The organism is Streptomyces sp. NPDC033270 (genome assembly GCF_055576575.1).
Window position 1 is genome coordinate 341,033 of the sequence record NZ_JBVIRA010000003.1, and the last position, 92,698, is coordinate 433,730.

The 92,698-nt window shown below is 69.3% G+C and carries 82 protein-coding genes, 2 tRNA genes and 1 pseudogene (1 of these 85 only partly in view); 49 read left to right on the forward strand and 36 right to left on the reverse strand.

Going from position 1 to position 92,698, the window contains the following annotated elements; genetic code table 11:
• Positions 1 to 29, forward strand: partial view of a 3-hydroxyacyl-CoA dehydrogenase NAD-binding domain-containing protein gene (locus ACZ5XZ_RS07700; RefSeq protein ID WP_468975188.1) — the end only. 2,176 nt of this gene lie to the left of the window's left edge; the window shows 29 of its 2,205 coding nt (coding positions 2,177-2,205); the start codon falls outside the window, past its left edge; its stop codon occupies positions 27 to 29.
• A gap of 34 nt (positions 30 to 63) precedes the next feature.
• Here the strand turns inward: ACZ5XZ_RS07700 and ACZ5XZ_RS07705 are convergent, their stop codons facing one another.
• On the reverse strand, positions 64 to 831 hold the full coding sequence (locus ACZ5XZ_RS07705) for a MerR family transcriptional regulator (RefSeq protein ID WP_468975189.1): 768 nt from the start codon (positions 829 to 831) through the stop codon (positions 64 to 66).
• Between the two features lie 124 nt (positions 832 to 955).
• On the opposite strand from ACZ5XZ_RS07705, the gene ACZ5XZ_RS07710 reads away from it, so the two are divergent.
• Positions 956 to 2,785, forward strand: a complete 1,830-nt coding sequence (locus ACZ5XZ_RS07710) for an AMP-dependent synthetase/ligase (RefSeq protein ID WP_468975190.1) — start codon at positions 956 to 958, stop codon at positions 2,783 to 2,785.
• A gap of 133 nt (positions 2,786 to 2,918) precedes the next feature.
• Positions 2,919 to 4,379 carry an amino acid permease gene (locus ACZ5XZ_RS07715; protein ID WP_468975192.1) on the forward strand — a complete coding sequence of 487 codons (1,461 nt, stop codon included), beginning with the start codon at positions 2,919 to 2,921 and terminating at the stop codon, positions 4,377 to 4,379.
• Between the two features lie 88 nt (positions 4,380 to 4,467).
• On the opposite strand, the gene sph is transcribed toward ACZ5XZ_RS07715, so the two are convergent.
• Positions 4,468 to 5,439 (reverse strand): sphingomyelin phosphodiesterase, encoded by a 972-nt coding sequence (gene sph / locus ACZ5XZ_RS07720; RefSeq protein WP_468975193.1) that lies wholly within the window; start codon positions 5,437 to 5,439, stop codon positions 4,468 to 4,470.
• Positions 5,440 to 5,765: 326 nt separating this feature from the next.
• On the opposite strand from sph, the gene ACZ5XZ_RS07725 reads away from it, so the two are divergent.
• Complete coding sequence (locus tag ACZ5XZ_RS07725; protein WP_468975195.1) at positions 5,766 to 6,617, forward strand: oxygenase MpaB family protein; 852 nt, start codon at positions 5,766 to 5,768, stop codon at positions 6,615 to 6,617.
• A gap of 69 nt (positions 6,618 to 6,686) precedes the next feature.
• Here the strand turns inward: ACZ5XZ_RS07725 and ACZ5XZ_RS07730 are convergent, their stop codons facing one another.
• A complete protein-coding gene (locus ACZ5XZ_RS07730) occupies positions 6,687 to 8,183 on the reverse strand; it encodes a M1 family metallopeptidase (RefSeq protein WP_468975197.1) in 1,497 nt (498 codons plus the stop codon).
• A gap of 244 nt (positions 8,184 to 8,427) precedes the next feature.
• On the opposite strand from ACZ5XZ_RS07730, the gene ACZ5XZ_RS07735 reads away from it, so the two are divergent.
• The 3 genes from ACZ5XZ_RS07735 (at position 8,428) to ACZ5XZ_RS07745 (ending at position 13,556) form a co-directional block, all read left to right on the forward strand.
• A complete protein-coding gene (locus tag ACZ5XZ_RS07735) occupies positions 8,428 to 10,365 on the forward strand; it encodes a Xaa-Pro dipeptidyl-peptidase (RefSeq protein ID WP_468975198.1) in 1,938 nt (645 codons plus the stop codon).
• An 85-nt stretch (positions 10,366 to 10,450) separates the two neighbouring features.
• Entirely contained in the window at positions 10,451 to 11,797 is a 1,347-nt protein-coding gene (locus ACZ5XZ_RS07740; RefSeq protein ID WP_468975200.1) for a M14 family metallopeptidase, read from the forward strand.
• A gap of 79 nt (positions 11,798 to 11,876) precedes the next feature.
• On the forward strand, positions 11,877 to 13,556 hold the full coding sequence (locus tag ACZ5XZ_RS07745; protein WP_468975333.1) for a BCCT family transporter: 1,680 nt from the start codon (positions 11,877 to 11,879) through the stop codon (positions 13,554 to 13,556).
• A gap of 192 nt (positions 13,557 to 13,748) precedes the next feature.
• Here the strand turns inward: ACZ5XZ_RS07745 and ACZ5XZ_RS07750 are convergent, their stop codons facing one another.
• The gene (locus tag ACZ5XZ_RS07750) at positions 13,749 to 14,732 is read right to left on the reverse strand and encodes an FAD-dependent oxidoreductase (protein ID WP_468975202.1); all 984 of its coding nucleotides are present in this window, start codon (positions 14,730 to 14,732) and stop codon (positions 13,749 to 13,751) included.
• A 214-nt stretch (positions 14,733 to 14,946) separates the two neighbouring features.
• Between ACZ5XZ_RS07750 and ACZ5XZ_RS07755 the strand changes: the two genes are divergently transcribed.
• Positions 14,947 to 17,016, forward strand: coding sequence for an FUSC family protein (locus tag ACZ5XZ_RS07755; RefSeq protein WP_468975204.1), 2,070 nt, complete (start codon positions 14,947 to 14,949; stop codon positions 17,014 to 17,016).
• On the opposite strand, the gene ACZ5XZ_RS07760 is transcribed toward ACZ5XZ_RS07755, so the two are convergent.
• The 3 genes from ACZ5XZ_RS07760 to ACZ5XZ_RS07770 form a co-directional block, all read right to left on the reverse strand.
• Positions 16,961 to 18,163: a Cmx/CmrA family chloramphenicol efflux MFS transporter gene (locus ACZ5XZ_RS07760; RefSeq protein ID WP_468975205.1), complete on the reverse strand. Its 1,203-nt coding sequence runs from the start codon at positions 18,161 to 18,163 to the stop codon at positions 16,961 to 16,963. The genes ACZ5XZ_RS07755 and ACZ5XZ_RS07760 overlap by 56 nt on opposite strands.
• Before the next feature lie 520 nt (positions 18,164 to 18,683).
• On the reverse strand, positions 18,684 to 21,122 hold the full coding sequence (locus tag ACZ5XZ_RS07765; protein ID WP_468975207.1) for a Tex family protein: 2,439 nt from the start codon (positions 21,120 to 21,122) through the stop codon (positions 18,684 to 18,686).
• Between the two features lie 140 nt (positions 21,123 to 21,262).
• Entirely contained in the window at positions 21,263 to 22,132 is an 870-nt protein-coding gene (locus ACZ5XZ_RS07770) for an SCO6745 family protein (RefSeq protein WP_468975209.1), read from the reverse strand.
• Between the two features lie 143 nt (positions 22,133 to 22,275).
• On the opposite strand from ACZ5XZ_RS07770, the gene ACZ5XZ_RS07775 reads away from it, so the two are divergent.
• Together ACZ5XZ_RS07775 and ACZ5XZ_RS07780 are read left to right on the forward strand one after the other, a co-directional pair.
• Positions 22,276 to 23,247: a GlxA family transcriptional regulator gene (locus ACZ5XZ_RS07775; RefSeq protein ID WP_468975210.1), complete on the forward strand. Its 972-nt coding sequence runs from the start codon at positions 22,276 to 22,278 to the stop codon at positions 23,245 to 23,247.
• Between the two features lie 59 nt (positions 23,248 to 23,306).
• Positions 23,307 to 23,960 carry a DJ-1/PfpI family protein gene (locus ACZ5XZ_RS07780; protein ID WP_468975212.1) on the forward strand — a complete coding sequence of 218 codons (654 nt, stop codon included), beginning with the start codon at positions 23,307 to 23,309 and terminating at the stop codon, positions 23,958 to 23,960.
• A gap of 12 nt (positions 23,961 to 23,972) precedes the next feature.
• On the opposite strand, the gene ACZ5XZ_RS07785 is transcribed toward ACZ5XZ_RS07780, so the two are convergent.
• Positions 23,973 to 24,743, reverse strand: a complete 771-nt coding sequence (locus ACZ5XZ_RS07785) for an enoyl-CoA hydratase/isomerase family protein (RefSeq protein ID WP_468975214.1) — start codon at positions 24,741 to 24,743, stop codon at positions 23,973 to 23,975.
• Between the two features lie 54 nt (positions 24,744 to 24,797).
• On the opposite strand from ACZ5XZ_RS07785, the gene ACZ5XZ_RS07790 reads away from it, so the two are divergent.
• The 3 genes from ACZ5XZ_RS07790 (at position 24,798) to ACZ5XZ_RS07800 (ending at position 27,362) form a co-directional block, all read left to right on the forward strand.
• A complete protein-coding gene (locus ACZ5XZ_RS07790; protein WP_468975215.1) occupies positions 24,798 to 26,456 on the forward strand; it encodes an ABC-F family ATP-binding cassette domain-containing protein in 1,659 nt (552 codons plus the stop codon).
• A gap of 83 nt (positions 26,457 to 26,539) precedes the next feature.
• Positions 26,540 to 26,613: transfer RNA gene (locus tag ACZ5XZ_RS07795), tRNA-Met, on the forward strand.
• 257 nt (positions 26,614 to 26,870) lie between these two features.
• On the forward strand, positions 26,871 to 27,362 hold the full coding sequence (locus ACZ5XZ_RS07800; protein WP_468975335.1) for an ATP-binding protein: 492 nt from the start codon (positions 26,871 to 26,873) through the stop codon (positions 27,360 to 27,362).
• Here the strand turns inward: ACZ5XZ_RS07800 and idi are convergent.
• Positions 27,337 to 27,948, reverse strand: coding sequence for an isopentenyl-diphosphate Delta-isomerase (idi, locus tag ACZ5XZ_RS07805; RefSeq protein WP_468975217.1), 612 nt, complete (start codon positions 27,946 to 27,948; stop codon positions 27,337 to 27,339). The two genes, ACZ5XZ_RS07800 and idi, sit on opposite strands and share 26 nt — an antisense overlap.
• A 559-nt stretch (positions 27,949 to 28,507) precedes the next feature.
• On the opposite strand from idi, the gene ACZ5XZ_RS07810 reads away from it, so the two are divergent.
• From ACZ5XZ_RS07810 to ACZ5XZ_RS07890, 17 genes are all read left to right on the forward strand, one after another.
• Complete coding sequence (locus ACZ5XZ_RS07810) at positions 28,508 to 30,313, forward strand: DUF5941 domain-containing protein (protein WP_468975336.1); 1,806 nt, start codon at positions 28,508 to 28,510, stop codon at positions 30,311 to 30,313.
• Positions 30,310 to 31,047 carry a phosphocholine cytidylyltransferase family protein gene (locus ACZ5XZ_RS07815; RefSeq protein WP_468975219.1) on the forward strand — a complete coding sequence of 246 codons (738 nt, stop codon included), beginning with the start codon at positions 30,310 to 30,312 and terminating at the stop codon, positions 31,045 to 31,047. The genes ACZ5XZ_RS07810 and ACZ5XZ_RS07815 overlap by 4 nt, the downstream gene beginning before the upstream one ends.
• A complete protein-coding gene (locus tag ACZ5XZ_RS07820; RefSeq protein WP_468975220.1) occupies positions 31,035 to 32,096 on the forward strand; it encodes an iron-containing alcohol dehydrogenase family protein in 1,062 nt (353 codons plus the stop codon). Before ACZ5XZ_RS07815 ends, ACZ5XZ_RS07820 begins: the two co-directional genes overlap by 13 nt.
• On the forward strand, positions 32,074 to 32,853 hold the full coding sequence (locus tag ACZ5XZ_RS07825) for a CDP-alcohol phosphatidyltransferase family protein (RefSeq protein WP_468975222.1): 780 nt from the start codon (positions 32,074 to 32,076) through the stop codon (positions 32,851 to 32,853). The genes ACZ5XZ_RS07820 and ACZ5XZ_RS07825 overlap by 23 nt, the downstream gene beginning before the upstream one ends.
• Before the next feature lie 14 nt (positions 32,854 to 32,867).
• Complete coding sequence (locus ACZ5XZ_RS07830; protein WP_468975338.1) at positions 32,868 to 33,740, forward strand: glycosyltransferase family 2 protein; 873 nt, start codon at positions 32,868 to 32,870, stop codon at positions 33,738 to 33,740.
• A gap of 77 nt (positions 33,741 to 33,817) precedes the next feature.
• A complete protein-coding gene (locus tag ACZ5XZ_RS07835) occupies positions 33,818 to 34,753 on the forward strand; it encodes an ABC transporter permease (protein WP_468975224.1) in 936 nt (311 codons plus the stop codon).
• Positions 34,746 to 35,549: an ABC transporter ATP-binding protein gene (locus tag ACZ5XZ_RS07840; RefSeq protein ID WP_468975225.1), complete on the forward strand. Its 804-nt coding sequence runs from the start codon at positions 34,746 to 34,748 to the stop codon at positions 35,547 to 35,549. The genes ACZ5XZ_RS07835 and ACZ5XZ_RS07840 overlap by 8 nt, the downstream gene beginning before the upstream one ends.
• Positions 35,550 to 35,999: 450 nt before the next feature.
• A complete protein-coding gene (hpnC, locus tag ACZ5XZ_RS07845) occupies positions 36,000 to 36,902 on the forward strand; it encodes a squalene synthase HpnC (RefSeq protein WP_468975339.1) in 903 nt (300 codons plus the stop codon).
• Positions 36,899 to 37,852, forward strand: a complete 954-nt coding sequence (gene hpnD, locus ACZ5XZ_RS07850; protein ID WP_468975227.1) for a presqualene diphosphate synthase HpnD — start codon at positions 36,899 to 36,901, stop codon at positions 37,850 to 37,852. The genes hpnC and hpnD overlap by 4 nt, the downstream gene beginning before the upstream one ends.
• A gap of 100 nt (positions 37,853 to 37,952) precedes the next feature.
• Positions 37,953 to 39,362 carry a hydroxysqualene dehydroxylase HpnE gene (hpnE, locus tag ACZ5XZ_RS07855; RefSeq protein ID WP_468975229.1) on the forward strand — a complete coding sequence of 470 codons (1,410 nt, stop codon included), beginning with the start codon at positions 37,953 to 37,955 and terminating at the stop codon, positions 39,360 to 39,362.
• Positions 39,363 to 39,415: 53 nt separating this feature from the next.
• Entirely contained in the window at positions 39,416 to 40,480 is a 1,065-nt protein-coding gene (locus tag ACZ5XZ_RS07860; RefSeq protein WP_468975231.1) for a polyprenyl synthetase family protein, read from the forward strand.
• Positions 40,481 to 40,621: 141 nt separating this feature from the next.
• The gene (gene shc, locus ACZ5XZ_RS07865) at positions 40,622 to 42,634 is read left to right on the forward strand and encodes a squalene--hopene cyclase (protein WP_468975233.1); all 2,013 of its coding nucleotides are present in this window, start codon (positions 40,622 to 40,624) and stop codon (positions 42,632 to 42,634) included.
• Positions 42,634 to 43,299, forward strand: a complete 666-nt coding sequence (locus ACZ5XZ_RS07870) for a phosphorylase family protein (protein ID WP_468975235.1) — start codon at positions 42,634 to 42,636, stop codon at positions 43,297 to 43,299. The genes shc and ACZ5XZ_RS07870 overlap by 1 nt, the downstream gene beginning before the upstream one ends.
• Positions 43,300 to 43,304: 5 nt before the next feature.
• Positions 43,305 to 44,330, forward strand: coding sequence for an adenosyl-hopene transferase HpnH (hpnH, locus tag ACZ5XZ_RS07875; protein ID WP_468975237.1), 1,026 nt, complete (start codon positions 43,305 to 43,307; stop codon positions 44,328 to 44,330).
• 78 nt (positions 44,331 to 44,408) lie between these two features.
• Positions 44,409 to 46,289 (forward strand): 1-deoxy-D-xylulose-5-phosphate synthase, encoded by a 1,881-nt coding sequence (dxs, locus tag ACZ5XZ_RS07880; protein WP_468975238.1) that lies wholly within the window; start codon positions 44,409 to 44,411, stop codon positions 46,287 to 46,289.
• Positions 46,286 to 47,668, forward strand: coding sequence for an aspartate aminotransferase family protein (locus ACZ5XZ_RS07885; protein ID WP_468975240.1), 1,383 nt, complete (start codon positions 46,286 to 46,288; stop codon positions 47,666 to 47,668). Before dxs ends, ACZ5XZ_RS07885 begins: the two co-directional genes overlap by 4 nt.
• A 55-nt stretch (positions 47,669 to 47,723) precedes the next feature.
• Positions 47,724 to 48,854, forward strand: coding sequence for a serpin family protein (locus ACZ5XZ_RS07890; RefSeq protein WP_468975341.1), 1,131 nt, complete (start codon positions 47,724 to 47,726; stop codon positions 48,852 to 48,854).
• 101 nt (positions 48,855 to 48,955) lie between these two features.
• Here the strand turns inward: ACZ5XZ_RS07890 and ACZ5XZ_RS07895 are convergent, their stop codons facing one another.
• Positions 48,956 to 49,762, reverse strand: coding sequence for a tyrosine-protein phosphatase (locus ACZ5XZ_RS07895; RefSeq protein ID WP_468975241.1), 807 nt, complete (start codon positions 49,760 to 49,762; stop codon positions 48,956 to 48,958).
• A 315-nt stretch (positions 49,763 to 50,077) separates the two neighbouring features.
• Here ACZ5XZ_RS07895 and ACZ5XZ_RS07900 point away from each other — a divergent pair, with 315 nt between their 5' ends.
• Entirely contained in the window at positions 50,078 to 50,854 is a 777-nt protein-coding gene (locus tag ACZ5XZ_RS07900; RefSeq protein WP_468975343.1) for an SGNH/GDSL hydrolase family protein, read from the forward strand.
• 70 nt (positions 50,855 to 50,924) lie between these two features.
• Here ACZ5XZ_RS07900 and ACZ5XZ_RS07905 read toward each other — a convergent pair whose 3' ends face one another.
• Entirely contained in the window at positions 50,925 to 51,419 is a 495-nt protein-coding gene (locus tag ACZ5XZ_RS07905; protein ID WP_468975243.1) for an ATP-binding protein, read from the reverse strand.
• Between the two features lie 110 nt (positions 51,420 to 51,529).
• Between ACZ5XZ_RS07905 and ACZ5XZ_RS07910 the strand changes: the two genes are divergently transcribed.
• From ACZ5XZ_RS07910 to ACZ5XZ_RS07920, 3 genes are read left to right on the forward strand one after another with little or no spacing between them, the layout of a single operon-like run.
• Positions 51,530 to 52,396: a helix-turn-helix domain-containing protein gene (locus tag ACZ5XZ_RS07910; protein WP_384429644.1), complete on the forward strand. Its 867-nt coding sequence runs from the start codon at positions 51,530 to 51,532 to the stop codon at positions 52,394 to 52,396.
• A gap of 7 nt (positions 52,397 to 52,403) precedes the next feature.
• Complete coding sequence (locus ACZ5XZ_RS07915; RefSeq protein ID WP_468975245.1) at positions 52,404 to 52,682, forward strand: DUF397 domain-containing protein; 279 nt, start codon at positions 52,404 to 52,406, stop codon at positions 52,680 to 52,682.
• Positions 52,679 to 53,584 (forward strand): SAM-dependent methyltransferase, encoded by a 906-nt coding sequence (locus tag ACZ5XZ_RS07920; RefSeq protein ID WP_468975247.1) that lies wholly within the window; start codon positions 52,679 to 52,681, stop codon positions 53,582 to 53,584. Before ACZ5XZ_RS07915 ends, ACZ5XZ_RS07920 begins: the two co-directional genes overlap by 4 nt.
• Positions 53,585 to 53,636: 52 nt before the next feature.
• Here ACZ5XZ_RS07920 and ACZ5XZ_RS07925 read toward each other — a convergent pair whose 3' ends face one another.
• Positions 53,637 to 54,656 carry a carbohydrate kinase family protein gene (locus ACZ5XZ_RS07925; RefSeq protein WP_468975249.1) on the reverse strand — a complete coding sequence of 340 codons (1,020 nt, stop codon included), beginning with the start codon at positions 54,654 to 54,656 and terminating at the stop codon, positions 53,637 to 53,639.
• A gap of 217 nt (positions 54,657 to 54,873) precedes the next feature.
• Here ACZ5XZ_RS07925 and ACZ5XZ_RS07930 point away from each other — a divergent pair, with 217 nt between their 5' ends.
• The 8 genes from ACZ5XZ_RS07930 to ACZ5XZ_RS07965 all read left to right on the forward strand — a co-directional run bounded on the left by ACZ5XZ_RS07930 (position 54,874) and on the right by ACZ5XZ_RS07965 (position 62,889).
• Positions 54,874 to 56,280 (forward strand): NAD(P)/FAD-dependent oxidoreductase, encoded by a 1,407-nt coding sequence (locus ACZ5XZ_RS07930; RefSeq protein ID WP_468975251.1) that lies wholly within the window; start codon positions 54,874 to 54,876, stop codon positions 56,278 to 56,280.
• 64 nt (positions 56,281 to 56,344) lie between these two features.
• Positions 56,345 to 57,193: a GNAT family N-acetyltransferase gene (locus ACZ5XZ_RS07935; RefSeq protein WP_468975252.1), complete on the forward strand. Its 849-nt coding sequence runs from the start codon at positions 56,345 to 56,347 to the stop codon at positions 57,191 to 57,193.
• 234 nt (positions 57,194 to 57,427) lie between these two features.
• Positions 57,428 to 58,666, forward strand: coding sequence for an MBL fold metallo-hydrolase (locus tag ACZ5XZ_RS07940; RefSeq protein WP_468975253.1), 1,239 nt, complete (start codon positions 57,428 to 57,430; stop codon positions 58,664 to 58,666).
• A gap of 155 nt (positions 58,667 to 58,821) precedes the next feature.
• Entirely contained in the window at positions 58,822 to 60,855 is a 2,034-nt protein-coding gene (locus ACZ5XZ_RS07945) for a sensor histidine kinase (protein ID WP_468975254.1), read from the forward strand.
• Positions 60,845 to 61,294, forward strand: a complete 450-nt coding sequence (locus tag ACZ5XZ_RS07950; RefSeq protein ID WP_468975256.1) for a roadblock/LC7 domain-containing protein — start codon at positions 60,845 to 60,847, stop codon at positions 61,292 to 61,294. The genes ACZ5XZ_RS07945 and ACZ5XZ_RS07950 overlap by 11 nt, the downstream gene beginning before the upstream one ends.
• A gap of 2 nt (positions 61,295 to 61,296) precedes the next feature.
• A complete protein-coding gene (locus tag ACZ5XZ_RS07955) occupies positions 61,297 to 61,692 on the forward strand; it encodes a DUF742 domain-containing protein (RefSeq protein WP_468975257.1) in 396 nt (131 codons plus the stop codon).
• On the forward strand, positions 61,670 to 62,287 hold the full coding sequence (locus ACZ5XZ_RS07960) for a GTP-binding protein (protein WP_468975259.1): 618 nt from the start codon (positions 61,670 to 61,672) through the stop codon (positions 62,285 to 62,287). Before ACZ5XZ_RS07955 ends, ACZ5XZ_RS07960 begins: the two co-directional genes overlap by 23 nt.
• Complete coding sequence (locus ACZ5XZ_RS07965; protein WP_468975261.1) at positions 62,284 to 62,889, forward strand: GAF domain-containing protein; 606 nt, start codon at positions 62,284 to 62,286, stop codon at positions 62,887 to 62,889. Before ACZ5XZ_RS07960 ends, ACZ5XZ_RS07965 begins: the two co-directional genes overlap by 4 nt.
• 78 nt (positions 62,890 to 62,967) lie before the next feature.
• Here ACZ5XZ_RS07965 and ACZ5XZ_RS07970 read toward each other — a convergent pair whose 3' ends face one another.
• Positions 62,968 to 64,287, reverse strand: coding sequence for an acyl-CoA dehydrogenase family protein (locus ACZ5XZ_RS07970; protein WP_468975263.1), 1,320 nt, complete (start codon positions 64,285 to 64,287; stop codon positions 62,968 to 62,970).
• A gap of 284 nt (positions 64,288 to 64,571) precedes the next feature.
• Positions 64,572 to 67,805, reverse strand: coding sequence for an amidohydrolase family protein (locus tag ACZ5XZ_RS07975; protein ID WP_468975265.1), 3,234 nt, complete (start codon positions 67,803 to 67,805; stop codon positions 64,572 to 64,574).
• 182 nt (positions 67,806 to 67,987) lie between these two features.
• Here ACZ5XZ_RS07975 and ACZ5XZ_RS07980 point away from each other — a divergent pair, with 182 nt between their 5' ends.
• Positions 67,988 to 68,911 carry an alpha/beta fold hydrolase gene (locus ACZ5XZ_RS07980; RefSeq protein WP_468975266.1) on the forward strand — a complete coding sequence of 308 codons (924 nt, stop codon included), beginning with the start codon at positions 67,988 to 67,990 and terminating at the stop codon, positions 68,909 to 68,911.
• 49 nt (positions 68,912 to 68,960) lie between these two features.
• Here the strand turns inward: ACZ5XZ_RS07980 and ACZ5XZ_RS07985 are convergent, their stop codons facing one another.
• The 3 genes from ACZ5XZ_RS07985 to ACZ5XZ_RS07995 all read right to left on the reverse strand — a co-directional run bounded on the left by ACZ5XZ_RS07985 (position 68,961) and on the right by ACZ5XZ_RS07995 (position 71,036).
• Positions 68,961 to 69,869, reverse strand: a complete 909-nt coding sequence (locus tag ACZ5XZ_RS07985; protein WP_468975268.1) for a transketolase family protein — start codon at positions 69,867 to 69,869, stop codon at positions 68,961 to 68,963.
• A 66-nt stretch (positions 69,870 to 69,935) separates the two neighbouring features.
• Positions 69,936 to 70,658 carry a transketolase gene (locus tag ACZ5XZ_RS07990; RefSeq protein WP_468975270.1) on the reverse strand — a complete coding sequence of 241 codons (723 nt, stop codon included), beginning with the start codon at positions 70,656 to 70,658 and terminating at the stop codon, positions 69,936 to 69,938.
• A gap of 84 nt (positions 70,659 to 70,742) precedes the next feature.
• Positions 70,743 to 71,036, reverse strand: a complete 294-nt coding sequence (locus tag ACZ5XZ_RS07995; RefSeq protein WP_393500240.1) for a YiaA/YiaB family inner membrane protein — start codon at positions 71,034 to 71,036, stop codon at positions 70,743 to 70,745.
• Positions 71,037 to 71,201: 165 nt separating this feature from the next.
• Between ACZ5XZ_RS07995 and ACZ5XZ_RS08000 the strand changes: the two genes are divergently transcribed.
• Positions 71,202 to 71,275: transfer RNA gene (locus ACZ5XZ_RS08000), tRNA-Pro, on the forward strand.
• A 119-nt stretch (positions 71,276 to 71,394) separates the two neighbouring features.
• Here the strand turns inward: ACZ5XZ_RS08000 and ACZ5XZ_RS08005 are convergent.
• From ACZ5XZ_RS08005 to ACZ5XZ_RS08015, 3 genes are all read right to left on the reverse strand, one after another.
• Positions 71,395 to 72,597 (reverse strand): site-specific integrase, encoded by a 1,203-nt coding sequence (locus ACZ5XZ_RS08005; protein ID WP_468975272.1) that lies wholly within the window; start codon positions 72,595 to 72,597, stop codon positions 71,395 to 71,397.
• A 193-nt stretch (positions 72,598 to 72,790) separates the two neighbouring features.
• Positions 72,791 to 72,988, reverse strand: coding sequence for a helix-turn-helix domain-containing protein (locus ACZ5XZ_RS08010; RefSeq protein WP_468975274.1), 198 nt, complete (start codon positions 72,986 to 72,988; stop codon positions 72,791 to 72,793).
• A gap of 222 nt (positions 72,989 to 73,210) precedes the next feature.
• A complete protein-coding gene (locus ACZ5XZ_RS08015) occupies positions 73,211 to 73,426 on the reverse strand; it encodes a hypothetical protein (RefSeq protein ID WP_468975276.1) in 216 nt (71 codons plus the stop codon).
• Positions 73,427 to 74,264: 838 nt separating this feature from the next.
• Between ACZ5XZ_RS08015 and ACZ5XZ_RS08020 the strand changes: the two are divergent.
• Positions 74,265 to 74,598: pseudogene (locus ACZ5XZ_RS08020) on the forward strand (histone-like nucleoid-structuring protein Lsr2).
• Positions 74,599 to 74,681: 83 nt separating this feature from the next.
• On the opposite strand, the gene ACZ5XZ_RS08025 reads toward ACZ5XZ_RS08020, so the two are convergent.
• The 5 genes from ACZ5XZ_RS08025 to ACZ5XZ_RS08045 all read right to left on the reverse strand — a co-directional run bounded on the left by ACZ5XZ_RS08025 (position 74,682) and on the right by ACZ5XZ_RS08045 (position 78,508).
• Positions 74,682 to 74,936: a hypothetical protein gene (locus ACZ5XZ_RS08025; RefSeq protein WP_468975278.1), complete on the reverse strand. Its 255-nt coding sequence runs from the start codon at positions 74,934 to 74,936 to the stop codon at positions 74,682 to 74,684.
• 608 nt (positions 74,937 to 75,544) lie between these two features.
• Complete coding sequence (locus ACZ5XZ_RS08030; protein WP_468975280.1) at positions 75,545 to 75,784, reverse strand: hypothetical protein; 240 nt, start codon at positions 75,782 to 75,784, stop codon at positions 75,545 to 75,547.
• Between the two features lie 129 nt (positions 75,785 to 75,913).
• Complete coding sequence (locus ACZ5XZ_RS08035) at positions 75,914 to 76,741, reverse strand: ExeA family protein (protein ID WP_468975282.1); 828 nt, start codon at positions 76,739 to 76,741, stop codon at positions 75,914 to 75,916.
• Positions 76,742 to 77,102: 361 nt separating this feature from the next.
• Positions 77,103 to 77,537, reverse strand: coding sequence for a glycine-rich domain-containing protein (locus tag ACZ5XZ_RS08040; protein ID WP_468975284.1), 435 nt, complete (start codon positions 77,535 to 77,537; stop codon positions 77,103 to 77,105).
• A 773-nt stretch (positions 77,538 to 78,310) separates the two neighbouring features.
• Positions 78,311 to 78,508, reverse strand: coding sequence for a hypothetical protein (locus tag ACZ5XZ_RS08045; RefSeq protein WP_468975285.1), 198 nt, complete (start codon positions 78,506 to 78,508; stop codon positions 78,311 to 78,313).
• 122 nt (positions 78,509 to 78,630) lie between these two features.
• Here ACZ5XZ_RS08045 and ACZ5XZ_RS08050 point away from each other — a divergent pair, with 122 nt between their 5' ends.
• Both ACZ5XZ_RS08050 and ACZ5XZ_RS08055 read left to right on the forward strand, forming a co-directional pair.
• Positions 78,631 to 79,452: a helix-turn-helix domain-containing protein gene (locus tag ACZ5XZ_RS08050; protein ID WP_468975286.1), complete on the forward strand. Its 822-nt coding sequence runs from the start codon at positions 78,631 to 78,633 to the stop codon at positions 79,450 to 79,452.
• Positions 79,449 to 79,643: a DUF397 domain-containing protein gene (locus tag ACZ5XZ_RS08055; protein WP_468975288.1), complete on the forward strand. Its 195-nt coding sequence runs from the start codon at positions 79,449 to 79,451 to the stop codon at positions 79,641 to 79,643. The genes ACZ5XZ_RS08050 and ACZ5XZ_RS08055 overlap by 4 nt, the downstream gene beginning before the upstream one ends.
• Positions 79,644 to 79,874: 231 nt before the next feature.
• On the opposite strand, the gene ACZ5XZ_RS08060 is transcribed toward ACZ5XZ_RS08055, so the two are convergent.
• A complete protein-coding gene (locus tag ACZ5XZ_RS08060; RefSeq protein ID WP_468975289.1) occupies positions 79,875 to 80,264 on the reverse strand; it encodes a hypothetical protein in 390 nt (129 codons plus the stop codon).
• A gap of 205 nt (positions 80,265 to 80,469) precedes the next feature.
• On the opposite strand from ACZ5XZ_RS08060, the gene ACZ5XZ_RS08065 reads away from it, so the two are divergent.
• Together ACZ5XZ_RS08065 and ACZ5XZ_RS08070 are read left to right on the forward strand one after the other, a co-directional pair.
• Positions 80,470 to 80,868, forward strand: coding sequence for a hypothetical protein (locus ACZ5XZ_RS08065; protein ID WP_468975291.1), 399 nt, complete (start codon positions 80,470 to 80,472; stop codon positions 80,866 to 80,868).
• Between the two features lie 401 nt (positions 80,869 to 81,269).
• Positions 81,270 to 81,530, forward strand: coding sequence for a hypothetical protein (locus ACZ5XZ_RS08070; protein WP_468975293.1), 261 nt, complete (start codon positions 81,270 to 81,272; stop codon positions 81,528 to 81,530).
• Between the two features lie 163 nt (positions 81,531 to 81,693).
• On the opposite strand, the gene ACZ5XZ_RS08075 is transcribed toward ACZ5XZ_RS08070, so the two are convergent.
• From ACZ5XZ_RS08075 to ACZ5XZ_RS08120, 10 genes are all read right to left on the reverse strand, one after another.
• Positions 81,694 to 81,936: a hypothetical protein gene (locus ACZ5XZ_RS08075; RefSeq protein ID WP_468975294.1), complete on the reverse strand. Its 243-nt coding sequence runs from the start codon at positions 81,934 to 81,936 to the stop codon at positions 81,694 to 81,696.
• Positions 81,933 to 82,340, reverse strand: a complete 408-nt coding sequence (locus ACZ5XZ_RS08080; protein ID WP_468975296.1) for a DUF5615 family PIN-like protein — start codon at positions 82,338 to 82,340, stop codon at positions 81,933 to 81,935. The genes ACZ5XZ_RS08075 and ACZ5XZ_RS08080 overlap by 4 nt, the downstream gene beginning before the upstream one ends.
• The gene (locus tag ACZ5XZ_RS08085) at positions 82,288 to 82,509 is read right to left on the reverse strand and encodes a DUF433 domain-containing protein (protein WP_468975298.1); all 222 of its coding nucleotides are present in this window, start codon (positions 82,507 to 82,509) and stop codon (positions 82,288 to 82,290) included. Before ACZ5XZ_RS08085 ends, ACZ5XZ_RS08080 begins: the two co-directional genes overlap by 53 nt.
• A gap of 34 nt (positions 82,510 to 82,543) precedes the next feature.
• Positions 82,544 to 84,064 (reverse strand): type IV secretory system conjugative DNA transfer family protein, encoded by a 1,521-nt coding sequence (locus tag ACZ5XZ_RS08090; protein ID WP_468975299.1) that lies wholly within the window; start codon positions 84,062 to 84,064, stop codon positions 82,544 to 82,546.
• 6 nt (positions 84,065 to 84,070) lie between these two features.
• Positions 84,071 to 85,024: a replication-relaxation family protein gene (locus tag ACZ5XZ_RS08095; protein WP_468975301.1), complete on the reverse strand. Its 954-nt coding sequence runs from the start codon at positions 85,022 to 85,024 to the stop codon at positions 84,071 to 84,073.
• A gap of 158 nt (positions 85,025 to 85,182) precedes the next feature.
• Entirely contained in the window at positions 85,183 to 87,417 is a 2,235-nt protein-coding gene (locus ACZ5XZ_RS08100; RefSeq protein WP_468975302.1) for a type IV secretory system conjugative DNA transfer family protein, read from the reverse strand.
• A 70-nt stretch (positions 87,418 to 87,487) separates the two neighbouring features.
• Positions 87,488 to 88,168, reverse strand: a complete 681-nt coding sequence (locus tag ACZ5XZ_RS08105) for a hypothetical protein (protein ID WP_468975304.1) — start codon at positions 88,166 to 88,168, stop codon at positions 87,488 to 87,490.
• A 934-nt stretch (positions 88,169 to 89,102) separates the two neighbouring features.
• Positions 89,103 to 89,474, reverse strand: a complete 372-nt coding sequence (locus ACZ5XZ_RS08110; protein WP_468975306.1) for a hypothetical protein — start codon at positions 89,472 to 89,474, stop codon at positions 89,103 to 89,105.
• 30 nt (positions 89,475 to 89,504) lie between these two features.
• The gene (locus ACZ5XZ_RS08115) at positions 89,505 to 90,626 is read right to left on the reverse strand and encodes a single-stranded DNA-binding protein (protein WP_468975307.1); all 1,122 of its coding nucleotides are present in this window, start codon (positions 90,624 to 90,626) and stop codon (positions 89,505 to 89,507) included.
• Between the two features lie 48 nt (positions 90,627 to 90,674).
• A complete protein-coding gene (locus tag ACZ5XZ_RS08120; RefSeq protein ID WP_468975308.1) occupies positions 90,675 to 92,000 on the reverse strand; it encodes a hypothetical protein in 1,326 nt (441 codons plus the stop codon).
• Positions 92,001 to 92,698: the final 698 nt, after the last annotated feature.

Below are 92,698 nucleotides of genomic sequence, written 5' to 3' on the forward strand. Positions count from 1 at the left end.
CCGAGAAGGGCGAGAAGTTCAGCGACTGACGGCGCACGGGGCGGGCCACGCCGGCCCGCCCCGTCACTCCGGCGGTGCCTGCGGACCGCCCTCCCGCCGGCTCGCCTCGCCCTCCTTGCCGAACCACTCCCGCAGCTCCTGTTTCATCGACCGCTGGAAGGCGGTGACCAGTGCCTGCACCACCATCGGCTGCATATGGGCGGAGAGCGACTTCATCCGCGCCATCTCCTCCTCGTCCGGCCCGCCGTCCCGGTACGGCTCCCATACCTCGTCCTTGAACAGCCGGCTCAGCTCGCGGGCCGCCGAGCGGGTGTGCTCGATGACGACGGTGCGCGCCGCGAGGATGGTCTCCAGCGCGATCGGCACGTCCAGCAGCCGGGTGCCCAGGTGCAGCAGACCGGGATCGACCCGGAAGACCTTCGGGTCCTCGGTCCGTACGAGCACGCTCATCGCCGCCAGCCGGTCCAGGTCCTCCTCGGTCAGCTGCCGGCCGACCCGGCGCTCCAGCTGCTCCCGGGTGGCGTCCTCGGCCTTGTCCGGGACCCAACTCGCCACCAGCGCACGGTGGATGGCCAGGTCCTGGGCGCTCAGGTCGGGCGGCAGCTGCGCCAGATAGCGTTCGATCGCGGAGAGCGTCAGGCCCTGGTGCTGGAGTTCCTCGATGAGCGCGAGCCGTGAGAGGTGGTCGGGGCCGTAGCGGCCGACCCGGCGCGGACCGAGCTCCGGCGGCGGCAGCAGACCGCGGGTGCTGTAGAAGCGGATCGTGCGGACCGTCACTCCGGCACGGGCGGCCAGTTCGTCGACGGTCAGACCGGTGGCGGACTCCATCATGTTCAACAGTATTGCTGTCTCACCACTCTTGTGAAACCTTCTGGAACCTTCCCGACCGCGTCGCGTCCGCAGTCGGCGCCGCGGTTCGGCCCGCAGAACAGGCCCACATCCTCAGGAGGCCGCGTTGACCACGATCCTGCGCATGCCCGGTGCACCCGACGAACTCACCCTCCCCGCACTGCTGTTGCGCAACGCCGAGGACCACGGCGAGCTGCCGGCGCTCTCCTGGCGCCGTGCCGAAGGCGCCGGCTGGCACACGCTGAGCTGGGCCGAGACGCGCCGGCGGGTCGCGGAGCTGGCCGCCGGATACCGCTCGCTCGGCGTACGCGGCGGGGAGATCGTGCTGCTCATGATGGGCAACCGCCCCGAGCACTGGCTCAGCGACCTCGCCCTGGTGCACCTCGGAGCGATCCCGGTGACGGTGTACGGCACCGCCGCGCCCGAACAAATCGCCCATATCGCCCGGCACAGCAGGGCCCGCTTCGCCGTCCTGGAAGGCCCCCGCGAGCTCGGGCGCTGGGAGCCGCTGCTCGACGATGCCGCCACCCGACTGGAGCGGCTGGTGATCGTCGAGCCGGGACAGGCCGCCGGTGACGGCCGGCATGAGAGCTTCGCGGCGCTGGCCGGGCGGGGCGCCGAGCGGTACGACCCCGAGGCGTTCGAGGAGGGCCGGCGGCAGGTGCGGGCGGGCGACCCCCTGACCGTCGTCTACACCTCCGGCACCACCGGCGACCCCAAGGGCGTGCTGGTCAGCCACCGCAATGTGCTGCTCAACGCGGTGGCCCTGGACGCGGTGGTGGAGCTGCCCGATCACGCCGAGCACCTGTGCTATCTCCCCTTCGCGCATATCGCCGAGCGGATGCTGGGCATCTATCTGCCGGTCTTCCGGGCCGCGCACGTCTATCTGTGCGCGGATCCGGCGGCGGTCGCCCGGACCGCGCGCGAGCTGCGTCCGGCGGAGTTCTTCGGGGTGCCGCGGGTGTGGGAGAAGCTGGCGGCGTCGGTGCGGGCCGTCCTCGCGCTGCTCCCCGAGGAGCGGCGGGCGGCGGTGGCGGCGGCCGGCGAGTGCGCCCGGGCGTATGTCGACTGCCGGGAGCGGGGCGAGCGCCCTGGCGAGGAGCTGGCGAAGGCGTACGGCAGGGCGAAGGCCGAGGTGCTCGATCCGCTGCTGGCGCAGGCCGGCTTCGATCGCCTGGTGTGGACGGCGAGCGCCTCCGCGCCGATGCCCCCGGACGTGGTGCGGTTCTGGGCCGGCCTGGGCGTGGTGATCATGGACGCCTGGGGGCTGACCGAGACGGCGGGGGTGTGCACGGCGAACGGCCCCGGTGCGTTCCGGCTGGGTTCGGTCGGCCGTCCGATCGACGGCGTCCAGGTGCGTACGGCCGAGGACGGGGAGATCGAGGTCCGGGGCCGCACGGTGTGCGAGGGGTATCTGCGGGCCGACGGATCGGTGGAGCCGGCGGCCGACGCCGATGGCTGGTTCGCGACGGGTGACATCGGCCGGGTCGACGAGGACGGCTTCCTCTGGCTGACCGACCGCAAGAAGGAAATGATCGTGACCTCGACGGGCAAGAACGTCTCGCCCGCGCTGGTGGAGAACCGCCTCAAGGAGCATCCGCTCATCGGGCAGGCGCTGGTGCACGGCGACGGCCGGTCCTATCTGGTCGCGCTGCTGGTCCTGGACGGCGAGCTGGCCCCGGCCTGGGCGGCGCGGCGCGGCATCGGGGGGACGCTGCGGGAGCTGGCCGGGCATCCGGAGGTACGGGCGGAGGTCGAGCGGGCCGTCGCGGCGGCGAATTCGCGCCTGAACCGAACGGAACAGGTCAAGAAGTTTTCGCTGCTGAGTGAGGAATGGGGTCCGGAATCGGGTGAACTGACGCCCTCCTTGAAATTGCGTCGCCGGATAATTGCCGCCAAATATGGACAAATCTTGGATGGCCTATACACGCTGTGATCTTGCCCACAGACGGGGGGCCGCTCTTCAGGGAAGGTGTGCCGTCGGCCGCCGCGCGATCCGCGGGATCCGGCCATCGCTCGAGCGCCTGCCCCACTAGGCGACGCCTGCCCGAAAGCGAGATTCACCAGCAGTGAGCACAGAAACCGTCACCGAGACAGCCCACAGGTCACCTGACGGGGGGAGCGCCGCGCAGCAGGATGCGGGCGACGCGGGCTACAGCAAGGGCCTCAAGGGCCGGCACATCAACATGATCGCCATCGGTGGGGCGATCGGAACCGGCCTTTTCCTGGGTGCCGGCGGTCGGCTGCACTCCGCGGGCCCCGCACTGGCCGTCGCCTACGCCGTCTGTGGCCTCTTCGCCTTCTTCGTCGTACGGGCTCTGGGCGAGCTGGTGGTGCACCGCCCCTCGTCCGGTTCGTTCGTCTCCTACGCCCGTGAGTTCCTGGGGGAGAAGGGCGCCTACGTCGCCGGCTGGATGTACGTCGTCAACTGGTCGACGACCGGTATCGCCGACATCACCGCGATCGCCCTCTACACCCACTACTGGAGCATGTTCACCGACATCCCCCAGTGGGTGATGGCGCTCATCGCCCTGGCGGTGGTCCTGTCGGTGAACCTGATCTCGGTGAAGATCTTCGGTGAGCTGGAGTTCTGGTTCGCGATCATCAAGGTCGCCGCGCTGGTCGTCTTCATGTTCATCGGCATCTTCCTGCTGGCCACCCAGCACCCGGTCGACGGCCACACACCAGGGCTGAGTCTGATCACCGACAACGGAGGCCTCTTCCCGACCGGCCTGCTCCCCGTGGTGATCGTGCTGCAAGGTGTCGTCTTCGCCTACTCCGCGGTCGAGCTGGTCGGTGTCACCGCGGGTGAGACCGCGGACCCGCAGAAGGTCGTGCCGAAGGCCGTCAACTCGATCATGTGGCGGGTGGGCATCTTCTACGTCGGCTCCGTGGTGCTGCTCGCGATGCTGCTGCCGTGGAACAAGTACACCGGCAGCGAGAGCCCCTTTGTCACGGTGCTGTCCAACGTCGGTGTTCCGGCGGCGGGCGATGTGATGAACCTGGTCGTGCTGACCGCGGCGATGTCCAGCCTGAACTCCGGGCTCTACTCGACCGGCCGCATTCTGCGCTCGATGTCGATGGCGGGCTCCGCGCCGAAGTTCGCCGGCCTGATGAACCGCAACCAGGTGCCGTACGGCGGCATCATGCTCACCTCCGCGGTGTGTGTGCTCGGTGTCGGGCTCAACTACTGGCTGCCGGGCCAGGCGTTCGAGATCGTGATCAACATCGCGGCGCTGGGCATCGTCAGCACCTGGTGCACGATCATGATCTGCCACATGGTGTTCGTGCGCCGCGCCAAGGCCGGTCTGGTCGAGCGCCCGCGCTTCCGGCTGCCGGGCACGCCGGTCACCGACATCGCGACCATCGTGTTCCTGGTCGGCGTCATCGTGCTGATGTGGTTCGACGGCGGTGTCGGCCGGCAGACCGTGCTGCTGATCCCGGTCATCGGCGCCGCGCTGGTCGGCGGCTGGTTCGCGGTCCGCGGCCGGGTGGCCCGGATCGCCGAGGAGCGCGAGCTGGCGAAGTAGCCGCGCGGTAGCGGACACCCGAGGAATCGAGGGCGGTCGCAGAGGTCGAGAGGCCTCTGCGACCGCCCTCGCGCTGTTCGGCCGCCGGTCAGCCGCCGATCACCGGGTAGTGGTCGGAGAGGTTGGTGTACGTGTAGTCCTTGCCCCAGCTGGAGACCGTCCAGGGTGCCGACTCCTCCTTGACCACCTCGTTCTGCCATCCGGCGGGCCGGGCGTGGCCGTTGCGGTGCAGGACGTAGTCCAGGTCCTCGCGGGGGTCGTCCGGGTAGCGGTACTTCGCGATGGAGTTGTCCTGGGTGTCGAAGGAGTACGGGTGGCCGGTGCGGCTGTCGGCGGGGGCCAGGTCGCCGTTGCCGAGCAGCGCCTGGTACTCGTCGCTGTGCGAGTCGACGTTCAGATCGCCGGCGACCATGACCTCCTCGTCCGCCGGGATGTGCTTGGCGTCCAGGAAGGCGTCCACCTCCTTGAGCTGCTTGGCGCGGTCCGCGGCCGCCTCCCCCGCGCCGCAGCCCGAGTCGGTGGACTGGGTGTGGGTGCCGACGACATGCACCCTGGCGCCGTCGACGTCCAGTACGGCGTAGACGAAGCCCTTGTTGGAGAGGGAGTCCGAGCCGCAGGCGTCCTTGTAGATGTACTGCTCCTTGCGCAGGACCGGCCACTTGCTCAGCAGCGTCACCCCGCCGTCCTCCGGGGTGGTGGCCGAGTAGGCGCCGCCGGTGGCGTCCCAGCCGTTCTTGCTGCGGCCCACCACCGGGGTCTGGTGCGGGTACTGCGCCGCGGCCCGGGACTTCAGGGCGTCGGAGGAGGAGTTGTCGAACGCCTCCTGGAGAACGACGACATCGTGGCCCTGGAAGAAGTCCGCGTCCGCGATCGCCTGCGCGCGGTGGTCCTGGCCCCAGTTGGGGTAGAGGTTCTTGCTCATGAGGAAGGCGTTGTAGGTGAGTACCTTCAGATGAGGGGCGGTGGCGGCCGAACTGGGGGACGCGGCGGCGAGGGTGACGGCGGCCAGGGCGGCGGCTGCCGCGGCGGCCCGGGACACGCGCAGCGGAGAAGGCGACACGGGGACTCCCTGTGGGGTGGGGGTGAGTTCCGGCGACGCACATCAAATCAGCTGGGGTTACTTCGAGGTAACCATCCGGGGGCAACGAGATGGAGGGGAACGGGATTTACCGCACGAAGCACATGACTGCCCGCGTCCGCGCGGGAAGGCGGCCGGTTCCGGGCCGGTAGCGGGGCGGGTCGGGCGAGCCGGGCGGAGCGGCCGCGGGTGGCCCGGTGGCGGGGTCGCGGCGCCGGCGGCACTGCGGCGGGCCGGAACACGCGCCGGCCAGGAGTGGGCCCCCGTACCCGCGGGCCACCGGGAGCCGCCGTATGATGATTAATGCCATGAATACGGTGGAAACATACCCAAAGCCCCCGCCGGTCGGAGGTGTGCTCTGGTCGATGGTCGGGGACATCCGCATGCTGCTCACCCTGCCGCCGGCGCTGGCGATGCAGGTCGCACACCCGGCGGTGGGCGCCGGCGTGGACGACCACTCCGTCTTCCGCACCGACCCGTGGGGCCGCGGCGAGCGCTCGCTGACCTCGCTGCAGCTGTGGGTGTACGGCGGCGAGGGCGCGGCCGAGGAGGGGCGGCGGCTGCGGCGGCTGCACCGGACCATCCAGGGCACCGACGCCCACGGCCGCAGGTACCACGCGCTGACCCCCGCCTACTACGCCTGGGTGCACGCCACCGGCTACCCCGTGTTCCGGCACGCCCAGCGCTACCTCGGCCGCCCCTTCACCGAGGCGCAGGAGCGCCGGCTCTACGCGGAGTGGCTCCAGGTCGGCCGGATCCTGGGTATCCACGACCGCGATATGCCCCAGACCATCGAGGAGTTCTGGCCGTACTACCGCAAGGTCCTCGACAACGACCTCGAAGCGACCGTGGTGGTACGGGAGTTGATCGCGACCGACCCGCAACTGCCGGTCCCCGACCGCGGTCCGCGCTGGCTGCGGCTGCTGCTCCGGCTGACTTGGCCGTGGCTGTGCCCGCGGTTCGCCCGCTTCCGGAGGTTCGTCACGATCGGGCTGATGCCGCCGGATGCCCGGCAGGCCATCGGCCTGGAGTGGACCGATGCGCAGGAGCGCCGGCTGCGCCGCTTCGGCCGGGTGGTGCGCGCGGTGGTCCCGGCCCTGCCGGAGCGGCTGCGCTTCATGCCGATCGCGCGCCGGGCCCGCCGGGCGGCACGGAAGTAGCCGCGCACGAACGGAGCCGGGGGCGGGATACCCGCCGCCCGGCTCCGGATGGTTCACCCGTCCACCGGATCAGTGGCCGTGCACCCCGTGCACGTCATGCGTGGCCGCGATCTGCTTCCACGACTTGGGCTGGGCGACCGGCCCCCGCTGCGCGCCGAACGTCCGCTTGGCCGCGCCCGCCGCCGGCTTCTGCGGCTGGAACAGCCAGGTGTCGAAGAAGTCGGCCAGCTGCTTGCCGGACTTCTCCTCGGCGAACTTCACAAAGTCCGCCACCGAGGCGTTGCCGTACGTGTGCTCGGTCTGCCAGGACTTGAGGATGCCGAAGAAGACCTTGTCGCCGACCTTGTTGCGGAGCGCCTGGAGGGTCAGCGCGCCGCGGTCGTAGACGGCGCCGTCGAACTGGTTCTCCGCGCCCGGGTTGCCCGGCTTGACCTTCCAGAACGGGTCGTCGGCCGGGTGCTGGGCGTAGACGTAGTCCGCCAGCTCCTGAGCGGTGCCCTCGCCCTCCTTCTCCGACCACAGCCACTGGCTGTAGGCGGCGAAGCCCTCGTTGATCCAGATGTCCTTCCAGTCCTTGAGCGAGACGTTGTCGCCGTACCACTGGTGGGCCAGCTCATGCACCACGACCGAGACGTTCGTGCCGCGGTCGAAGGCCTTCTTGCCGTAGAAGGGGCGGGTCTGGGTCTCCAGGGCGTACCCGGCCGGCACGTTGGGGACGTAGCCGCCGACCGCGTTGAACGGGTAGGGGCCGAAGACGCTCTCCAGCCACTCGGTGATCTCGGTGGTGCGCTCGATGCTGGCCTTCGCCGAGCCCTCGTTGGCGCCGAGGTCCTTGCTGACGGCGTTGATCACCGGCAGGCCGTTCGCGGTCTTGTCGGTGGTGATGTCGAACTTGCCGACGGCCAGCGTCGTCAGGTACGTCGCCTGCGGCTTGTCCGAGCGCCAGTTGTAGCGCGTCCAGCCGAGCTTGGAGGACTGCGAGGCCAGTACGCCGTTGCTCAGGGCCTGGGTGCCGTCCGGGACCGCCACCGAGATGTCGTAGGTGGCCTTGTCGGTCGGGTGGTCGTTGCTCGGGTACCACCACACGGCGGCGTCCGGCTCCTGCGCCACCACACCGCCGTCGGGCGTACGGGCCCAGGCGGAGTAGCCGTCTATCTTCAGCTCGGAGGGCTTGCCCGCGTAGCGGACCACGACGCTGATCTGCCTGCCCTTCTCCAGCGGCGTGGCCGGGGTGACCTCCAGCTCGTGCTTGCCGGACGTGGCGAAGGCGGCCTTCTTGCCGTTGACCCGGATCTCGCTGACCTTCAGGCCGAAGTCCAGGTTGAAGCGGGAGAGGTCCTGGGTGGTCTTGGCGAGCAGCGTCGCCGTGCCCTCCAGCAGGTCCGTCTTCGGCTGGTACTTGAGTCGCAGGTCGTAGTGGGAAACGTCGTATCCGCCGTTTCCGCTCTCGGGGTAGTAGGTGTCGCCCACACCGGGAGCGCCGGGCGAGAAGCTGGCCGCCGATGCCGGGATCGCCAGCAGCAGGCTGAGCGCGGCCGCGCCCGGGACGAGGAGTCTGTGACGCACGAGTCCTCCAACTCGTAGGGGGGATGGCTCGCTTCAGACCTTATGCAGTCCTCCGGGCCGACGTCATGTACATGGCCCGATCTGACACATGACCGACATGAACCACCATCTGCCCCGGTGGTCCTTCGCGCCACCGGGACCACATCCGTCACCGACCACGCCGCCGCTGTCACCCGTGCTCTTACGCCGGCGAGTTGCGCCGCGCTACCGTCCGCCCGTGACGAATCCTGCGCGGTTCCCCCGCATGCCCTTCACAGCGCTCGTGCTGGCGGCCGTCGTCGCCCTGCTGTCCGCCCTGATCGGGCCGGCCACCGCGCAGGCGGCGCCCGGCGAGAGCAGACCCGTGTACTCCTACGACCGCGCGATACGCGCATCGGTCTGGGTCGACACCGGGCTCGACGGCGACGAGGACGGGCGCACCGACCGCGTCGCCGTCGACATCGTGCGGCCCGCCGAACCCGCCCGGCAGGGCCGCCGGGTACCCGTGATCATGGACGCCAGTCCGTACTACTCCTGCTGCGGACGCGGCAACGAGAGCCAGAAGAAGACCTACGACGAGCAGGGCCGGCCGGTCCGGTTCCCGCTCTACTACGACAACTACTTCGTGCCGCGCGGCTATGCGACGGTCCTGGTCGACCTGGCGGGCACCAGCCGGTCGGACGGCTGCGTCGACGTGGGCGGCCGCCACGACATCCAGTCGGCCAGGGCCGTCGTCGACTGGCTGGGCGGCCGGGGCCGCGCCTACACCGCCCGCACCGGAGGCAGACCCGTCACGGCCGACTGGTCCAACGGCAGCACCGGCATGATCGGCAAGAGCTGGGACGCCACCATCGCCAGCGGCGTCGCGGCCACCGGCGTCAAGGGCCTGAAGACCATCGTCCCGATCGCCGGCATCTCCTCCTGGTACGACTACTACTTCGCCAAGGGCGCCCCGCTCTACGACTCGGGCCCGGACACCCTCGCGCACCGGGTCGAGAGCCCCGACGCGCAAAGAGGCTGCGCCGCCGTACAGCGCAAGCTCGTCGAGGGCGCGCCGCGCAGTGGCGACTGGAGTGGTCTGTGGACCGAACGGGACTACGTCCGGGGCGCGAGCAAGGTCCGGGCCAGCGTCTTCCTGGTCCACGGCATGCAGGACCTCAACGTCCGTACCCGCAACGTCGGCCAGTGGTGGGACGCGCTCGCCCGGCACGGCGTGGAGCGCAAGATCTGGCTCTCCCAGACCGGGCACGTCGACCCCTTCGACTTCCGGCGTGCGGACTGGGTCACGGCCCTGCACCACTGGTTCGACCACTATTTGATGGGCTACGACAACGGCATCGACCGCGCCCCGATGGCCGATATCGAACGCTCGCCGGGCAGCTGGACCACCGACCCGCGGTGGCCCGCCTCCGGCACCGCCGCCACCAAGGTGTGGCCGCGCGGCGGCAGCGCCCCCGGCGTCGGCGTCCTCGGCACCGAGCAGGCCCCGCCGGGCACGACCGAGACCCTCACCGACGACCCGCGGCTGAGCGAGGCCGACTGGGCCGCCCACATCGACGAACCCACCGCGGCCAAGGCCGGGTTCACCACACCGCCGCTGCGCGCACCGCTGCGGCTGTCCGGCTCCGGCACGGTGACCGTGACCGCCACGCCCAGCACCACGACCGCCCACCTCTCCGCCGTCCTGGTGGACCTCGGCCCCGACACCATCCGCGACTACGCGGACGAGGGCGAGGGCATCACCACCCTCGACCGGCGCACCTGCTGGGGCGAGGGGACCAAGGGCGACACCGGCTGCTTCAAGGAGACCGCCGCCGACACCCGGCAGGTCGCGCACACGGTCTTCAGCCGCGGCTGGGCCGACCTCGGCAACTACGCCGACCCGCACAAGGGCCGCCCGCTCACCCCCGGCAAGCCCTACACCCTCACCCTGGACCTGGCCGCCAGTGATCACATCGTGCCCGCCGGACACCGGCTCGCGCTGATCGTGGCCGGGACCGACGCCGGCCTGATCGACCCGCCCTCCTCCCGGCCGCGGCTCACCCTCGATGTGGCCCGCACCTTCGCCGAACTGCCGCTGACCGGCGGCGCCCCGGCCTTCGCACGGGCCACCGGGGGCGCGCCCCGGCAGACGGACAGCGCGGGACCGCATGACGGGATCGCCCCGCCGCACTCGATCAGCCGGCTGCCGAACGCCGGATGACCGGGGCCGCCCCGCAGCGGGCGGCCCGGCCCGACCCCCACCGCACCCCCACCCCCCACCGCTCCGCCAAGGGAGGCACCCCCTCGTGATACTCCGCTCCCGCCGCCTGGCCCTCGGGCCCCTGGCCCTCGCGCTGACCGCCGCGCTCAGCGCGACCCTGTCGGCCTCGCCCGCCGGCGCGACCGGCCCCCGGGCGCCCCGTACGGGATTCGAAACCAGCCATGGCGCCCGCTGGACCAGTCAGCACGAGGAGCAGGAGTTCCTCGCCACCGTCGACCGCGCCACCGCGCGCGTACGGATCGAACGGATCGGCAGCACCCGGCAGGGCCGCCCGCTGCAGCTGATACGCATCGGCGCCCCGGCCCCCGGGCGCCCGGCGGAGGTACGGCGCGGCAACTCCGTCCTGCTGATCTGCTCCCAGCACGGCGACGAGCCCTCCGGCCGCGAGGCCTGCCTCACCACCGTCCGCGACCTGGCCTACGCCAAGGACCGGGCGACCCGGCGTTTCCTGGAGCGCACCACCGTGCTGGTCGTACCGACCGCCAACCCCGACGGCCGGGCCGCCGACACCCGCGGCAACTCCGACGGGGTGGACATCAACCGCGACCACCTCGCCCTGCGCACCGCCGAGGCCCGGGCGATGGCCGCGGTCATCCGCGACCACCGCCCCGACACCATCTACGACCTGCACGAGTACGGCCCCACCGTCCCGTACTACATGAAGGACGTGCTGTCGCTGTGGCCGCGCAACCTCAACACCTCGGACGCGGTGCACCGCGAAGCCACCTCGCTCTTCACCGACTTCCTCGGGCCCGCCGTCCGCAAGGCCGGATTCAGCACCGGCGTCTACGGCATCTGGACCGACCCGGAGACCGGCGACCCCGTCCAGCAGGTCGCGGGCGACGGCCAGGAGCGCATTCTGCGCAACACCGCAGGCGTGAAGGGCTCGGTCGGGCTGCTCGTCGAGAACCGTGTGGACCCCCTCACGGACGCCGAGAAGGCCGACCCCGCGCTCAACAACCGACGCCGGGTCGGATCCCAACGGGCCGCTCTGAAGGGCCTTTTCACCTTCGCCGACCGGCACCGTGCCCGCGTCGAGGCGGCCACCGCCGCGGCCCGGCTCGCCGGCTGGGCCGACCACGGCCCGGTCTACCTCGGCGGCGCGGACAACGAACCCGCCCCCGACGACAAGATCCTGTCCGATCCGCCCTGCGCCTACCGCCTGGACGCCGCCCAGTTCGCCGGGATCAAGGACGAGCTGGACCTGCACGGCGTGGCCTACCGGCGGGACCGGGACGGCGGCGCGGTCGTCCCGCTGCGCCAGTCGCTGCGCGGCCTCGTCCCGCTGCTGCTGGACCGGCGGGCCGATTATCACCTTACGGTCGCGACGCCCCTGGACGTCTGCCGAGGTGTGGTAGGGGGTAACGGGTAAGGAAAATATGGGCTATTGAAAGGTTGACTACGTGTCGAACGCAGACAAGGGGACGGGAGACGGGGGTGGCGCGTCATCGGTGGCGGACCTCCCCGACGACCCGCTGCGGACCGGGCGCCCGCACACCGACCGGGTGGTCTTCGGTGTGACCTCGCTGCTCACCCTGGCGTTCATCGCCTGGGGAGCGACCTCCACCACATCGCTCAAGAACGTGTCGACCACGATGCTGAACTGGGTGATCGACAACGGCGGCTGGGCCTTCGTGCTCTCCGCCTCCGGCTTCGTGATCTTCGCGATCTGGCTGGCCGTCAGCAAGTACGGCCGGATCACCCTCGGCAAGGAGGGCGAGGAGCCCGAATTCCGCACGGTGTCGTGGATCGCGATGATGTTCAGCGCCGGCATGGGCATCGGCCTGATGTTCTACGGCGTCAGTGAGCCGCTGGGCCACTTCACCACTCCACCACCGGGCACCGATCCCAAGGACGCCGCCCAGGCGATGGACACGGCGATGGCCACCACGCTGTTCCACTGGACGCTGCATCCATGGGCCATCTACGCGGTCGTGGGTCTGGCCATCGCGTACAGCTGCTTCCGGCGGGGGAGGCGGCAGACGATGAGCGCGGTGTTCAGCCCACTGATCGGTGAGCGGCGGGCGAGCGGCTGGGGTGGCCGGGTCATCGACATCCTGGCCATCTTCGCCACGCTCTTCGGCTCCGCGGCCTCGCTCGGGCTCGGCGCGCTGCAGATCGGCAGCGGCATCAAGGTGCTCGGCTGGATGGACAGCGTCAGCACCACCTTGCTGGTCGGCATCATCACCGTGCTGACCATCGCCTTCATCCTGTCCGCGGTATCCGGCATCGCCAAGGGCGTCCAGATGCTGTCCAACATCAACATGGTGCTGGCGCTGATCCTGGCGGTCTTCGTCTTCGTGGTCGGACCGACCATCCTCATCCTCAACCTGGTGCCGACCTCCATCAGCTCGTTCCTCGGCGAGCTGCCGCAGCTGGCCGGCCGTACGGAGGCCAGCAGCGGCAGCGACGTGGGCGGCTGGCTGCGCAGCTGGACGGTGTTCTACTGGGCGTGGTGGATCTCCTGGACGCCCTTCGTGGGCATGTTCATCGCCCGGATCAGCCGCGGCCGGACGATCCGTCAGTTCATCGGCGGGGTCATCCTCGTACCGAGCGTGGTCAGCCTGCTGTGGTTCGCGGTGTTCGGCGGCTCGGCCATGAAGCTGCAGGACTCCAAGCAGCTGAGCGGGTCGAGCACGCCCGAGGGCCAGCTCTTCGACGTGCTGCACCAGTACCCGCTCGCCACCCTCACCAGCATCCTCGTCATGATCCTGGTCGGCATCTTCTTCGTCTCCGGCGCCGATGCCGCCTCCATCGTCATGGGCACCCTCTCGCAGCGGGGAACCTTCGAACCGAGCCGGCTCGTGGTGGTGTTCTGGGGCGTGGTGACCGGCGCGGTGGCCGCGATCATGCTGCTGATCGGCGGCGGCTCGGGCGACGCGCTGACCGGACTGCAGAACCTCACGATCCTGGTCGCGGTGCCGTTCCTGCTCGTGATGATCGTCATGTGCTGGGCGCTGATGCGGGACCTGCGCAGCGATCCGCTGATCGTGCGGGGCCAGAAGGGCGAGGAGGCCGTCGAGATGGCCGTCATCGCGGGACATGAACGGTACGACGGGGACTTCGAGTTCCAGATCCGGGCCGGCGGCGGCACGAGCGGCGCCACCATCGAGGTGAAGGAAGGCGACTAGCTCCGGCGGCGAGCCTGCGGGCTTTTGTGGAGGGCCGGTGGCCGAGGCCGCCGGCCCTCCACGGGCTTGGAGCCCCGGGCCTGCGGTTCCGGCCGCGCGCCGCGGACGGGCCGCAGGCCGTCCGAACCCGCCGCGCGCATCCGGGCCGCCTCAGGCCGTCCGGTCCCCACCGCGCTCATCCGCCGGGCCGCCTCAGGCGTCCCGCACCAGCCGCACCACCTCGTCCGCGCAGCCCCACGCCACGGTCACGCCCGCACCGCCGTGCCCGTAGTTGTGCACGCACAGCGCTCCGCCGGGCAGCCGCTCCGCCTCCAGGCGCACGGACGGCCGGGCCGGGCGCAGCCCCACCTTGTGGGCCAGGACCCGGGCCCGCGCCACCTGTGGGACGTACCGCGCGCAGCGCGCCACGATCGCGTCGGCCACCTCCGGATCGGGCTCCCGTGACCAGGCGTTCTCCCGCGCCGTACCGCCCAGCACCAGCCCGTACGGCTGCGGCAGCGCATACGCGGTCTTAGCCGCTCCCTGGTCCGCGGCCACGAACCACTCCCGCACACTCGGGTTCTCCACGATCACCAACTGCCCCTGCACAGGGTGCACTTCGCGATCCGCCACCAGGCTCCGCGCGCCCAGCCCCGAGCAGTTGACGACCACGGCCGCCGCCCGGCCCGCCTCGTCCACGGACCGCACCTCGCGCCGTACGACGACCCCGCCCGCCGCGGCCAACCTCCGCTCCAGATAGCGCAGATGGGCCGGCATGTCGACGAGCGGCGTACGGGCCCGCCACCCCGACGCGCACCCCTCGGGAAGCTCGTCCGCGACCGCCTGCCGCAACCCGGGCACGGCGTCGTACCAGGCGGCGAGGCCGTCATCGGCGGCGCCCGGGTCCGTCGAGGCGCCCGCCATCGTGCCCGTCACCATCCGGGCACCGGTCTCCTGCGGCCTGCCCGCCAGCTCCGCCAGCACCTCGAAGGACCTGACGGACCACCGCACCGCGCGCTCGTGGGGCCGGATGCGATACGGCCAGCACAGCCCGCCGGCCACCGCCGACGTCGTGGCGGCCACCGCGTCCCGGCTCACCACCTGTACCCGGTGCCCGTCCTCCGCCAGCGCGACCGCCGACGTCAGCCCGATCACGCCCGCGCCGATCACCCATACGTCATCCGTGTTGAGCGTCATGGCGGGATGGTAGGCGGGACCGTTGGAGCGGGCCCACGGGGGAGCGCCGGGGCGAAACCGGCCGCCTGCCCGCCCGCCGTTCTTGATCTTGCGGTAACCCACCGGACGTGGCGCGGACAAACCCGGACCTTAGGCTGGTGGCAGCACCGTCGGCCGATGTCGCCCCTCGGATTCCGCTTGTCGTCCGTCCGTACGCCGTCGTCTGAGGAGACCCATGCTCCGCGCGCCGCGCGCCGTGCCCGCCTGGTTGGCGCATCCGTTCCGCTGGCAGCGGCTGCCCGTGCCCTGGGCCGCCGTCGCCCGCGGTGCGCTGTGCGCGGGGCCGCTGCTCGGGGCGGGCATCGCAAGCGGTCATCCGGCGCCCGGCGTGCTGGCCGGCCTCGGCTCGATGCTGGCCGGCGTCAACGACCGCCCCGGCACCCGCCGTACCGGCATCGTCCACATCGGACTGCCGGCCCTCGCCTCGGCGCTCGGCATGCTGATCGGCGCCTCGCTGCAGGCGGCCGGTGCGGGCTGGTGGATCGTTCCGGCGCTGTTCGCGGTCGGCTTCGTCTCCGGCGCGGGCAGCGTGGCGGGGCCGGTGCGCTCCAACGCCGGTATGCAGATGCTGGCCACCACCGTCCTCGGCGCCGGAATGCCGCTGCCCGGAGCGCCCTGGACCAAGGCCCTCTACGTCCTCGCCGGCTGCCTGTGGCTGCTTGTGCTGCGCCTGGTACTGCGCTCACCGCGCCCCGCGGGCGGCGCGCTCAGCGGTGAGCGGGCGGCGGTCGCCACGGTCTTCGACGCACTCGCCGACGCCCTGGGCGCGGCCGGCGGACCCGGTGCCGAGCCCGCCAGGCGCCGGCTCACCGCGGCCCTGGACCGCGCCGACGAGGCCCTGCGGCTGCGCCGCCTGACCAGCCGGCTGCTGCGCCGCCCCGCGCGCACCGAAGAGCTGCTGCTGACCGAGCGGTTCGCCGCGGCCACCGCGCTGTGCGAGGCCAGCGTCGCGCTGCTGTGGGAGGCCCGCCCGCTGCCGTCCCGGGTCGCCGAGAGCCCCCGCCGGTTCGCCGAGGCGCTGCGCACCGGGCGGCCACCGGGCCGGCTGTCCGCCCCCGAGACCAGCACGGCCGCACGCGGCGCCTTCGACCAGGCGTTGCTGGACGCGGCGGTGGTGTTCGCCCGCCGCGAGCCGTCGCCCCGGCCTGAGCCGGAGGCGGACGCGGCGAGGGAGCCGGCGCCGCCCCCGTCCGGCCGCCCGACCGGGGCCGTGCCGCCCGTACAGGCGGTCCGCCGCAGGCTGGGCGCCCTCGCGGAGCGGTGGACCCGGCGCGGGCGCAGCCTGCTCGGCCCCGCCGGACGGCACTACGGCCTCCGGGTCGCCGTCTGCATCGCCGCGAGCGCCTCGGTGGCCCTGCTGCTGCGCGCCGACCACTGGTACTGGCTCCCGGTGACCGCCACCTTCCTCGTCAAGCCGGATCTCGGGCCGCTGTTCTCCCGTACGGTCAACCGCTTCGCCGGGACCGTGGCCGGGGTGCTGGTCTTCGCCGGGGCGGGGCTGCTGCTCACCGGGGCGTGGTGGCCGGCGCTGGTCGCCGGTGCGGGCGGTGCGCTGCTGCCGTTCGCCACCCGGCACTTCGCGCTGCAGACCGTGGCGATCACCCTGATGGTGCTGTCGTTCGTGGACGTCGGCGGGGCGGCCCCCACGGCCTTCGGCCAGGCGTACCCGCATCTGACCGCGCTCCCCGCCGCCGAGCGGATCGTCGACACCTCCATCGCCTGCGCCATCGTCCTGATCGTCGGGCACCTGCCCCAGCTCGCCGACCCGCGCCGCAGGGTCGGCCAGCGCGTCACCTCGGCGCTGCGCGCCACCGAGCGGTTCCTGCGGCACGTACTGGAGTCGGAGCCGGGAGCCGACCCCACCCGGCGGCTGGCGCTGCGACGGGCCGCCTACCGGGCGCTGGCGGAGGCCAGGGCCGCGGCGGAGACCGCCGCGGCCGAACTCCTCGCCGCCCGCGACCGCAACCCCGACTGGCTGACCGTGGTCACCGCGGCCGAACGCGTCGTGGACGCGGCCACCGCCTGCGCCGTACGCCTCGACCACGGCGCCCACCGCCCCGACGGACAGGAGTCCGAGCGGCTGTGCCGGGCGCTGTCCGCGATGGCCGACGCCCTGGAGGACCCGCGCCGCCGTCGCGACACCGCCGTGGCGGACCCCGATCTGCGTCCCGTTCCGGACTGCGCCACACTCACGGATGTCGCGGCGGAGCTGGAACGCATGCGCGGGTACGCCGGCGCGGGCTGAGCCGGGCCACCCCGCCCGCCACCAGGGCGGACGCCACCAGCAGCGCGCTGATCCACACCGGCGCCCGATAGCCGAGCCCGGCGGCGAGGGCAACCCCGCCCAGCCAGGGGCCGATCGCCGCGCCCACGTTCAACGCGGCCGTGGCGAACCCGCCGGCCAGGGTCGGCGCCCCGGTCGCCGCGTAGAGCGCCTGCGAGATCAGGGTGGAGCCGACGGCGAACGAGAGGGCTCCCTGGACGAGGACGAGCACGACGGCCGCGGCCGGGCTCCCCGCCGTCAGCGCCAGAAGGGCCCACCCCAGGAGCAGGGCCGCCCCGCCCGTCACCAGGAGCCGTACGGGGCGGGCATCGGCCATCCGTCCGCCGAGGGTGACGCCGGCGAAGGAGCCCAGTCCGAAGAGCGCGAGCACCGCCGGCACCCAGCCGGGTGCGATGCCGGCGACGCCGGTGACCAGGGGCGCGAGGTAGGTGAAGGCGCAGAAGGTCGCGCCGTTCACCAGGGCGCCCAGCAGCAGGGTCACCAGCAGCCGCGGGGCGCGCAGCGCGCGCAGTTCCGTACGGCGGGTGGCCGGCCTGCCGTGCTCCTGGGCGGATTCGCGGTCCTCCCCGGCCGGTACCGACCGGACGATCGCGACCACGGCGGGCACCGACACCAGGGCCACCGCCCAGAACGCCGAGCGCCAGCCCCACAGCTCACCGAGGAACGCACCGGCCGGTACGCCCGCGACGCAGGCCATGGTGGTGCCGCCGAGCAGGACGGACGTGGCGCGGCCCTTGGCGTCCGGGGCCACCGCGGCCGTCGCGGTGGCCAGCGCCACCGCCAGGAACCCGGCGTTGGCCAGTGCCGCCACCACCCGGGTGGCCAGCAGCACCCCGTAGCTCGTGGTGACCGCGCCGAGGACGTGGACCAGCAGAAACGTGATCAGGAAGGCCAGCAGCGCGCGGCGGCGCGGCCAGCGCAGGCTCAGCAGCGCCATCAGCGGCGCGCCGACGACCATTCCCACGGCGAAGGCCGAGGTCAGCGCGCCCGCGGCCGAAAGCGAGACACCCAGATCAGCGGCGATGCCGGGGAGGAGACCGGACAGCATGAACTCGGACGTGCCTTGGGCAAAGACGGCCAGTCCGAGCAGGTAGAGAAAGCAGGGCACAGCAATACTCCGCAACCACAGAGGATCGATACGGTGCGGCGGCAGACGCGTGCACGACGCATGCGGCTACCGCGCAGGAAGACGACCTGGCAGCCGAGTTGGGGCCGCGCACACGGGAGAGCCCGCGTCAGGTCGGAAGAGAGCCCGTACTACGGCGATCCGATGGCAGGGGAGCGCAGCCGTGGAGATGAACGCGCGACGAGGCGGCGCGGGCCGGGCGGGACGTGGCGGGCACGCCGTGCGGCGTGGGCACTCCGTGTGGCCGGGCAACGCGAGAAGCCACCGGACGACCGGTGGCTAGCGTCTTGACGCCTCGGGGCTGGACATGGACGCAGAATAACGAGCCCCGTCCACCCCGTCCACGTAATTGCGACACGGCCCCGCCCGGCCTGTCCGATCCACCAACGGCGCGGCCGTCAGCCCGCTCAGCCACCGGCAGGCGGCTGCCCGGACTGACGGCCGTGGAAGATGACGGAACGTCAGCAGGCGCTTGGAGAACGCTGCTTCAGGGGTCGAGGCCTCAGCGCCCGCCCCGCTCCTTGCCCAGGAGGCCGGCCCGCCGCAGGGCGTCCGCCATCGCGTCGTTGGCCGGCCCCGCGTCGCGGCCGCCACGGCGGTCCCCGCCGCGCTGGCCACCGCCCTGCCGCTGCCGCGGCGCACCGCCCCGGCCGCCGCCCTCGCGCGGTCCGCGCCCGCCGCCCGCGCCGCCCGCGCCGCCACGGCGCTGGTCACCGCCCGCCGACGCGCCCTTGCCGGGCTCGTCGTCCAGCCGCAGCGTCAGCGAGATCCGCTTGCGCGGAATGTCGACGTCGAGCACCTTGACGCGCACGATGTCGCCCGGCTTCACCACGTCCCGCGGGTCCTTGACGAAGTTCTTCGACATGGCCGAGACGTGGACCAGGCCGTCCTGATGGACGCCGATGTCCACGAACGCCCCGAAGGCGGCGACGTTGGTCACCACGCCCTCCAGGAGCATCCCCGGCTGCAGATCGCCGATCTTCTCCACGCCCTCCTTGAAGGTCGCGGTCTTGAAGACCGGTCGCGGGTCGCGGCCCGGCTTCTCCAGTTCCTGCAGGATGTCGGTCACCGTCGGCAGACCGAAGGAGTCGTCGACGAAGTCCGCGGGCTTCAGCGCCCGCAGCACCGACGTGTTGCCGATCAGCGCGCCCACCTCGGTGGCCGCCGTGGCCACCATCCGGCGCACCACCGGGTACGCCTCGGGGTGCACGCTGGAGGCGTCCAGCGGGTCGTCGCCGCCCCGGATCCGCAGGAAGCCCGCGCACTGCTCGTACGCCTTCGGGCCGAGCCGTGCCACGTCCTTGAGGGCCTTGCGGGAGCGGAACGGGCCGTTGCCGTCCCGATGCGCGACGATGTTCTCGGCGAGGCCGGAGCTGATGCCCGAGACCCGCGAAAGCAGCGGCGCGGACGCGGTGTTGACGTCGACACCGACGCCGTTCACACAGTCCTCGACCACGGCGTCCAGGGAGCGCGACAGCTTCACCTCGGACAGGTCGTGCTGGTACTGGCCGACACCGATCGACTTCGGGTCGATCTTGACCAGCTCGGCCAGCGGGTCCTGCAGCCGGCGGGCGATGGACACCGCGCCCCGCAGCGACACGTCCAGGTCCGGCAGCTCCTGCGAGGCGAACGCGGAGGCGGAGTACACCGAGGCGCCGGCCTCGGAGACCATCACCTTCGTCAGCTTCAGCTCCGGCTGGGCGGCGATCAGATCGGCCGCCAGCTTGTCGGTCTCGCGGGAGGCGGTGCCGTTGCCGATCGCGATCAGCTCGACGTCGTGCTCCCGCGCCAGCTTCGCCAGCGTGGCGAGCGAGGCGTCCCACTTCTGCTGCGGTACATGGGGATAGATGGTGTCCGTGGCGGCCACCTTGCCCGTCGCGTCCACCACCGCGACCTTCACGCCGGTGCGGAAGCCGGGGTCCAGGCCCATCGTGGCGCGCGTCCCGGCGGGCGCCGCCAGCAGCAGATCGCGCAGGTTCGACGCGAAGACCCGCACCGCCTCGTCCTCGGCGGCCTGCCGCAGCCGCAGCCGCAGATCGATCCCCAGGTGCACCTGGACGCGGGTGCGCCAGGCCCAACGGACGGTGTCCTTGAGCCACTTGTCGGCCGGGCGGCCCCGGTCGGCGATGCCGAAGCGGTGCGCGATGGACTGCTCGTAGGAGCTGGGGCCCTCGGTGGCCTCCGACGGGGCCTCCGGCGCCAGGGTGAGGTCGAGGACCTCCTCCTTCTCACCGCGGAACATCGCCAGCACCCGGTGCGAGGGCAGCTCGGTGAACGGCTCGGCGAAGTCGAAGTAGTCGGCGAACTTCGCGCCGGCCTCCTCCTTGCCCTCCCGCACCTTCGCCGCGACGTGCCCGCGCCCCCACATCCGCTCGCGCAGCTCGCCGATCAGATCCGCGTCCTCGCTGAACCGCTCGGTCAGGATGGCCCGCGCGCCCTCCAGAGCGGCCGCCGGATCGGCGACCCCCTTGTCGGCGTCCACGAACGCCGCGGCGGCCGCGGCCGGCTCCACCGAAGGGTCGCTCAGCAGCCCGTCGGCGAGCGGCTCCAGGCCCGCCTCCCGTGCGATCTGCGCCTTGGTGCGCCGCTTGGGCTTGAACGGGAGGTAGATGTCCTCCAGCCGGGCCTTGGACTCGGCGCCGCGGATCTGCCCCTCCAGGGCGGCGTCCAGCTTGCCCTGGGACCGTACGGACTCCAGGATCGCGCTCCGGCGCTCCTCCAGCTCGCGCAGATAGCGCAGCCGCTCCTCGAGCGAGCGCAGCTGCGCGTCGTCGAGCATCTCGGTGGCTTCCTTGCGGTAGCGCGCGATGAACGGGACGGTCGAACCACCGTCGAGCAGTTCGACCGCGGCCTTCACCTGCCGCTCCTTGACGCCGAGCTCCCCGGCGATCCTGGCTTCGATGGACCCGAGGGCCCCGATGGGCTCAGTGGCTGCCGTCACGTTGATCCTGCCCCGCCTTCCAGCGCTTGCTTGAGCCTGCATTGTGCCGGGTCGCGGGCGGGGCTGTCGCGCCGCCCAGCCGTGCGCGCCGGGGTGTGAGAAGCCGCACGCACACCCCGGCGGGGACGTCCCGCGGGGGTCTACTTGCCGAACAGCACCGGGGGGAACGCGCCGGCGTTCATGGCCGTGGTGGTGAAGCCGGTCGCCAACTCGGTGAGCCTGGCCACGCCCTCGGCGCCCAGGTGCTCGTAGGGAGCCCGGTCCAGCCGGTCGGTGCGGACCTCCAGGTCCTTGCGCAGCTGGACACCGGCCTCGGTCAACTCGCCCTCGGCGTCCAGCAGCCCGCGGGTGCGCAGCCGCTCCTGTGCGGCCTGCCAGTCCTCCTCCGCCCAGCCGCGGGTCGCCATGACGCCGCGGTAGCTCATCCCGCGGCCGCTGGCGGTGTGGCTGACCAGGGCCTCCAGGCCGTCCAGTTCGGCGTCCAGCAGCGCCAGCAGGTGGCCGTCGCCGCGGTGTTCGCGCAGCAGTGTCGCGGCGTGCCAGTAGGCCAGGTGCGGGGCGTCCGGTACGGGCAGGTCGGCGTGCGCGGCGTACAGGGGCCGGGCGTGGCGGGTGCAGCCCTCGGTGGCGCGCAGCGCCAGCTTGGCCGCCTCGGCCATCTCCGGCGACTCGACCGCCTCGTCGCCCAGGAGCCGGCGCAGCGTGGCGTCCGCGGCGCGCAGCCGGGCGGCCAGCACGGTCTCGGGCGCGGCGAGCGACCAGACGTGCGGGACGTGCTGGGCGACGAGGTCGTGGTTGAAGTTGTAGAAGGTGGCCGTGACCGTGCCGGGGCCCACCGCGCCCATGGCCGCGGACCGGCAGGCGAAGTAGCCGGCGCTGCGGTGCTCGATGCCGATCCGGGCCATCTCGGCCGGGAGCTCCGGCGCGAAGTAGTGCGTGGAGTGGAAGGGGTTGACGACGTTGTGGCAGGCCCGGCCGGCCTGTGCGGGCAGTGCGCTGGATGAGGTCATGGGGGCAGAGTACCGACCCGTCGGTATGGCCCCGGTGTCAGGGCGACGGGAACCGGCCGGACGTCCGCGCCGTACCCGCGCATGGCAGAAAAGGTGGGGAATCCGTCATTGCCGCCATCGGCCCGGCTGGCCACGATGGACCTATGGAACAGCGCGACATGCTGGTCGTCCTCTTCGACGGCGTGCAGGCCCTCGACGTCACCGGACCGGTCGAGGTCTTCCACGGCGCGGCCCTGGGAGTCCCGGGCGCCTACCGGATCCGTACCGCCTCCCTCGACGGCGCCCCGGTCCGCACCACCAGCGGCCTGACCCTCGTACCCGACCTCGCACTGTCCGCCGCCGGGGCGCCGGACACCCTGCTGGTGCCGGGCGGCGAGGGCACCCGGGTACCGGACCCCCGCCTGGTGGACTGGTTGCGGAACAACGCCCACCGCGCCCGGCGCAAGGTCTCCGTCTGCAGCGGGGCGCTGCTGCTGGCCGAGGCCGGACTGCTGGACGGCCGCCGCGCGACGACCCACTGGATGCTCTGCGAGACCCTCGCCGAGCGGTTCCCCGCGGTGCGGGTGGAGCCCGAGCCGATCTACGTACGGGACGGCGACCTGGCCACCTCCGCGGGCGTGACGGCCGGTATCGACCTCGCGCTGGCCCTGGTGGAGGAGGACCACGGCCGGGACCTGGCGCTGACCGTCGCCCGGCATCTGGTGGTCTTCCTGCGGCGGCCGGGCAACCAGAACCAGTTCAGCGCCCAGCTCGCGGCCCAGACAGCACAGCGGCGGCCGCTGCGCGACGTCCAGCAGTGGATCACCGAGAACCCGGCCGCCGACCTCTGCGTCGACGCCCTCGCCGACCGCGCCGGGCTCTCCCCGCGGCACTTCGCCCGGGCGTTCCGCGAGGAGGTCGGCATGACGCCGGGCCGCTATGTCGACCGGGTGCGGCTGGAGGCCGCCCGCCGCTGCCTGGAGGACACCGTCGACGGCATCGAGCAGGTCTCGCGCCGCTGCGGCTACGGCACCCCGGAGGCGATGCGCCGCGCCTTCCTGAAGGTCCTGGGCGCCTCCCCGGCCGAATACCGGCGCCGCTTCAGACCGGCCGGGGCGGCCCCGCAGCCGGCCTGATCCACCGACCCGCCACACCCCCTCCGCCCCTTACGTCACCACGACCGACAGGAACCCACATGCAGATCGCCATCCTTCTCTACGACCGCTTCACCGCCCTGGACGCCATCGGCCCCTACGAGACGCTCAGCCGGCTCCCGGGGGCGGAGACGGTGTTCGTCGGCGAGCGCACCGGCACCTACCGCAACGAGGTCGGCTCGCTGGGGCTGGTCGCCGACGCCGCGCTGAGCGAGGTCACCGCCCCGGACATCCTGGTCGTCCCCGGCGGCCCGGGGCAGCTCGCGCACATGGACGACGGCCCGCTGCACGACTGGATCCGCGCCGTGGACGCCGGCACCACCTGGACCACCTCGGTCTGCACCGGTTCGCTGATCCTCGGCGCCGCGGGCCTGCTCAAGGGCCGCCGGGCGACCTCCCACTGGCTCGCGCTGGACGCGCTGCCGGCCCTGGGCGCCGAGCCGACCGGGGAGCGGGTGGTCTTCGACGGCAAGTACGTCACGGCGGCCGGTGTCTCGTCCGGCATCGACATGGGGCTGGCCCTGGCGGGCCGGATCGCCGGGGACGCCGTGGCCCAGGCGATCCAGCTCGGCATCGAGTACGACCCGCAGCCGCCCTACGACGCGGGTGCGCCGGACAAGGCGCCGGCCGAGGTCACCGCACTGCTGCGGGAGCGCAGCCGGTTCATCCTGACCGGCGAGGACGTGGGCGCATAGGGCCCGGGGGCGTCAGCCCGCCGGCCAGGTGAAGCGCGGCGCCCGGCGCTCCAGGAAGGCGGCGGCACCCTCCTCGGTGTCGCCGCTGGCGCGCGCCTGCGCCGTCCAGAAGGCGCTGCGCTCGTCGGCCTCGTCCGGCGGTACGTCCCAGGTCCCGTTGGCCAGCTCCTTCGCGGCGGTCTGCGTCAGCAGCGACCGGCTCGCCAGTACGGCCGAGAACTCGGCCACCCGCTTGCCCAGTTCGCCCTCGGGCAGCACCTCGTCCACCAGGCCCGTACGCAGCGCCCGCGCACAGTCGATCAACTCGCCGGAGAACAGCAGGTACTTGGCGGTGGACAGCCCCACCAGCCGGACCAGCCGCCGGGTGGCGGACGCCGGATAGACCACCGCCAGCTTGGCCGGCGTGACCCCGAACAGCGCCCCCTCCTCCGCGAACCGCAGATCGCAGGCGGCCGCGAGCTGGGCGCCGCCGCCCACGCAGTAGCCGCGGACCGCCGCCACCGTCGGCCCGGGGAAGGCCGCCAGCGCCTCCTCGGCCGCCACCGCCAGGCCCTGCGACTCACCGGCGGCATCCCGCAGCGCCCCGATGTCCGCACCCGCGCAGAACGTCCCGCCCTCGCCGGTCAGCACCAGCGACCGCACGAAGCCGTCCTTTGCCAGCCGCTCCAGCAGCGGCGGCAGGTCCCGCCACATCTGGACGGTCATCGCGTTGCGCTTGCCGGTGTTGCTGATGGTGACGGTCGCTGTGCCGTCGCTGACGTGTGTCTTCAGACCCGGTTCCATGCCCGGATATTAGAGCGACCGTCGAGGGTGCGGCCGGATACGATCGGCGGCCTGATGTCAGCAACTCTCGTCGCCAAAGACCTCGCCGCCGGCCACGGCGAGCGCGTCCTGTTCTCCGGTCTCGATCTGGTCGTCGCCCCCGGCGACGTGATCGGCCTCGTCGGCGCCAACGGTGCGGGCAAGTCCACCCTGCTGCGCCTGCTGGCGGGCCTGGACACCCCCGAGGAGGGCACGCTCTCCCTCAGCCCGCCCACCGCCACCGTCGGCCACCTCCCGCAGGAGCCCGACCGCCGCCCCGGGGAGACCGTACGGGCCTTCCTCGCCCGCCGTACGGGCGTGGCCCAGGCCCAGCTCGCCCTGGACGACGCCACCCAGGCGCTGGTGGAGGAGCGGCCCGGCGCGGACGACGCCTATGCGACGGCGCTGGAGCGCTGGCTCGCGCTGGGCGCCGCCGACCTCGACGAGCGCGCCGAGGAGACCGCCGCCCAGCTCGGCCTCTCGATCGGCCTCGACCAGCCGATGACCACGCTCTCCGGAGGCCAGGCCGCCCGCGCCTCGCTCGCCTCCCTCCTGCTGTCCCGTTACGACGTCTTCCTGCTGGACGAACCGACCAACGACCTCGACCTGGACGGTCTGCAACGGCTGGAATCATTCGTCACCGGGCTGCGGTCGGGCACGGTCCTGGTCAGCCACGACCGCGAGTTCCTGGCCCGTACGGTCAACCGCGTCGTCGAGCTCGACCTCGCCCAGCAGCAGGTCAACTCCTACGGCGGCGGCTACACCTCCTATCTGGAGGAGCGCGCGCGGGCCCGGCGCCATGCGCGCGAGCAGTACGAGGAGTACGCCGACACCAGGTCCGCCCTGGAGACCCGCGCGCACACCCAGCGCAACTGGATGGAGAAGGGCGTCAAGAACGCCCGCCGCAAGGCCCCGGACAACGACAAGATCGGCCGCAAGGGCCGGGTGGAGGCCACCGAGAAGCAGGCCTCCAAGGCCAAGCAGACCCAGCGCCTGATCGAACGGCTGGAGGTCGTCGAGGAGCCGCGCAAGGAGTGGGAGCTGCGGATGGAGATCGCCGCCGCGCCCCGGGCCGGCGCGGTCGTGGCCACGCTCCGCGGCGCCGGCGTCCGGCGCGGCGACTTCCACTTCGGCCCGGTGGACCTGCAGATCGACTGGGCGGACCGGGTCGCGATCACGGGCCCCAACGGCTCCGGCAAGTCCACCCTGCTCGCCGCCCTCCTCGGCCGGCTCCCGCTGGACGCCGGGCAGGCGTCGCTCGGCCCCGGGGTGGTGGTCGGCGAGGTCGACCAGGCGCGCGGAGCGCTCTTCGGCGCACCCGGCCTCGGCGACGAGCCGCTGATGGACGCCTTCCGCGCCTCGGTCCCCGACATGCCGCCCGCCGACGTGCGCACGCTGCTCGCCAAGTTCGGCCTGAAGGCGGCGCATGTGCTGCGTCCGGCGCGCACGCTGTCCCCGGGGGAGCGGACCCGTGCCGCGCTGGCCCTCCTCCAGGGCCGCGGGGTCAACCTCCTCGTCCTGGACGAGCCGACCAACCATCTCGACCTGCCGGCCATCGAGCAGCTGGAGTCCGCGCTCGCCTCGTACCCGGGCACCCTGCTGCTGGTCACCCACGACCGCCGGATGCTGGAGGCGGTGCACACCACGCGGCGGATCGAGGTCGACGGCGGACGGATCGCCGAGCGGACCGTGTGAGGGGCGCGGGGGCGGCCCCGGACGCCCGTGGTGATTATCGATTTGGTCCTGGGGCCGGCGACCCGTAGTGTGAGGGCAACCGACGCGGGGTGGAGCAGCTCGGTAGCTCGCTGGGCTCATAACCCAGAGGTCGCAGGTTCAAATCCTGTCCCCGCTACTGAAGAGATACAGCAGGTCCGGTGCTCAGGCGCCGGGCCTGCTGTGCTGTACGGGGTCTGCCGTACGGGCGGCCCTGATGGCGAGGATCGTACGGTCGCCACTCCGGGGGAGTCCCCGGAGAAGGAACAAACGGACCAGGACCGGTCGCCGGGGCGATCAAATCACTCGGAATCGGCCATAAGGCGTCGATAGATGCTGACTTGTGTTCAGCAGGCCGGTCCGGACCAACGCATTCTCAACACTCTTCCTGTGAGGATGCCTTCCGGACCCCCTGCAGAACCCCCCGAAGAGCTGACCTCCCCGCTCGCGTACGAAGGTGTCTGGCGGTTCACCGCCCCGGCACTGGAGGCCTCCGTGCCGCAGGCGCGGCACGCGGTGCGGGATCTGCTCGACGAACAGCGTGTGCCCGTGGCCGCCGACATCATGGACGGCCTGCTGCTCATCGTCTCCGAGCTGGTCACCAACGCCGTCCAGCACGCCGCCCTGCTCTCGCCCCAGATCGCCGTGCAGGTCACCATCGGCGCGAACTGGCTGCGGGTCGCGGTCGAGGACAACCACCCCTACCGCCCCAAGGCGCTGGAGGCGGAAGAGGGTGATGTCGGCGGCCGCGGCCTGTGGCTGGTCAAGACGCTCACCGCGGAGGTGGGCGGCAAGTGCGACGTCGAGCACACGGTGAACGGCGGCAAGGCCATCTGGGCCGAGCTTCCGCTCATCCCGCTCGCTACCAGCCCGCCGACTGTCCGGTGAGCTCGCGCACCGCCGGGCGGGCCGCGTCCAGCACGGTCATGAACCACGAGGAGAACGGCACCGCGGCATGCCGCTCGGCCAGTTCCTGCGGTGTCACGAACGCGATCTCGCAAACCTCCTCGGGGTCCGGCGCCGGCTCGGCCCGCACCAGCCCCACGAACAGGTGGTTGTACTCCTGCTCCACGAGGCCGGACGCCGGGTCCGGGTGGTTGTAACGCACCGTGCCGGCCTCGGCCAGCAGCGCGGGCGCCAGGCCCAGCTCCTCCGAGGTCCGGCGGGCCGCGGCCACGAACGGCGCCTCGCCCGGATACGGATGTCCGCAGCAGGTGTTGGACCACACACCGGGGGAGTGGTACTTCCCCAGCGCCCGGCGCTGCAGCAGCAGCCGCCCCTTCTCGTCGAAGAGGAAGACCGAGAACGCGCGGTGCAGCTGCCCGGGGGGCTGGTGCGCCGCGAGCTTCTCCGCGGTGCCGATCGTCGTGCCGTCCTCGTCGACCAGCTCCAGCAAGATCGGTTCGGCGGTGCCGCCCGGTGTGCTCACCGCCGCGTCTGCGGTGGTCTGTCCGTTGGCAGGTGTGATCGGCATGCCCATCCTTGTCGTCGGTCCTCGACGCCAAGTCTGCCCTAGCCGGGTCCGCAACACCGGCACAGCGGGTGCGCGGCGCAACACCGCCCGCGCGCCGTTCGCGCAGTGCGCCCGTCGTGAGAGGTGCCACACCCCGGAGCCGCCCGCAGTGTCCCTGACAAGGGCGGATGCGGAGGGCCCGATGGCGACCGGGCGGGGTCCGGCGATCACCCCCGGACCCGGCATGGCTCTCACCACACCTGCCCCGGCACAAGCCGCCCGCCCCGTGACCAGCCCGCTCATAACCGGCACCGGATCGGGTGCCCGGGCAGCTGACCAGTTGTTCATGCGCCACCCGATCCACCATGATGATCGCGGCAGGCGCAGCCGTCGGTCACTCGATCGTGCGGTGAATGCGCGGTGAACGGCCGCATCCGGCGATCCGATAACCTCTGCCGACGTGCCACCCGGCCCTCCAGGCGTCAGGTGTGCCACGCCCGCTGCCCGGGTAGTTCGTATCGAATGCGGATCGATTGCGGACCGTCCGTGCTGCCTGTCAGCATCCAAGGAGTGAGTTCGTCTGTCGACCGCCATCCTCACCGGTCCGCCGGTTGCCGGGTCGTCGCTCGAAGCCGACCTGCGCACGCTGGGCTTTGACGTTCGCACCGCGGACGATCCCGCGTCCGCCGCCGAGCTGATCGCCGCCGTGCCCGCGCAGGAGCGGATCGCGGTCGTCGACCCCCGCTTCGTCGGCCATCTGCACGCCCTTCGGCTGGCGCTGACCGACCCCCGCTTCCCGGCCGCTGCGGTGCCCGGTGCGCTCACCGCCCAGCCCGGGGCCCGCCCCGCGCTGGCCCGCGCCCTCGGCCGGATCCCGGTCGGCGCCGGCACCGCCCACCTCACCGACGTGCTCACCGAGACGCTCACCGAGTCCCTGGACCGTGAGGACGCCGGGCTGCACCGCGTCGAGCTGGGCAGCCTGGTCGCCACCGTCGCTCTCACCCCCGCACAGCGCGAGGAGGCACGGGAGGCCGTCGCCGCCGTCGACGACGAGGCCGTCCGGCTGCGCACCGCGGTGAAGTCCCGCGACGGGTTCTTCACGACCTTCGGCATCAGCCCCTACTCCCGCTACCTCGCCCGCTGGTGCGCGCGCCGTGGCCTCACCCCCAACCAGGTCACCACCGCGTCCCTGCTCACCGCGCTGATAGCGGCCGGCTGCGCGGCCACCGGAACCCGCGGCGGCTTCGTCGCCGCCGGCGTCCTGCTGCTCTTCTCCTTCGTCCTGGACTGCACCGACGGGCAGCTCGCCCGTTACTCCCTGCAGTACTCGACGATGGGTGCCTGGCTGGACGCCACCTTCGACCGGGCCAAGGAGTACGCGTACTACGCGGGCCTCGCCCTGGGCGCCGCCCGCGGCGGCGACGACGTATGGGCGCTGGCGCTCGGCGCGATGGTGCTGCAGACCTGCCGCCACGTCGTGGACTTCTCCTTCAACGAGGCGAACCACGACGCCACCGCCAACACGAGTCCCACCGCCGCGCTCTCCGACAAGCTCGACAGCGTCGGCTGGACGGTGTGGGTGCGCCGGATGATCGTGCTGCCGATCGGTGAACGCTGGGCCATGATCGCGGTGCTCACCGCGCTCACCACCCCGCGCATCGTCTTCTACGCCCTGCTCGTCGGCTGCGCACTGGCCGCGTGCTACACCACGGCCGGCCGGGTGCTGCGCTCCCTGACCCGGCGGGCCCGGCGCACCGACCGCGCCGCCCAGGCGCTGGCCGACCTCGCCGACTCCGGCCCGCTCGCCGAGCTGGTCGCCGGGGGCGCGCGGGGCCGCGGACGGGCCGGTTCCTACCTGGCCCCCGTTATGGCGTTTCTCTCGGCCGCGGTCCTGCTGGTCTGGGTGATCTTCGAGGACGACCCCGCGTCCTGGCTCACCGTCGGCGTCGCCGCCTGCTCGGCGCTGCTGGCCGGCGCGGCCGTGGCCCGCCCGCTCAAGGGCGCCCTCGACTGGCTCGTCCCGCCGTTCTTCCGGGCCGGCGAATACGCCGCGATCCTGGTCCTGGCCGCCCGCTCGGACGACCCCGGAGCGCTGCCCGCGGCGTTCGGGCTGGTCGCGGCGGTCGCCTACCATCACTACGACACGGTCTACCGCATCCGCGGTGGCACCGGAGCCCCACCTCGGTGGCTGGTCCGGGCGACCGGCGGTTCCGAGGGGCGGATCCTCGTGATCGCCGTCCTCGCCGCCGCGCTGTCCCCCTCAGGTTTCACAATCGCGCTGACGGCCCTCGCTGGTGCCCTGGCGCTGCTGGTGCTCATCGAGAGCATCCGCTTCTGGGTGTCCTCCCAAGCACCCGCCGTACACGATGAAGGAGAACCCGCATGATCGGCCTCGTGCTGGCTGCCGGCGCCGGACGGCGTCTGCGCCCCTACACCGACACCCTGCCCAAGGCACTGGTGCCGGTGGACGGCGACATCACCATCCTCGACCTGACCCTCGGCAACTTCGCCGAGATCGGCCTGACCGAGGTCGCGATCATCGTCGGCTACCGCAAGGAGGCCGTGTACGAGCGCAAGGAGGCCCTGGAGCAGAAGTACGGCCTCAAGATCACCCTGATCGACAACGACAAGGCCGAGGAGTGGAACAACGCCTACTCCCTGTGGTGCGGCCGTGACTCGATCAAGCACACCGTGATCCTCGCCAACGGCGACACCGTGCACCCGGTCTCCGTCGAGAAGACCCTGCTCGCCGCCCGCGGCAACGGCCAGAAGATCATCCTCGCGCTGGACACCGTCAAGCAGCTCGCCGACGAGGAGATGAAGGTCGTCGTGGACCCCGACAAGGGCGTCCAGAAGATCACCAAGCTGATGGACCCGGCCGAGGCGACCGGCGAGTACATCGGCGTCACCCTCATCGAGGGCGAGGCCGCCGAGGAGCTGGCCGACGCCCTGAAGACCACCTTCGAGCGGGACCCCGACCTCTACTACGAGGACGGCTACCAGGAGCTGGTCAACCGCGGCTTCAAGGTGGACGTGGCCCCGATCGGCGACGTCAAGTGGGTCGAGATCGACAACCACGACGACCTGGCGAAGGGCCGTGACATCGCATGCCAGTACTGACCCGCCTCATTCCGTCCCCGGTCGTCGTCGACATCAACGCCGGCGCCCTGGACGACCTGGCGGGCCTGCTGGCCGATCAGCGCATCTCGGCGTCCGGCAAGCTCGCCATCGCCATCAGCGGCGGCTCGGGGGCGCGGCTGCGTGAGCGGCTGTCGCCCGCCCTGCCCGGCGCCGAGTGGTACGAGGTCGGCGGCGGCACCCTGGACGACGCGATCAAGCTCGCCGACGCCATGAAGAAGGGCCACTACGACGCGGTCGTGGGCCTCGGCGGCGGCAAGATCATCGACTGTGCCAAGTTCGCCGCGGCGCGGATCGGCCTGCCGCTGGTCGCCGTCGCGACGAACCTGTCGCACGACGGCCTGTGCTCGCCGGTCGCCACCCTCGACAACGACGCCGGCCGTGGCTCCTACGGTGTGCCGAACCCGATCGCCGTGGTGATCGACCTCGACATCATCCGCGAGGCCCCGGTCCGGTTCGTCCGCTCGGGCATCGGCGACGCGATCTCCAACATCTCCGCGGTCGCGGACTGGGAGCTCTCGCACCGCGAGACCGGCGAGGCGATCGACGGACTGGCCGCCGCCATGGCGCGCCAGGCCGGCGAGGCGGTGCTCAGGCACCCCGGCGGCGTCGGCGAGGACGGCTTCCTCCAGGTGCTGGCCGAGGGCCTGGTCCTCACCGGCATCTCGATGTCGGTGGCCGGCGACAGCCGCCCGGCGTCCGGCGCCTGCCACGAGATCAACCACGCGCTCGACATCCTCTACCCCAAGCGCGCCGCGAGCCACGGCGAGCAGTGCGGCCTCGCCGCCGCCTTCGCCACGCATCTGCGCGGCGACCGGGAGACCCGCGACCTGATGGTCCAGGTGCTGCGCCGGCACGGCCTGCCGGTCACGCCCGGCGAGATCGGTTTCACCGACGAGGAGTTCGTCGCGGCCGTCGAGTACGCACCCAAGACCCGCCCCGGGCGCTACACCATCCTGGAGCACCTGGACCTGTCCACCGACCAGATCAGGGACGCTTACGCCGACTATGCAGAAGCCATCGGTAGCTGAGCTCCGCCCGGTCGTTCACCCCGCCGGGGTGAAGGACCGGCGGAGCGGCGAGCACTGGGCCGGCCGGCTCTACATGCGCGAGATCTCCTTGCGCATCGACCGGCACCTGGTGAACACCCGGGTCACGCCCAACCAGCTGACCTACCTGATGACCGTCTTCGGCGTCCTCGCCGCCCCGGCACTGCTGGTGCCGGGGATCGCGGGCGCCGTCCTCGGCGTGCTGATGGTCCAGCTCTACCTGCTGCTCGACTGCGTCGACGGCGAGATCGCCCGCTGGAAGAAGCAGTTCTCGCTCGGCGGGGTGTACCTGGACCGGGTCGGCGCCTACCTGTGCGACGCCGCGGTCCTGGTCGGCTTCGGCCTGCGCGCCGCCGACCTGTGGGGATCGGGGCGGATCGACTGGCTGTGGGCCTTCCTCGGCACGCTCGCCGCCCTCGGCGCCATCCTGATCAAGGCCGAGACCGACCTCGTCGGCGTGGCCCGTCACCAGGGTGGGCTGCCGCCGGTCAAGGAGTCGGCGTCCGAGCCGCGCTCCTCCGGCATGGCGCTGGCCCGCAAGGCGGCCGGGGCGCTGAAGTTCCACCGGCTCGTCCTCGGGGTCGAGGCGTCCCTGCTGATCCTGGCCCTGGCGATCCTGGACACGGTTCGGGGCGACCTGTTCTTCTCGCGGCTGGGCGTCGCGGTGCTCGCCGGCATCGCGGTCCTCCAGACGCTGCTCCACCTCGTGTCCATCCTCGCCTCCAGCAGGCTCAAGTGACGGGGGCGCCTGAGATGCGGGTCGGTGCGGTCGTCCTGACCATGGGCAACCGCCCCGAGGAGCTGCGCGCGCTGCTCGACTCGGTCGCCAAGCAGGACGGCGACCCGATCGAGATCGCGGTGGTCGGCAACGGTTCGCCGCTGCCCGAGCTCCCCGAGGGCGTACGGACCGTCGAGCTGCCGGAGAACGTCGGCATCCCGGCCGGCCGCAACGTCGGCATCGAGGCCTTCGGGCCCGGCGGCAGCGAGGTCGACATCCTGCTCTTCCTCGACGACGACGGGCTGCTGGCCAGGGAGGACACCGCGGCGCTGTGCCGCGAGGCGTTCGCCGCGGACCCCGGGCTCGGCATCATCAGCTTCCGGATCGCCGATCCGGACACCGGTGAGACCCAGCGCCGGCACGTACCGCGGCTGCGCGCCTCCGACCCGATGCGCTCCTCGCGGGTGACCACCTTCCTCGGTGGCGCGAACGCGGTGCGCACCCAGGTCTTCGAGGAGGTCGGCGGGCTGCCCGACGACTTCTTCTACGCCCATGAGGAGACCGACCTCGCCTGGCGGGCGCTGGACGCGGGCTGGATGATCGACTACCGGTCGGACATGGTCCTGTTCCACCCGACCACGGCCCCGGCCCGGCACGCGGTCTACCACCGGATGGTGGCCCGCAACCGGGTCTGGCTGGCCCGGCGCAACCTCCCCGCGCCGCTGGTTCCGGTCTATCTCGGTGTCTGGTTCCTGCTCACTCTCGCCCGCCGGCCGTCGCGACCGGCGCTGCGGGCGTGGCTGGGCGGCTTCAAGGAGGGCTGGGCCACCCCGTGCGGTCCCAGGCGTCCCATGAAGTGGGCTACCGTTTGGCGACTGACCCGACTGGGCCGCCCTCCCGTCATCTGACAAGCTCGTATCTGAGAGCATCAGCGCGAACCGGGGCGTGGCCCCGGCAGCGCACCTTGAGGACGAAAGTGTCAACTGTGAGCGAGACCACGCACGACAGTGCGGTCGCCATGAGTGCCCCGCCAGCTTCCGACGAAGGGCTGAGCCCTGCCCAGCGGGCCCAGAAGTACGGGCTCTCCCAGAGCGGTGCCCGGCCCAGCCTCCCGGAGTACGTCCGGCAGCTGTGGCACCGGCGGCACTTCATCTCCGCCTTCGCCAGCGCCAAGCTGACCGCGCAGTACAGCCAGGCCAAGCTGGGCCAGGTCTGGCAGGTGGCCACGCCACTGCTGAACGCGCTCGTCTACTACCTCATCTTCGGCCTGCTGATCGGCACGCGGAACGGCGTCCCCGACTTCGTCCCGTTCCTGGTGACCGGCGTCTTCATCTTCACCTTCACCCAGAGCTCGGTGATGGCCGGCACCAAGGCGATCTCGGGCAACCTGGGTCTGGTGCGCGCGCTGCACTTCCCGCGGGCCTGTCTGCCGGTCTCGTTCTGCCTGATGCAGCTGCAGCAGCTGGTGTTCTCCATGGGTGTCCTGATGGTCATCCTGCTGGGCTTCGGGCAGCTGCCGACCTGGTCGTGGCTGCTGGTGCTCCCTGCGCTGGTGCTGCAGTTCATGTTCAACACGGGCCTGGCGATGGTCATGGCGCGCCTGGGTTCCAAGACCCCGGACCTGGCGCAGCTGATGCCCTTCATCATGCGGACGTGGATGTACGCGTCCGGCGTGATGTTCAGCATCGACGCGATCCTCAAGGGCAAGCACGTCCCCGCGTTCGTGGAGTTCCTGCTCGACGCCAACCCGGCCGCCCTCTACATCGACCTGATGCGCTTCGCCCTGATCGACAGCTTCACCCTGGACAAGCTGCCGCACGGGACGTGGGCGTGGGCGTGGGCCGGCGGCTGGGCGCTGCTGGCCGGCGTCGTGGGCTTTGTGTACTTCTGGAAGGCTGAGGAGCGGTACGGACGTGGCTGAGCAGAACAACGGCGTCCAGCCGACGCAGGCGGCCGAGGCTCGCATCCCCACCGTGATCGCGGACGATCTGCACATCGTCTACCGCGTCTACGGCACGGGCGCGGGCAAGGGCAGCGCCACCGCGGCCCTGAACCGGATCATCCGCCGCAGGCCCTCCGCCGGCGTGCGCGAGGTGCACGCGGTCAAGGGCGTGTCCTTCACCGCCTACCGCGGCGAGTCGATCGGCCTGATCGGCTCCAACGGCTCGGGCAAGTCCACGCTCCTCAAGGCCGTCGCCGGCCTCCTGCCCGCCGAGCGCGGCCGGGTCTACACCCACGGCCAGCCCTCGCTGCTGGGCGTCAACGCGGCCCTGATGAACGACCTGACCGGCGAGAAGAACGTCGTCCTCGGCGGTCTGGCGATGGGCATGTCCCGCGAGCAGATCCGCGAGCGCTACGACGGCATCGTCGACTTCTCCGGCATCAACGAGAAGGGCGACTTCATCTCGCTGCCGATGCGGACGTACTCCTCCGGTATGGCCGCCCGGCTGCGGTTCTCCATCGCCGCCGCCAAGGACCACGACGTGCTGATGATCGACGAGGCCCTGGCCACCGGCGACCGCAGCTTCCAAAAGCGCTCCGAGGCCCGCATCCGCGAACTGCGCAAGGAAGCCGGCACGGTCTTCCTGGTCAGCCACAACAACAAGTCCATCCGCGACACCTGTGACCGCGTGCTGTGGCTGGAGCGCGGCGAGCTGCTGATGGACGGCCCCACGGACGAGGTCATCAAGGCCTACGAGAAGGAGACGGGCAAGTAGCCCCACTCGCACCGGAAGGCCTCCGCGAGTCCGCCTCGCGGGGGCCTTCGACGGTTGGCAGACGGCCAACTCCGCCGGCGCCGGGAACAGTTCGTACGGACCGGCTGTGGACCGGATCGTCGCCCGGGGCCTCGGTACCCGCCCGGACGTGCACGAGAGGCACGGCGTAAGCTGTACGGGTACCGAACAGTACAAGTGGTACAAGTCGGGCGAAGTCCATCCAAAAGGGTGACGGAGGCTCGATTAGGGCGCGCCGCCGGGTGCGGCGTGTCCGAAATAGGATGTTTTAGCTTGGCGGTGTAGAACGGGAGACGTGACGGCAATGGCTACTGGTTCGCTCCGGCACCGAAATGCGCCGGGCAGCCCCCGGTGAGCCGAGACAACGAGCGGGCGCGTCGCGCCTTCGTCGGAAGGGTGGCGACGGGTGACGGGCGGGACCAGACGCGCACCGTGCTCGATCAGGCCGCACACGAGAACTTCCCGGTCGCGCCGTTCTTCCTGCCCCGCGTCTGGCGGGCCGACCTGATGGCCGTCTACGGCTTCGCCCGGCTTGTCGACGACATCGGCGACGGCGACCTCGCGCCCGGCGGCGGCGACGCCGTACTCCTCGGGCTCGACCGCGCCCAGGCCGGGGGCACCTCCCGGTCGAGCGAAGCCGGGAGTGGGGGAGACCGGTCCGCGCTGCTGGACGCCCTGGAGGCGGATCTGCACCGCGTCTTCAGCGACCGCGCACCCGGCCCCAGGCATCCGCTGATGCGCCGCCTCGGCCCGACCGTCCGCCGCTGCGAGCTGACCCCCGAGCCCTTCCTCGGCCTGATCGAGGCCAACCGCCAGGACCAGCGGGTGAGCCGCTACGCCACCTACGACGACCTGGTGGCCTACTGCGAGCTGTCCGCCAACCCCGTCGGCCGGCTCGTCCTCGGCATCACCGGCACGTCGAGCCCCGAGCGGATCCGCCGCTCCGACGCGGTCTGCACCGCCCTGCAGATCGTCGAACACCTCCAGGACGTGGCCGAGGACCTCGGGCGCGACCGCGTCTACCTCCCCGCCGAGGACATGAAACGCTTCGGCGTCACAGAGGCCGATCTGGCCGCCCCGAGCGGGGGCGCATCGGTGCGCGCACTGATCGCCTACGAAGCCGAACGCGCCCGTGACCTGCTGAATGAAGGCACCGCGCTGGTGGGTAGCGTCCACGGCAGACTCAAGCTGCTGCTGGCCGGTTTCGTGGCCGGCGGACGCGCCGCCCTCCAGGCGGTGGCGGCCGCGGAACACGACGTACTCCCTGGACCGCCCAAGCCGACCAAGCTCAGCCTGATGCGCGAGCTGGCGGCTGTACTGCGAAGAGAGGGGTGAGCCGGACCGTGGAGGCAACCGCACACGCGTCCGCGCCGGTGCTCGCTGCGTACCGCTACTGCGAGGCCGTCACCGGGCAGCAGGCGCGCAACTTCGCCTACGGCATCCGGCTGCTGCCGACCGACAAGCGGCAGGCCATGTCGGCGCTCTACGCCTTCTCCCGCCGGGTCGACGACATCGGCGACGGCAATCTGGAGACCACCGCCAAGCAGCAACGCCTGGAGGACACCCGGGCGCTGCTGGCCCGCATCAAGAACGGCCTGGTCGACGAGGACGACACCGACCCGGTGGCCGTCGCGCTCGCCGACGCCGCCGCGCGCTTCCCCATCCCGCTCGACGCGCTGGACGAGCTGATCGACGGTGTGCTGGCCGATGTGCGCGGCGAGACCTACGAGACCTGGGAGGACCTCAGGGTCTACTGCCGCTGTGTCGCCGGTGCCATCGGCCGGCTCTCGCTCGGCGTGTTCGGCACGGTGCCGGGCGCACCGGACGCCGAGCGCGCCTCCGAGTACGCCGACACTCTCGGCCTCGCCCTCCAACTGACCAACATCCTCAGGGACGTTCGCGAGGACGCCGGCAACGGCCGTACGTACCTGCCCGCCGAGGACCTCGCCAAGTTCGGCTGCTCGGCCGGCTTCGCGAGTCCGGTCCCGCCGCCCGGCTCCGACTTCGCCGGCCTGGTGCACTTCGAGGTGAAGCGGGCCCGCGCGCTGTTCGCCGAGGGCTTCCGGCTGCTGCCGATGCTCGACCGGCGCAGCGGCGCCTGCGTGGCCGCGATGGCCGGCATCTACCACCGCCTGCTCACCCGGATCGCCTCCGACCCCGAGGCGGTGCTGCGCGGCCGGGTGTCGCTGCCCGGCCGGGAGAAGGCCTTCGTCGCGGTGCGCGGGCTGTCCGGGCTCGACGCGCGGGCGATCGGCCGCCGGCAGGCCGTCCGGAGGCGTGGATGATGTGCCGGGCCGCGAACGACAGCGGCGACCCCGCGCCAGCGGGGCGGGCAACCCTCTCCGAGACGGCTGCGTCCCTCACACACGTAAGGGGGGAGGGCACATGACATCGCACGCCACCGCCGCGGTCGTCATCGGGGGCGGCCTCGCGGGCACGACCGCGGCGCTCGCGCTGGCCGACGCGGGGCTGCGGGTCACCCTGGTCGAGGGCCGGCCCCGCCTGGGCGGCCTGGTCTTCTCCTTCCGCCGCGACGGCGCCGCCGGCGAGCTGAGCGTCGACAACGGCCAGCATGTCTATCTCCGCTGCTGCACCGCCTACAGCGGGCTGCTGGAGCGGATCGGCGGCGCGGATCTGGTGCCGCTGCAGGACCGCATGGACGTACCGGTCCTGGACGCCGACCGGATGCGGCTCGGCCGGCTGCGCCGCACCGCCCTGCCCGTCCCGCTGCACCTCGCCAAGAGCCTCGCGGGCTACCCGCACCTGTCGCCGGCGGAGCGTGCCGGCGTCGTCCGCGCCACCCTCGCACTCAAGGGCCTCGACCCCGCCGACCCGGCCCTGGACGGCGTCGACTTCGGCAGCTGGCTGCGCCGGTACGGCCAGTCGCCGCGCGCCGTCGAGGCGCTGTGGGACCTGGTCGGCATCGCCACCCTCAACGCCCGCGCCGCCGACGCCTCGATGGGCCTGGCCGCCAAGGTCTTCAAGACCGGACTGCTGTCCGCCCCGGGCGCCGCCGACATCGGCTGGTCCCGCGTCCCGCTCGGCGACGTCCACGACGGCCTCGCCCGCACGGCCCTGGAGAAGGCCGGGGTGCGCATCGCCCTGCGCACCCGCGCCGGGGCCCTGGCGCGTACGGACGACGGCTGGCGGGTCTCGGTGGACAACGGCCCGCACGGCAGCGAGCAGCTCACCGCCGGCACCGTCGTCCTCGCCGTACCGCAGCGCGAGACCCATGCCCTGCTGCCCGACGGAGCGCTGCCCGGCAAGGACCGCCTGCTGGACATCGGCACCGCCCCGATCCTCAACCTCCATGTGGTCTACGACCGCAAGGTGCTGCGCCGCCCCTTCTTCGCCGCGGTCGGCTCCCCGGTCCAGTGGGTCTTCGACCGTACGGAGGCCTCCGGGCTGCACGGGCTTGCGGACGGGGCCGGCTGCCAGTACCTGGCCGTCTCGCAGTCCGCCGCGCAGGAGGAGATCGACCAGCCGGTCGCCAAGCTCCGCGCCCGCTACCTGCCCGAACTGGAGCGGCTGCTGCCCGCCGCCCGGGGCGCCAGGATCCGCGACTTCTTCGTCACCCGCGAGCGCACCGCGACCTTCGCGCCCGCCCCGGGCGTCGGCAGGCTCCGCCCCGCCGCCCGCACCCAAGCCACCGGCCTGTACCTGGCCGGTGCGTGGACCGCCACCGGGTGGCCCGCGACCATGGAAAGCGCTGTCCGCAGCGGCACCGCCGCCGCCCGCGAAGCACTCATCGAACTCGGCTTCCCCCAGGGCCAGTTGCCTCAGGAGGCGGCATGACCACGAGTACCAGCGCTCCCACGAGCACGAGCATCGGAAACAGAGGAGAAACCGTGAATCCGGCTTCCCCAGCTATCGACACCGAGAGCGTCACCGCGCTGCTGGAGCGCGGACGGACGCTCGCCACTCCCGTGCTGCGTGCCGCCGTGGACCGGCTCGCTCCTCCCATGGACACCGTCGCCGCCTACCACTTCGGCTGGATCGACGCCGAGGGCAAGCCCAGTTCCGGGGACAGCGGCAAGGCGGTGCGGCCCGCGCTGGCCCTGCTGTCGGCCGAGGCCGCCGGCGCGGCCCCCGAGGTCGGCATCCCCGGTGCGGTCGCCGTCGAGCTGGTGCACAACTTCTCGCTGCTGCACGACGACCTCATGGACGGCGACGAGCAGCGCCGACACCGCGACACGGTGTGGAAGGTGCACGGCCCCGCTCAGGCCATCCTCGTCGGCGACGCGCTGTTCGCCCTCGCCAACGAAATACTGCTGGAGCTCGGCACGGTCGACGCCGGCCGCGCCACCCGGCGGCTCACCCTGGCCACCCGCAAGCTGATCGACGGCCAGGCGCAGGACATCTCCTACGAGCACCGCGAGCGGGTCACCGTCGAGGAGTGCCTGGAGATGGAGGGCAACAAGACCGGTGCGCTGCTGGCCTGCGCCGTCTCCATCGGTGCGGTCCTCGGCGGCGCCGACGACCGCACCGCGGACACCCTGGAGAAGTACGGCTACCACCTCGGCCTCGCCTTCCAGGCCGTCGACGACGTCCTCGGCATCTGGGGCGACCCGGACGCCACCGGCAAGCGGCCCTGGAGCGATCTGCGCCAGCGCAAGAAGTCGCTGCCGGTCGTCGCCGCGCTCGCGGCCGGCGGCCCGGCCTCCGAGCGGCTGGCCCAGATCCTGGCGGCCGACGCCCAGAAGAGCGAGACCGAGATCGCCGACTTCACCGAGGAGGAGTTCGCCTCCCGCGCGGCCCTCATCGAGGAGGCCGGCGGCCGCGAGTGGACCTCCCAGGAGGCCCGCCGCCAGCACGCCACCGCGATCGCCGCGCTGGACGAGATCGAGATGCCGGAAAAGATCCGCGCACAGCTCGTCGCACTCGCGGACTTCGTCGTTGTACGAGAGAGATGATCACGCATCGACATCGAATAGATCGCAGTCGCCGGCCGGTGCCTGGGGTCACCTCCCACGCCTTTTAGGGCAGTGGGGGACGGGCGCCGGCCGACGGAATCCCTGAGCACGCTTTGACAGTTCACTGCCGAAGGGGAAGCCATGACAGCGACGACCGACGGAAGCCCCGGGGCCCTGCCGCCCCGGGGCCCCTCGGCCAGCGACACCACCGCTGAGACAACCGAATCGACCCACCACACGGATACCGCCGTACTCCAGGACACGGCGGAGGCGGCCCGGCGCGCGACCGCACGCGCCACCGACTACCTGCTGTCCGTCCAGGACCCCGCCGGATGGTGGAAGGGCGACCTCCAGACCAACGTCACGATGGACGCCGAGGACCTGATGCTCCGCCAGTTCCTGGGCATCCAGGACCCGAAGCTCACCGAGGCTTCGGGCCGCTACATCCGCGGTGAGCAGGGCGAGGACGGGACCTGGGCCACGTTCTACGGCGGGCCCGGCGAGCTCTCCACCACCATCGAGGCCTATGTCGCCCTCCGGCTCGCCGGGGACGAACCCGACGCGCCCCACATGGCCAGGGCCTCGGCCTGGATCCGCGCGCAGGGCGGCGTCGCCGCCGCCCGGGTCTTCACCCGTATCTGGCTGGCGCTCTTCGGCTGGTGGAAGTGGGAGGACCTGCCCCAACTCCCACCGGAACTCCTCTACTTCCCCAAGTGGTTCCCGCTCAACATCTATGACTTCGGATGCTGGGCGCGGCAGACCATCGTGCCGCTGACCATCGTCTCGGCCAAGCGCCCGGTCCGCCCGGCGCCCTTCGCCCTCGACGAGCTGCACACCGACCCCCGGGCCCCCAACCCGCCCCGGCCGCTCGCCCCCGCCACCAGCTGGGACGGCGTCTTCCAGCGCCTGGACAAGGCGCTGCACCTGTACCACAAGGTCGCGCTGCGCAGGCTGCGCGGCGCCGCGATGCGCTCCGCCGCCCGCTGGATCATCGAACGGCAGGAGAACGACGGCTGCTGGGGCGGAATCCAGCCCCCGGCCGTCTACTCCGTCATCGCCCTGCACCTCCTCGGCTACGACCTCGACCACCCCGTGCTGCGCACCGGCCTGGAGTCACTGGACCGGTTCGCGGTATGGCGCGAGGACGGCGCACGGATGATCGAGGCCTGCCAGTCCCCGGTCTGGGACACCTGCCTGGCCGCCATCGCACTGGCCGACGCCGGACTGCCCGCCGACCACCCGCAGTTGGTCAAGGCCGCCGACTGGATGCTCGACGAGCAGATCGACCGGCCCGGCGACTGGAGCGTGCGACGGCCCCAACTCCCCTCCGGAGGCTGGGCGTTCGAGTTCGACAACGACAACTACCCGGACATCGACGACACCGCCGAGGTGGTGCTCGCGCTGCGCCGTATCGACCACCCCGACCCGCATCGGGTCGAGGCCGCGGTGCGCCGCGCGGTGCGGTGGAACCTCGGCATGCAGTCCAGGAACGGGGGCTGGGGCGCGTTCGACGTCGACAACACCAGCCCGCTGCCGGACCGCCTGCCGTTCTGCGACTTCGGCGAGGTCATCGACCCGCCGTCGGCCGATGTCACCGCCCATGTCGTGGAGATGCTCGCCGACGTCGGCCGTACGCACGACCCGCGCACCCGCCGCGGGATCGCCTGGCTGCTGGCCGAGCAGGAGCCCAGCGGCGCCTGGTTCGGCCGCTGGGGCACCAACTACGTCTACGGCACCGGCTCGGTGCTCCCCGCGCTCGCCGCGGCCGGCATCCCCGCCGCGCACCCGGCGGTCCGGCGCGCCGTGCGCTGGCTGGAGCGGGTGCAGAACGACGACGGCGGCTGGGGCGAGGACCAGCGGTCCTATCAGGACAAGGAGCGGTGGGCCGGGCGCGGCGCCTCGACCGCCTCGCAGACCGCCTGGGCGCTGATGGCGCTGCTCGCGGCCGGCGAACGGGAGAGCGAGGCGGTCCGGCGGGGCGTGCGCTGGCTGACCGCGACCCAGCGCGAGGACGGCTCCTGGGACGAGCCGTACTTCACCGGTACCGGCTTCCCCTGGGACTTCTCCATCAACTACCACCTCTACCGCCAGGTCTTCCCGTTGACGGCCCTGGGCCGCTATCTCCACGGGGGACCGGCCGCGGTGGAGGCCTGATGCCCGGACGGCCCCCCGCGGACGCGGACCCGCCGCTGCTGGTCGCCTGTGCGCTCGGCATCGAGAGGTTCGCGCTGCGCGGGGGAGCGGGCCGGCCGGCGGGGGAGGAACCGCCGCGGCTGGTGTTACTCCGTACGGGCATGGGCCCCCAGGCGGCCGAACGCGCCGTCTCCGAAGCGCTGGGTGAGGAGCGGGCGACGGCGCGGTCCCCCGTCGTCGCCAGCGGCTTCTGCGCCGGCCTCGCCCCCGGGATGCGCCCGGGGGACGTGGTCGTCGCCGAGGCCACCCGCGACCACCGGCCCGGCGCGCCGGACCTGCCCTGCCGCGACAACGGCCCGCTGCTGCGTACGCTGCGGCAGCGCGGCCTGACCGTGCACAGCGGACTGCTGTGCGGCTCCGACCATGTCGTGCGCGGCGCGGAGCGGGCCGCGCTGCACGCCTCCGGCGCGCTCGCGGTGGACATGGAATCCGCCGCCACGCTCCGTGCGGCACAGCGGGCCGGCAGCCGTCCGGTTGCGGCCGTCCGGGTGGTCGTGGACGCTCCAGAACATGAACTCGTACGCATCGGCACCGTGCGCGGTGGAATATCAGCATTCCGGGTGCTGCGCTCCGTACTTCCTGTCTTCTATGAATGGCACCGTTCTTTGCTGCTCCCCTGGAGGTGAGCCAGATGGCCATGCCGCTCCGTCAGTCCATCCGGGTCGGGACCTATCTCTTTGAACAGAAGTTGATTCGCCGGCGCGAGAAGTTCCCGCTCATCGTCGAGCTCGAACCCCTCTTCGCGTGCAACCTCAAATGCGAGGGCTGCGGGAAGATCCAGCACCCCGCGGGGGTGCTCAAACAGCGGATGCCGGTGGCACAGGCGGTGGGCGCGGTACTGGAGTCCGGCGCCCCGATGGTCTCGATCGCCGGTGGCGAGCCGTTGATGCACCCGCAGATCGACGAGATCGTGCGGCAGTTGGTGGCCCGGCGGAAGTACGTCTTCCTGTGCACCAACGCGATGCTGCTGCGCAAGAAGATGGACCAGTTCACTCCCTCGCCCTATTTCGCGTTCGCGGTGCACATCGACGGAATGCGCGAGCGCCACGACGAATCCGTGGCGAAGGAAGGCGTATTCGACGAGGCGGTGGCGGCGATCAAGGAAGCCAAGCGGCGCGGCTTCCGGGTCACCACCAATTCCACCTTCTTCAACACCGACACCCCGCAGACCATCATCGAGGTACTCAACTTCCTCAATGACGACCTGCAGGTCGACGAAATGATGCTGTCGCCCGCCTACGCCTATGAAAAGGCCCCCGACCAGGAGCACTTCCTGGGCGTCGAGCAGACCCGGGAGCTGTTCAGGAAGGCCTTCGCCGGCGGCAACCGGCGCCGCTGGCGGCTCAACCACAGCCCGCTCTTCCTGGATTTCCTGGAGGGCAAGGCGGACTTCCCGTGCACGGCCTGGGCGATCCCCAACTACTCGCTGTTCGGCTGGCAGCGCCCGTGCTACCTGATGAGCGACGGCTACGTCCCGACGTACCGGGAGCTCATCGAGGAGACCGACTGGGACAAGTACGGCCGCGGCAAGGACCCGCGCTGCGCCAACTGCATGGCGCACTGCGGCTACGAGCCGACGGCCGTCCTGGCCACCATGGGCTCCCTGAAGGAGTCCCTGCGGGCGGCCAAGGAGACCGTCGCGGGGAACCGCGGATGACCCCATGAGCGGGGGAGCCCACGTCCTGGGGGCTCCCCCGCCACCACGGCCAGTCGAACGAGCAGAGGGGGACCCACTGTGACGATGCTGGAACACATCCGCGCACCGCGTGACCTCAAGGCGCTCCCCGAGGGGCGCCTGACCGAACTCGCCGAGGAGATCCGGCACTTCCTCGTACACGCCGTCGCCCGCACCGGCGGTCATCTGGGCCCCAACCTGGGCGTGGTCGAGCTGACCATCGCCCTGCACCGGGTCTTCGACTCGCCCGCCGACCGCATCCTGTGGGACACCGGCCACCAGTCCTACGTCCACAAACTGCTCACCGGCCGTCAGGACTTCTCCAAGCTGCGGGCCAAGGGCGGGCTCTCCGGCTACCCCTCGCGGGCCGAGTCCGACCACGACGTGATCGAGAACTCGCACGCCTCCACCGTCCTGGGCTGGGCCGACGGCCTGGCCAAGGCCAACCAGGTGCGCGGCAAGGACGACCACGTCGTGGCCGTCATCGGAGACGGCGCGCTGACCGGCGGGATGGCCTGGGAGGCGCTCAACAACATCGCCGCCGCCAAGGACCGCCCGCTGATCATCGTCGTCAACGACAACGAACGCTCCTACGCGCCGACCATCGGCGGCCTGGCCGACCACCTCGCCGCGCTGCGCACCACCGACGGCTACGAGAAGGTCCTGGCCTGGGGGAAGGACGTCCTCCAGCGCACCCCGGTCGTCGGGCAGCCGCTCTACGAGTCCCTGCACGGCGCCAAGAAGGGCTTCAAGGACGCCTTCGCGCCCCAGGGCATGTTCGAGGACCTGGGCCTGAAGTACATCGGACCGATCGACGGCCATGACATCGCGGCCGTCGAGTCCGCGCTGCGCCGCGCGGCCGGCTTCCACGGGCCGGTGCTGGTGCACTGCCTCACCGAGAAGGGCCGCGGCTACCAGCCGGCCCTGGAGGACGAGGCGGACCACTTCCACACCGTCGGCATGATGGACCCGCTGACCTGCGCGCCGGTCGCCCCGCCCGGCGCGCCCTCCTGGACGTCCGTCTTCGCCGACGAAATGGTCCGCATCGGCGCCGAGCGCGAGGACGTGGTGGCCATCACGGCGGCGATGCTGCAGCCGGTGGGCCTGGGCAAGTTCGCCGAGGCGTTCCCGGACCGGGTGTGGGACGTGGGGATCGCCGAACAGCACGCCGCGGTCTCGGCCGCCGGGCTGGCCACCGGCGGACTGCATCCGGTCGTCGCGGTGTACGCCACCTTCCTCAACCGCGCCTTCGACCAGGTGCTGATGGACGTCGCCCTGCACAGGTGCGGGGTCACCTTCGTCCTGGACCGGGCCGGTGTCACCGGCACCGACGGCGCCTCGCACAACGGCATGTGGGACCTGTCGGTGCTGGGCGTCGTACCGGGCCTGCGGATCGCCGCGCCGCGCGACGCCGACCAGCTCCGCGCCCAGCTGCGCGAATCGCTGGACGTCGACGACGCACCGACCGTCATCCGCTTCCCCAAGGAGTCGGTGGACGACCCGATCCCGGCCGTGGACCGGATCGGCGGCCTCGACGTCCTGTACCGCACGCCGCATCCGGACGTGCTGCTGGTCGCGGTCGGCGTGATGGCCCCGGTCTGTCTGCGGGTGGCCGAACTGCTCGCCGCCCGCGGCGTGGACGCGACCGTCGTCGACCCGCGCTGGGTCAAGCCGGTCGACGACGCCATCCCCCGGCTCGCCGCGCGGCACGCGATGGTCGCGGTCGTCGAGGACAACAGCCGCAACGGCGGTGTCGGCTGGGCCGTCGGCCAGGCACTGCGGGACGCGGACATCGATGTGCCGCTGCGCACCTTCGGCCTGCCCGAGCAGTTCCTGCCGCACGCCCGGCGCGGGGAGCTGCTGGCCGACCTCGGTCTCACCCCGGCCGAGATCGCCGGCCGGATCAGCGCCGCGCTGGCCCGTAAGGAGAGCACCCCGTGACCGGTTTCGACCTGACCCGGCTGCTCGCCGAGCGCGGCGCCGAGCGCTACGACCTGCACACCCGCCACCTCAACCACCAACTCCCGCGGATGCTGCGCACCATCGGCTTCGACAAGGTCTACGAGCGGGCGGAGGGCGCGTACTTCTGGGACGCCGACGGCCAGGACTACCTGGACATGCTGGCGGGCTTCGGGGTGATGGGGCTGGGCCGGCACCATCCCGTCGTCCGGCAGGCGCTGCACGACGTCCTGGACGCCCGGCTCCCCGACCTCACCCGCTTCGACTGCGCGCCGCTGCCCGGACTGCTCGCCGAGAAGCTGCTCGCCCACGCGCCCCACCTGGACCGGGTCTTCTTCGGCAACAGCGGCACCGAAGCCGTCGAGACCGCCCTGAAGTTCGCCCGCTACGCCACCGGCAGACCGCGCGTCCTGTACTGCACCCATGCCTTCCACGGCCTGACCACCGGCGCGCTCTCCGTCAACGGCGAGGACGGCTTCCGCGACGGCTTCGCCCCGCTGCTGCCGGACACGGCCGTCGAGATGGGCGATCTGGCCGCGCTGGAACGGGAACTCAAGCGCGGTGACGTGGCCGGCTTCGTCGTCGAGCCCATCCAGGGCAAGGGCGTCCACCCCACCCCGCCCGGTTTCCTGCGCGCCGCACAGGAGCTGCTGCACCGGCACAAGGCGCTGCTGATCGCCGACGAGGTGCAGACCGGCCTCGGCCGCACCGGCGACTTCTTCGCCTACCAGCACGAGGACGGCGTCGAACCGGACCTGGTGTGCGTGGCCAAGGCGCTCTCCGGTGGCTATGTCCCCGTCGGCGCGACCCTCGGCAAGGACTGGATCTTCAAGAAGGTCTACTCGTCCATGGACCGGGTGCTGGTGCACTCCGCCAGCTTCGGCTCCAACGCCCAGGCGATGGCGGCGGGTCTGGCGGTGCTCACGGTGCTGGAGGACGAGCAGCTCGTCGCCCACGCCCGGCACACCGGCGAGCTGCTGCGCTCCCGGCTCGCCGCGCTGGTCGGCAGGTACGAGCTGCTGCACGACGTGCGCGGCCGCGGCCTGATGATCGGCATCGAGTTCGGCCGCCCCAGCTCCCTCGGGCTGCGGAGCCGCTGGACGATGCTGCAGGCGGCCCGCAAGGGCCTGTTCGCGCAGATGGTGGTGGTCCCGCTGCTGCAGCGCCACCGCATCCTGACCCAGGTCTCCGGCGACCATCTGGAGGTCATTAAGCTGATCCCGCCGCTGATCATCGGCGAGCCGGAAGTGGACCGCTTCGTCGAGGCGTTCACGGCCGTCATGGACGACGCCCATGGTGGCGGCGGCCTGCTGTGGGACTTCGGGCGGACGCTGGTCAAACAGGCGGTCGCCCACCGCTGACGACGCCGGTGGGGGCGCGATGGTTGCCGGGACGACGGTGCGGTCCGTGAACACGATGACGGCGCGCTGGGCGCGGGAGACGGTGGGGGAGCAGGGCACGGTGCTGACCGCGGCCGGCGTCTGGCCGCTGCTGGCCCTCCTCGCCGGCCCGGCGGCCGGCCCGGCGCGTACGGAGCTGGCCGAGGCCCTCGGCACGGATCCGGAGCACGCGGTACGCCAGGGCGGTGAACTGCTCGCCGCGCTGGACGCCGCGGCCGGCGTCGACGCGGCGGTGGGCCTGTGGGCCCGCCGCACCCTGACGCTGCGCCCCGCGTGGCTGGGCGCCCTGCCGCCCGGCGTGCACGGCGAGCTCACCGCGGACCCGGCCGCGGACCAGACGGCGCTGGACGCCTGGGCGCGCCGGCACACCGACGGCCTGATAGAGCGGATGCCGGTGCAGGTCACCCCGGACACGCTGCTGGTCCTGGCCAGTGCCCTGCTGGTGCGGACCACCTGGGTGCGGCCGTTCCAGGCGTTCCCGGACCGGGTGGGCGAAGGGCCCTGGGCGGGGCGGGAGCTGACCTCGCTCAGCCGCTCCGGGCCCGACGTGGACCAGGTGCGGGTGCACGCCACACCGGCCGGCCCGCTCACCGACGTCACGGTCGAGGGCGACAACGGCCTGGACGTCCATCTGCTGCTCGGCGAGCCCCGGACACCGGGCGGTGCGGTGCTGGACCACGGGGTCGCGGCGCTGGGCGGCACCTACCCGACGGTCTCCGGCGCGGCGCTGGGCGAGGGCGCGGGGCCGGGGCTGACGGTGACGACGGTGCCAAGTGCCGACGCCGCACCGCGACTCCACCTCACCACCACGGCGTTCACCGTCGACGCCGACCACGATCTGCTCAAGCGGGCGGACCTCTTCGGTCTCGCCAGCGCCTGTGACACCTCCCGTGGGCACTTCCCCGGTATCAGTGACACCCCGCTCGCGACGGCGGCGGCCCGCCAGACGGCGAGGGCGACCTTCGGCCCGCTGGGCTTCAGGGCGGCGGCCGTCACGGTCATGCCGGCCGCCGCGGGCGCCGCACCGCCGCCCGCGCGCCACCAGGCGCTGCGGATCGCGGCCCGCTACGACCGGCCCTTCGGCTTCCTCGCCGTGCACCGGGCGTCGGGCCTGGTGCTGGCCGCGGGCTGGGTCGCCGAGCCGTGAGCGGGCGCTACCGGCGTCCGTAGACCACCCCTGTGCCGGGCGCCGCCAACGGGCCAAAGCCCCTATGCCCCGGAGCCCGCCGCACGGCCGTGCGCGGCGGGTCAGCCCTCCAGCAGCCGGTCGCGCAGCCGCTCGCGGGTGGCGGGTGCCAGCTTCAGGCCGTCGGTGAGGTAGCTCTCCGTGGAGCCCCAGGTCTTCTCGATCGCGTCGTAGGCGGCCGTGAGGTAGTCGGCGTGCGCACCGAACAGCGGCGAGAGCAGCTCCAGGACCTCCGGGGACATCCCGACCGCGGAGTCGTCGGAGCGGCGGATCTTGTAGCGGCGGTGCGGCTCGTTGGACTTGAGGTAGTCCTCCTCGATGGCGTCCCGCTCCACGCCGACCGCCAGCAGGGTCACCGCGACGGACAGGCCCGCGCGGTCCTTGCCGGCCGCGCAGTGCATCAGCGCCGGGACGCTGTCCTCGGCGAGCGCGTGCAGCACCCGGCTGTGGTCTTCGGTGCGGGTGGTGATGATGTGGCGGTAGGTCGCCGTCATGCGGGCCGCGGCCTTGCCGTCGCCGAGCAGGGTGCGCAGCTGCCCCAGCTCACCGTCGCGCACCATCGTCCAGAACTCCGCGCCGTCGGCCGGGTCGGTGAGCGGGATGTTCACATTGCGCACGCCGGGCAGCGCGACATCGGGGCCCTCCAGCTTGATGTCCGAGGCGTTGCGGAAGTCGAAGATGGTGTGCAGCCCGAGGCCGGCCAGAAACGCCGTGTCCTGTTCCGTGGCGTGGGCGAGGTGCCCGCTGCGGAACAGCCTGCCCTCCCGTACGCGACGCCCGTCCACGGTCGGCAGCCCGCCCACATCGCGGAAGTTGCGGACCTCCGCGAGCTCGGGCTGTGCCTGGGGGACCTGCGGCGTCTGCGTCACGGGCGCTCCTTGGTTCGGCCGGCGACGCTGCTCGTCGACGGCGCGGGCACAACCGACGATACGACACTGATGCAATACTCAATCAAGCCGCGATGGTGGCGTGCGGAAGCGCAAGACGGCGCTCGGGGCGGTGTGTGATCGATCATTATTCCAACTTGAGAAGAATTTGACCTGGTGGCATTAATCACCCCTCGTCAACCCCTGGTTACGGTGGCGTAGGTCACTTCTCAAGGTGAAGTATGTCCTGACGTGGCAGACGATTCGAAGAACATCAGCAGCGGCGCCAGGAGCGCTGCAGATGAGTCGAAGGACTTCATCACCGGCGCCCATGGCGCCATCGGGTCGTACGCAGCCGTCGGGGACAGCTTCACAGAGGGGGTCGGGGATCCCGGCCCTGACGGGGTGTACATCGGTTGGGCGGACCGGCTCGCGGTCCTGCTCTCGGACAAGCAGGCGGAGGGGGACTTCCGCTATGCGAACCTCGCCGTCAGGGGACGGCTTCTGGACCAGATCGTCGAGGAACAGGTGCCGCGGGCGAAGGAGCTCGCCCCGGCGCTGGTGACGTTCTGTGCCGGCGGCAACGACATCCTGCGGCCCGGCTCGGACCCGGACGCGGTCGCCGAGCGCTACGAGGCGGCGGTCGTCGATCTGCGGCAGTCGGTCGGTGCGGTCCTGCTCTGCACCGGCTTCGACACCCGCGGTGTCCCGGTGCTCAAGCATCTGCGCGGCAAGATCGCGACGTATACGGCGCACGTCCGGGCCATCGCGGACCGGCACGACTGCCCGGTGCTGGACCTGTGGTCGCTGAAGTCGGTGCAGGACCGGCGGGCCTGGAGCGAGGACCGGCTGCACCTGTCGGCCGACGGTCACACCCGGGTGGCGCTGCGCGCGGCCCAGGTGCTCGGTCTGCGGGTGCCGGCCGACCCGGACCAGCCGTGGCCCCCGGAGGCGGAGCGGTCGGCCGCCGAGGCGCGGCGGGACAACATCCACTGGGCGCGGGAGCACCTCGTACCGTGGATCGGCCGCCGGCTGCGCGGCGAGTCCTCCGGTGACCATGTCGAGCCCAAGCGGCCCGACCTGCTTCCGCTGTAGTGCGGCCGCGGCCCCATGGCGGGCCCGCGGCATGACCGAGGCCCCGCTTCCGCCGACGCGGAACGGGGCCTCAGTTGTGTGCCGCGGTGCCCGTGTACGGCAGGTCCGCCCAGACGACCCGGCCCGGACCGCTGTCGGCGGGCCGCGATCCCCAGCCGTCGGACAGGGCCCCGACGAGGAACAGGCCCCGCCCGCACTCCTTGTCCACGCTGCCGGGCTGGACGTGCGGCGCCGAAAGCCCCGGCCCGCCCTGGTCCGTGATCTCTATGCGTATGTGCGTCCCGACGAGGCTCAGTTCGCAGCCGACCTTCTCGCTGTCGGTGTGCCGTACCGCGTTGGTGAACAGCTCGGAGACCACCAACTCCACGTCGTCGCAGACCTGTTGATCCGCGCCCCACTCGCACAGCAGCGCACTGACGCGTCTGCGCGCCTCGGGAACGGACGTGCGTCGCGCCGGCAAGTGGAACGCGTCCTGCGGGTACTGGGCGACGAAGCCGCCACAGCGCCCTAACGAAGAAGCGTTGTTGGAGGAAGCCACGCCGTAACTATGTGCGATGTTGGTCACCGATGGCAAGGATCACTCTGTAATTTGCAGAATCGTAAGTGCAGTCTGTTCGTTAATGATGACGGCATGACACACTGCTGATCACTGACATCAGTTGGAGGCGATCGGACGTGGCGGACCCACGGTCGGCAGGCGCACCGACCGTCCTGCGGGTGGTGCTCGGCAAGCGGCTGCAGGACCTGCGCGAAAAGGCGGGACTCTCCTTCGAGCAGGCCGCCGCGGCGCTCGATGTGACCCACGCCACGATACGGCGCATGGAGAAGGCCGAGGTCGGCCTCAAACTCCCCTACGTCGAGAAGCTGCTGGCGACCTACGGCGTCACCGACGGCGACGAGGTCGAGGGCTTCCTCTCCCTGGCCCGCGAGGCCAACAAACCAGGCTGGTGGCACCGCTTCCGCGATGTGCTGCCCGAGTGGTTCAGCGCGTTCGTCAGCCTGGAGGGCGAGGCCAACCTCATCCGCGCCTACCAGCCACACTACGTCCCCGGGCTGCTGCAGACCGAGGACTACGCCACCGCCGTCCTGCGCGCCGGTATGCCGCACGCCTCCGCGGCCGACATCGACCGCATCGTCGCCCTGCGCATGGAGCGGCAGGCCCTGCTGACCCGCGAGAACGCACCGATGCTGTGGGTGGTCATGGACGAGACCGTGCTGCGGCGGCCGATCGGCGGGCCCAAGGTGATGCGCGACCAGATCACCCGGCTCATGGAGGCCACCGCGCTGCCGAACGTGCGGCTGCAGCTCATGCCCTTCGCCGCGGGCCCGCACCCCGCCATGTACGGGCCCTTCCACATCTTCCGCTTCCCGATCCCGGAACTCCCGGACATCGCATACGCGGAGAGCCTCGTCGGAGCCGTGTACTTCGACCAGCGCAACGACGTCTCGCAGTTCCTGGAGGCCCTGGACCGGATGTGCGCGCAGGCCGCGCCGGCACACACCACCGAGGCCATTCTGGGTGGCTTTCGCAAGGAGATCTGAACCCCCCATGGATCGCATACGCATCTACAACGGCATGCCTGCCAAAGAGCTGGGCACAGAGGGCTGGCACAAACCATGGAGCGGCGGGAACGGCGGCGAGTGCGTCGAGGCGATGCGGCTGGGGGACGGCCGCGTCGCGCTGCGCCAGTCCACCGACCCGGACGGTCCGGCACTCATCTACACCCACCGTGAAATGGTGAGTTTCATCGAGGGCGCGAAGGCCGGCCACGCCGACTTCCTGCTCTCCGCCGCACCGGGCCGGTGCGCCGAACGGAGGCCGGCATGAGCGAGCAGAACACCTCCCCCGCGGTCCCGGAGCCGGACCTCCCGCAGATCGGACCGTACGCCCCGGGTCCGGCGCCCTCCGGCTTCGCGGCCGAGGAGATCGACACCAGCCGCCCGCACCCGGCGCGGATGTACGACTACTACCTCGGCGGCTGGGACAACTACGAGGTCGACCGGGTGGCCGCCGAGCGGGTCATCGAGGTCCACCCCCAGGTGCGGCTCAGCGCCCGCGCCAACCGCGCGTTCCTGCGCCGGGCGGTGCGCGAACTGGTCGCCGGCGGCATCCGCCAGATCATCGACATCGGCACCGGCATCCCCACCTCGCCCAACACCCATGAGGTGGCCCGCGAGATCGCCCCCGACACCCGCGTCGTGTACGCCGACAACGACCCGATCGTCGCCACCCACGCCGGGGCCCGGCTGACCAACACCGCGCACACCGGCTTCGTGCTCGGCGACGTCCGCGACCCCCAGGCGATCCTGGCGCACCCCACCGTCCGCGAACTGATCGACTTCGACCGGCCGGTGGCGCTGCTGCTGGTCGCCGTGCTGCACTTCGTCCGGGACGACGAGGACCCCGCCGGCATCGTCGCCGCCCTCGCCGAGGCGCTCCCCGCGGGCAGTCACCTCGTCCTGTCGCACGCCACCGACGAGCCCTACGAGGCGTACGAGGGCGGCCGCACGGACGAGGTGGCGCGAGCCGGCGTGCAGGACGTCTACAAGAGCGCCACCGCCACCCTCAACCTGCGGTCGAAGGCCGGCATCGAGCGGCTCTTCGGGCCGTTCGCACTGCTGCCGCCCGGCGTCGTACGGGTGCCGCTGTGGCGGCCGGACGGCGCGGTGCCCGGCGCGGAGGAACTCAACAACACCATTTTCTACGGCGCGGTGGGCCGCAAGGGCTGAAACCACCGGGCACCGGCGGGGGCGGAAGGCCGCAGGCGACGTACCCGGAGGCCTACGCCCCCGCAGGGGAGACCTGGGCTTCCGGCGGTTCCGGGAGCCCGGGCGGCTCCACCCCACGTGCCGTCAGGTCGGGGGCGACCGCCGGGGTGTCGGTGAGCACCCCGCGCAGGTCGTCGGGTCCGACGAGGGCGGTGTGCGTCCCCGGCGCGGTGCACGCATGCGCTCCCGCGACGGCGCCCAGCCGAGCGCACTCCTCAAGCGGCCGGCCCGCCAGCCGGCCGTAGAGGAAGCCGCAGGTGAAGGCGTCGCCGGCGCCGTTGCTGTCCACGACGGGGCCGGGCGGGGCCACGGCCGGTACGAGCCGCGGGGTGCGGTCGTCGGGCGTGAGGAGGTACGCGCCGCCCGCACCGGCCGTCGCGATCACCGCCTCGGCGCGCCCCTGGCGGAGGATGTCCCGCATGACGGACCCGATCCGTTCGCCCGCCCCGGCCGTGCTGAGGAAGACCAGGTCCGAGCGGAACGCGAACTCCCGGTGGTGTTCGGTCAGGCCGTCCCAGTCGTGCAGATCGGTGGAGACGGGGAGGCCGAGCGCTTCGATGTCGTCGTAGACGAAGCGCGCGAAGTGCGTGATCGACAGATGGACGTGCCGGGCCCGGCTTAGCGCGGGGAGGTAGTGCTCGGCCGGCATCCGCAGGTCGCGCGGATCGCGGGCGTCGTGGAAGGACATCCGGCGGCCGTCGGGGGAGACGAGGTTGACCGCGCGCCGGGTGCCGTGCGGGGAGATCAGCGGACGGAAGTCGACACCGGTGCCCGCCAGCCGCTCGCGGACCAGGCTGCCGGGATGGTCGTCGCCGATGAAGTCCACGAGCCCGGTGGCCAGCCCGAGCGCCGCGCACCCCAGCGCGACGCCGGTGCCGGTGTGCCCCGCCCACTCGCGGATGGGCGCCACCGGGTGGGAATCGGCGAGCGGCACGGGCAGCGCGCCGACCGGCACGACGGTGTCCACGCCCGTCCCACCGAAGACGAGTACGTCGTATGCGTCATACGGCTCAGAAACCTGCTGGAATGTCACAAGCGTCCTTGAGTCTCTTGCTGGTGAGGCGAATCCCTTGCTGGCGAGCCCGTTTGCGGACCGGGTGCGTCCACTGCCGGAGAGACAACACCCTAGACGCAGGGGCGCCGCAAATCGGGATGTCAGGGACTGGGGTGGCACGAGGGAGGAAAGGAATCGCAAGAAGTCGTGCAGACGAGCGGTGGCCGGAGGGGTCCGGCAGGGGAGCGAGGTGGGGATGGCAGAGCACTCCAATGGCGGGCGCACCGCGATCGTGATCGGGGGCGGGCTCGCCGGAATGCTGGCCGTCACCGCCCTGACCGGGCAGGTCGAGGCGATCACGGTCGTCGAACGCGACCGGTACCCGCGGGGCCGCGCCTTCCGTAAGGGCGTCCCGCAGGCCCGCCATCTGCACATCCTCCTCAGCGGCGGTCAGCGGGCGCTGGAGGAGCTGCTGCCCGGCACGGTCGCCGCGCTCACCGAGGCCGGGGCGCGCAGCCTGTATCTGCCGCGCGACATCCTCACCCGTACCCCCACCGGATGGCAGCGCCGCTTCGACGAGCGCCGTCATCGCACGCTGAGCGTCACCCGGCCGGTGCTGGACGCGGTCGTACGCGAGCGGGCGCTGCGGGTGGCCGCCGGCTCGCCCACCCGGGTGGAGGTCCTGGAGGCGACCGAGGCCATCGGACTGACCGGGGACGCCGGCCGGGTGAGCGGGGTGCGCGTCCGGTCACGGGACGCCGGGCCGGGTGAGCCCGCCGAACGGGCGCTGCCGGCCGCGCTCGTCGTGGACGCCTCGGGCCGGGCATCCCGCGCGCCCCAGTGGTACGCCGCACTGGGCCGGACCTCCCCGCACGAGGAGACCGTGGATGCGGGACTCGCCTACGCCACCCGGATGTACCGGCCCAAGGACCCGGACACCGCCCCCGACGCGGGCGTCAACGTCCCCGGCTGGCCGGAGTGCCCCCGCGGCGCCGCGTACATCCCGGTCGAGGACGGCAACTGGCTGCTGACGCTGTCGGGGGTGCGCGGGCACCACCCGCCCACGGACGCGGCCGAGTTCACCGCCTTCAGCGCCACGATCGGCGACCCGTACATCCACGAACTGCTGGCACGGGCCGAGCCGCTCTCGCCGGTGCACGGCTTCCGCGACACCCGCAACCGGCGCCGGCATTTCGAGCGCCCCGGTGCCCTGCCCGAAGGGTTCCTCGTCCTGGGGGACGCCGCCTGCACCTTCAACCCCGTATACGGGCAGGGCATGTCGGTCGCCGCGCTGAGCGCGCTGGCGGTGCGCGACGCCCTCGCCGGTGGTGGCGGCCTGCGGCCCGGTGCCACCGCCGAGGCGCAGCGGGCGGTGGCCCGCGCCGTGGAGCCCGCCTGGCTCGCCGCGGTGGGCGCGGACCGCCCCTACGCCGGCGGCCAGGACGCCGGGGCGGGCCTCGGCGAGCGGCTGAGCACCTGGTACGTCGACCGGCTGTTCGCCCGCGCCGGCGTCGACCGCGTCGTCGGCGACGCCTTCCGGGACGTCTTCTGCCTCACCGCACCCCCCACCCGGCTCCTCGCCCCCCGGATCCTGCTCCGCACCCTCCTCCTGCCCCGCCGCCCCGGACTCCCCGCCCCGCCCACGGCCGTCGAGCGGAGCTGAGCTCCACCGGAGCCGGCCCGGAAATCCGGCTGCGCCCGCCCGCGGACCTGCGGGAGGGTGAGACATGGCATGGACGACGACCCGGGACCCGGGCGCATTCGAGGCCGCCGCCGGCGCGTTCCTGCGCGGGCGGCCGGCCGAGCACACCGTGCTGCTGTCGGTGGTGTCCGCCCTGCGCGAGACGGGCCGGGACAGGTACGGAGACGACGCGCCGTGGTGCGGATGGTGGCGGCGCGGCGGGCGGGGCGCGGTCGGCGCGGCGTTCGTCTGGACCCCGCCGCGCACGGTGCTGCTCCCGCCGATGCCGGACGGTGCCGCGGCCGAGCTGGCGCAGGCGCTGGCGCACGAGCCGGGCGGCATTCCGGGGGTGAACGGCGTCAGGGCGGCGGCCGAGGCGTTCGCCGCGGCCTGGCAGGGGCGGCTCGGGGGCACGGTGCGCCTCGCCAAACGCCACCGCCGCTACCGGCTGGGCGAGCTGACGCCGCCCACCCCCGCACCGCCCGGCGCGGCCCGTACCGCCACGCCTGCCGACCGGGAGCTCCTGCTCGCCTGGTCCACCGCGTTCGCCGCCGAGACCGGTGGCCCGCCGCCGCGCGACGCCCGTGCGGTCGACGACCGCATCGCTGGCGGCCGCTGCATGCTGTGGGAGGCCGGCGGGCGGCCGGTCGCCATGGCGGGGGTCACCCGCACGCTCTGCGGCATGGCCCGGGTCGCCCCCGTCTACACCCCGCCCGAGCTGCGCGGACGCGGTTTCGCCGGGGCCGCGACCGCCGCCATCTCGGGCGCCGCACGGGACGCCGGTGCCCGCGAGGTGCTGCTCTTCGCCGACCTCGCCAACCCCACCAGCAACGCCCTCTACCAGCGGCTCGGCTACCGCCCGATGGAGGAGCATGTCGTGCTGGAGTTCGGATGAGGGGGGCGGGTGAGGGGCGGGGTCGCCGCTGCCCGCCGCTCCATCGGTGAGCAGGACCTCACACCCTGGCCTGGAATGCCGCAGCCGGTCGCGCGGTTGTGGTCTGCGGGTGATGGTGTGGAGTCCGGGTGTCGTGGTGCGGGAGCGCACCACGGCGCCGCGAGGCGCGGTGTGCCGGAACCTGCCGCTCACGCGGCCCGTTCACTTCGCGACTGCCCCGACCATGGAGGTGCCGTGACCGGTTCCCGACCCCGCCGCACTCGACTTTCCGCGCTGCGCCCCGCGAGCTTCGGCGCCGAGCCCACAGGGGAGCGGCTGGCCAGGATGCGCAGATCGCCGCAGTTCGTGGACGGACAGTTCCGCAACCCGGCGCCCACCAGGCAACTGCTCCACGGCTCCGCGCTGCCGATGGCACGTACGCAGCTGAGCCGTGAGGGGAGGCTGCGCCGGGCGCCGGTCGGCCGGATTCCGGTGCACCGCCCGACCGCCGAGGACTGGGGTCGGCCGCCCGCCTCCGGACTGCGGCTCACCTGGATGGGCCATTCGAGCGTGCTGGCCGAGATAGACGGGCGGCGGGTGCTCTTCGACCCGGTCTGGGGTGAGCGCTGCTCGCCCTTCACCTGGGCCGGGCCCAAGCGGATGCATCCGGTGCCCGTCGCGCTGGACGCGCTCGACCCGGTCGACGTCGTGGTGATCTCGCACGACCACTACGACCATCTCGACATGTCGACGATCCAGGGCCTGATCCGCACCGGCGCGCCCTTCGTGGTCCCGCTCGGGATCGGCGCCGACCTGGAGTTCTGGGGCGTTCCCGAGGACCGGATCACCGAGCTGGACTGGCACGAGGCCACCCGCATCGGCGGCCTGACCCTCACCGCCACCCCCGCCCAGCACTTCTGCGGCCGCGGTCTGCGCGGCCCGCAGCACACCCTGTGGGCCTCCTGGGTGGTCGCCGGCCCCCAGCACCGGATCTTCCACAGCGGCGACACCGGCTACTTCTCCGGGTTCGCCGAGATCGGCGCGGCACACGGCCCGTTCGACGCGACGATGATCCAGATCGGTGCGTACAGCGATTTCTGGCCGGACATCCATATGACCCCGGAGGAGGGGATGCGGGCGCACGCCGACCTGTCCGGCGGCAGCCCGCAGGGGGTGCTGCTGCCGATCCACTGGGGCACCTTCAATCTCGCGCCCCATCCGTGGTCCGAACCCGTGGAGCGCACGGTCGCGGCGGCGCGGCGGGACGGCGCGAAGGTGGCCGCGCCGGTGCCGGGCAAGCCGTTCGAGCCCGCCGACGAGCCGGTCGTGGAGCCCTGGTGGCGGGCCGTGGCCGTGCCGCCGGTTCAGGGCTGGCCGAGTTGGCCCCCGGCGCGCGTCGCACCGCCGAGCGCCGTCCGCGAGCCGTCGGGAGCCGCGGAACCGTCGGAACCCTCGGAAGGGGCAGCCGCGGAGGCGTCAACTCCCTCTTTTTGAACGGAGGTTCGGATCGGCTCGCACTGGCGTGCGCGCCTCGCCCACCCAGGGAGGTGGCGAGGGGTAGCGAAACCTCGAAGTAGGTCCGAACCCCACCCCGGCAACAACTAGCGTGCGTGCTCCGTGAACTGCCAACGGCCGATCCGGAGGGCGCCATGCCTACCGCATTCCCCCAGGGGCCCCAGACGTCCCAGGAGGCTCCCAGGTCCCCAGAGACCCGGGATTCCCCGGGGGCAGCCTCCGTTCCCGCCGTCAGACGGCGGGAACGGGAGGGCGGACGACACGGCCGCGCCTCCTTCCCCGAGTCGGCCGCCGACTCGGCGATACGGTCCCGTCTGGTCCGGCTCACCGCCGTCCCCTGCCTGCTGACCGCGGTCGTCTGCACCGCCGTCGCCGCCTTCGTCGTCCAGGCCGGCGGCGCCCGGATCACCAGCCGGGAATGGGTGGTGCTGTCCGGCGGACTGGCCATCGTCTGCGTCATCGTGCTCACCGCGAGCGCGGCCGCCAACGCCGAGGCCCGCGCCACCGTCACCCGCTACGCCCGGCTGCGCCAGGTCTGCGCCCGCAGCCAGTCCGACCTGTACGACCTCCTGGACCGGGTACGCCACGGCGAATGGCTCCAGCGCCGCGACCCCGAGGCGGCCCTGCTACCCACCGGCGACACCCTCGACCTGCTCGCCCATGAAGTGGCCGCCGCGGGCCGGGCCGCCGAGTCCGCCGTCATCGACGCGGTCGCCATCGCCCGCAGCAACGCCAGCGGCAGCGAGCAGAAGGTCGAGGTCTTCGTGAACCTCGCCCGCCGGCTGCAGTCCCTGGTGCACCGCGAGATCGAGCTGCTGGACGAGCTGGAGAACCAGGTCGAGGACCCGGATCTGCTCAAGGGCCTGTTCCACGTCGACCACCTGGCCACCCGCATCCGCCGGCACGCCGAGAACCTCGCCGTCCTCGGCGGCGCCATCTCACGCCGCCAGTGGAGCCGCCCGGTCTCCATGACCGAGGTGCTGCGCTCCTCGATCGCCGAGGTCGAGCAGTACCCGAGGATCAAGCTGGTGCCGCCGATCGAGGGCACCCTGCGCGGGCACGCCGTCGCCGACGTCATCCACCTGCTCGCCGAACTCGTCGAGAACGCCACGATCTACTCGGCCCCGCAGACCCCCGTCCTGCTGCGCGCCCAGCTCGTCACCGCCGGCCTCGCCGTGGAGGTCGAGGACCGCGGCCTGGGGATGTCCGCGGACGAGCAGACCCGGATGAACGCCCTGCTCGCCGACCCCGACCACGTCGACGTCGACGAGCTGCTGAGCGACGGCCGGATCGGGCTCTTCGTGGTCTCCTCGCTCGCCCGCCGGCACGGCATCGTCGTCCGGCTGCAGAGCAACATCTACGGCGGCGTGCAGGCCGTGCTGATCGTGCCGCAGGGACTGCTCGGCGCGGAATGCGCCGACGGGGAGGCGGGCGGTGCCGGAGCGCCGCGCATCGGGTCCCCGGACACCGACCCGGCCCGCGAGCACGGGACGTACGACAGCGGATACGCCCCCGAGGAGGCCGGCCACGACTCTCACGACCGCGGCGGCGACGGCCCCCGGACCGCAGCCATCCCCGCGCCCGCCCCCGCCCCCGACGACACGCTCGGCACCCCGCGGCACGGCTACGACGAGCTCGGGGCACCGGCTCCCGCCCGGGCCTTCGAGGACACCGATCCCGGCTCCGGCGCGCCCCACCGCCGGCTGGTCCACGCAACGGGCACCCACCACCCCGAAGCCGCCACGGCCGACGCACCCACCCCCGACCCGCACCGCCCCGAAGCCGCCCGCGCCACCCCCGCCGATCCCGGCCCGGTCGTGCTGCCGCCCGCGCCGCCCGCTTCCATGGACAACGGCGCCCGCCCCCGGCTGCCGAGGCGGCACAAGCAGACGCACCTCGTCCCCGAGCTGCGCGGCGATCCGATCCTGCCGTCCCCGGCGCGCCGTACGGGCCCCGAGCCCGAGCACGACCCCGGCCTGATGGCCGCCTTCCGGCGCGGCTTCGGCCTCGCCGACGACAGCCATGCCGGCCCCGCCGCCGACGACGGCACCACTCCGGCCCACGGCCGCGAAGCCGGCGGCCCGGCCGGCGGCGACCCGCTCCACGACCATGACCACGATGCCCCGATGGCCCGCCCCCGAGGAGACGACCGCAACCATGGTGAGTGATGTGCGTGCGCAGGCGCATTCGCAGCTGCAGAGCAGTCAGCACACCGACCTGTCCTGGCTGCTGACCGGGCTCGTCCAGCGCGTGCCGCACGCCCGCAGCGCGCTCCTGCTGTCCTCGGACGGCCTGGTCAAGGCCGCCCACGGCTTCGACCCCGACAGCGCCGATCACATGGCGGCCCTCTCCTGCGGCCTGTACTCCCTCGCCCGCAGCGCCGGAGCCCGCTTCGGCGAGGGCGGCGACGTCCTGCAGGTCGTCGTCGAGCTGGAGTCCTCGTTCCTGTTCGTCTCCACCGCCGGATCGGGCGCCTGCCTGGCGGTGCTCGCCGGGCGCGAGGCCGATGTGGCGGTGCTGGGCTACGAGATGTCGATGCTGGTCAAGAGCGTTCGGCCGTACCTTGCCACCCCCGCGCGCCACCAGGCGTCCGCGGGCGGTCGTTGACCGTGGCCGTGCCCCGGCGACAGCGGGGCCACGAGCCGTGGTACGACGACGCCGCGGGCCGGCTGGTCCGCCCGTACACCATCAGCAACGGCCGGACCCGTCCGACGGCGCACTTCGACCTGCTGACCATGGTGATGGCCACCGGCCGGCGGCCCGTCGCCGGGCAGGGCCCCGAACACGCCCAGGTGCTGGGACTGTGCGGCGGGCCGGTCTCGGTCGCCGAGATCGCCGCCCACATACGGCTGCCCGCCGTGGTCACCAAAGTGCTCCTCGCCGACCTCGTCGACTGCGGGGCGCTCACCGCGCGGGCCCCCGCGGCCGTTTCGGCGGGGCCCGCCTCCCGTACCGACCGAGCCCTGCTGGAGGCGGTGCTGAATGGACTTCGCAAACGACTGTGACGCCCGGCAGGGGCACGCCGCGGCCGATCTCTTCCCGACGGCTCTGAAGATCCTGGTCGCGGGCGGCTTCGGGGTCGGCAAGACGACCTTCGTCGGAGCGGTGAGCGAGATCGAGCCGCTCAGCACGGAGGAGCTCCTCACACAGATCAGCGTCGGCACCGACGATCTGGCGGGCGTCGAGGAGAAGCAGACCACGACCGTCGCCATGGACTTCGGCCGGATCACGCTCGGCGCCGAGCACATCCTCTACCTCTTCGGGACGCCGGGGCAGCAGCGCTTCTGGTTCATGTGGGACGAGTTGTCCAACGGTGTGCTCGGCGCGGTCGTCCTCGCCGACACCCGTCGCCTGGACCAGTGCTTCGCCGCCGTCGACTTCTTCGAGCGGCGGGGCATCCAGTTCATCGTCGCCGTCAACGAGTTCGACGGCTCCTATCGCTACGAGCCGGACGAGGTCCGCAACGCCATGGACCTCGCCCCGGACACGCCCGTCGTGCTCTGCGACGCCCGCCAGTGCAGCTCGGCCACCCATGTCCTGGTCTCGCTCGTCCAGCATCTGCTCACGCCCGCCCTCACCGCGTCCCCGGAGCCCCCATGAACCACCCCGCCTCCCGCGTCCCGTACGTCTCCTACGACCCGACGCGCCATCTGCTGCTCACCCCTCAGGACGACGAGGCTCCGGCGCGGGTGGCCCGGTTGCGCGCCCTGGGCATCGGTGACTCCCCGCTGCCCGCGTTCGACGACTTCGCGCGCAAGCTCGCCCGGATCACCCGGGCGCCGTACTCGATGGTCAACTTCATCGACGAGCACCGGCAGTACTTCGCCGGCCTCTACACACCGGCCCAGGACCAGGCCGTCGAGCTGGGGCCGGCACCCGCCAGCGCCCAGCCCGGCCGGGAGATGGACCGCGACCACGGCTACTGCCCGCACGTCATCGTCCGCCGCAAGGCGCTGGTGCTGGAGGACGTCTGCGACTATCCGCGGTTCGCCGGCAACCCCGTCGTCGACGAGATCGGCATCCGCTCCTACCTGGGCGCGCCACTGATCGACCGCACGGGCATGGCGCTGGGCACCGTGTGCGTCGTGGACCTCGAACCGCGCCCCTGGGGGCGGGAGGGGCTGGCGACGATCAAGTCGATGGCCGCCGAACTCGTCGAGCAGATCCACCGCATGGAGGAGCGGCAGAGCGGCACCCGCTGATCCGGGCGCGGTGCCCGACGCCGCGGCCGGCCCGGGGCCGCGGTGGGCCGGCCGCGGCCCCGGGGCAGGGCCGGCCGCTCACCTCAGGCGGGCGAACCACGAACGCTGCCGGCCCGGTCCGGTGCGCTGTCCCGGCACCGTGGCCTGGACGTCGTCGACCGGGACCGGGTCCGCGACGGCGTCCGCGGTGTCCTCCTCGGGCCACTCCGACGGCTCCAGCCGCAGCAGCTCCGCGAGCCGGGCGGACCACTCGCCCTTCGTCTGGCCCAGGGCGATCTCGCCCAGGCGCAGCAGCTGGACGTCGGAGGTGCCGGCCGGCGCGAAGATGTGGTGGGCGTCGCGCAGGAAGCGCTCGACGGGGCGGTTGGTGAACAGCCCGCACGCGGCATGGATGTCCATCGCGTCGCGCGCCGACTCCAGCGCCGACTCCACATTGACCAGCTTGGCGTTCATCAGCTCCGCATCGCACGGCAGGCCCTGGTCCAGCAGATGCACCGCGTGGTACGCGGACAGCCGGGCCAGCAGCAGCCGCGACTGGATCCGTCCGAGCTTGAGCTTGATGTTGCCGAGGTCGGCCAGCGGTTTGCCGTAGCGCTCGCGCTGCGCGCAGAACGTCGTCGTCTCGTCCAGCACGGCCTGGTGGATGCCCAGCGAGACGGCGGTCAGATTGGGCCGTCCGTACAGCACGCTGGAGGAGTACGCGACGGCCAGCCCGTCGCCCTCCCGGCCCAGCAGGTTCGCCGCCGGGACCCGGCAGTCGTCGAAGCACAGCTCGCCGAAGCTGAAGCCGTGCAGGCCCATCGCGGGCTGCTGCGGTGCGACCCGGAATCCGGGCCTGCCGGAATCGACCAGGAACGCCGACAGCCCCTTGGCGCCCTCGCCGGTGCGGACCACGACACCGTGCAGATCGCCGACGTGGCTGTTGCCGACGTAGATCTTGCGGCCGTTGAGGAGGTAGTCGTCGCCGTCGCGGACCGCGGTGCTCTCCATGCCCAGGACGTGGCCGCCGGACTGCGGTTCGGTGACGGCGATGGTCGGCAGGCAGTCCCCGGAGGCGATGGCCGGCAGCCAGGTCTTCTTCTGCTCCTCGCTGCCGAAGTGGACGATCTTCGCGACGCCGAGCTGGGACGCCTGCACCATCGCGCCCATCGCGGCGCTGACCCGGGAGAGTTCCTCGATGATGAGGGTCTTGGCGACATGCCCGGCACCCATTCCGCCGTACGCCCGGTGCACCGTCGCGCCGACCCAGCCCTGACGGGCGATCAGCCGAGAGAGGTCGCGGCAGACGGCACGGTTCGCCTCCATCTCCGCGATCCGGGGGCGGACCTCGCTCTCGGCGAAGTCACGCACCCTGCGCCGGAGCGCCTCATGCCGCTGGTCGGTGAAGTAGCGGTGCAAGACGAGCCCACCTCCACGATCTTCCCCGTGCTGGTCGCACCCGGGACCGCCCTGGCGGTGCCGCGCGCAGTGACGTTCCGGAACGTGATCTCTTGCTTGCCGTGTGCAATACCCGTTGGCATACCTGATGCGGGCGGCACAAAACATCAACTGCGGGCATTCATGGCAGGAGTGGGAGTGCGAAGCGGGGGCGCACCACCCCGGTCCGACGAATGGCGCGGCGCGGTTCCCCAGACCCCGGAAACCGCGCCACCCCACGCCACCCGACCGCCAGGCGGTGGGCGTCAGTGCCCGTGGTCGCAGCAGGACTCACGGCGCTGCTGCCGGCCCACCTCCAGCCAGTCCGTCACGGACGGCCGCAGGGCGCGGGCGGCGGGCGCGGGGAAGGAGTCGACCAGCTCCCGCTGCTCGAACAGCCGCCCGCCGCGCAGCACCCCCGAGGTCCGCACCAGCGAGTCGAAATCGCTGAACGGATCGCCGTCCACCAGCGTCATATCGCCGAGCTTGCCGACCTCCAGCGTTCCCAGATCCCGCTGGGCGCCGAACACCCGGGCGGGCAGCGCGGTCGCGGTACGCAGCGTCTGGCTCACGCTCAGGCCGCCCCGGTGCAGCGCCCGCAGGCACAGATGCAGGCCCAGCCCCACCGGTGTCAGCGGTTGGTCGGTACCCAGCGCGACCAGTCCGCCGTCGCGCAGCACCCGCCGGTAGACGCCGACCTCGGTCTCGATGTCGGCCAGCTGCGCGGGAGTGGGGCGATGCCCGGCGTTCTCCCGTACGAGCGCCAGGTCCCAGGGCGGCATCAGTCGCCCCACCCGCACATCGTCGGCCAGCGCCGGATCGTCACCGAGCAGCGCCTCCGCCGAGAACGGGGTCGCAAGGAGATGGAAGTCGCCTTTGGCGTAGACCTCCTCGACGTCCTGGTAGGCGCGCCCCGAGCGCGACACCGCGTGCCCGAACTCCAGGCGCTGGGTGGCCTGCAGATGGGTGGTCAGGTCCTGGCCCAGGTGGACGCCCGGGGTGAGCAGATGGCTTCCGGAGCGGACCCCGAGCCGGTCGTGGGCGAAGCGTGCGGCCTCCTCCATCACCCAGCCCGGTGCCCGTACGTACGTCTTGACGAAGTCCCAGTCCAGCGCGGCGCCGCGGGCCAGCGACCGCCGCAACCCCGCCCGGGTGCGGTGCGCCCGCCCCATGCTGTAGGCGACCCGCCCGCCGTCCAGCAGCTCGCCGCAGGTCAGCAGCCGCGGTCCGGCGAGCGCACCGGCCGCCACCGCCTCCCGGATGCGCACCTGTTCATAGGAGAAGCCGCCGCAGGAGACCGCGGTGGTGATGCCGTACGCCAGCTGCAGCGCGGTCTGCCGGCCGCCGTACGTCGTCTGCCAGGGGTGGGTGTGCGCGTCCCACAGGCCGGGCAGCACGGTGCGGGCGGACGCGTCCACCCGGCGGGCCGCGCCGGACCGGTGCGGGCGGTGCGGCTCCACGGCGGTGATCCGCCCGTTCCGCACCACCACATCGACGTCCTCGCGCACCGTGTCGCCGGTGCCGTCCCAGAACCTGCCCGCGTGGACGACGGTGTCCCGGGCGCGCGACGGCCGGTGGGTGAGGGTGAGCGGGACGCTTCGCGCGGGGCCGCCGGACACCGGGATCAGCCGCAGCCCGCCCGCCGAGAGATACAGCAGCGTGCGGGAGTCGCCGGACCACGACGGGTGGTCGGCGCTCTCGTCGGTCAGCCGCCGCGGCGCCCCGTCCGGCGTCCCGTCGGGCCGTACCGGCAGCACCCACAGCGCGGACTCGGCGATCAGCGCCATCCAGCGGCCGTCGGGCGACCACACGGGCCCCGAGTCGTAGCGGTCGGAGATCGAGACATGCTCGGCGAGCGCGAACAGCCGGTCCGCGCCGGTCTCGGTGTCCACCACCCGGATGACGTTGTAGCCCTCGCGGAAACGGCGGTTGAGGCGGTTGCGGTCGCAGTAGGCCAGATAGCGGCCGTCCGGTGACCAGCTGGGCCGTCCCGGCAGCCCGCCGGCGCCCATGGGCGCGGCCAGCACCCGCTCCTTGCCGTCGGACAGGGTGCGTAAGACGAGGTTTCCGCTCATGTCGAGCGCGGCCAGCCGCCCGCCGTCCGGGGACAGTGCCGGCTGCACCCGGCCTCCGGTGGCCAGCACCGTCTCCTCGCCGGAGGCCACATCCCGGCGGCGCACCGCGAACAGCCCGTCCCGGTCGTCGGCATACAGCAGCGCCCGCCCGTCGCGGGACCAGCTCGGCGCCAGGACGTAGCCGGTGGCGTCGGCCCGGACGATCCTGCGGGGCGCGCCGCCTCCCGAAGTGGGCGCCACCCACAGCGAGTTGAGGGCGGCGAAGGCGACCTTGCGGCCGTCGGGGGAGAGCGCCGGCAGATGCACCCCGCGCACCGGGCCGGGGGCCGTCCGCTCGAAGCCGTAGTTCTTGACGCGGTAACGGGGGCGGTCCAGTGCCATCCGGGCGCTGAACGCGATGGTCTCGGCCCGCTGCGGGGCATCGGGCCGGACGATCCGGAACTGCCCGCCGACCGTCAGCAGCAGCTCGTCGCGCGAGACCCAGCGCGGCGGCACCGGCTCCACATCGCCGTCGACCGCCACCGGAGCACCGTCCACCACCAGCGCGCAGGTCGGCCCCGGATAGTCCGTGGTCCGCAGATAGGCGAGCCGGCCGGCGGGGGACAGCGCCGGCACCATCACCTGGGCGGCCGAGGAGTCGGTGTGCTCGGTGCGCACCGGGCCGCTGCCGTCGGCGGGCACCGAGGCGACCGTACGGCAGGCCAGCGTCGCGCCCGACGCCTGTCCCCGTACGAAGAAGATCCGCGAGCCGTCCGGCGACCAGCACGGGTCGAAGTCCTCCCAGGCGCCGTCCTGATGGGGGCCGTCCTGGCCGGCCAGTCCGGTGACCCGGGTCAGCCGCCCGGTCTTCACCTCCAGCACCCACAGCCGGTAGGCGCTGCCGGTCACCGCGTCCCCGCCGCGCTCCGAGGCGAAGGCGATCCGGGTCCCGTCCGGGGACCAGGCGGGACCGCGGTCGTCCCACGGGCCGTCGGTCAGCTGCCGGAGCCCGGAGCCGTCGGTGGCGAGCGTCCACAGGTGGAAGTTGCCGCCCTGGTAGGCGCACAGGGCGATCCGGCGGCCGTCGGGGGAGTGCACCGGACGGGTGGGCTCCAGATCGGGCGGGGTCAGCGCCACCGCGTCGCCGCCGGCCCGCGGCAGCGACCACAGCACGTTCTGGATCTCGGCGATCAGCCGGTCGCCGGCCGGTGCGAGGGAGGCCGCGCCGTTGGTGGCGGCAGTGAAGGACAGCACGGTGCCGGGTGCCCCGGCGCTGCCGGCCGCGGCGGTGGGGGCGGCGACACCGGCCAGGCCCGCCGCGGCGGCGGCCGAGGCGGTGCCCTGCAGAAATCTGCGGCGGGAGAGCGGCGAGGGGCGAAGGGGATCGGACGGAAGGGGGGTGCCGGGCGGTTCGGCGGAGTTCTCGCAGCGGTCCGTGGTGTCCAACGGTCCTCCTGTGTCAGGCGGTTGCGTCACTGGTGCCAGGGAAGAACCGGCTGATCGTGTCACGCCGCGCGGCCCAGTGGTCAACTCCGTTACGCGCGCCCCATGGCGAAGGGCCGCCCGGAGCGACAGAGTGGGCGCCGACGACTCGTCAGTCACCGCCCCGGCAGTCAGGAGACGATGCCATGCAGGCCATGCAGCAGGACTTCCACCAGGCAACGGACGGTGCGCGGATCGCCACCTACACCTGGCTCCCGGAGTCCGGGCACCCGCGCGCCCTCGTCCAGATCGCCCACGGCGCGGCGGAACACGGCCGGCGCTATGACCGCTTCGCCCGCTTCCTGACCTCTCACGGCTATGGCGTCATCGCCTCCGACCACCGTGGCCACGGCGCCACCGCCGCCTCCACCGGGGGCCGCGGTGTGGTCGGCGCGGACGCCTGGCGTGCCATCGTCACCGACCTCAAGGGCATCGGCGACCACGCGGCCGCCGCCCACCCCGGCACCCCCCTGGTCCTGCTCGGCCACAGCATGGGCGCGATGCTGGCCCGCGACTACGCCCAGGAGTACGGCGCCGACCTCGCCGGCCTGATCCTCACCGGCGCCTTCCGCACCCTGCCGGGCCTGGACATCGAGGGCGCCGTCACGGACCTGGAGGCGGAGATCGCCGCACGCGGACGCGCCACGCTCTCCGACTTCATCCCGCGCACCTTCAGCTCCTTCAACGACGCCTTCACCCACCGCACCGGCTATGAGTGGCTCTCCCGCGATCCGGCCGAGGTGGACGCCTACGCCGCCGACGAGGACTGCGGCTTCCCGTTCTGCGCCGGCCTCGCCCTCGACTGGGTACGCGCCATCCGCAAGATCAACGACCCGACCGACCTCGCCCGCGTCCCGCGGGGACTGCCCGTCCATGTCGCCGTCGGCGACCTCGACCCCTGCCATCAGGGGATGACCCTGGTCCATGAGCTCCTGGAGGACTTCCGCTACCTGGGAACCCGCGATCTGACCTGGAAGGCGTACCCCGGCGCCCGCCACGAGATCCTGAACGAGACCAACCGCGACGAGGTGCACGACGACCTGTCGGCCTGGCTCGGCAAGCACGTCTGAACCGGGCGCGGAGCGCGGCGGGGCCTGCTGTCGGCGTCCCGCGGCACCCTCAGGAACGTCCCGGCAGGAACCCGGCGATCCGCTCGCGCAGGCCGCGCGGGTCCAGGCCGTGCGCCGCCAGGTGCTCGTCGAGCTGTCCGTAGCGGCGCAGCTCCTGGCGGCCGACGCCGAGGCCCAGCACCCGGTGCGCCCGGTCCGCCAGCGCGTCATTGGCGAAGCGCGTCGAGGTCCCCGCCAGATACGGCTCCACGACCACCACGTCCGAGGCGTCGGCGGCCCCGGTCGCGGCGCGCAACGACGCGGCGTCGAAGGGCCGCACGGTCGTCGCGTACAGCACGGTCACATCCAGCCCCTCGGTCGCCGCGAGCACGTTGTCCAGCATCGGGCCGACCGCGACCACCACACCGCGGCGCCCCTGCCGAACGGTGGTGAACCCGGCCCCGTCCACGGGCCGAGGCGCGTCGTTGACCTGCACGGACAGTCGTACGTACACCTTGTCGTCACCGGCCGCCGCGGCGTGCCGCAGCAGCGTCTCGGCCTCGTCCGGATGCCCGGGCACATGCACGGTCCAGCCGTCGAGCGTGTCGAGCAGTGCCACATCGCCGGGCGACATATGGGTGAAGCCGCCGCTCGGCCAGTCGTAGGAACCGCCGGCACTCACCAGCACGCCGCCCACACCCTGGTGGCCGAAGTCCAGCTTGACCTGCTCGAAGGGGCGCTCCACCAGGAAGCTGGCGAAGGTGTGCATGATCGGGCGCAGCCCGGTGAGCGCCAGCCCGCCGCCCACCCCGACCAGCAACTGCTCCCGGATGCCGACGTTCACCACCCGGTCCGGATGCCGCTCGGCCGCCCCGGCGAAGCCGTCCACGCCGATGTCGGCGAGTACGACCGCCAGCCGCGGATCCTCGTCCAGCAGTCGCGAGGTGACCGAGGCGAAACGCTCACGCATGGTGTCCATCACTGAAATCCTCTCGAAGTCCTGATCGGTGTCATGGCGCCCGGATAACGGGGCCGGGCGGGGCGGTCAGGCGCCCTTGGGCTCCACGCGGGCGACCACCGCGCGCGGACGGCCCGGATGCGGCGCGCTGAAGGCCGCGTGGAGCGCCTCGTGGTCGCGGCCGTCGACGGTGGCCGCGGACCAGCCGGCGGCCTCGAAGCGGGAGGCGATACCGCCGCGCCACCCGTGTGTGGCGGAGGAGTTGTCGATGACCAGGGTGTGCAGCCGGTCCAGGCCCGCGGCGCCCGCGTAGGCCACCGCCTCGTGGTTGCTGCCCTCGTCCAGTTCGGCGTCGCCGATCAGTACCCATACGGCCGGCTCCGTCAGGCCCTGCGCCCGCAGCCCGAGCGCGGTGCCGACGGCCAGCGGCAGCCCGTGCCCCAGCGAGCCGCTGCCGATCTCGGCCCCGGGTACCAGCAGCCGGTCGGGGTGGTGGCCGAGCGGTGAGTCGTACGAGCCGAAGCCCGGCAGCAGGTCGACGGGGAAGAAGCCCTTGGCGGCCAGGACCGCGTAGTAGGCCATCGGCCCGTGGCCCTTCGAGAGCAGAAAGCGGTCCCGCTCGGGGTCCGCGGCGGTGGCGGGGGAGACCCGCAGGACGCGGTGGTAGAGGACCCAGAGGGCGTCGAGCGTGGAGGTGGCCGCCGGGCCGTGCTTCTCATCACCCGTCATGAGGCTCATCAGGCGGGGCAGTTCGTCGAAGCCGATCTTCGGTCTCGGTGCGGCCGGCGCTTTCGTCGTCGTGTTCGTCATGCCCTCGAGCCTGCAACCTCAAGTGCGCTTGAGGTCAAGCGCCGGACCGCCGGCCCGAAGGCCCCCGGTCCGGCATGGTCGGAATCAGACCTGTCCCGGCTTGAAGACGTCCTGCTCGATCAGGAGCTTGTCGATCCGGGCCTTGTCCACCCGGTTCGTCACCTCCTCCACTTCCTGGCGGTCGCGTACGCACTTGGCCAGCGTGAAGGCCGAGGACACCACGAAGACCAGGCCGATGGCGAGGAACCCGCGCTCCCACGGCCCCACCGGCAGCTTGATGATCCCGATCACCAGCGCCGCCAGCGACAGCCCGAAGGAGATCGCGGCCTGCACGAAGAAGGCCGTCGTCGTCGGCCGCTGAATCGATGGAGTAGTCATGCGCGTAGCGTGGCGGCGCGGTGACACCGGCGCATGAGTACGGGTACTCATCCTGCCCGCCGGGCCGCCCGCGCCACGGGGCCGGAATATGGCAGCACCCACCTTCTGACATGCGGTATTGTTCTCGTGCGCGGTCAGCCGGGACACCCCGGCCGAAACGGGCATCGGGACGTGGCGCAGCTTGGTAGCGCACTTGACTGGGGGTCAAGGGGTCGCAGGTTCAAATCCTGTCGTCCCGACGGTGCAGTAAGGGCTTCGGCCCAGGTGAAGGGCCCTGTTTCACATCAGCTGAGGCAGGGCCCTTGATCGTTTCTGGGGCGGTTGTGTCACATTTGGTCACAGACCTTGTGGATCATGCCTACGCGCCGAGTAGCTCGCTCAGCTTGTCGGACCCGGCCTTGAGGCTACGGGGGTCCGGATGAACGTAGACACGCTTGGTGAACGAGAGGTCACTGTGGCCCGCCCAGGCCGAGACCACCGTGTCGGGAACGCCGTTGTTGGCCATCCACGAGAGAACAGCGTGGCGCGCGTCGTACAGACGAACCTTGCGGACGCCGGCCTGTGCCATCAGCCGGTGCGCCTCCCTGCGTAGCTTGTCGGTCTTGAACGGACGACCCAGCTCGTCCACAACGACATAGCCACTTGCTTCATACGCCTCCCCGGCGGCAAGCCGCTCCTGTGCCTGACGAACCCGGAAGCTGATCAGCGCGTGCTGCACGGGGTACGGAAGAGGGAGCACCCGCTTGCCGTTTACGGTCTTAGGATCCTTCTCAACAACCGTGTTCCGAGAGCCCCTTGTAAGGGAGCGGTCATAGACGATGGTGCGGGTGTTCCCCACCATGATCGTCCCGGCACCATCCAGGTCGACATCCTCTTCCCAGCGGGTGCCACATACCTCGGCCGGCCTCTCAGCGATCAGCGTCAGGAGCATCACGCCGAACAGACGATCTTCCCTGATCGCCTCAACGAACGCCCTGACCTCGGCGCCGTCCCAAGGCCGACGCTGAACCTGAGCCTGAGCGGCTTTCCTCACCGCTTCGCGCGGGATTCGGACGTACTCAGCGACGTTGCGTGCCACCCATCCCCGACGCACCGCGAGCGTGAGGGCTGATCGAAGCCGCCCCAAGGTGAGCCGGACCGAGCGGACGCTGAGCCCCGTTCCGGGTTTGCCCCCACGCTGGCGTCCCCGGGTAAGCATCCAGTCGACAAATTCCTCAACATCCTCCTCGGTGAGTCGCTGGAGCCGTTTGGGCCCAAGAAAGAGGCGGACTGGGCGGATGGCGTTGTCATAGTTGGAAGCAGTCGCCTGTTCAACACCCCGGACGGCGCTTTTCAACCACAGATCCAAAAGCTGATCAACGGTTACTTTGCTGGGAACAACGAACGTGCCGGTTGCAGTGTGATGGCGTATCCGGGCTAGCTCGTCGACCGCTTCCTTCTTGGTGTCAAAGGTTTTTCTGATCTGGCGCCTTTTCCCGTCAACCCTACGCGGCCCATCAGTGACGAAACGGTATCTGACAGCACCGGATTTAAGCCTCACCTTGATGATCGTTCCGCTCATAACGCGCCTCACCTATCAGGCAGCTCCACCCGGCAACCGAGCGTACAAACCGCCAGTCAGCCACAAACACCGGATAGCCCCTGTGGGGCCGTGTAGATCAACTAAGCGAGCGCTTGCCGCCCAAATGAAGAGTTGGGCTTCCCGGGTCGCCCCGGGCTTTAAGGAGACTCTGGTGGCCGTACGAACGGACTTCTCAGCAGGCTTCCAAATAGCGGATGAGAGATGCAGTGATAACACGGTAGCGGGTGCCAAAGACCTCGACTCGAAAAGGGGCTTGGCCTCGTTTGATCAACTCGTAGAGGTGGGACTTGGAAATACCCAAAGCGCGGGCTGCCTGGCAAACATCAACAGTGGCCGCCCACAAACGGATCTCATCAAGAGTGGGTTGCATACTCACCCTCTCGGCTAGCCCACCTACACCACAGATGGAAGGTCTCGAAAAGTCCTCAGGAACGATTCTCGATGGAGGAAAACACCTCGGCCGGAAGAGAGTCAGCCTGCGGTTAGTTCAGTATAGAGCGGACAAGAAGGGCAACCAAGGCTTTTGGGGCACAAGTTCGAAGAATCTGAGGCAATCCGAACGGCCCCTCTCCCCCGCCCAGGCAGGACGGGCTTACCACCCGAGAAGCTGACGCACTGCCAGCGCCCACCAGGAAACCTTGCCGGCCTTCGCCACACGCTCAGGCTCAGGCTCACCAGGGCCTTTCACGTAGTCGCGGACGAAATAGTCCCGCTCGACCCCAAGCTCTCGGGCTTCCAGAAGCCTGTCGGTCGCCTCAACCTGAGAACGGGCCGGCACCCGGTACACCCGGATAATCGTGTACTGCATAGAACTCACCTCCTTTCTGCCGCTTCCTCGCGGCGCCTACCCCGCTCGCATGGCGACAGGAGCGTCAAGGCCGAAGCGAAGCGGAGCCACCGCAGTGGGGCCCTTAAGGCCGCCTTGTACGAGACACGCTCGCCATGTGGCAACCTCAAAAGGCGCGAGGAGGCACAAGCAACACGACCGGGCAGGACTACCCGGCAGGCCCGGAAAGACCGCTGCCTACTCCCCGCTCGAAAAGGCCGGCTCCCGGGGCAAAGCCCCCCTCTTCCGTTGAACCGTTCTTCCCCGTCAGGGGCTCATTGCTGCGCGGCGGAAGGAAGGTCTGGAAGGAATGCCGACGCGTAGCCACCAAGGCCCCCCTTTGGGGGGTGGACTCGGAGCCTGCACACCCGAAGGGCTTCATGGGAACCATGATGTGCAGGCGGAGAGGACGGGGGGAGTCAGCCGCGCAACCGACCGCAGGGAGCTGGGTTCCAACCTGGTGCGGGGCTGACTCCCCCCGTCCGGTGACCATCCCCGAACCCGCTGGTCAGCGGGCTTTTCCTTCCAGCTCCCACCGTCCGCAGGACGCCCCTTTTGACCCACACGGGGTGTACCGGTTGATGTACCGGCCTGAGACGGTACGACACCCGGCTCCCTCAGGCCGGGTACAAAGCCTGTTCGTTCAACTTTTACGTACAAGTTTGGTGATCGAACTACAGGATGAGCTTGCAGCTGTCTTTGTGGCTAAGCCCCTGAGTTTTGAGCCTTCTGAGACGCACATGAAACAGCCTGAGCAATGGGCTCACGATTAAGACGCTGTTTGTCCTGTCCGGGAACCAAGAGGTCGTATACTGCCGCCATGGCACAAAAGATCATCACTGTTTACACTGACGACCTCACAGGCGAAGAGGGCTGAAGAGGCACAGGCACACACCTTCTCTCTGGACGGTGTGGCATATGAAATCGACCTGAGCCCGGACAGCTACGAGCACATGCTTGAAGCCTTTGGCCCGTTCATCAAGTCCGCCCGAAGGACTGGCAGGGCCGCAAAGCCCAAGGGCCGCGGGACGGGAAAGACAAGCGAGGACAGCGCGAAGATTCGGCAGTGGGCCAAAGAGAGTGGCTACGAGGTGAGCGACCGCGGTCGTGTACCGGCTGAGATCAAAGAAGCCTACGAGAAAGCGAGCAAGTAGCAGCAGGAAGCGGCAAATCCGCACGTTGAAGGGCTCTCTCCGCCAGGAGGGGGCCCTTCGGGCGTGTGGGGGGGGCTAATCAGCTACTCAAGTGGTGAAAGGCCAAGGCGCTTCTCAAGGCGGGTAATACGCCTATCCTGATGCTCAAGCTTGCCATGCAACGTGTCGCCTACGTCGATTACTGCCTTGGCTAACTCCTCATGCTCCTCCTGGGACTGCTTCATGTGCGTGCGAAGTTCGGCTTGCAACTGCCTCTGTCCCGCCTGGAGCTCGCTCTGCCCTTCCAGGATTGGGGCTAAAAGCTTGGTCAGTTGGTTCATTTGCTCCTCGGTAAACATAGTTCATTTATAGCAAAACGGGCGCCACGAAATCAATGGGCAAAATTCCTATGGAAGGTTGAAGTCTAGCCAGCCTCGGCTTCGTTTTTACACGCCGAACCAACCCCCTTAGGTCCCCCTTGGTGGCTCCCCTATTCCCCGCTCTCTTCGTTCTCTCGTTTCCCTTGCCTTCCTATCGACGCTGGCGCGTCGGTTTCTTCAAATCGCCAGCGAGTTGTCGATGAGGTAGCTCGGATGACTGGTAGTTAGCCCAGGTCCTAGAAAGATCCAGTACTTAACGGATCGATCGTGTTTGCTTCGGTCACTCGGTCACTTTGATCACGGCCAGCTAGTCCGTCTTTAGTCGCAAACCTCCTTACAGAGGGAGACGGCGGCTGCTGTGTCTGCTCCAGTTCCGAGTTAAGCAAATTAGAGATACCTCTGAACAGTCCCGGCACTGGTACCGACCCGCGTACCGGTGCCGGCTAGGTACCGGTACTACTTCCGGTACCGATCCCGGTGCGCAATGAAATTCCCCTTCCTTCCTTGAGAAAAGACCGCAACACTCCTCTTGCAAGGAGCGGAAGGGCAAGGCTCAGCCAGGGGAGAGGTCCCGGTACCGGTACGCATTATCGGCGCTTAGCGTAAGCCGCGAGGATATCCTTGAACATCTCAACGATGGTGCCACGAAACCCACTGCGCTTCTGCTCATCAAAAAGGGGACGCAGAGAGAAGTACATGTCCAAAGCATCGCGCACCATGGCAGCCCTGCTGCCAATAAGGCCCTGTGACTTCTCGTGTTCCGACAAGCCGTCAAGTGCAAGCACCTGGTCCTCATAAGGATCAACCGGATAGCGGCGGACGATCAAGCGCTTCTTGAAGGCCGGTAAGGGTGCCGGCCCCGATACCGGTACCGGACCCGGTACCGCATTGGCAGAGGGCCTCACCTCGGGTAGAGGAGAGGACTTTTGTGTGAGTAGGTCGAATCTTCCCATAAGTTAGATGCGCAGGTTCTGCGCTTTGGCAATCTCCTCAACCTGTTGCGGTGTTGCATGCGTGCGCCCAGCAACAGCAAGATCGATGAGAAGCTCAAAACAGACCTTGATGGCATCACGAGGCAGCCCCTTGGTGTACGTGTAGAGAAGGCGATGGGCCTCTTCAGCGTCGCCAGGCCCGAAAAGAGAATCGCGTCGGCCGGCGACGGTGAGACGAAACTGGATCATGTCTCGCAGGTCCTCAAGGGACATCGCGTTCATGGCAATGGGGAACATGCGAGAAGCGAGTTCGCGGTACCCAATGATCTTGGTACCAAGCTCTTCCTGTCCAACCAGCACGATCTGAAGAAGCTTCGTCGTGTTGGTCTCAAAGTTCAGAAGGTAGTGGATCAGTTTGAGCTGCTCGCGGGTGATGTTCTGAGCCTCGTCAACGAGCAGCACGGGGATCTTGCCGCTCTGGAGCTGCTCGGCCAAGAACTGTTCGAAGTTACCAAGAGAGGCGCCGTACGAGCGCTCTGTCTTGACGTCAAAGGTCTCCATGACCAGGCGGAGAAAAGCGTTGCTGCTCTTAACGTTGGGAGAGATCAGCAGCTTGACATTGAAACGCTCATCTTGGCTGAGCCGTTCATGGAGACGGCGAACCAGTGAGGTCTTCCCAGAGCCAATCGGCCCGTACATGTAAATGGGGCCGATACGATCACGCGCCATGAACTCGCACTTGGCCAGAGCCTCCCGCACCTGGGAGGAGAAGTACAGAAACCGCGGGTCAGGGCTGCTGATAAACGGGTGCTCAGTCATTCCGAAATGTTTAACGATCGCATCAATGTCCATAATTGGTAACTATCAATGAATATGGCAAAGTTGGGGCAATTTGTCAATATAGCAATAAATGTGACGCAAGTCGGAAAGGGCCCAAAGAGCGGCCGCCAGGAACAGCAGAAGACCCGCCAACATGAAGCTGGCGGGTCTTCACTCTTTACGCGTCCTGAGGTCTACCCGGCGGGGCGTCCCGGTTGTCCTCGTCAGGGATGACGAAGCCGCGGCGAGGCGGCGTGGTGCGTTCCTGTGCCGCCTGGTCCTGGGCATCACGCCACGCCTGTACAAGCGGTGCGTACCGGGGGTTCGTCCACTCAGTCATGGAGCCTCCAATCCGATGCCCAATCTACGCCCAGCCGGTGAGCCAACTGCGGGCTTATTCGCGGGGATCCTGTGGCGTTGGCATCGGCTTGATCGCGCACTCTGTGGAGTGCTGGCAGTTCGCTGCCACCGACACGAGAGGGGAGTCCGCACCAGCTGGCGGACCCCACAGCCCTTCATCGATGCTGTAGCCGCACTGGCGGATCCGCTCACGCGTGCGCTCCAGAACGCTCGGGTCGTAGTTCATCGGATCCCAACCGGGGAAGTGGTGTACGAACTCACCGCCCAGCTGCTCACACAGGTCCGCGTACACCTTCGTGTGAAGGATGAGCCCGTGCCACCCCTCGTCGACTACTCGGGACGGTGCCAGACCGTCACGGGGGAAGCGGGAGCAGGCGGCAACGAACTTCAGCCCCTCGGCGACGATACGTTCGGCAAGACCCAGTTCCATGCCGGGGTTGTTGTCCTTGACGGTGTTGACGACGCCCACGAAGGACGCCTCGCTGACTAATGCCCTTACTGTGTTCATGTACGACCTCTCTTTGGGATGTGTCGTGCGCGGGGCCGTCTTTGGTCGTGATCGCTGTCCAGGCTTGGCGACCAGAGACGGCACCTTCGGTCTGCGCTTCTCCTCGTTGGGCTGAGGTGCGAGCCGCCCAGGCACCAACGGATGCGCCCAGGCGGCCCCTTCCACACACTCCGATCGATGGCCGCCGAAGGTGTGGGCTCCCCGGCCCTCGATCACATTCACGGGGGTGTTCTGTGACCGGGCCGGGCGTTGTGTGCGGGGCACCCGCAGCAACACCGGGTGCCCCGATTCGTGCTCCCCCCTTCGTCTCCGTCTTCGTCCTAATTCCGGAGACGGGGGGCCGCGAGGTGATGGTGGGGCCCGCCGTGAGGAACACGCCCCGGCCGCATGCTGGAAGGCCGGGGGGGTACAGGGTTCAAGAACGCTGTCGTACGTCCAGCTTCAGGCGCTTACAGCTTCCTCAGAACGGCTACGCCCTTTCTTTTCGCAGATAGGGCACGGTCTTGAACAAGCAGGAACGTCTTCGGTGGAAGGGATGGAGATAACGGCGTCACACGTGGCCACCAACGGCTGGCGAATGAGTCCTTCCTTCACATGCGCGACAGCCGCCAGGTGGTGCCGAGAAGCCTGAGCGAAGACGTGAGCGAGCTCGGTGTCCTGCACCAGCTGCGCGCGGCGAAGACCTAGCCGGAGTGAGCCGCAGGTGCGGCAGCGGACGGGAAGCCTTGGCCGGCTCATACGCTCGTGGGCTCCCTGACGCCGGCCGCGGTCCGCTCGTCCTTGGTAGCCAGCCGGAGCGACCGGCGCTTGGCCGACCACTCCTGACCGCCGCCAACCGGGCGGAGGTACACCTCGCCGTGGCGCTCGTCCATCACCACGCCGACCTTGTCGCGGGCTTCATCCCACACGTAGGCGCCTTGTCGGTACGTCACGTCACTACATCTCCCTGCGGACGTTCAACTTCCCTGGTGCCCCCTAGACTTGCCGCGTCACCGGCCGCTCACAAGCAGTGGCAATTTCAATTCAGGACGATTGATAAACCACAGGGGGCAGCATGGGACGACCGACCAAGGATCTGGATCCCACGGCAGGTGTCGCAGAGTTGCTCGGTTCGAAGGTGCGTGAGCTGCGCAAAGCCAAGGGCTGGTCGCAAGAGACCCTTGGCGGCAAGGTCTTCACCTCGACCACCCGGATCGCCCAGGTGGAGTTGGCCACCGACCCGCCCAACGCCGAGCTGTGCCAACGCCTGGACGACACGCTGGAGGCAGGCGGCTCGCTCATGGAGCTGCTGCCGCTTCTTGGTCGATCCACGTTCGCGGCCTGGGCCGAGGTGTTCCTCGCCCGCCAGGCCAAGGCAGCAAAGATCCACGAGTTTTCACAGGTTGTGCCGGGTCTGCTGCAGACGCCGGGATACGCCCGAGCTCTGGTGGCCTCTGCTCACATCTTCCACCAGCGAGACGTAGACGAAGTCGTCCAAGACCGCATCCAGCGGCAAGAGATACTGCGAGGACCCAAACCTCCATGGCTATGGGTGATCCTCGATGAGTCCGCACTGCATCACGTGGTAGGCGACCGGGAAACCATGCGCGAGCAGCTGAACCACCTCCTAGAGGTGGGCACCACCGAGCGCGTGCACGTACAGGTACTCCCGTACGAGGCAACGGTGCCCGCCGCACTGGGCGGATCACTGACCGTCTTAACCATGCCGAGTGGCGAACAACTCGCTTACCTGGAAGGCATGCGCGGCGGTAGCCTGCATGAAGGAGAAGACGCCATCCCATACACGGTGCTCTACGATCGCCTGCACGGCAACGCGATCAGCCTCGATGCGTCAGCCGCCTTGATCCGCAGGGTTCTAGAGGAGAAGTACCAATGAGCGACCAGCCCAACTGGCACAAGAGCAGCTACAGCTCGGGCAACCCTGACAACTGCATCGAGGTTGCCGACAACGACACGAGCTCGGTTCGTGTGAGGGACACCAAGCAGGCCGGCCAGGGCCCGGAGCTCGCCGTCAGCCCCGCGGCATGGTCAGCGTTCACAGCCTTCGCCAAGCAGACCGCGGTCTGATCGGCGCACCCCACCAGAGAGACGCCCCCTGGCCAAACGGCTTAGGGGGCGCACGCGTTCAAGGTGAGGTTTTGGCCGGTGTCCTACATCGTGTTGGGAGCGGGAAGGCCGTACGCTGCCAGCGGATCGGGCAGCCCAGCCTGCCCTCAAGTGTCCGATTAGGTCTTCCCGCCAGGGCCCCGACACGGGGTAGGTGGGTAAAACCTGGCCGCCCGACACATTACACCGCTGTCACGCAAACACCCGCCGCTTGCGAACGATGACCCATATATAGAGAAGGTAGATCCAGAAGTCGCGGCCCATTGCCACAGGTAGCACTATCCACCACAAAAAGACTATGGCGGCAACATAAATCCCAAAAGGGGAGCGCTTCCATACGGCAACAGCGGAGATGATCAGCAGCACATACATGAGCAGGTTAATACCCGACTGGACGGGCACCATCCAGCCCTTGTCGTACCCGGCATACTCCCCGTAGTACAGCTCCCACAGGAGCAGGGTCTGGCCACAAAACCCACCCAAGGCATAGAGCACCTGAACTACGAGTGTAAAAATAAGCAGCTTCCCAAGGCTTTCCTGCTTGCCAATGGGTTGAATCGACGTTAAGGTCAAGTCGGCCATATATACATGTATATTGCATTGACGTTCAGGCCGTTGTCAATAGACAAGTAGAGGACCTGCCAAGGTCAACCTTGGCTGACGCCCTGACTGTCAACTACTTGTTCGGAAGATGGTGAAGAAGTGTCCCTACCGCGGGAACAGCCCCGCAAAGGAGAAGCTTCTTCACGCTAGGACCGTTTTCAATAAGGCAATTTACCCCCACCTTGTGATCATCAACGCCAACTATGGCTTTAGCGTGGTTGCTGCAACCTTGACTCCTGGTCACGCAATAATTCAACCGATCCAAAAAATTATTTCTGTCTATCTTAGCCGGCTTCTCATATGGCGCCGGATAGTGCTTCCCAGTATGGCCCGTAGCTGGCCGTTGCGGGTGATGCGGGTGGATCCTCCCGATGGACGTAGAGCCGTTATGCACCGGAGGATCATGACCATTGCCGCCCTGCGCCGTAGCTATGCCGGCACCGCCAAGGAGCATGCCGGCCGCCATGGCGACGGCCACAGCGGGTCTGGAAGCTCGGCGTTTGATCATTCGACGTTCTGCGCCTTCGCTCAACATGCTTGCACCTCTATACAGTTGATATGCCAACAACTCTCCTCCCCTTGAGGAAACATCTCCCACTCTACTCTTAGGCAAGCATCCAAACCGGCTTCGAGATCCTGCGTCACGAGCCGCAAACTCTCGGCTTAACCAATACTCTCCACGCAAGAGCTAAGCCGGAGCAACCAAACCGAGGCTAAGGGAGTCCCAGAAAAAGCGCTATGAGCCCAAGTGTCGTACACAAAAGTTCACGCAGCCTCAAAACCCCGCCTGAGAACATTTGTTGTGCGACATGAGGAAGGAGAGATATCGAAAGCTATGGGTCTGTAACCAAGACGCACACAGGCCGATCCCTGAAGAGGCCAACAGGGTGATTTTGTAAGAGAGTAGGAAGATCAGCGACTCCATGTGGGTATACAGCGGACGAGAAGCCAGTCCACAGAGCAAGCGGGAAGGTATTGACCACCGTGGCTGCAACAAAGCAAGAACACGCTCTCAACAAAGCACTTGCAGAGATCAACACTCCGGAACATTTCGGCAGAACGGTGATCGCAAAGGCACTTCAAGCCGCGTCAGGGCGGCAAGGAAGCAACGGCAAGGTCGAAATTCCGGCAACAATCACAGTGCTAACTGAAGCCGCGGAATCACAGATTCTGGAACATGAGGTCCGTGGATGCTTCTGTATCCACATCGGAGGCGTATTGATCTGCATCTGCCCCGAAGAATAGGTTGGAACGACTGTTTTCCCTTCCTTCCTTATGGCGCAATGATGCCGCGGCTTGCCTGCGCGTCAAGGACAAGCCGGCCTGCGACCGGTCAACTCCGTTGCTCCTTGACCCGGGAGGCAAGCCGCAAGAGACCGCCAATTAAGGGAAGGAAAGGGAAAGGTAGTCAGTCTAAGGGTGCAGACGGTTGTCTTTCGTCATGAAGCTGTTTCATGCCTGCCTCGACCTCATCGGCATCCAGGTCAGACCAAGCTCCAGCAAGCTCAAGCGCCCTCTTGACGGCCTTGGCATCAGGGCCATAGAGGTAGTTATCGATGCGTTGAGAAAGATCAGTTGGCCCCTTGCCGTGGATGGCAGCCAGACTGAGAAGCCCTTGGCTAGCAGTCTCTCTGTGCTTCTTTGCTCTCATGCCGCCGCCCCCTCTCGCTCGGAATCGTCGAGAGAGACGTATCGCCCCGCGAAGTAAGCAGGCCCATGCTTTATGAGCAGCGCCGTGAGCTTGGTGTCCACTTGGGCAGGTAGCCAGTGCGGAGGGACGCCGATTGCGCCAGCATCCATCTTAAGCCCGGCCAGCGGCTTGAAGTGTTTGACATTGAGGGTAATTATGATGCGGCCTGAGGCGAGTGCCAAGGCGTAAACAGGTGCGTCCTTAATGCCGCCACGGTGAAGATCGTGGTCAACATGCTTGAGGTCAAAGTGTTCATTCAACCGGGGAAACGCGCCGCGAGGTGGCATGTTCTCGTCGAGCAGCAGCTTGTGTTTATAAAACCTTCTGGCCATGGAGGGTTGGTGCAAGCAAGTGGAGGGCTTCATGGATTGCACCCTCAAGTGTTGCCAAAGTGGGGGTGGGATAGAGTTCGTGAATCTGCTCCAATGAGTAGCCATCCATCCTACGATAGAGGATGACTTCGATGGGGATGCGCGTACCCTTTACGACAAGATATCCCCCCATAACATCTGGATCAGAGCTTAAATACTTCATACCCTTTGCTTATAACACATTCCGCAGGTCAAGATCAATCCCCAATTTTCCCTCCGCGCTTTTCAAGGCCAGAGAACTGGAAGACCATCCCGCCGTTCTTCCCGGCACGATTGGCCGGCCCGCGTCTTCGTCTTCGACTGATTGAGGCAACAGCAGGAGCGACCGCCGTTGTAGTTAGTGGGTCGTCATTGCTTGGCGGGCGGAAGTAGCGAGAGAGGTAATAGTCCTCGACCTCCGCTATGAGAGAGCGGTCAGGCTCGATCCGGGGCAAGCCCAGTGTTCGGATCCTGCGCACCTGGTCGTCAGGCAGGCGAACGAACGCTTCACCGACCCCGAGCGTCTGGATGGCCTGGGCATGGGTCTCCCACTGCTCCTGGAGCGGGTAGTACGTGGGGTGGGTGCGTTCCTCGGCCTGGTGGTCGGAGACAGTGTGCTTCACAGCGTCCGGATCCACACGGCTCATCAGGCGTGCTGAGTACTCGGCATCGGGCCGGCCGGCCTTGAGAATCACCTCTAGGCCCACGTTTTGCAGTGCGCCCTTGAGCCGGTCTGAAGCTTGGCTCCAGTTCTGATGCGCCATGACACAGAACAGGTTGTACTTGCGGGTCTCCGAGAGCATGCGGGTGAGGCTCTCTTCGCTCTGGGCCATGAACTGAGAGAACTCGTCAAGGATCAGGTGGTGCGAGACCGAACGGCTCGTGCTCTCCACGTTGGCCCGGCTGAGCGCTGCGCTCTCCATGCCGACCGTCAGCAGACAGCCGAACAGCCGGCGGGCATCAGGGGAGGGAAGGGCCAGGTTGACGATGACAAACGTCCCGCTGTCGATCACCCTCCGAAAGTCCAGGACGTTGTCCCGGTGACCCAGGGCATAGCGCAACACCGGGGCGAGGGTGAGCAGGTCTGCCCGGTTGAGCGTTGACTCCTTCATCAGCGGCGCCTCCCGTCCCCACTGATCCATGCGCATATGGAAGAAGCGGATCACCTGGGGATCGCTGACGCGGGCGAGGGCAGCATCCCGGAAGTCACTGTCGACCAGTAGGTCGGAGAGCCTCGTGAGTGGCAGGCCAGCCTGGCGCAGAGCCACAACCGAGTGCTTGAGGATGTTCTCAAAGGTCGGAGCACCGTGGGCCAGCTCCGGCCAGGCCCTCCGGGCTGCCTCGGCAACGTGCTCGGCCATGGCGTGATCGTCATAGGCCGGCTGGGCCAGGAAGTTAAAGGGTAGGAAGCGCCCGAGCGTGGCAGCTCGCGGCACGTCCAGGTAAATAAGACGCTTACGCTTCGCGGGAGTTGAGAGCTCGCCCTCAGCTACGAGGTGGGCGAGCAGCAGTCTGGCCAGATCACCGTGCGGGTCGATGAGGGTGGCGGGCATCCCTGCGCGAAAGAGCGAGAGGAACAGCGAGGCCAGAAAGTAGCTCTTGCCTGAGCCGGTCTTGCCCAGCACGTGCGTGTGCGTCCGGGCCTCGGCGAGGGAGAGGCTGAGTGTGCGAGGAAAGAACCAGGAGCGGTGAGTACCAAGCGGGATCCGCAGATCGTGACGGGCAGAAAGCAAGCTCATTCAGGGTCAGGCTCCGCCTCCTTCCTCGTCATCCATCAGAGCCCAATCAATCGCAGGAGGGCTCGGGGCGACCGGCTTCGGTGGCGGAGGGACAGGGCGTGCGACAGGTGGCGGGGCTACCGGTTGGGCAGGCGCCGGAGCATCGAGCAGGCTTACCGGGTGGGCCTGCCCCGCCGGGTACCAGAGCAGATCGAAGAAGAACTCGAAGGGGTCGGTCGTCACCGGCGAGGCTTCGGTTAGGAGGAAGAGATCGGCAAGTTCAGTCTTGCCGATAGCCCGCAGCTCCTCGCTCGTCCAGGCGGACAGGCGCTTCCGGCGGGACGCGGTGGGTACCACAACGGCAATCGTGAGATTGTCCGCCGCAAATGCCCCGCGGTACGGGCCCTCGGCCCAAGCGGCGAGAGCGGCGACCTTCCGGCGCCAGTAGGTCTGCTCCTCGGTTCCGCGGTCCAGCTCCAGGGCGACACAGTCGACGGGCTGGCCAGCAACAGACAGCTCGAACCAGCCGTCAGGAATCACCGCCACCCGGCGGGCATCAGGGTGGCCTGCGGGGCGCACCCGAATCGGGTCGCGCTTGAGCTGGCGCTCGGTGAGGAGGCGCGGTATCGATACATCGAACCCGCGGCAGAGCATCTCAGCGGCCACGAGTACGTCAATGGCGGCGAGCGTGTGCTCCATGAAGGGGTTGTCCCGGGCCTTCGCCCTCTCTTCAGACGGGCGGTAGTAGGTGCTGACGAGGGGTACGCCGTGATCGGCGAGGAAGCGCCGGCCCTTCTCGGCCAGGGTGAACACAAGGGGAGCTGAACCGAAGCGGGGCGTTGGCAGCTCGCGGAGTCTGAGCAGGTAGTCCGCCTCAGCGAGCCTTCGCAGGCGGCGCTGGACGTACCGGTTGTCATCACGAGAGTCCGGGTACAGCAGCCGGCCGATCTGGGCTGCTGTCATGTACTGAAAGTGGTTCACGGCCCGCAGGATCGCCTCATCAGCCTCACCGATACGAAGTGCGGGTGAGGCGGTGGGATACCGGCGAGAATCGGTTGGATGCTCCATTGCGTCACTTTGCCAAACGCGTGTGAGAAATCGGAGCTAAAGGCCGTAAGGCTCCCGTAAGAGAAGCGCTCCTACGGCTTTTGTTTATTCGGCGACCTCCTCGTCAGCGGGGGTGGTATCTCCTCGGCATGAGCACTGGGCGGCTTGGGGGCTTGCTGCGGTGTGGGTTTGCGTGCGGTCTGCTGTGCGAGGTCGACCGCTGGGGCGCTCGGTTTCTCAGGGGCGCAGGCCCCCGCCTTCGTAGGACGAAGCAGCTTCTCTCGCCTTGCCCTCATCTGCTCCTCAACCTGAGCCCGTGGGGTACCAAAGCGCTTCCTGCTACGTTCGCGCAGGGATTCTTTGGATTTTCGCTCGGCCGAGAGGTGCTTCGAAAGTGCATCGTGATCGATTTTAAAGTCGAGAACGTCAGATACGAGTCCGCTCTTCACTTTGGGATTCTTATAGCGCACAGACGTGAAGCGCGCCATGGTATCCAATATGCGTGCCACGTCCAGCGAAGGCATACGAACACACCGAGCGGGGCTAACGTTGCCGGTCCGCAAATTCACGTAAGCATGAAACTTAGGGAGCTTCTTCATGTTGTTGGCCAGCGTGGCCTGTGCATCGGCAATAGACTGCGGCGGACGGCCCGGCTGACCGGAGAAGGAAACATAGGCCGGTTTCTCGGCCAGTCGCTCACAAAGCTCGCTAAGATCCTTGAGGAACGGGGCTAGCTTCTCCGCGGTCTCGCGGCACTGCACCCTCTTGGACTCCAGCACTTCACGCGCATTTCCTATGTGCCGGCATTCACGTATCAGCTTCCGGTCAAGCGAGTCATCATAGAGCGGATTCGGATCCCCGCGGCGGATGCGCTGAAGAATACCTGCTACCCAGTCCTCCCACGACCCCACGATGAAATGGACGTGGTGGTCCAATCCGATGTAGTCTTCAAGGCGATCTATGGCATTGGTCGCTCGTCTATAGAATTCCGATGAGTCCAAAAGGACCTCATGTTTCATGACATCAACGAGCAGGGCCTCGATGGTGTCCATTGCTTCACGTACTTGCCACTCTGGCCATGCCGCACCCTCGGCGGCCTGAATAGGTTGGAGAAAATGCCTGGCTAGCTCCTGCACCCTTGGCGAGTCGTGTCTACCTTCAAGAAGTTGCTCAACAGGTTTGAGAGAAATGGCTTGGGATGGGTCCTGGGCCGGCCGCGGCTCAACGTACATAGAGTTGGCGAGCCGATCCGCATCCTCGCCATCAGCCGGGTGGAAGCAGATGAGCGTTCCTGCCTGCAACTCCGATTTCCTATGTTTCTCATCATCAACGTCGGTAGTCGTCTGATGAGCAACCGTCAGGCTGAAGTTGTACTTGCGGCCTTCACCGAAAAGCCTGGCGGTCGTTGGCGTTGCATACCTGCCGTACTCGTCAAGATAGAGATGGACTCTATTGCGCCTGCTCTGAAGTGTTCCGGCGCGGGCGAAAATGAGGCGCGTGAGGAGGCAAACGATCAGGCTTCCAAGAAATCGGCTCTCAGACTCAGAGCCTCCACTTCCGCCTATGGGTAGGCTCACGAGGAGGGCCTGCCCTGGCGTATCCATGACTTCTTTAAGCGGGACGGTCGTTCGAGCTTGCCCAACAATGGCCCGCATGGTTTCTGAGCGAAGAAACGGGTCAAGTCTGTTGTGCAAGGTTACATTGCGGTAGGGGCGATCCTTGGAGCGCACGTATTCGTGCCAGGACTGCCTAAGAGCCTCGTTGGTGAGTCTGCTTACCATCCGATCGCGAACAACCGAATCTTCTGCGATGAGGGCTAGTGTCTCGGCGAGTGTTGCGCCCTCATTAGCAAGCAACGTTCGGATCAGAAGATCGAGATCGTTATCTAGCTGCGGACGAAACTCTGCCTCTCCCTCAAACATGCGCTTGAATGTGAAAAGGACTTCAGGGGCTACCCTGTCGATGGCGCGCTGCGAGCGTTCAGGCAGCTCAAGCAAATTAAGGCCAAAGGGACGATCGTCCCAGACCTCAATAAGGTGTATCCGGTCTCTGGCGCTAGAGGAGGAGTTCTCCAAAATGCTCTGCGTCAGATCACCGTGAGCATCAACCACGATGCACGAAGTCTTGTTCTCAATGTCGGCAAGAATAAGCCGCTCAAGAAGCGCGGTCTTGCCTGTACCGGTCGCGCCGATGATGACCGCGTGCTCGCAGCGGATGGCATCAGGAAGGTACACGGGTTTGTCGTCTTCGACAGTTTGACCGATGAGAAAGTCACTGCGGGGAGAAGCCACGTCGCATCGCCACACATCCTTGCCTGTGAGCTGCACGCCTACTAGTTCAAGGTTAGGACGGCCCTGGTGCCGATGCTAGAGATGACATGTCGGGCGGAGTGAAGGGCTAGCTCGTCTCGGAGTCGCTTCCCGCTGTCTCAGCGCCACGGCCCCAAGCCGCGAAGGCCGGCCCGGCAGAGATGAAGCGTTGAGACGGGTCGTACGGGATGTCTGCACGCTGAGTCACCGAAGCGAGGAGGTCCGCCTGGGTCTCTGTGAGCCTGAGACCAGGAGCAGCGAAGCGGCCGGGTCCCGGCAACTCGCCCCGTGCCTTGAGAACTGGCCATAGCAGGTTTATTGCTTCCGTCTGCTCAAGATCCGGCGAAAGTCGGGGATAGGCTAAAAGGGCATACGCAGCTGCGGTCTCCCGGACATTATCAAAGGCACTAAAAAGGTCCTGTGCGGATCGTTCGTCCCCGGATTCTTGGTAAAACCGCGCGGCGTGGTTGTAAAGGTCGACCCCCACATCGTAGAAATCGTGATAGAGCTTGCCTGCAACAGTTCGAGGAACGCCTCGCACACGATCCTCAAGGGATCCATGGTCAAGCTCTTTCTGCGCCAGCTCCCCCATCACATACGGGACAAGTCTTTTGTAGGCTCCCCGCCCCAAGAGCGATTCAATCGGGATCCGCTGTGACGGCGACTGCTCAGCCCCTTGCGTCTCCGCTTCCGGGGACTTCGCTACTTGGTCGTAGTCCTCCCCTAGTTCTTCCTGTTTTGGCTGGTAGCCTTCTCCTCCTTCTGCCATATGTCGTATGTCTAGCACTCCCCAAATGAGTCCTCATCCCGGCCCGACTCTGCAACGTACTCTCGAAGTCGTCGGATTCTAAGAGCCCTCCGAAGCGCGGCATCAGCCGGAACGTCGGAGGAATACTCATCCAAAAGACTGTCAAGGACCTCGTCGGTGAAACCGGCGTGATCCAAGAGCGAGCGAAGTTCATCCATCGTCAGATCCGGAATGCTACGGCGGATCTGACGCTCTATCGCTTGCTCATCGGACTTTGCCCCCTGGTGGGCAGCAAACTGTCGCTCAAAGTCACTCTCAAGAAACTCCACGGCCGCATCGCTCTCAGCATTTAAAAAGTGCTTCCTTGAAGTTGGTAGTTGCTGCCTCTCTTTCATAATTTATCGCATATCGGGCATCTTAGTGTCAAGATGCAAAACTCGAAATCGAGGACAGATTATAAGCGGCAGCAGCGGCAAAAGATGTAAGACTCCTTACAATTTACCTTGGGTCAGCCCACGTCTGGCTTAAGGAATAGCACTATCTCCTTGCGGATCGCTGCCATCCCCTTCGTGCCGATCGGCCAGGCGTTGGTGGAACCTTCGCCGCCAGTGAAGATGACTAATCGATCCGGTAAGGGAAAACCCATACTGCTCGGATATCTCCATTACCTCCTCAAGGTCGTCGTCCGTGAAGCCGGCGAATTCCATAAGTGAGCGGACCTCATCGGGGGGGCGTAGTGTCCCCGCGATCTAGCGTCTCCCGCACCGTCGCTTGCCTTAACAAACTCGCTCGCTTGCGCGCCAACTGCTCCTCGTCAAACTTCTCCTCAAGAAAGACCACTGCCTCATCGCTTCGAGCGTTGGGGCCGTGGTTCTCAGAGTTTGATGGTCTGGGGCCGTTCTCTTTCATACTTATCTCATATCGAACATTGCCGCGCCCATACGCAAAAGCCCACCTAGAACGGCGGTTCATAGCGTGGTGGGCGTGGTTTGTTGATGAGCTTGGTATAGGTCAGCTGGACAAACACGCGACTTTGCGGGTTGGCCTCTGACGGCCTCATGGGAACAGCAAGCGCAGGCAGTGCTTCCTCCATTCCAGATAACAGTGCCTGGATACGCGCTGTTGCGACATGCTCAAGGTCTGCCTGATCAACCACGCCGTAATACGAGGTAAGCATGGCCGGGGGGCCTTCGGCCTCCTTGTTACGCGTGTACGTGAAGCGAACGAACTCAAGTCCTTCAAGCAGGTCGGTGAAGAGCCGCTGATGCGTCTCCGATGATTCCCATGGTTGGTTAAACGGGTCAAAGCCGTTGACGTGTTCTTTCATAGGTAGAAGGCAGCACGAGGCGAGGATCTCTTAGCGGCGTTTCACGGCGACTGAGTTGATCTCCTGTGCCTTTTTGAGGGTGCCGTCCCGGCCCTTGTACTCGCGCTCGTGGCGGTAGCCGACAACTTCGACTTCACGGCCCTTCACCAGCTCGCCGGCCTCCGCACGCTGCTGGATGGCCTGCGCCCGCTCCCCGAAGGAGAGCACGTCGTGCCAGGCGGTCTCGCCATTCTCCAGATGCACAGCCAGGGGGAACTTGCCGACGAACTTGCCGTTGGTTGTGGTGCGAAAGGTCGGTGTGCGCCCAAGCCGGCCAACGAGCTTGACTCGCTCGGCATCGGTTTCCACGGCCTTCTTTTCGGCCTCGGACGTGGGTTTGTCTTCTTCCCTGATCCTCGCCGCACGATCGAGCGGGTGCTCGTCCTGGCCGGGGCTCTGCGCCTGTGGCGCAGGCTCAACATGGCCGTTGGACGTTGGAGCGGGCTCAGCGCTGACAGCGGGCTGGGCCATCGGACGCACATCGGGAAAGGCACCGGGCAGACGGTTCACCACGTCTGGCGCGAACTTCCCGGCTGCTGCCTGTACAGCGTCTGCTCGACCAATCATGGTGGCACTTGGGCCCGGCTTCTCCGGGGGCTTCTGGGCAACCGTGACGACTTCTGGTGCCGGGTCCTCGTCTGGCGTGTCGTCCGCGTCTGATGCCTCCCGGCCGGCCTCGGGATCGGCGACGGGTTGCTGCATGGCCTCGTTGGCCTCGTGCTTCTCAATCATCTGGCCGGTGTCTTCACCATCAGGCAGACCTTCGACCTTGATGGGGCCGGCATCAAGCATGTACCCCAGGGTCAGACCACCATCAGGATGCAGGGTCACACTTGAGTGCTCGTTGCCCTCGTCCTTTCTTAAAAAGACCACGCCCTCGTCTTCAACCACGGGCATGGAGCTACCAAACAGCTCGATGCGAGCGCCCTTGGTGGTAATCCGGGAAACCCCGGACTCAGGGAAGGTGTCCAAGCTCAACGGTTCTCTTTGCCCGTTGACCTGAAAATGCCAGCCCTGGCCATAAGCCGGGTCGGCAAGCTGCGAGGACTCGGCGCGAAGGGCTTGAGCCACCGCTTGCTGGTCGAAGGTATTTGGTTGTCGTTCTGCTGCCATATGAGGACGAATTATAAGGGGCAGGGGCAGGAATAGATGTAAGCGAGGTTACAAGGAAAGGGTGAGATAAAGAACGACCGCCAGAACCCAAAGAATCACGAGAAGCACCATCAAAATGCTTTGCTTACCTCGTTTCAGGTGCATGGCGAGGGTCGTGGAATCGCTCACCAGAAGCAGCGACCCAGCGAACGTAACTGGAAGAATAACCGTCGCCACGGCACCCGTACTGAGATCACCGTCCATGCCGAAACTGCATAGGAGCGATATTCCAAGAATGGAAACTGCAACAAGTCCCCAATGCAAGAATAGCCAAAGCTTGGTGACGCGAACCCGAGAATTCAACCATAGACGTTTCGTCGGGCGCCTCGATGGATCTCGTGAATCGTAGAGAGAATAATGTTCTCTAGTGCACTCCACGGCGGGTATCGTCTGTTCTTCCTGGTAATCTTCGTCCTTAGCGAAGCAGTCGCGCGGAACGAACTGTACCTTTGTATCTCCGACTCTAATGTGAACGTGGTTAGAAGCAGCATCCGCGAACGACACGTAATGGCGAGCGGTCGGCTTCACCCGATCCCGGATCCAAGTGGGCTTCTTCAAATGATCGCGTGGCGAGTCATAGATAATCTCCCGTCGCTCGGTCACCTTAATAATGAACGGTTCAGCAAGCGGTACACGAGCAGTCACAAATGCCTGCCAGTGCAGACCATACCCAAAGTACGCACGCAAGAACCTCTTGGCGGCTTCGTCTCCCATCTGCGCTTTAGAATCGGCATGCGCCAAGAGCCACGACAGCCGCCAAAGCGAACAAGAAGCCTGCCTAAGGCTCATCTGACGCTCGTTAATAAATTGCGGAAGAACGAGCAACGGGTTTTGTGCGGCACTGTCATCGCCGGGTCTCGCATAGACCCCCAAGTGACTCGCTATCCGTCTCGCAAGGGCCAACCATATCCGCAAACGCAAGGAACCAGAGGGCGAGAGTTTTTCAAGGGCCGTCTCGACGTAGAGTGACGTAGGGTCCACGCGCTTTGCAACCCGGTCCCGCCACTTTCTCCAGTGGTAGATCTTCTCATAGTCGCTATTGCGGGCGCGCAAGGATGTTGGATTGAAAGTGCAAATGTCACTCAAGAGCAAGTGAAGGTTTTCGTCAATCCAACAGCCCAGATGCGCCTCCTCTGCGAGCTTACGCAAGTAAGCCGCTTGCAGGTTCCCATTTTCCTCGCGCGAAAGACGATACGCCTCTCTGTCGCCGACAGTGATAGTGAGATCAAATGAAGTCTCTTTGGGGAATTCGGCAACCGGTATCGTCAAGATTGTCGAGTCGGGTTGCAACGGCAGGCACCCTTCTAGCGCAGAAACTTCACGAAGGGCCTTCACGTGAATTATTCGCTCGCGCCGAGACCAATGGCTACTGGTCAACTCTATGCGCTCAACTGAACGCAGTCGCCACACTGAAGGATTCTCCAGCATTCTGTACGTTGAACTCTGGAGCCTGCTCCTCCTCCGACAAGCCAACATAGAATAACCTCAAAGATCGTTTTGCCCATTGACTCTGGTTCACGTGATGATCTATACAGAGATCAACTACCAAAGAAAGGAGGTGATGACGTGAGTCACTATGGAAAGACCAAGAGTATTAGGGGCGTGGAGGCGGGCCAAAGAACGGGTGGAAGACTCGGACTATAGAAGGATCGTTATCGACCACCCTTGCGGAAAGCCGATCCTTGACCGGATAGCCGCCAACCAAACTGAGCGGAAGGTGGCCAGGGAGCACATGCGCATATACGGACACTGGCGAAACCCGCACCACGATCCGCGCGAGGTGAGCAACTGGCGCACGGGCTAGTGGAGCCCTTTATAAGCAAGTGTGCGTCGAGGGCGCCAAGCGCGCACGGTGAACCCAAACGCCACCTGCCGACTCGTGTCTAATATGCAGCCGCCGCCAACCCACGCAGGTGGGTGCGCAACGATTCCCTCCTTCCTAAGGGCTGTCCCGTAACTGCTGGTCACGGGTGAGATGATCTTGGTGTGGCTGGTGTGATCACGGCGTCGGAGCCGTCCTGGATAGCCCCGTT

Bases quoted from the DNA above. Each gene is read 5' to 3' on its own strand.
- ACZ5XZ_RS07705 (WP_468975189.1), bottom strand. From the start codon at position 831: ATGATGGAGTCCGCCACCGGTCTGACCGTCGACGAACTGGCCGCCCGT.
- ACZ5XZ_RS07725 (WP_468975195.1), top strand. From the start codon at position 5,766: ATGAATACGGTGGAAACATACCCAAAGCCCCCGCCGGTCGGAGGTGTG.
- ACZ5XZ_RS07735 (WP_468975198.1), top strand. From the start codon at position 8,428: ATGCCCTTCACAGCGCTCGTGCTGGCGGCCGTCGTCGCCCTGCTGTCC.
- ACZ5XZ_RS07750 (WP_468975202.1), bottom strand. From the start codon at position 14,732: ATGACGCTCAACACGGATGACGTATGGGTGATCGGCGCGGGCGTGATC.
- ACZ5XZ_RS07755 (WP_468975204.1), top strand. From the start codon at position 14,947: ATGCTCCGCGCGCCGCGCGCCGTGCCCGCCTGGTTGGCGCATCCGTTC.
- ACZ5XZ_RS07770 (WP_468975209.1), bottom strand. From the start codon at position 22,132: ATGACCTCATCCAGCGCACTGCCCGCACAGGCCGGCCGGGCCTGCCAC.
- ACZ5XZ_RS07775 (WP_468975210.1), top strand. From the start codon at position 22,276: ATGGAACAGCGCGACATGCTGGTCGTCCTCTTCGACGGCGTGCAGGCC.
- ACZ5XZ_RS07780 (WP_468975212.1), top strand. From the start codon at position 23,307: ATGCAGATCGCCATCCTTCTCTACGACCGCTTCACCGCCCTGGACGCC.
- ACZ5XZ_RS07785 (WP_468975214.1), bottom strand. From the start codon at position 24,743: ATGGAACCGGGTCTGAAGACACACGTCAGCGACGGCACAGCGACCGTC.
- ACZ5XZ_RS07790 (WP_468975215.1), top strand. From the start codon at position 24,798: ATGTCAGCAACTCTCGTCGCCAAAGACCTCGCCGCCGGCCACGGCGAG.
- ACZ5XZ_RS07800 (WP_468975335.1), top strand. From the start codon at position 26,871: ATGCCTTCCGGACCCCCTGCAGAACCCCCCGAAGAGCTGACCTCCCCG.
- idi (WP_468975217.1), bottom strand. From the start codon at position 27,948: ATGCCGATCACACCTGCCAACGGACAGACCACCGCAGACGCGGCGGTG.
- ACZ5XZ_RS07815 (WP_468975219.1), top strand. From the start codon at position 30,310: ATGATCGGCCTCGTGCTGGCTGCCGGCGCCGGACGGCGTCTGCGCCCC.
- ACZ5XZ_RS07820 (WP_468975220.1), top strand. From the start codon at position 31,035: ATGCCAGTACTGACCCGCCTCATTCCGTCCCCGGTCGTCGTCGACATC.
- ACZ5XZ_RS07825 (WP_468975222.1), top strand. From the start codon at position 32,074: ATGCAGAAGCCATCGGTAGCTGAGCTCCGCCCGGTCGTTCACCCCGCC.
- ACZ5XZ_RS07830 (WP_468975338.1), top strand. From the start codon at position 32,868: ATGCGGGTCGGTGCGGTCGTCCTGACCATGGGCAACCGCCCCGAGGAG.
- hpnE (WP_468975229.1), top strand. From the start codon at position 37,953: ATGACATCGCACGCCACCGCCGCGGTCGTCATCGGGGGCGGCCTCGCG.
- shc (WP_468975233.1), top strand. From the start codon at position 40,622: ATGACAGCGACGACCGACGGAAGCCCCGGGGCCCTGCCGCCCCGGGGC.
- ACZ5XZ_RS07870 (WP_468975235.1), top strand. From the start codon at position 42,634: ATGCCCGGACGGCCCCCCGCGGACGCGGACCCGCCGCTGCTGGTCGCC.
- hpnH (WP_468975237.1), top strand. From the start codon at position 43,305: ATGGCCATGCCGCTCCGTCAGTCCATCCGGGTCGGGACCTATCTCTTT.
- ACZ5XZ_RS07890 (WP_468975341.1), top strand. From the start codon at position 47,724: ATGACGGCGCGCTGGGCGCGGGAGACGGTGGGGGAGCAGGGCACGGTG.
- ACZ5XZ_RS07915 (WP_468975245.1), top strand. From the start codon at position 52,404: ATGGATCGCATACGCATCTACAACGGCATGCCTGCCAAAGAGCTGGGC.
- ACZ5XZ_RS07920 (WP_468975247.1), top strand. From the start codon at position 52,679: ATGAGCGAGCAGAACACCTCCCCCGCGGTCCCGGAGCCGGACCTCCCG.
- ACZ5XZ_RS07930 (WP_468975251.1), top strand. From the start codon at position 54,874: ATGGCAGAGCACTCCAATGGCGGGCGCACCGCGATCGTGATCGGGGGC.
- ACZ5XZ_RS07935 (WP_468975252.1), top strand. From the start codon at position 56,345: ATGGCATGGACGACGACCCGGGACCCGGGCGCATTCGAGGCCGCCGCC.
- ACZ5XZ_RS07945 (WP_468975254.1), top strand. From the start codon at position 58,822: ATGCCTACCGCATTCCCCCAGGGGCCCCAGACGTCCCAGGAGGCTCCC.
- ACZ5XZ_RS07950 (WP_468975256.1), top strand. From the start codon at position 60,845: ATGGTGAGTGATGTGCGTGCGCAGGCGCATTCGCAGCTGCAGAGCAGT.
- ACZ5XZ_RS07960 (WP_468975259.1), top strand. From the start codon at position 61,670: ATGGACTTCGCAAACGACTGTGACGCCCGGCAGGGGCACGCCGCGGCC.
- ACZ5XZ_RS07965 (WP_468975261.1), top strand. From the start codon at position 62,284: ATGAACCACCCCGCCTCCCGCGTCCCGTACGTCTCCTACGACCCGACG.
- ACZ5XZ_RS07980 (WP_468975266.1), top strand. From the start codon at position 67,988: ATGCAGGCCATGCAGCAGGACTTCCACCAGGCAACGGACGGTGCGCGG.
- ACZ5XZ_RS07985 (WP_468975268.1), bottom strand. From the start codon at position 69,869: ATGGACACCATGCGTGAGCGTTTCGCCTCGGTCACCTCGCGACTGCTG.
- ACZ5XZ_RS07990 (WP_468975270.1), bottom strand. From the start codon at position 70,658: ATGACGAACACGACGACGAAAGCGCCGGCCGCACCGAGACCGAAGATC.
- ACZ5XZ_RS07995 (WP_393500240.1), bottom strand. From the start codon at position 71,036: ATGACTACTCCATCGATTCAGCGGCCGACGACGACGGCCTTCTTCGTG.
- ACZ5XZ_RS08005 (WP_468975272.1), bottom strand. From the start codon at position 72,597: ATGAGCGGAACGATCATCAAGGTGAGGCTTAAATCCGGTGCTGTCAGA.
- ACZ5XZ_RS08010 (WP_468975274.1), bottom strand. From the start codon at position 72,988: ATGCAACCCACTCTTGATGAGATCCGTTTGTGGGCGGCCACTGTTGAT.
- ACZ5XZ_RS08015 (WP_468975276.1), bottom strand. From the start codon at position 73,426: ATGCAGTACACGATTATCCGGGTGTACCGGGTGCCGGCCCGTTCTCAG.
- ACZ5XZ_RS08025 (WP_468975278.1), bottom strand. From the start codon at position 74,936: ATGTTTACCGAGGAGCAAATGAACCAACTGACCAAGCTTTTAGCCCCA.
- ACZ5XZ_RS08035 (WP_468975282.1), bottom strand. From the start codon at position 76,741: ATGGACATTGATGCGATCGTTAAACATTTCGGAATGACTGAGCACCCG.
- ACZ5XZ_RS08050 (WP_468975286.1), top strand. From the start codon at position 78,631: ATGGGACGACCGACCAAGGATCTGGATCCCACGGCAGGTGTCGCAGAG.
- ACZ5XZ_RS08055 (WP_468975288.1), top strand. From the start codon at position 79,449: ATGAGCGACCAGCCCAACTGGCACAAGAGCAGCTACAGCTCGGGCAAC.
- ACZ5XZ_RS08060 (WP_468975289.1), bottom strand. From the start codon at position 80,264: ATGGCCGACTTGACCTTAACGTCGATTCAACCCATTGGCAAGCAGGAA.
- ACZ5XZ_RS08075 (WP_468975294.1), bottom strand. From the start codon at position 81,936: ATGAGAGCAAAGAAGCACAGAGAGACTGCTAGCCAAGGGCTTCTCAGT.
- ACZ5XZ_RS08080 (WP_468975296.1), bottom strand. From the start codon at position 82,340: ATGAAGCCCTCCACTTGCTTGCACCAACCCTCCATGGCCAGAAGGTTT.
- ACZ5XZ_RS08085 (WP_468975298.1), bottom strand. From the start codon at position 82,509: ATGAAGTATTTAAGCTCTGATCCAGATGTTATGGGGGGATATCTTGTC.
- ACZ5XZ_RS08090 (WP_468975299.1), bottom strand. From the start codon at position 84,064: ATGAGCTTGCTTTCTGCCCGTCACGATCTGCGGATCCCGCTTGGTACT.
- ACZ5XZ_RS08105 (WP_468975304.1), bottom strand. From the start codon at position 88,168: ATGGCAGAAGGAGGAGAAGGCTACCAGCCAAAACAGGAAGAACTAGGG.
- ACZ5XZ_RS08110 (WP_468975306.1), bottom strand. From the start codon at position 89,474: ATGAAAGAACACGTCAACGGCTTTGACCCGTTTAACCAACCATGGGAA.
- ACZ5XZ_RS08115 (WP_468975307.1), bottom strand. From the start codon at position 90,626: ATGGCAGCAGAACGACAACCAAATACCTTCGACCAGCAAGCGGTGGCT.